We start from the raw sequence: 115,343 nt of genomic DNA, 5'->3' as shown, positions 1-115,343 counted from the left end.
ACCTGCAAGCTACGGGTAACAACAACATTGCAGGGTAGGCGCATCAGACACTGAGGGTGGTTATTCATGTGGAGCGTTTAAACCTTGACGATTTCGTCAGGCTTGTTGATTAAAAAAGCGCCGGAACGGAATGTTCCGGCGCTTTATCTCAAAAACTTTTACAATATTATTTAATCAATAATCCGAACGCAGTGCATACGCTGCACAGCCACAGGGGATTAAACTCTCCGTCCGATAGACCGGATGGATCGGCCTATGTAATCTCCTATTGCTTTTGAACGTCCTCGCAGATATTTGCTTCCGTTTCGTTATCGAAGAAACGTGCTTTTTCCATATTCGGAACAAAGTGAAGCGATTCTCCGATTCCCGCTTCGACGGCGTTGAATGTACGGGCGATGATCTGCTGGTTCTTTGACGCCAGATAGAGGTGCGTTTCCGCTCCGAGCGGTTCTTTAACGGTTATCTTGAGTGTCATGCTGTTTTTAGCGGCGTCGCTTTCGGCAACAAGCTGTAAATCTTCCGGTCGAATACCGAAGAATACGTTTTTACCAACGTACTTCTTTAAGTGTTTTTGCTGATCTTCAGTAGGCTGTAAGACGAAGGTACCTTCATCGATAGCGATACCGCCGTCTTTTTCTATTACTTTAACATTTAAGAAGTTCATAGGCGGCGAGCCGATAAAACCCGCTACGAATTTATTGACGGGATGGTTGTAGAGATAGAGCGGCGAGCCGATTTGTTGTACCTTTCCATCTTTCATAACAACGATTTTGTCGCCCATAGTCATCGCTTCAACCTGATCATGCGTAACGTAAATCATTGTCGCTTTTAAGCGGTTGTGCAAGTCGGAAATTTCAGCACGCATCTGGACACGGAGCTTTGCATCGAGGTTTGAAAGCGGTTCGTCAAATAAGAATACCTTAGGGTTGCGGACAATGGCGCGTCCTACTGCAACACGCTGACGTTGACCTCCCGAAAGAGCCTTTGGTTTACGGTCAAGCAACTTTTCAATGTCGAGGATGCGGGCGGCTTCGTGTACGCGGCGTTCAATTTCCTGTTTATCGACTTTGCGTATCTTTAATCCGAATGCCATGTTGTCATAGACAGTCATGTGGGGATACAACGCATAGTTTTGGAAAACCATTGCGATGTTACGATCTTTCGGTGGGACGTCGTTCATGCGTTCGCCGTCTATGTACAAATCGCCTTCGCTGATTTCTTCAAGTCCGGCTACCATACGGAGCGTCGTCGATTTACCGCAACCGGACGGTCCGACGAATACAACAAATTCCTGATCTTCAATAACGATATTGGCATTTTCTACCGCACGGACGTTTCCATCGTAAACCTTGCCGATACCTTTCAATTCAACTTTTGCCATTAAGGCCTCCTAAAAATTATCCTATAAGAAAAAGTATATCGTCAAATTCCGCATCTGTCAAACAAAAAACAGCACTACTGATGATGCAACAAGTAGACGGTATACGCATATTTTCAAAAAGAGCGGAATATGCTATACTAACCTAAGAGTATGCTTGAATTAAAACCGATTATCATAAAAGAAGAAGACGACAAGAACGATGTCTATTATACTCTGACGTGGACAGCTTTAACACGTGCGGATAAATATAAGATAACGACTTCCGTTCCTGCAATCGCCGGTATGTACGAGCTGTATTATATGGATACTCATAAGCGGCTCAATTTATTGGCGATTACGCATGCATGGTACGGAGGCTTACGGAGTAATTTGCGGCAAGCAGTCGATCCGTACCATACGCATGATCTTGAGATGCGTGCGTTGCTTGAAGAGTCGCCGCTGTACTACCGGTATTCCTGCTCCGATTCCTTTGGAGATCTTTTGGATACCGTATGGTTTTTGCATAATGTATATTTTCCCGATGACGTACGGGTGGAACATTCTCAACGATATCGAAAAATTTTTTTACGAGAACAAGCTCCCGATAAAGTGTATTGGCTGGATTAACCTATGAGTAAGCTTACAAAAAAAGAGATCGGCGCATATATTGCGCTCTTTGTTGCGGCACTGTTTTGGGGAACGACCTTTGTGGCTATCAGCAGTACAAATGACTATTTTCCTCCCGCCTTTTTGGTCTTTATGCGGTGTGCCATCGGAGGCGTTGTATTGCTACTGGTTTTTATCAAACGGTTAAAAAACTGGTCACGCTCGTACGTTATCGTTTGCGCTTTCCTCGGCCTTCTTATGACTGTCGGGTATTTGATGCAAAATCTTTCGATTGCCGCTGGGTGTCCTCCGGGACGGTGCGGTTTCTTGGTTGCGACCTATTGCGTTATCACTCCGTTTATTGCATGGTTCGTATGGAAAAGAAAACCGAACATCTATCACATTATCGCGGCCGTTATCTGTCTTATCGGTATCGGTTTTATTTCGATGCCGGATCTTCTGAAAACTTCCGATGTCGGTTTAAATCTCGGTGATTTTCTCGCGCTGATAGGCAGTGTGATTTTTGCCGCCTACCTCGTGTACTTGGGGCGGTATGTTGACACCATGGATCCGATTTTGCTGACGATCGGAAACCTGTTCTTTGGTGTCATCTATGCAGGTTTATATACTTATTTTTTTGAAGACAGTACTAAAATTGTTTGGAATGGGTATTCCATTTTCGCCGTTCTTTATTTAGGTGTTATTTGTATGTCTCTTACGAATATATTGCAGGCGATCGGTCAACGTGAGGTTGTGGCATCGACGGCTGCGCTCATATTCTCCCTTGAATCGGTATTCGGTATTATTTTTGCTATTGCATTCTGGCATGAGAAGGTAACCGCTTCACTGCTGATAGGCTGTTCCTTCATTTTTGTTGCTATTGTTATTTCCGAAACCAAGCTGGGATTCCTCAAGAAAAAATTGAGCAGTAATGTGTTCAGAAAAATTTTCTCTCAGATAAAAACTAAGTGATCCGATGACCGATAAAGAATGGCGAGCTTTTTCCGCCTTTAGAACCGATTTTAAAGCATCATGCCGGCAATGGCTTACCCGCTGCGGCTATGAATATTCAGCACCTGGTGAAGCGGCGTCATCGGTGCAAAGGTCGGCGGGGCAGGGGACGCTCCATCTGTTACAGCAGGCTGCAGCCGCAGATAACAAGACGCCTGCTTACCCGCAAGAAACGCCCATCGTATATAATCATAGTTTGGACGAAGTTCAAGCTTCAGATACAATAAAACTGATTATCATCAGCGATAATCCGGGAAAAAACGAGCAGCTGCATAAAAATCAACGCTATCTGGTAGGGCAGGCAGGGAAGGTAGCGGAAGGTTTTTTCCGCCGTCATCCCGAACTCGCTATTGATTTTAGACGTGAGGTTATTATTCTCAATAAAACGCCCGTTCACACGGCAAAGACAAAGGAACTTAATTATCTGCTCAAGCATGGCGGTGAACAATTTTGCAGCCTCTTTGAAGAAACGCAAAAATGGCTTGCCTCTCATACTGCTGCTCTGCAGCGAGTGCTTGGGTGTCCGCTGTGGCTGGTCGGGTATGGTGAATTAAGGAAGAAGTCTCTTTTTACTGCGTATGCGGAAGAGTTGCGGCTGCAGTACGGGGGAATGTCCGATGCTCCCGTCTATGTCTTTCAGCATTTTTCGATGAACTGCTTTACGATCGATTTTAAAAAATTGAGCGATGCGCATAAATCTACGGAAGAAAATCTTCGGGCGATAGGTTTGCTGCACCGTAAAGAAGTCTTGGGCTGGTGATGAGGAGCTCAGGGCAAACACAGCGGATTCTTTTAATAATATCCACCCCGCAGAATAGATAGGCTGTTCAACCAGAGTTTCGCCGCGTTGCGTCTCAAATGGTCTCACAGCCTATCTATTCTACGGTATTTGATTCGCGTATCTGCTGTGATTGCCCGTTTCTTGAAGAAAATGTGCAAAATTTTAAAAAAATTTTGCACACAAGTTGGTAGGCAACCGCTTAAAGTATTTCTGATGCGGTTGCCTTGGGGTAGTGATAATGGTAGCGAAAGGGTATAGTGTAAGAAAAGCGGAACCGAGAGATTTAGCTGTGGTTATGCAGGTGGAACGGCAGAGTTTTGAAGAAAACATCGTTGAGGACGAAAGTGTGTTTGCCGACCGCATCGCATATACTTCCGATTGCAATTATGTTCTTGTTAAAGCCGATACGCAATCCGTGTGCGGTTATTTTACAGCTGAACTGTGGGATTCTTCGGAGATTGGAGCCGACGCGTTTGCCTTAGGGCATTCGGTACGCGAGCGCCATCAGCCGGCAGGGACAGCCTTGTATATCTCTTCCTTTGCGTTATTACCGGAGGTGCGCGGGCAAAGCATTGCCGAAAAATTTTTTGCAGCTTCTATAGAACGTATTGCTGCCGTTTTTCCGCGGTTGGAACGGATTATTTTGCTTGTGCATGAAGATTGGCATAAAGCGATCAGGATTTATGAAAAACAAGGCTTTATCCGCACACAGGTTTTAGACCGGTTTGCATGGTTCGGGGATAAGCAGGCGTTTATCTACGAAAAAATGATATAAGCGGATATGTCCTTTTGCTGTTACTTTTTCCGATTCATATAAGCACACCGGTAATAATTACCTCGGAGATACAGCCTCTCGATAATCGCAATGTTTGCACTGCGGCAGTGTTTTGTCGTTTTTGTATTTATCGGATATTCCCGCCCATTTGCAAATCGAACGCAGGATCGGTAGAGTATTCATACTTTATAATAAATCATTATACATCAATAACTTATTTCATAATATCGTAAGCCGAGATTCGAGAGAAATTTTGCAAATATTGACTTTATCGCTCATTTCTGCTTTACTAATCGGATGAAAAAAACAATCGTTTTTGTTGCCGTTATATTCGGCTTTTATATAACAGCATTTTGTCAATCCATTACGACTGCAAGCGTATTTTTTGCCGGAATGTCCGAACAATACGGCGCGCTTTCCGATTACACTGCCAGCCTAACCGTTTCAACCGGTTCCGGTTCAAAGGTTCAGACAATGGAAGCTACCGTCTACTTCAAACGACCGAATCGGCTGCGCATTGATTTTACCAAACCGAATGAGCAGGTTATTCTATTCACCGGCGACACATTAACCATCTATGTTCCCTCCTATCGGATGGTTTTAAATCAGACGATAGAAAAAGATTCCTCTGCGGGTACAGCAAACCTTGCCACGCCTCAAGGTCTATCGCTATTGAAACGCTCATATACCATTGCGTATGAAACAGGAGCTGAGCCTCAGCCGTTGGAAGAAGGCTCCTCTGAACGAGTTGTAATACTTGCACTTAATAGACGTTCAGCTTCGGAAACTTTTAGGAATATCCGGCTGCTTGTTTCGCCTGAAACGAAGCTCATCAGACGAATTGAAGCATGGCCTATTTCGGGCAGCAAGATTACATTTGATTTTTCATACTACCGATTAAATACGGGAATTCCGGATTCCCGCTTTTTATACGATATACCGCCGAATGCGGATATGATGAACAATTTTTTATTTGAAGAATAATAGAGTAATTACCCCGCCGGAATACAGGAAGGAATAGATGCAGGATATAGGCAATGTATTAGAAACAGCACGCAATGAAAAACAGATAGGGCTTGAACAGGCTTCGCGAGAAACGAATATTGCTCGCCGCTATTTAGAGGCGCTTGAAACGGGTATGTATGAAGTATTTCCCGGAGAGCCTTATGTTGTCGGGTTTTTACGGAATTATGCAGAATACTTAGGCTTAAATCCTAATGAGTGTGTTACACTGTATAAACAGGCGCGAATACAAGAAACGGCAGTTCCGCCTGAAACGCTTATTCCTCAAAAGTCATTTACCGTTCCACGCAACGTATTTATCGGGATAGGAGTATTCCTTCTTTTAATAGCAGTATTTTTCGTCGGTAGAATATTGATTACAAAAATCGATACCGCGATAAAAGACAAACCGATACAGCCGGCTAAACAGACGGAAATTATAGAAAAAAAAGAGAAGGCTTCATACACTCTTTCTCAAGAGGTCTTTGAAAAACGGCTCTTTCAGGGTGATACTATTACACTCCCTATCAATGGAAAAGATTATCAAATACAAGTTGAGAAAACAGCCCCTGAACTGTATCTTGCAACGGATATCGGAACACAAATTATTGCATTAGGTCAAAGCCTTGTACTGGATCTAAACGGTGATGTTACTGCCGATGTGAAAATTTCCGTTGAAGATATCGATACAGCAGATGAATCGAAGGGTGCATTAGTGGAAATACTCACCACAGGGTTTTCAGAACCGGTTTCTGCAGAAGCACCTACGATAAAAATTCCCGATCAGGCAGCTCAGTCCGAATCAGCAAAATACAAAGTACTGTTCGATGCCGGTTCTGCATATCCGGTAACCTTAAATGCAACTTTCCGAAGCTATTGCCTCTTCCGTTATGAACAAGATAAAACCAATCGAGACGAACGGTACTATCAAAAATCGGAACAGCTGACAGTTCAAGCAAATAACGGTATCCGTATTTGGGCATCAAATGGAAATGCTGTTAAGATGCAAATTATTGCAGGTGGAAAAACCATCGATATAGAAGTCAGTCGCCCGGGTGAAGTCATCGTTAAAGATTTAAAATGGATCAAGGATGATGAATCGGGACGTTATAAATTTGTGGTAATGGAAGTTGACTAAGCGTTTCTTTCTTGATCAGCACGGATGTGCTAAAAATCAAGTAGACGGTGAGCTGCTTATCGGCATCTTAACCGATAAGGGTTGGCAGAAAACTGTCGAACCCGAAAACGCCGATCTCATCATTGTAAATTCATGCGGCTTTATCGAACCTGCAAAACGTGAGTCGATTGAAGCCGTTATCACCGCACGAACAGCCTATCCTCAGGCAAAAATTTTGCTGGCAGGTTGTTTGGCGGAACGGTATGGCGACATCTTTAAAACCGATTTTGAAGAAGCTGATGCCTTTTTCGGTAACGGAGACTTATCTCAGCTCCCTATACTTATCGACCGGCTGTTTCCGGATGCGCCGGTTGCTCAGCAGCAACAATCGCCGAACGAACATGATCAATCGGTTCATTCTACCGAACACAGCCGTCCATTCCTTAAACCTGCGCAAGAAGGCGTATGCTGCGGTTCGCGCCCCGAACTGCTAAACTTTCCTCGTTCCGCCTTTATCAAAATTACCGAAGGCTGTGATAATTGCTGTTCATTTTGCGCGATACCGCTGATACGCGGCTCAGTGAGAAGTCGCCCGCTTGACAGTATCATCAATGAAATACAGGGGTTTGTGCAGCAAGGATATAAAGAATTCAACCTCATCGGGCAAGACCTTGCAGTATATGAAACCACCACGCCTCTAGATAAGCTCAGCAGCCGGCTTAACAATAACTTGCCCACATTGCCGGCTCAAAAGAGACAGGGGCTTTCGGGATTGGCGCAGCTTTTACACGCAATTTCCGGTATTGAAGGAACATTCAGCGTCCGGTTGCTCTATATTCATCCCGACCACTTTCCGCCGGATATCTTGCCGATTATGACTGCCGACACCCGCTTCCTCCCCTACTTTGATATCCCCTTTCAATCCGGATCCGATCCGATTATCCGTGCAATGAACCGCTGCGGTTCTGCCGAAACCTATCTCAAGTTGATAGAAAATATCCGCGCAGCTTTCCGCACAGCGGAAAGTCCCTACGGGGAGGCGGTTATCCGTACTACTTTTTTAACAGGCTTTCCGGGAGAAACCCAAGCTGATTTTGAACGGACGGCAGCCTTTTTGCAGGCAGCACAAAGCCTCTGGTCAGGGGCATTCGCCTATTCGCAGGAAGAGGGAACCAAGGCTGCCGATATGAAAAAACAGGTGCCGGCAAAAATTGCCGAACAGCGCAAGACTGCCCTTAACGAACTGCAATTAAAGATTACCGAACAAAAACTTGCCGCTTTTTGCGGACTGGAAATGGACGTTCTCATCGAAGAGATTATCCCGCAAGAACACAACAATGAAGAAGAAAACACACAATGCTGCATTGCGCTCGGTCGGGCATGGTTCCAAGCGCCGGAGGTAGACGGTGCCGTAGTCGTAAATTTTTCCCAAGCGCAAAAAGACAGCGAAGGGCTGCCGATAACGGCGGGCAGTCTGGTTCGGGTACGGATTACCGCCCTGCGCGGGATTGACCTCGAAGCGGACGCACTCTAAGTTTTGACCGGCTTTTTAAAGACATGATAATCAACACGCCTTTGCCGTAGCTGCCATTGAGTGCATTCTTTTATAAAAAGTTCCCTATAATTCTACAGGTTATAAAAGGTTTTTATAAAAGTTATTAACTTTTATAAAAAAATTTATATGCCAATATGCAAGCGCGTTTTTAAAGCACATTGTAACTCTTGCGAAAAATTTAATCCTGCATTTTCGGCAGCTTCAGCAAGCCAGGCAGGAATTGTTAAATTTTTACGAACACTTTTTTCCTGTGCCAGATATTTACGGTCGGTTTTTACCAGTGTAATAAATTCCGCATCTTTCGGTTTTTCTATATCTTCTATAGCTGTCGGATTGGGCAGTGTCTCTCCATCCTTTAAAAGTAAAGAGATACGTCCTGTCAATGCTTCCTCTGCCATTATCAACGCTTCTTCCAATGTGTCTCCCATCGTTGCAAGTTCTATATCATAAAATACAACCGAATAACCGTTTTCATCTTTATAAAAAATTGCCGGATAAATATACATAGTCTTACTCCTTTAATCCTGCTTGTTTAAGAATACTATTTACTACAAACTTTGAAAGCTCCTTATTACCGTGAAATGGAATAGTAACCTTCCCTTTTTTAACCGGATGCTCATAGTGATGATGTGACCCAACTATATCACGTTTTACCCATCCGTCTTGTTTTATCATCTTCTCCATTTCTTTAAAGTTCATGAAATGATAATACGTATAAATACGCATTCAGTCAAGTTTATCAGAAGTGGATAATTGAAAACAGGAAATACAATTGCACCGTTCCCTATTTCCAGTATATGTAAGGACTAACTTACGTTAAAAAGCTTTTTTATGAAAAAAGCCTTGTATTTACCAAGAAATCAACAACCCTGACGCAGAGCATTCGTCAAAACTATACATCCGTGTATAGTTTTGCCTGCGATGTTGTGACTATGCCAAAACATCGCTGCTGCGTAGAACCACCGCCATCCATGGCGGTATATGCAATGCTCAACGTTTCGCACTGTGTGTGCGATCTGGCACGGATGCCGGTGGTTCCAAACAGAAACGGGTTTTTTGCTTTGTAAAAAACTCGCAGTCAAAAATGTACAAGGATGTATATTTTTGACGAGGTGGTTGCAGTCGGCTTTAATACCCGCCATCGAATAAACAACTAAGAATACGAAAAAACTGTATAAAATCGTGATTTGTCTAAGAAAAGAAGCCTACAATTCGGGTTTTTAGAGGTACCCTTGTATTATCAAGTAACTGATGGAGCATTAAAATGAAAAGATACGATGAGTAAAGGCGGTTGGAATTGAACCAACTGCCCTCGCCGCAGCTTCCCTCGCTCCTATACAGGGGGGCTTCCTTTGCTCATCTTGCAAAAAGCATAACGTAATCATCGCTGAAATAAACTATCGGGATGGAGGGATTTGAACCCCCGATCTTCTGGTCCCAAACCAGACGCCTTAGCCCCTAGGCTACATCCCGTTATACACATTACCGGTAACTGAAATACGGCATACACCAAGGAACCTCTAAAAATCTAACCAAGTTTTTAGAGATGCCACCAGTTACTTAGTAAGAGTTGTAACTTTACTGAAAATAAAGTATCCTGTCAAGCGGAAGTCAGGGCAAATACATCAGACATTTTTGCATATCCCCGCAGAAATACTGGGGCTGTTCAACCAGAACTGCCAAGGATGGCAGTGGTTCCATACAGCAGCGATGTTTTGTGCACGCACAAAACTCGCCTTCAACTGTTGTACACGGATGTACAACAGTTGAAGATGGTTCAAATGGTCTCACAACCCCTTGTTTCTACGGAATTTGATTTACCCGTCTGGTACGATTGCCCTTCTCCTAAATAAACTGTACGAAATTTTAGATAAAATTTCGTACAAAAGGAAGGCAACCGCTTAAAATACATCTGGTGCGGTTGCCGCCATGGCGGAGGCTTTTATGAAAGGGTTTGAGATTACATTTCCGGACGGTTCAAAAAAACAGTTTGTCGAACCGATTTCTGCACGTGCCGCATTGGCATATTGTAGAGAGCCGGAGACGGTTGCATTCGGTATGAAAGTAAATAACGAATTGGTTCCGTTAAACAAGATGATTGATGTGCGCGCTACCATAAAGCCTGTATTAAAAGGAACCTACGAAGGCTCAAATATTTACCGGCGCACGCTGTGTTTTCTGTTAGCCGCTGCCGCACGAAAAGTGTATCCCGATTTACGGCTCTTGGTTGGACACAGCTTCGGCTACTCGTACTATTACACTTTTGAAGGTGCCCATGCCTCCGATATCGATCTCAAGCTAATCGAAGATAAAATGCATGAAATGGTCGATGCGGATTTACCGATACAAACGCAATCAGTCGCGTATGCCGAAGCCTTGGAGCTCTTCGCAAACACTAATCAGCCCGATGCATACCGGCTGCTTTCCTACAATAGCAGACCGAAAATCACGATCAATATACTCGACGATTATTACGACTTATACTTCCAGCCGCTGATGGATCGTGTCGGCTATTTAAAAGTATTCGGATTAATGAAGTACGAGGACGGTTTTTTGCTTCGCTTTCCTGCGACCGCCGATACCGACACGTTGCCAAAATTTAAAGACATCCCGCATCTTTTTACTGTGTACAAAGAATATAAAACGTGGGGTAAGGTGATCGGCGTTTCTTCCGTCGGTCAATTAAATGAAATTATCGAAAACCGTAAAACTAAAGACTTTGTTGAAATTACGGAAACATTGCAGAATAATAAACTGGCGCACATTGCTGAGCAAATTAGAAACAGAGGAAATGTCAAAGTGATTCTAATTGCGGGGCCGTCCAGTTCAGGAAAAACAACCTCTGCAAAAAAGCTTTCGATGCAGTTGCGCGTCGTAGGATATGAACCGTATGTTATCAGCCTTGACGATTATTATGTCGGCAGAGATAAGACCCCGCGCGATAAGGACGGAAAACTCGACTTTGAATGTCTTGAATCTTTGGATGTTCCGCTTTTGAATGAGCTGTTGCTTAAACTGTTTGCAGGTGAAGAAGTTGAGTTGCCGTCTTATAATTTCAAAACAGGCGAACGGTTTTATACAGGAAAAAAACTCCGCCTTAACAGCCGCTCTATTCTTATTTTGGAAGGAATACACGGATTAAATGACAATTTAACCCCGCAGATAGACGCTTCGCTTAAATTTAAAATATATCTTTCGGCATTAACACAGCTGACCTTGGATGATCACAACCGGATACCGACTTCCGATAACCGGCTCTTGCGGCGTATCGTGCGTGATGCTCAATTTAGAGGAAGTTCCGCTTCGATTACCATCGGTATGTGGTCGGATGTGCGGGCTGGAGAGGCAAAACATATTTTCCCGTACCAAAATACCGCCGACGTTATCTTTAATACGGCGCTTGATTATGAACTTTCGGTACTGAAAATTTTATGCGGAACCGCTGCTCCGTGCGGTAAAGCCCACCGATCCGGCATACAGCGAAGCATCTCGGCTGCTCATCTTCCTGAATAACTTCCTTTCGGTCTCTCCCTCTTTCGTACACGGCCAGTCCATTTTACGGGAGTTTATCGGCGATAGCGATTTTTCGTACCACTAAGTAACACAGGCAACCTTACGGCAGTTTTACCGGCTGCCGTAAAAAGGATCATTCATTTCTTCTTCAAACATACGTACCATCTGCGCCACACAGCGCGCATGGTCAAACTCTTTACCGTATTCGGCGTAGCGGATTTCCTGTGCCTTGCGCTCTTCCGGATGGTCAAACCAATAATCGATTTTATCCGCAAGTGCACGGGCATTACCCGCCTCAAATAAACTCCTGTCATCAAGAGCAAACTGAGGCGTAGCCGATTGATCGCTGTTTGCAATGACGGGTACTAAGCCGCATGAAAAAGCTTCGATACAGGCAATCGCTTCAATTTCGGCATCGGCAGTATGCACATACAGATCGGCATACGATATAATCGTGATAAGTTCTTCCTGTGTGCAAAACGTAAAGATAGGCTGGTGCGGCAACGCTGTTCCTTGTTTTTGATATTGTTTTTTAAGTGGACCTTTTCCGGCAAAGATAAGCTGAATACGGTTTGCATAACGAGAAAGCTTTGCTGCTTCCATGAGGAGGTCTTGGCGTTTTTCTTTTGAAAGCCTGCCGATCATCAGAATAACTAAACGGTCTTGCAATTCCGTAGGCTTTTCAGCTTTGATATATCGAAAGTGAGGATCAACACCATTGGAAATGACATAGCGTTGCGCTGTATATCCATGTTCTTCAAGCTGATGAGCAATAAAACGGCTTGGGCAGTGAATACGTCTGAAGTACTTAAAAAAATGATCACGCATCAAGTTGTATAGAAAGGTATTGGGAAGTTTAGCGGTTCCCATACCGATTGAATAGGTAATATTTTGTGGCTGGACATGAAAAGCCGCCGTATGCGGTACGCCTAATTCCTGCGCAATCTTAACTCCTGCATTAGAAAGAAAAAAAGGCATGACAAAATGAACTAAATTCGCCCATGCGATTGCTTTTCTGAGAGTTTCTTTATCCGATCCTGCGATTATCATGCCCTGAGCACTGATAATATTACGCATAAAAGACGGCATTGTAAGCGGCGGAACTACGAATTTATCAGGCGCTTCTTTTCCCGTACTTACAATCTTTACTTCGTATCCAACGTTTCGAAGCCCTTCTGCCAATCGGCGGGCAGTCATCGTAGTACCGTTATTTTCTCCATCATATTGATCTAAAACGAGCAAAATCCGTCTGAATCGAGTTGAGTTGAGTTGAGTTGAGTTGAGTTGAGTTGAGTTGCATTATATCCCCTTTGCATTACGTGTCAAGTACCCCGTCAAAAAAAATATGAATTCCCTAAAAATATCATTTCTAATTTTAAGCTTATGGCATCTTCTTTGTTGAGCGCTCGGCTACAACAAAGACCGCGTCATAAAAGTTCGGATAGCTTTCAGGATGATCCTGCAGATCGGCGAGCTTATCAAGCTCAGCTGTATCCTGTAGTTTAGTATATACACCGGCTTCATATTCCAATGTATAGATAATTGTTTGTTGTACCGGCAGTTTTCTTATCTCCTCCTCGGAGAAATACACATTAAGTCCGAACCAATCACTTTTTGCTTCTACATCTTCTTCTTTTAATAAGCTGCCGCCGTCCCATGTAAGAGTAAGCTTGTAAGGTATTTTTATAACAGCACTCCACTTATTATTACGGAAAGTTGCCGGAAACATTGCAACAAAACACAATCCCTTATGCTTAACATTTTTAGGCAATGTAAAAGTTCCTTGCACCTTGTCGGCATTTTTAAAGTTAAAATCTTTTTCAGCATACACCCATGAAAACTCATTTTTAAAACGGGCATTTTTTACCGTGTATGGAAAGCGGCAAGTACTAAAAGTCAGCACACACAGTGCCGTAAGCACTACACAGCTTTTGCGGTGCAACAATTTTACTATTTTTTCCATCCGGGTAATCTCCACATGCTCTTTAAAGGCTCTATATAGAGAGCCTGAATGTCTAATCTAAGGAGTTCTTTAATATTGATCTACTATACCATTATCCATTTTATAACGCAATAGGATATGTTACCCTTCAGCGGAACTCAGTTTTCAAAAGGCTACTCAAAAAATAAGCAATAATAAAAGTGTCGAAGGCAAATCAAACGACATACTTCACTATGCAAGAATAGAATGGAGCCTTGAAACCATTCATTGGCTGCTTGGTGTGCGCTGCATGGAAGATTATTTCAGGGCGCAAAATGAAAATATTCAAAAAAATATGAATATATCACGAAAACTTGCATTGAATTTTGCCAGAATCTATAAAAATAAAAATTTCAAGAAAATCCCTCTGTCCCATATTATGTTCGATTGCCTTATGGATCTTCATCATTTATTGACAGTGTTAGGCAAAAACTGAGTTCCGTGTTATGCGCGCTTCCGATTCATTTCGTCTGGATGTTCGCCGTAGGGCGCATTTGCCAGCAGGAGCTTGAGACGATTGAGCTGATTTACCTCGCTTGCACCCGGGTCAAAATCGATTGCGGATATCTGTGCATCGGGATACCGCCGGCGCAACTCTTTAATCATTCCCTTGCCGGTAACGTGATTGGGGAGACAGGCAAACGGCTGTAAACAGGCGATGCTGACAACTCCAGACTTGATAAGCTCGACCATTTCGGCGGTAAGGAACCAGCCTTCACCGGCGACATTGCCTAAATCAAGAACTCCGTAAACGCCCTTTGCCAAGTTGTAGATCGATTCGGGAGCGGTGAAACGATGGCTTTTATTCAGCTGTTTTTTCATCCCCTTGCGGTATCGTTCGATATACCAAATTGCAACGTGATATTTGAACTGATTAAATGCGCTCGATTCCAGCGAAGTTTCGTAGTAAAGCCCGTCGAATAACGAGTAGAAGAAGAAGTCCATCAAGTCGGGCATAACGCATTCGGCGCCTTCCCGCTCAATAGTACCGACAATATCGTTATTGGCTGTCGGATGGAATTTTACTAAAATTTCACCGACTACACCGATTCGAGGTTTTTCCTCTTGAATAAGCGGCAGCGTATCAAAGTCGTGTACAATATCTCGTACAACCCTGCGATAATCTCGCCCGGTCATGTGTTTCAATTCGGTCTTTATCCTGTCTGCGTAGCGCCGGTAGAGTGCATTTGCCGCACCCTGTTCCTGCTCGTATGGGCGGGTACGGTAGAGTACGCGCATCAGCAAATCACCGAGGCAGAGCGCTTTTAACGCGCGGTCTGCTAAACCGAATGTCGGTTTAAAGCCGGAATTTTTTTCAATCTGCTGTGCACTTAACCCGATTACAGGGATATATCCTAAGCCCGCATCTTCCAACGCCCGCCGGATAAACCCGATGTAGTTTGTTGCACGGCACCCGCCCCCCGTTTGCGTGATGATGAGCGCCGTCGCATTCAGATCGTATTTACCCGATTGTAGCGCCGAAATCATCTGCCCCGCGACGATAATGGCAGGATAGCAGGCATCGTTGTTCACATATCGTAACCCACAGTCGATTGCCTGAGGATCGGTTTCCGGCAATATGACAAGATTGAATCCCGAATGTTGAAAAGCTGCCTCCAGTAAGTCAAAGTGGATAGGCGCCATCTGCGGCGCAAGAACGGTATACCGTTTGCTCATATCTTCGGTAAATTCAACTCGTTTAAAGCCGCGGTATCCCGGCGCCTTGACGGGCGTGCCTTTGCTACGTTCGCGGATAGCGGCCATGAGGCTGCGTATGCGGATGCGCACCGCGCCGAGGTTGGATCCTTCATCGATTTTGAGCAGGGTATACATTTTCCCATTCGCTTCGGTAATTTCCTGCACTTGGTCGGCGGTAACCGCATCCAGACCGCAGCCGAAGCTGGTCAGTTGAATAAACGCGAGGTTATCCTGCCGTGCGGCAAATTCGGCGGCGCGGTACAGCCGGTTGTGGTATACCCATTGGTCTACAACCCGAAGCGGACGGGGAAGTTTGCCTAAATGGGCAACGGAATCCTCGGTTAATACGGCAAGTCCTAAGCCCGTCAAGAGTTCTGGAATGCCATGATTGATTTCCGGATCAAGATGATACGGCCGTCCGGCAAGCACAATACCGATAAGCCTCTGTTCTTTTATTGTTCGGAGCGCAGCCTCGCCTTGGAACTGGGTCTCCTTTTTTACCGCTTCCGCTTCCTCTTTCGCTTTCCGAACGGCGGCGCGAATTTCGGCAAGCGGAATATCCCAATATTTATTGAGTTCTTCATGGAGCCGCTCTCCAAGCCGTTTTTCGTTATAGAGCGGTAAAAACGGGTTAAGGAAACGGATATGTTCGTCCTGCCGCAGCGCATCGATGTTGTTTTTGAGAACTTCGGGATAGCTCGTTACAACGGGGCAGTTAAAATGGTTATTTGCTTTAGGGTCTTCTTTCAATTCGTAGGGTATACAAGGATAGAAGATCGTTGTAACGCCCGCTTTTAAGAGCGCTTCAATATGCCCGTGAGAAATTTTACCGGGGTAACATACCGATTCCGACGGGATGGATTCCAATCCCAGTTCATAGAGTTTACGAGAGGAACGCGGCGATAATTTTACTGAGAATTTCAGCTCGGTTAAAAGCGTGAACCAGAATGGATAGTTTTCATATAGGTTGAGCACGCGCGGAATCCCGATAACGCCCCGTGCGGCTTCGGCCTCCGGTAGCGGCTTATACGAGAATATACGTTTATACTTCCAATCGAAGAGATTGGGAATGCCGTTATTCAGTTTCTTTTTACCGGCTTTTAACGGCGATTCTTTTGACTGAGCATTTTCCGTTTCCGCTATTTCGGCGCCGCGTTCGCAGCGGTTTCCCGTAATGAAGATGCGGGTACCCGCTGAGGGTGTATTAAATCGGTTGACGGTTAAAAGGCAGTTGTTGGCGCATTTGCCACAACGGGAAAGATCAAGCTTGACGGTTAGCGCATCAAGCCCTTCTGCCGGTAAGATATTCGAGCGGACGTGTACGTCTGCCCCTTGCTCCTTCCATTGGTCGCGGGCGAGAAGCGCTGCGCCGAATGCACCCATCAAGCCGCTGATATCCGGACGCACTGCTTCTCTGCCGGTAATCAGCTCGAAAGCGCGCAATACCGCATCATTGTGGAATGTCCCGCCTTGAACGATGACCTTTTCACCGATAGCGGCGGTATTTCTCAGTTTGATAACCTTAAAGAGGGCGTTTTTGATAACCGAATACGAAAGCCCCGCCGAAATATCGCCGACGGAGGCTCCTTCTTTTTGCGCCTGCTTAACACGGCTGTTCATAAAGACCGTACAGCGGCTTCCGAGGTCGATAGGCTTTGGTGCGAGGAGCGCTTGAGTTGAAAAGTCTGTAACCTGCATACCGAGCGAGCGGGCAAAGTTATCCAAAAAGCTGCCGCAGCCCGAAGAGCAAGCTTCGTTTAATTGGATGGAGCTGATACAGTTATTCTTCATACGGATACATTTCATATCCTGTCCGCCGATGTCGAGCAAAAATTCGACACCGGGAAGAAAGAAATCGGCTGCGCGATGATGTGCGATGGTTTCAACTTCTCCCGTATCAACACCGAAAGCCGCTTGAAAGAGCCCTTCACCGTAGCCGGTAGATAAAGAGCGGGCAATACGCGCGCCGCTCGGAATTTGTTTATAGAGGGATTGCAGCATGGTTACCGCAAGATTGACCGGATTGCCTGCATTTGATTCGTAGAACTGCCAGAGGATTCTTCCCTCTTGGTCGATAAGCACAGCCTTTGTTGTGGTTGAACCGGCATCCATGCCGAGGAACACGGGACCGGCCGCTGCTTCAAGCGGAGCGGTTTCTGCCCGCTCCCGCCCATGCCGTTCACGGAAAGCTGCAAGCGCCGCATCGTTTTCAAAAAGAGGCGGCAGCCGCTGGACTTCCTGCATTTCTGCATCGGCGAGGGAGCCGAGTTTATTCCGCAGTATTTCTATGGTCAGCGCGGCGGGGTTCGTAAATACCGTTGTATTGGTGATTTCAGGCGTTGCATCCGGCTGAGCGCGGAAGCCCGTTCGCAGTAGCTGTGTCTGCGTCGGCGCCGTGCATGAAATTTCCGCCGATTCGCTGCCGTTGTGGACGGTTCGGTGGGGCGATGCCCTCAACGATTGATTGGATCCGGCACTGAGCGCTGCGCCCAGCGCAACAAATAGCTCGGAGTTTTCCGGCACGATGATTTCGTCATCCGCAAGGTGCAGTGTTTCGATAAACCGCTGCCGCAGCTGGTCGAGAAAGTGTAAGGGGCCGCCCAAAAAGGCGCAACGCCCGCGGATAGGTTTTCCGCACGCAAGGCCTGAAATCGTTTGGCTGACAACCGCCTGAAAAATACTTGCGGCAATATCTTCCCGCCGTGCTCCTTCATTGATGAGGGGCTGTACGTCGGTCTTTGCAAAGACACCGCAGCGGGCGGCAATGGGATAAATCGTTGTTGCATTTTTGGCAAGTTCATTTAACCCCGTCGCATCGGTTTCGAGGAGCGCCGCCATTTGGTCGATAAAGGCGCCCGTACCGCCTGCACAGGTACCGTTCATACGCTGTTCAACTGAATGGCCGAAGTAGGTGATTTTAGCATCTTCACCGCCCAACTCGATTGCGACATCGGTTTGCGGAATCTTTGCTTGCACAGCGACAGCCGCGGCGACAACCTCCTGCACAAAAGGTACGGAGAGCCACTTTGAAACAGCCAAGCCGCCGGATCCGGTTACCCGGACTTGTAATTGAGTATGGTCGCCGTAGATTTTTGCGGCTGCATCCAATGCTTCCGTTACCACCACGATAATTGTTTTACGGATGTCTGCGCGGTGCCGTTCATAGCGGCTATATATTATGGAATTATCAGCGGATAAAATCACCGTTTTTACGGTCGTCGATCCGACATCTATTCCCATTTGAAGTTTATTATTGGAAACCATGTGTATCATACTGCCACATTGCATAAAAAATTACAAGATAAATAGAGAGGGCTAGACAATCGTGTCAGACTGTTTCTTAACAATCCCGCAAAATTCGGCAAAGCTCATATTTGTTGCGAAAATGCCGATACTGAAAACGTAGAAAGGGAGGCGTTCTATGCTTAAAAATACTGCATTTCATGATAACCTGTATCAACTTGCAAAAATAATCAATATTACCACCGAAGGTTTAACGCTAGAACTGTCTGAAAATATGTTTTTAGAAAAAACCATTGCTGATATATCTTTTATATCTGATACGCTGCAATCGCTATTTGTCGAAGTGCAGAATCTTTCTCATCTGCCTGAATATCTTCCGATTATGCAGAGCCTCTATTCGTGCGAAACGGATTATTTATTGCTCTTAAAAGCATTCGCTGCTAAAACAATCGAAAAACAGATTACTTTGCCTGTTTCGGGTACCGATCTGAGTGCTTATTATAAGCTGCATACCGATACAAAAGACCGAATAGAAAAACGGATTCAAGAAAGTGATAAGAATCTTGATGCGTATCAGATTGTTTCTCAAAATGAATTAAGTCAGCTTCTTTGTATTTAAATATATCGATATGCGAATAACAGGCGGAACACTGAAAAACCGGCAAGTTCAATGCCCTAAGGGTATTATCCGGCCGGCAATGGATAGAATGAGAGAATCGCTCTTTGGGATTTTAGGTAATTTGGAAGGAAAATCTTTTTTAGATCTCTTTACCGGATCCGGTATGTGCGGACTTGAAGCCTATTCGCGAGGGGCATATCCTGTCGTATTGGTGGAAAAAGATAAAGATAAATTCCCTATTTTGTTAAAAAATGTCGCGCTTGCGGATAAAAAACTTGAGTGTAAATGTATGCCGGTGGAGCTTTATCTTCAGCGCTCTAAACATATCTTTGATATTATCTATCTTGACCCCCCTTTCCCATATCAGTTCCATTATGATCTGTTACATACAATCGCCGAAAAACCGATTCTTGCTGCCGGAGGGCTTACGCTGATACATCGCCCCAAAGAAAAAGAGCTGCCCGACCAAATCCTATCATTAACCCGCATCGATCAACGCGCTTACGGCCGATCGATAGTGGATTTCTATCGGAAGTCAACCGCCTTTTGAAAATATACGGTATATCTACTGCGTCGTACGCTGAAAATAAATGCTCAACGTATCATAGATACGCCTGCGCTTTATTTTCAGCTAGCTCCTTGTATCTATACCGTCTATTTCCAAAAGGCTTACGGAAGGGCTGTTCAGAACCGCCACGGATGGCGGTGGTTCTATGAAGTAGCGATGTTTTTGCAAAGCAAAAACTCGCCGCCAGCGAATGTACACGGAGGTACATTCGCTGGCAGGTTTACCTTCTTTCCCGTGCGAAATGGATGCCGGAGACGTCTAGCTGCGGCACACCTTCCGGTAAGGGAATATCCGTCGCATTCATAGAATCGGCAATGGCTTGAGCCATAGAATCAAGCTCATAGCCCTTATCGGGGCTCATCGTCGAAGCGATTGTAATGCGTTCATTCAGAATTTCCATATCATCCATATTTTTTTCGATAAATTCCTGAATAAGATCTCCCGACCGTACTGCCCATGAACCGTTTTCCACAATAGCGATTTTTCTATTCTGTAAGTTTAAAAGCCGCATGTGATCCAAGAACTCATGGATCGGCGGGAAAATGTTCAGGTTGTATGTCGGAGAACAAATAACGATATGGCTGAACTTGAATGCCTCGGAAATAAGATACGACACATGGGTACTCGATGCATCGTACACCGATACATTCGTGATATCTTTTTCAACAATCTTTGAAGCAAGCGCAAATGCAGCCGATTCGGTATTGCCGTAAATAGAACCGTACACCAGCAAAACGCCTTTTTCTTCCGGCGTATACGTCGCCCAATGCAGGTATTTATCGAGGATGTAGGGGAAGTTTTCGGCCTCCCATACCAAACCGTGCAGCGCACAGATGTATTTAATCTTGGGCAAGAGATCGAGCTTCAGGACTTTTCCTACTAAGTGCATAACCTCAGGGCCATACTTACCGACGATATTCGTCAGATAGCGGCGTGCTTCATCCATCCAGTCGCGCGGGTAGTTTACTTCTTTTGCAAAGAGTTTACCGTCAAGCGCGATAAACGAACCGAACGCATCTGCAGAGAAGAGTACTCCGTTGGTTACGTCCAAAGTGATCATAACCTCCGGCCAGTGCACCATCGGCGCTTCAACAAAGGCGATAGTGTGATCTTCAAAGGTGCGGGTGTCGCCTTCTTTGACGGTATCCGTTTTGTAGTTGTCAGGATCATAGGCGAACTGACGCATCAGCATAAAGCCTTTTTCCGTAGAGATAATCGTCGGCGCCCATTTGTCCAACACGGTGGTAACAGAGGAAGAGTGGTCGCATTCCATGTGATTTACAACAAGGTAATCGACCTTATCACGTCCGTATTTTTCCAGCAGATACGAGATGTTTTCCATCAGCTGCGGGCAGGCTGACCATTCCGCCGTATCAAAAAGAATGGTACTCTTCTTATCAAACAGAAGATAGGCGTTATAGCTCACTCCGAGGGGGATCGGATGCATATTTTCAAATAGTGTTAAGCGGTGATCGTGGCCGCCGACCCACCATACATCTTTTGTAATTTCACGTACATTGTACATAGTAAACTCCTATAAAAACTTTTGTAGGATGTTTGAACATCCGAAAAAGTTTTTAGCCGTGCGCGTTACGCGCACTCGTAAATAATCAAGTTTGCAACGTAAACTTGAGATAAAAAGCGGCGGCGACATTTTAGACGGCGCTTTTTATCAAACTCCTATAAAAACTTTTGTAGGATGTTTGAACATCCGAAATAGTACTTGGCTATTAGTTGTTGCGGAACGTCAGCTTGATAAAGCGGTCTTTCGCTTCGCCGCAGTCGGGACAGGTAAATTCGGGATCAAGATGCTCAAACAAAGTCTCCGGCGGGATATCCGCATCCTTATTTCCTTCTTCCGGTACATACTTATAGCCGCAGCCCAAACAGACATAACGGGGGCCGATAGGCGAGGGGCGGGGCACGGGCGCTTTCTTAATCTTCGGATAGGGGAAGGTCAGTTCTTCTTTTGACAGCGCATTGAGTTCTTCAATTAAGATCGGAATAACTTCTTCCAAATCGCCGACGATACCGTAATCGCAGTGTGAAAAAATCGGAGCTTTCTTGTTCTTGTTGATGGCAATAATGCGGGAAGCATCCTTAATGCCTTTTAGGTGCTGAATAGCTCCGGAAATACCGATTGCAAAATACAAGTTCCCTTTAAACTTTTGACCGGACATGCCGACATAGCGCTGTACCGGAACGTACTTCAAGGTTTCCGCTGCAGGGCGGGAAGAACCGATGGAAGCGCCTGCTGCCTTTGCCAAATCTTCTATTAAATGCCACGTTTCCTTATCTTTTACGCCGCGGCCGCCTGAAACACCGATCGGCGCCATTGCCATTACTGAATTGATATCCACATCTTTGTAGAACTTAAAGCGTTCAACTTCAACCAACTGTTGAATTACCTTGTGGACTTTTTCTTTCATCGTATCGCCATCGGGGAAGATACGTTTGCGCATGCCGGTAATACCGATTCTCGGATCACCTTTTAATCGAGCTACTGCCATTTCATACTCCTATAAAAACTTTATCAAAAACCTCTAAAAACTTGAGTTTTTAGAGGTTTCCCTTAGATTTATCTGTTTGCTTTACCGAGTTTTCCCAATATCTTCGACGCAATAACGAGCCGCTGGATTTCGTTGGTGCCTTCGTAGATGGTGGTAATCTTGGCATCGCGGTACATCTTTTCTACCGGAATTCCTTTAATAAATCCTGAACCGCCGTGGATTTGGAGTGCATTATTTACCACTTCAAGCGCGATATCCGATGCATACATCTTTGCCATTGCGGAATCGAGGCCGTAGTCCTCGTGGTTTTCTTTCTTCTCCGCGGCTTTGTAGATGAGAAGGCGGGCAGCTTCGATCTTTGTCAGCATATCGGCCAACTTAAATGCGAGGTTTTGCTGTGCACCGATCGGCTTACCGAACTGTTCGCGGGTGCGTGCATATTTTACCGCTTCTTCATACGCGCCTTGTGCGATACCGAGCGCCTGCGCCGCAATACCGATACGCCCGCCGTCGAGGGTCTTCATAGCGATTTTGAAGCCTTCACCTTCCTTACCGAGTAGGCGATCTTTGGGAAGCGTTACTTCGTTGAAGATGAGTTCTGCGGTTGCGGATGTACGGATACCGAGCTTGTCATAGTGTTCGCCGAACTCAAAGCCTTCATCACCTTTTTCTACGATGAATGCACTGATTCCCTTTGTTCCGGGAACATCAGGATTCGCCGCAAATACAACGTATGTGTCAGCCTTAGGCGCATTGGTGATAAATATCTTTGAACCGTTCAGAATATAATTGGTTCCGTCATCGATATATTCGGTTTCGGTACCGCCGGCATCACTGCCTGCATTGGGTTCTGTCAAACCGAATGCACCGATTTTTTCGCCTTTCGCAAGGGGAATCAAATATTTCTGCTTTTGCGCTTCCGTACCGAACTCTGCGATCGGATATGCGCCTAAAGATGTATGAGCCGAACAGATAACGCCGATACCGCCGTCCACGCGGGAAAGCTCTTCAACAACGATTGCATAGCTGATAACATCAAGCCCCGCTCCGCCGTAGTCCTTGGAATAGGGAACTCCAAGCCATCCGTGAGCAGCCATCTGCTTTACCTGATCTTCCATCCACGCCTCTTCAACAGGGCCACGATCTTTTTCGAGTACGATCGGTTTTACTTCTTTTTCAGCCCATTCGCGAACTTGCTTTCGCAAGGTTTCGTGTGCTTCTGTCGTTTTGAATAACATAATACCTCCTGATTAGGGGCAAACGCATCAGATACTTTCTGAATAACCAAGCAGAATAATAGGTCGGTCAACCAGAGTTGAACCTCTTCGCGGTTCAAATGGTCTCCCAACCTATTATTCTGCGATTTGCTTCTACACTATCTGGTGTGTTTGCCCCTTTTTTACAATAAACTGCATGAAATTTGTGAAAACTTTATGCAATGCGTTATGAAGCTGCACTTCATTCCTAATTTCTATTGTAAAGCAGGTATAAAAGATTTGTCAATCATAAAGTTAAGAATTATTCCTATTTTTTTTGAAAGAAATGAGGCTTACTGAAAAATATCGGATATGGTGGTTTTTTGATGTGTTTTGATATGGACTGAGTGTATAGGGGGCTATAATTTTTGACTTTTTCTATATTCGCGGGCATTTACGATGTCGTCGAGAATTGCATCCTGTTGTTTCAGCCCCTCAGCTTTCCATTCGACTTCTTTCCGTTCCCGTAACTTTGATACGATGAGCCGCTCCTGATGTGCCTTGATATAGATTTTTCGCATTTTTTCGATGACGAGTTCCGCCTCTACCAGCGCTTTTTCCTGTTTTTCGCGGTCATTATGGAGCCGTTCCAAGTAGTTTTCGTGCAAGGCGAACTCAGTGGGAGTTTTAAGGCTTACCCCAAGTGATCGGCGTGTTTTTATTTCTTCCTGTGCGATTTCGGTAAGGCGCAACACAATCGCTTCGCGGGCAGCAACGGCACGCCCAAGGTTGGTTTCCGCTTCTTTTTCGCGGAAAGTGCGGATATCCAAGAGCTTTTGAAGCGAAAACTGAAATTTCTTCATAGGGGATTATTCTTCCGCGTAATCCGCAGGTGGCTTTTCAATTTCAGCTTTGTACAAGTCGGCAGCTTCCGACGGCATCAGGTATTTTTTTGCCGCACCTGCTCCTGCTTGGAAGCTTTCTTCGTTCGGTATGTCGATGTGGGTAATAGCGCTGAGTTGTTCCAGCGTTTTTTCGATGGGTGCAGGATCGTTTACCTCTTGCTGTAAAAAAGTTTCGATTTTATCATGGTGTGCGATCGCCTCGTCGATGGCGGGATTGCTGCCTTTTTGATACGCGCCGACTTGAATCATATCTTCGGCATCGGCATAGACTGCCATCAATTTACGCATATACTGTGCTGCTTTTTTACTGCATTCCCCTGCGACGCGGTTTGCCAAACGGGAAATACTGCCGAGTACGTCAATGGCAGGGTAGTGCCCGCGCTGTGCAAGTTTCCGGTTAAGCACAATGTGCCCGTCCAAAATACCGCGTACCGCATCGGAAATCGGCTCGTCCATGTCGTCGCCGTCAACGAGTACGGTATAAAACCCGGTAATCGAACCTTTTGCAGAAGTTCCGCTCCGCTCAAGCAGTTTAGGCAGTACCTCAAAAACGCTCGGAGTGTAGCCGCGGGTTGCCGGCGGTTCTCCGATCGCGAGGCTGATTTCGCGCTGAGCCTTGGCAAAGCGGGTAACTGAATCGAAAAGGAGCATCACATCCTTTCCTTGGTCGCGGAAATACTCGGCGATTGCCGTTGCCGTGTATGCGCCGCGGATACGGGCAAGCGGGCTGGTATCCGATGTAGCGGTTACCACAACCGAATGCTTGAGCCCTTCAGGGCCGAGGTCGTGTTCCAAGAAATCGTTTACCTCGCGGCCGCGTTCGCCGATAAGCGCAATAACGTTGACGTCGGCGCTCGTGTTCCGCGCAATCATGCCCATCAAGGTTGATTTACCGATACCGGAACCGGCAAAGATACCGATACGCTGCCCCCTGCCGACAGCAAGGAGTGCGTCGATAGCACGGATACCGGTTACGATTCGTTCTTTAATGGGGCGCCGTTCCATCGGATCGGGCGGCGGCGTAAGAATAGGGTAGTGAAGGGGAGAGTAGGGTTCCTGTTTACCGTCCGCCGCCCTTCCAAGCGAATCGACAACACGGCCGAGCAGTACCGACCCGACTGGTACGGAAAGCATTGTGCCGCTCGCGATAACCTCACAGCCGATTTCCACTCCCTGTATATCTTCGTAGGTCATCAGCTGTACGGTTGAACCGTTTAAACCGATAACCTCGGCGATAATACTCTCTGTGTTATCTTTTAGATTGATTCTGCATAATTCCCCGACGGAGGCTTGCGGGCCGCGGCTTTCGATAAGAAGCCCCTGCACCCGGCTGACAACACCGGTGCGCTTAATGGGTTCCGTTTCGGAAACTGCGTCAAGGTATTTATCAAAAGGCGACGTCATAAGCTACTTTCGATTTGAAGACCCGTCGGAGGAAGCCGCCCGCGTCCGTATCGGAGATATTTCGAGGATGCGTTGTTCAAGCTCATGCAGCTGAGAGGCGATACGTGCATCTACCGAACCGAAGTCGGTTTCGATAATACAGCCGCCCGCATCGACCGATAGGTCTTCCACAACAGTGATGTTTTTGATATTCTCTGCTGCTGCCAAGAAGTCTTTGGTATGCTCGCTCGTTAAACCGACATCGGCAAGGTTTACCCGTATAATGACATCGGCGCGCCCTTTTACCTTGCGCAGCGCATGGATAATATTCGATGTTACAACATTTCGCTGATTTTCGGAGATTACTTTTACAATCTTGCGGGTCATCAACAGCACGAGGTCGACAATCTGCTGTTCCGTTTGCGCTAAAATCTCCTCGCGTTTATCCATCGTGCGTTCGATCATTGTATGGAGCCGCTCTATCAAGCGGGTTACTTCGACTTTTCCTTCTTTAAATCCCGCTTCCCGTCCCGCATCGAAACCTTCGGTAAAAGCTTTCTTTTGTGTAGCCGCTTCGGTTTGTTCAGCCTTATCGACAATGTCGGCGGCTTTTTTCTCCGCCTCGCTGACTATTTCTTGAGCCTGTTCGCGGGCTTTTTGCGCATCGATTTGGGACACATCCATCTGCCGCTTTGCTTCTTCAAAAGCGGTTTTTTTTGCGTTTTCGATAATTTCATCAGCTTCACGGTGAGCGTCGGCAATGAGTTGTTCTTTTTCAACTTCCCATTGACGCTTAAATTCTTCCGCTTCGTTTTTGAGATCCTCCAGTGTTGGCCCTTCGGGAACCGGAACAGCTTCTACCACCTCGGTAGTAGTTTCCGGTTCAAAGGTTTTCGCTAATGCCAGCACCATATCGCCGTTGAGCTTTTTAACTTCAAAATCACGAAAAATATTTTTAGCCACTTTCAGAATCTCCTTTTGCCGATCTCACTATGCTGTTTGGGTTAGACAATCATCTCGTCTTCGTCGGAACGTGCAATAACAATATCGCCGTTGTCCTCCAAGTGCCGGATAATCGAAACAATCTTCTGCTGTGCTTCTTCGACGTCCTTCAAACGGGTCGGTCCCATATATTCCATTTCTTCTTTTAACATGCTTGCCGCACGTTTGGACATATTTCTGAATATCTTATCCTGTACTTCGGTATCGACAATCTTAAGCGCTTTTGCAAGCTCTTCACTGTTAACTTCACGCAGCACCTTCTGAATAGAACGGTCGTCGAGCATAACGATATCTTCGAATACGAACATGCGTTTCTTGATCTCTTCCGCAAGGTCGGGGTCTTGATCTTCAAGCGATTCGATAATCGACTTTTCGGATGACCGGTCGACAAGGTTGAGGATTTCAACGATGCTTTCGACACCGCCTGCTGCCGTATAATCTTCGCTGGAGAGGGTAGAAAGCTTCTTTTCGAGTACCCGTTCAACCTCGCGCAAAACATCGGGCGAAGTTCTATCCATCGTTGCAATACGGCGAGCTACGTCGCTCTGAATTTCATCAGGCAGGTTCTGCAAAATAACCGATGCTTTTTGCGGTTCCAGATATGCAAGGATGAGTGCAATGGTTTGCGGGTGTTCCTGCTGAATAAAGTTTAAAAGATGCGCCGGATCGGTACGCCGGATAAAGTCGAAGGGACGTACTTGCAACGAGCTGGTGAGCCGGTTGATAACCTCAATCGCCTTTTGGCTGCCCAAAGATTTCTCCAATAATCCGCGCGCATAATCGATACCGCCGGTCGTAATGAAGTTTTGAGCCGCCATCAGTTCCTGGAACTCTTGTAATACCGCTTCTTTCAGCTCTGATTCAACCGTTTCGGTACGGGCGATTTCGAACACGAGTTTTTCGATTTCGTCCTCGCGCATTTGTTCCATGATTTTGGCGGAGATTTCTTCTCCCACCGCAACCAAGAAAATTGCCGCTTTTTGCCGCCCGTTCAGCGATTTTATATCTTTCTGCTTTTTACTGTTTGCTGCATTCGCTTTTTCTTTTGCGGGTGATACTGCCATACTATTCCTCCATCAACCATGTGCGCAGCAGCAATGCAACATCTTCAGGATGCTCACGCGCATTGTTTATCACATTTTCTAACAGTTCGCGCCGTTTCATCTCTTCTACGGACATTGAAACTTCCATACCAGCCTGTTCCGCTTCCCACAGTGCTTTTTCGCGTTCAAGCTGATGCTGCCGCAAAAGCTCTTCTTCGCGGAGCCGCTTTCTACGTTCGATTTCGCGGCTGACAATACGGTAGACGATAAAGATGAGCAACAGGAATGCTAAGCTGATCAGTAATATCCATCGCCGCTGAACGGCTCTAAAATAAGCTTCATCTTCTTTTTCAAATTCCGCTAAGCGGTCGAATTGGATGTTAAGAACGCTTACCGAATCGTTCCGGAGTGCGTTGTATCCGATTGCGTTTTGTACCGCTTGTGTCGCTTTCTGCAATTCTTCATCTGAAATTGGGATATACTCACGCTCAATCTGTCCGTCTTTAATGATGAGATTGCCGTTTGCATCTTTCTTTTTGCGCCATTGCCCATCGATATTGACCGATACGGTACGGCGTCCCATTTCAGGACTGACAATCTCGGATGTTCTCCGGCTGCCAATTTCTTCATTTGTTTTTACAATCGACTGCGTAGACAAGCCTGTTAAATTACTGGTGTCTTTGTATGAAGGAGCAGTTTGACCTTCCACACCTGCCGGACCTTCGGGATTAAAGCCGGTACCCTGATAGGTTGTCGTAGCAGTTTCCGAAGAGCGGGTAACCGAAGCGCGTACCTCGGATTCATCATACGGGGTTTCAGGATTGTCCGGTCTCAGCTGGAAGGGCAAGAATTCTACCGTTTCTGCGGTCTTTTCCGACATATCCATGTCGATCTTAATACTGAGATCTCTGACACGATCGATTCCATACGTCTGCTTTAAGAGATTCAGTATTTTTGCTTCATACTGCATTTCCAACTTTGAGATAAGCTTTTGCTGCTTTTCTATAACAGATAAGCGGTCAAAGTCCTTCATACCGTCAAAATCGTTGAGAATATTTCCATTATTATCTGCTATGGATATGTTTTCATCCTTTAAATCCGAAACGGCATATTTAAGCAGCTTTTGAATGCCTTCAATCTTTTTACGGTTTGTGCTGATGTCGCTGCCCGGCTTAGGATACAGTATAACGCTGGCAGTTGCCGGCACTTCTTCACCTTTCAGAACGGTTTCTTTTTGAGCAGGATTGATAACAACATTTACATCATCGATATCATCCAACGCTTTAATGTGTTTACGGATTTCCTCGGTAATGGCGCGCCGTAGGTCGATATTGCGTTCAAAGTCCGTCCGTGTCCAGCGCTCTACATCGAACAGTGCCCACGGGTCGGTATTCTGCGGAATAAGGTCTTCACGCAAGAGGATAGCGCGCATCCGGCGAGCAGTTTGCTCGTCATTCACTGAGATAACACCCGATTGGGAAACGGTCGCTTTCACATTTTCTTCGTTGAGCCTGAGAATGATACGTTCTCTGACCGTTGCATCCGTTACCGGAGTATCGATGAGCGGCACAAGTGAGGGTTTAGCCGACCATGAAGTAAGCAAGACGATAATGACAACCGCCGCAACAATGACAGCTGCCAATATGCCTTTTTGAATAGGCGTCCACTTACTCCACAGTGTTTTGATTTGTGTTAATGTTTTTTTAAACCATTCGTTCATGTGTCCTCCCCCTTACAGAACGAACCTGCTACAATAATTATAACAGCTCCATTATCTGGTTATGGTAATATCATTCCAACTTTTTACGACGCGGTCTATCAGCGTCTGTGCAATTTTCAGCGACATACCGGCTTCCGCCATTGCGATGGTAATATCGTGTACGTCTACGGATTCCGGATCGACAATCATCTGTTGTCCGAGTTCCGCAGTCCGCTGCTGTTTTGCATTTACTTCGTCAAAGGCTTTGAGCAGGGTCTGTTCAAAGCTCATTGCTTTTTTATTTACTGCCGTATCGACTAAATCCGTATCCGAAACCATGCGGCTGCGGAAGTTATCGACAGCGATCGGCGCTATTGCCGGATTTTTCATAATAGCCGGAACCTTATACAAGGTTGCCGTATTGGTTATTGTCATAGGTGCCCCTTATCTCGTTAGCGTCCGATTTCGAGCGCACGCTGAAACATTTCTTTTGACCCCTGTACAACTGCCGCATTCGCTTCATAAGAACGAGACGCGGAGATCAGGTCAACCATTTCCGTTACGATATTCACATTCGGATATTCAACGTAACCCGCTTTCGGCCCCGACAGAATTGCATGGGGATGATCGGGCTCATACGACAACCGCGGTTCTGAGTTATCTTTTTCGATGCCGGTTACGCGGACACCCGTGCCGACTCCTCTATCCATATCGGAAGAAACAAAGGGGAGCCGCCAATCGATGCCGTCATTTTTCTGTGCAAGAACGACGCGGCTGCGGCGGAAATAGCCTCCTTCCTGTGAACTGGTAGTGGAAGCATTGGCGATGTTATCGGAAATAACATCAGTCCGTAGCCGTTCGGCGCTCATACCGGTCGCCGCTATGTTGATACTGCTGAAGATACCCATTTACTGCTCCTTATTTCAATACCGACTGTACTTGGCTGTACTGAAAACCGGTCATCTGACTCAACAGCTGATACTGCATCTGAATCTTGAGGATATTCATCGCTTCTTCCTCAGCATCTACGTTGTTGCCGTTTGCCTTCGCCGTCGTGGTATAGTCCAACACACGCCGCGGAGAAACCGAACGATAGTCGATAACACCGTCCGACTTAATATGACGGGGATCGGTTACTGCTAACTGAAACTGCCCCGCAGCCCGTTTTTCGGAATCGAGCGCATGTTTTAACTCCGTTTCAAAATTGACCGATGTCCGCTTGAAATCCGGTATTTCCGAGTTTGCAAGGTTATTTGCCGACACGGTATAGCGGAGTGCGTTTACATCAAGCGCACGGTGTAAAAGATCAACTGTCTTTTGAAAGCTGTTTATGTGCATCTCAACTCCTCTAAATTATTCGTATACTCATATATCGGCATTATAAAAATTCCCTTGAGGAACGTTACAGGATATAACGTGATAAATCTTGATCCTGTACGATGTCTTTTAACCGTTCATCGACATACGCGCGGTCTATTTCGACGGTTTTTTCGGTCATATCGCTTGCGTTAAACGAAATATCCTCCAACAGCATTTCCATAATCGTGTGGAGGCGGCGGGCGCCGATGTTTTCCATCGTCGAGTTGACCTCCGCTGCGAGGTTGCTCATACGCTCGATTGCTTCATCCTTAAAGATGATGGTAAGTCCTTCGGTTTCGAGCAACGCTTTATACTGTTTGGTTAATGCGTTTTTAGGCTCAAGCAGAATCCGCTTAAAGTCTTCCGCATGGAGCGATTCCAACTCTACGCGCAGCGGGAAGCGTCCTTGAAATTCGGGAATAAGGTCGCTTGGTTTTGAAATGCTGAAAGCCCCCGCCGCGATGAATAGGATGTGGCGGGTATCGACCACGCCGAACTTTGTGTTGACTTTGGAGCCTTCTACGATAGGAAGAATATCGCGCTGTACTCCTTCGCGGGATACGTCGATGCCGCTGCTTCGCTCGCTTTTGGAAGCAACTTTATCGATTTCGTCGATGAAAATGATGCCCATTTGCTCAACCCGTTCTTTTGCTTCTTCTACAATCTTATCGTGATCGACGAGCTTATCGAGCTGATCGTTCATAATGATCATGCGGGCTTCTTTTACGCTGGTCGTTTTACGCTTGCTTTTACCGGCACCCATCAGCATACTGCTGATATTCGACATCGCGCTTTCGAGGTCTTCCATACTGGAACCGCCGGCAAAGATTTCAAAACTCGGCATACCGGACTGCTGTACGGAAACTTCTACCATTTTATCTTCAAATTTGCCGTCCCGCAGCATCTTGCGGAACTTTTCCCTCGTTTCGTGCATATCGTCTTCAGCTTGATTGCCGTCTTCTGCCGAATTGACTTCCACTCGAATTTCCCTGCTGTTTTCATCCTCTGCATCATGTTCCGATCCGGCGATTAAAAGCGGCTTAGAGCTTTCTTTCCGGTTTCGCTTCTTTTTGTTGGAGCCCGGCAGTAAAAGGTCGAGGAGGATTTCCTCCGTGTTTTTTTCCGCCTGCGCTTTCAGCGTTTCTTGCACTTCGCTTTTTACCATAGAATAGCCGACAGCCATCAGGTCGCGGATCATCGATTCAACGTCGCGGCCGACATAGCCGACTTCGGTGTACTTTGTCGCCTCTACTTTAAGGAACGGCGCTCCCGAAAGTTTTGCAAGCCGGCGGGCAATCTCGGTTTTACCTACGCCGGTCGGCCCGATCATCAGAATATTCTTCGGCGCTATTTCTTCGCGGATTTCTTCGCTCAATTTGAGCCGACGTGTCCTATTTCGCAGAGCAACGGCAACAGCCTTTTTCGCCTTTGTCTGCCCGATAATATATTTGTCAAGCTCCGCCACAATATGCGGAGGGGTGAGTTCATCCAAGTTGATTGTCATAATCGTATTTTCCTCTCGTTATCAAATTTCCTCTATATGTACGTTTTCGTTGGTGTATACGCAAATCTGTCCGGCGATGTTTAAGCTTTTTTCTGCAATTTCGCGGGCAGACAAGTCCGTGTTGCGGAGCATAGCGAGTGCTGCGGCATACGCATAATTGCCGCCCGATCCGATTGCGAGCACATCTTCTTGCGGTTCAATGACATCCCCGTTTCCGGAAATCAGCAAAATGGTCTTTGCATCTGCAACCAACAGCAGTGCTTCAAGATTTTTCAGCATTTTGTTGGTGCGCCACTCTTTGGCAAGCTCAACCGCAGCGCGGGTAATGTCTCCGCCGTATTCCTTGAGCCGCCCCTCGAACTTTTCGAGCAGTGTAAAGGCATCTGCCGTTGCGCCGGCAAAACCGGTCATCACTTTACCTTCGTAAATCTTGCGGACTTTGCGGGCATTGCCTTTCATTACCGTTTGCCCCATCGTAACCTGTCCGTCACCTGCCATCGCAACCTTTCCGTTTCGTCTGACGGCAATAACGGTCGTACTCCGCACCTTCGTTTTTCCCATGTATAACCTCATTAACGGTATTAAGATATATTGATATCAGCTCTTATTATACCATACTATACTTCTTTTGAAAATATACGGCATATCTACTGCACGGAACTTGCTTCGCAAGCCGCGTTAGCGGATGCGATAGTCATTTCCTTACAGAATAAGTCGATAGGTTTGCAGTTTTTTAGAGGTTCCTAATTATATATCAGCTTTCGTTCACAAAGACACGAGGAACACGTTTGTGGATGCCACAGGTGATTTCGTAGGGAATAGTGCCTGCAATGTCTGCCAGCGTTTGTGCGCTGTTGTCCTGCGGATTTGGGCCGAAGATACACACTTCGTCCCACCGTTGTACCCACGGGTGCGCGCCGAGGTCAATCATGCATTGATCCATACATATTTTACCGATAATCGGGAAGAATTCGTTACCGATGCGTACTTTTAGTCCGGGCGAAAGCGCTCGACGTAAACCGTCCGCGTATCCGATCGGAAGGGTTGCGATATAGGTATCCTGCGGGGCTGTCCAATTGCGCCCGTAGGAAACGCAGGTTCCTGCACGTATCTGCTTTATCAGCACTACCTGCGTTACCAGCTCCATAACGGGTTTTACGTCGATAGCCGTTACCGTATCCTGTATGGGCAGGTAGCCGTAGGCGAGGAGACCGGGGCGCACCATGTCGAACTGCGCTTCGGGCATCATCTGCACCGCGCCTGAATTGGCGGCATGAACGAGCGGGATGTGTATGCCTGTCTGTCTGATTGCTTCGACGGCATCGCTAAAACGTTCCAGCTGACCTTTTGTAAAGGCGCGGTCGGATTGGGAATCGGAATCCGCAACGGCAAAATGCGTTGCGACACCCTGCAGCCGCAAATTTTTTGCCCGCACAATTTGGGTCGCCAGTTTTACCGCTTCAGACGGTTTGCAGCCTATTCTGCTCATACCGGTATCTATTTTGAGATGCACCGCAACGGTTTTCTTTTGCGCATCGGCCGCGCGGTTGAGTTCATTGATAAATTCCTCATCGATAACAAGCGGTTCCAGTTTATAGTCTATAATAGAATCTATTTCTTCTAAAATCGGCAGACTGAGCGAAATAATCGGGGCGACAATGCCTGCCTCTCGAAGCTCTATACCTTCCTGCACGGAAGCAACAGCGAGGTAGGAAACTCCTGCACGAATAGCTGCAATCGCTGTTCGTATGGCTCCGTGTCCGTAAGCATCTGCTTTAACCGGTAAACATATCTTTGTTTCCGGTGCGAGGGTTTGTTTGATTTGAGTAATGTTATGTTTCAGATTATCCAGATGGATAATCGCTTTTGTTGCACGCATGGGCGGCATTGTACAGCAAACGGCAAATAATTGCAATTTATATTTTTTGTCAACCGCGTTTAACCCTTGACATTATTTTTATCAGTGATATACTAACGGCATATTTGTAAGTTTTAGCTAATTAGTTGAGGGCTTTATGTATATTACACAGAATAAAAAACATGCCTTTGCCGCAATTTTGTTCGCTTTATCGTTCATATTTATTCCGGTTAGCGGACTGTATGCCGCAAACGACGAAGAGGTGCTGGATTCGTGGACAGGAATTGTAAAAAAGATGGAAGTGCACCTCAATAATGCCTACGATCTTTATACTCAAGGGAAATCCAAAGAAGCGTATGACGAAGTGAACGTTGCCTACTTTAGGTTTTATGAATCTAAAGGGATGGAAAAGATAACGATGGGATATCTTTCCGGTGCCCGTAAAACAACGGTGGAAAATGCGTTTTATGAATATCGTCGAAATGTATACAGCGATAAAGACAACGAGATGGTAAAAGCGCATAAAGATAAGCTTATTGCAATGCTTTACCATGATGCAGCCGAGCTTGACGGCACGTTGGACGAAAGCGGCAGCGAGACTGCAAATACCGCTCAATCGGCAGTTGTTGCAACGTTTATTTCCTGTTTTGTATTGGTACTCCGCGAAGGCTTGGAAGCAATCCTTGTTATCGCCGCTATTATCGCCTATCTTGTAAAAACGGGAAAAAAGAAATATATCATGTCGGTATATGTCGGTGCGTTGGGCGGTATCTTGGTTAGTATTCTGCTGGCCTTTTTGTTCGGCGCTGTTGCCGGTGCTCAGAGCGGCATCGCTCAGGAAGTTTTTGAAGGCATAGGTATGTTTGTCGCAGTTATCGTGTTGTTCTATGTCAGTAACTGGATGCTTTCAAAGTCCGAAACCGAAGCATGGGAACGGTACATTCATAAGAAGGTTGAAGCATCGGTTTCTACCGGAAATAAATGGGTCTTAATTTTCGCGGCCTTTATTGCAGTTGCGCGTGAAGGCGCCGAGCTTATTCTCTTTTTCCAGGGTGTTCCCATTCATGGAACGAGCGGCCGGAATGCAATGATCTTGGCGATTGTGCTATCAGCGGTTGTTTTGATTGCGGTGTTCCTAGTATTTAGGTTCTTAACCGTGCGTCTTCCGCTTAAACCTTTCTTCTTGGTTACCAGTATATTGATGTATGCGATGTGCTTTTCGTTTACCGGAAAAGGTGTGTCGGAACTGCAAGCTGCCGGTGTTGTCAATAAGACCGTTATTCCGTGGATGGGCTTTGAAATGGACTTCCTCGGTATTTATGCAACGTATGAAAGTCTCATTCCGCAGATTATCGTACTTGCGGTGATTATCACAATGTCTGTTGTATATGCAAAAAAGAATAAACAACAGCGTGCTCAAATTGAAGCTGAAAAGGCGAAGATTGAGCAAAAGTAAAAAGATATAGGGCGATCTCAAAAGCAAAGTTTTTGAGATCGGCGATGACAACTGCTTTTGGGCTGCCGGATTGCGGAAAATAACCGGTGTCCTGCAAGGCTGTAATGAATGTGAAACAAAAAGAAAATAAAGATATTTATAGGAGGATAGTTTCAAAATGAAGAAAACCGTATCTTTTCTTTTTGCACTGATTGCAATCGCTTTTGTGCTTGCATCATGTGAAAAACCTGCGCAAAAGCAGGAAATGGCAAAACCCGCTGCAGAACAAAAAGCTGCGGCTCCTGCACCGACTGAAGAAGAAGCTGCAGGTTTTGATGAGTTCCCAATCGGAGACGAACAGGATGTAGGCCCGCTCCACATCGGTGGCGTTTACTTCCAGCCGGTTGACATGGAACCTGCCGGAAACAGCCTTTCCAAGAACGAAGCTGACTGCCACATCGAAGCGGATATCCACGCAAATGATGAGGGTAAGGTGCTTGGTTACGGCGTGGGCGACTTTGTTCCGTATCTTCATGTTAAGGCTTATGTTCAAAAGCAAGGCTCGAGCAAAGTGCAGGAAGTTGCATTTATGCCGATGAATGCCGATGACGGCCCCCACTACGGTGCAAACATGAAGTTCGAAGAAGGTCTCGGCAAATACAATGTCAAATTCGAAATCAAAGCTCCGGGGAATGATTACCTGTTGCACGTTGACAAAGAAACCGGTGTTACCGGCCGTTTCTGGACGGAACCGCTCGTTGTCGAATGGAAAGATTTTGAATGGAAAGGACCTCAGTGGTAAACAGTATGCAGTTTTAAGGCGGTGCCGGTTCATTTAAACAGTTAATCGGTATGCCTTACAATCAACCTGTTTGGAAACTTCCGTTTTGGGACAGGTTGCTTTGGAAACTGCTTTGCCACACTAAGCGGTAACCGTTATTCTTTCTTTGCAAGATACTTCTATTAAAAGGTATATTTTGGGAAAGAGTGGCGGTTACCGCCGGTTTTTTCTTGGAGGTGTATCATCTTAAAATTTTATATAAGAGTTTTTGAAGCAGGTATCGCCTTTGCATTGGTGTTAGCCGTTGTATTTGCTTCATTTAAAACTCAAGAGTCCGAGAGAACGGAAGAATCCGAAAAAAAAAACGGCTTGTCGTTTTAGCAAGTATGCTGCTGGGCTTTGTCGGCAGTATTGTCTCAGCAATTCTTAGATCAATTCCCAACTATATAAATAGAACACGTTTCGCTTTTTGGTGCATGGTTCCTGTTACCATCGCACTTCTCTTTTTACTCATCCTGCTTTTTATTTCACCCAATCTTAAACGAAAGATAGCGCATATATATGAAAATCTTTTTAGTGCGGCAATTTTCTTGTATGCAGCCTCGATGCTGTTTTACTATCTTCCCGTTATCATCATGCTGGCAACCACATTGGTTAATTACGGCGAGAGCGCAGTAAGTACGATTGTCTTATTCAGACTGATAGGCTATGTACTCGGTATTGTGTGTATGCTGTGCGCCGGTTTAGCGATCTATAAAACGTTGATTAAATTATCGGCCATAGAACTCAAGGTATCGGTTGCCGGAGCTCTTTGCATTTTCGGTGTTACGCAAGTAGTTGTTATTTTACAGCGCCTCTATTCGTTGGGGATTATTCCTCGCAACGACTTTATCTTTGCATTCATTGCCGCGGTCGTAAACCATGGAAATTTCTTTACCTTTGCAATTATCCTATTCATTATGATTCCGCCGATTATCCTCTGGCGGAAGAACCGGACAATTACGGAAACATATCACAACAATGCAGAACTGCGGAAACTGAAAGCGCAAAAGCGCAACGCACGCCGGTGGGCGAAATTTTCGCTGGTCTTGCTGATCGGTTCGGTTTTATCTCTGTCTGTGTTGCGGCACTATGTCGACCGAGAAGTTCCGCTTTCGCCGCCGGAAAATTATACGATTGCCGACGGTATGGCGATGATTCCTATTTCGGAATTGGAAGATGATAAGCTGCACCGGTATGCGTATACTTCGGAGCAGGGGATTGAAGTCCGGTTTATTGCCATTAAAAAGAGCGAAGGCTCTTATGGCGTAGGACTTGATGCGTGCGATATCTGCGGTCCTACCGGATATTTTGAACGGAACGGGGAGGTTATCTGTAAACTCTGCGATGTCGTGATGAACAAGGGAACTATCGGCTTCCCGGGCGGATGTAACCCTGTGCCGGTTGCGTATATCATCCACGATGAAAAGATCAAGATAAAGATAGCCGATCTTGAAGCGGAAGCGCACCGCTTTAAATAGGAATATCCAGATGGAGGTTCGATAGCAATTATGTTTTGGAGAATGATAGCCGGTTCCCTCTTCCGTCAGAAAGGGAAGATGGCGATGATTGCGTTTACCATTGCGCTAGGTGCGAGTCTTTCAAGCGCAATGCTCAATACGATGCTCGGAGTAGGGGATAAGGTAAATCAGGAGCTGAAAACCTACGGAGCGAATATCAATGTCGTGCATAAAGAGGCCTCGCTTCTCGATGATATTTACGGAGTAGAGTCGGGGAGTACCAAAAAGTATTTACGCGAGGATGAGCTGTATAAAATTAAGACTATATTTTGGGCGTACAATGTTGTTGACTATGCTCCGTTTTTAAACGTGTCCGTTGAATATAAGGGCCAAAATAAGCCCGTCCGTCTGACCGGTACATGGTTCGATTATAAAATAGACTTGCACACCGGACAGGAAGTTATTACCGGTATCCGGCGGATGCGAACGTGGTGGGAAGTAACCGGTACATGGGCTTCCGATACCGATGATTCCGCCTGTATGATCGGCAGCCTCTTTGCGGGGAGAAACGCTATTCATGTCGGCGATGTGATCGAAGTAACAGGCCCTGCCGGAAGTGCATCGTTGACTGTTTCCGGCATATTCAATTCGGGCAGCAACGAGGATGAGTACATCTTTACACCCCTTCATACGGCGCAGCGCCTGTTAGGAAAAACCGATGTGTGCGAAAGCATTGAGGTAAGTGCGCTTACGACGCCCGATAACGACCTCGCACGAAAGGCCGCGCGGAACCCTTTGAGTTTAACCATCAAAGAGATGGAGGTATGGTACTGCACCGCGTATGTCAGCAGTATCTGCTATCAGATTCAGGAAGTGATTACCGATGCCGTTGCAAAACCGGTGCGGCAGGTCGCCGAATCCGAAGGGGCGATTTTAAATAAGACAACGCTGCTGATGCTCTTAATCACAATTTTGAGCTTGCTCGCTTCCGCATTGGGAATTTCCAACCTTGTAACGGCAAGCGTGATGGATAGACGCGCGGAAATCGGTTTAAAGAAAGCGATCGGCGCGAGCAACACGGCGGTTACCGTATCGGTACTGACGGAGATTATGATTATCGGCTTAATCGGCGGAACAATCGGCTACTTTGCCGGATTGGGTTTAACGCAGATTATCGGACGGAGCGTATTCGGTTCGGCTATTCCTCCTGCGCCGATGGTGATTCCGATTGTCGTGCTTATCATCTTTCTTATCACCCTGCTCGGCAGTCTGCCTTCGGTACGGTATTTACTCAAGCTCAATCCTACGGAGGTGCTGCATGGAAAATAAAATGCACGTCGAAAGCGGAAAGAGCGGATACGGGAGTGAAACGCTATGACAAGAAATAGAATGTATTTAAAGATGATTACAAGCTCGCTGATACGCCGCCGTTCACGGATGCTTGTCGCGTTGTTGGCAATCGCAATCGGCTCTACGGTGCTGTCGGGTTTGTTAACTATTTACTATGATATTCCGCGCCAGATGGGGACGGTGTTCCGGTCGTACGGCGCAAATTTGATATTCCTTCCGGCGGAAAGCGAATCCAAGATTACGCAGGAGCAAATCGGCGCTATTAAGCAGGTGATTGACCCTGAGAAGCTGGTCGGTTTTGCGCCGTACATCTACCAGTCGGCAAAGGTAAACGAACAGCCGTACATGATCGCCGCGACGGATTTGGCAAGCGCAAAAAGCAATAGCCCCTATTGGCTTATTCGCGGGGATTGGCCGCACAATAAAAAGGAAGTGCTGATCGGGCACGAAATAAGCCGCAATATCGAGTTGTCGGTCGGCGATACCTTTATCGTCAATACACCGAAGCCGAACGGCGATGTTACCGTCAACGAATGTACGGTGTCGGGCATTGTTACCACCGGCGGCGTAGAAGAAGAATTTATCTTTATGAGCCTTGAGGATATCAAAGGTATTATCGGGTACGATGATCAGTTTGATGTTATTGAATGCAGCATCGACGGCAATCAGGAATACCTTAAATCGATAGCCGACACCGTGTCGAAGCAGGTGAACGGTATTACGCCGCGGCTCGTAAAGCGTGTAACGGAATCTCAGGATGTGGTTTTGAGCAAACTGCAGGCACTCGTGTGGATTGTTACCATCATCGTGTTGTTCTTAACGATGATTTGCGTAACGACGACGATGATGGCGGTTGTCGCAGAACGCAGAAAAGAAATCGGTTTGAAAAAAGCGCTCGGCGCTTCGAATAGCAGCGTCGTGAAAGACTTTATGGGCGAAGCGGTGATGCTCGGATTGATTGGCGGTATCTTGGGCGTGGTATTAGGCTATGTGTTTGCGGACAACGTGAGTATCAGCGTATTCGCCCGCGAGGTTTCGTTTCCGGTGCAGCTCGCGCCGTTTACGGTCATTGCCTCGATTATCATCACGATTGTTTCCTGTTTATTCCCGGTACGCGCCACGGTAGACATCGACCCCGCTTTGGTTTTACGCGGGGAGTAGCAAAGGAGGATTATATGGATATTTTAACATTGAACGGAATTTCAAAGATTTACGGCGACTTAAAAGCCTTAGACAACATAAACTTAAACGTAGAAGAAGGCGAGTGGCTGTCGATTATGGGGCCGTCCGGTTCCGGTAAGACGACGCTGATGAACATCATCGGCTGTATGGATAAGCCGTCGCTCGGTAAGATTGATTTGGCGGGGCAGGATATTTCAAAATTATCCTCAAAGGAATTAACCGTTGTCAGGCGGGATACCATCGGATTGGTCTTTCAGCAATTCCACCTCGTCAACTATCTTACCGCGCTTGAGAATGTGATGATGGCGCAGTATTATCACAGTATGCCGGATGAAGAAGAGGCGATGGAAGCGCTTGCGAGTGTCGGCTTAAAGGAGCGGGCAAAGCACCTGCCCAATCAGCTGTCGGGCGGAGAGCAGCAGCGCGTGTGTATTGCCCGCGCGCTCATCAATCACCCTAAGCTCCTGCTTGCGGACGAACCGACCGGCAACCTCGATGAAAAAAACGAGCGGTTGGTTATGGAGATTTTTGAAAAGCTGCACAATACCGGCAGTACCATTATCGTCGTTACCCACGATCCGGAGGTTGCCGATCAGGCGGAACGGATGGTTGTACTTGAGCACGGAAAAATCGCGCGCGTTGAAAAGATGAGCAGAACGCGACCGATGCTGCAAAAATAAAATATGCAGGGAAAACGTACCGGAAGTGTTCTAAATGCGTACTGACAGTTTTCTATTTCGCAAAATTGAAAAAATATTGATTTTGCGAAATAGAAAAGCTATACTATAACTATGAAAATTATTCCGAGACTTTCGTATTTAACACAGCTCATTCAAACCGTACAAACACCGGATATAAAAGTGATCACCGGTGTTCGTCGTGCAGGTAAATCAAAGCTCCTTGAATCGTTTATCGAATATGTAACAGCGCATATTCAAAATGCCAACATTATCAGAATTAATTTTAATGCCTTAGAGACGGAACCTCTTGCGGAGTATCATGCTCTATATCATTTTATCGAAGAGCATTTTATGGTGGAAAAAGAAAATTTTCTTTTTATTGACGAAGTGCAAATGTGCCGCGGCTTTGAAAAAGCGATAAACGCTCTGCATACAAGCGAAAAATATCATATTTATATTACCGGTTCAAATGCTTTTTTGCTCTCAAGTGATTTAGCAACCCTCTTTACGGGTAGAACATTTGAAATTCATGTTCTGCCATTTTCGTTTAATGAATTTCTTGCCTATTTTGACGATGAACAAAATGATATCTATGCAGCGTTCGATGCATTTGTACGGCAAGGCGGTATGTCAGGCAGCTATCTGTATCAACAAGAAAAAGAAAAATATACGTATATTACGAGTGTCTTTGAAACGCTAATTGTTCGGGATATACGACAAAAGTATAAAATCAGAAATCCGGGATTATTGGAAAAGCTTGCGAATTTTCTGATGGATAACATTTCATCCGAAGTTTCTACGAGGAGTTTAGCAGACACTCTTACCTCGTATAAAGAAAAGACGAATGATAAATCTATCGGATCATACTTACAGTATCTTACGAATGCCTACGCATTCTATAAAGTCCGCCGGTATGATATTCGCGGTAAAAAATATCTTGCAAGTCAAGACAAATACTATCTTTGCGACCATGCGTTCAGATATGCAAAGCTCGGAACAAAGAACCTCGACTTTGGGCGCATGTACGAAAACATTGTTGCGATAGAATTGCTGCGGCGCGGCTATGAAGTCTATACTGGAGTACTCTATAAAAAAGAAATTGACTTTGTTGCAATCCGGCATGATGAAAAAGTGTATATTCAAGTCAGCGATGATATTACACATAAGCAAACATTTGAACGGGAAACGGCTCCGCTTTTTCAAATAAAAGACGCCTACCCTAAGATGATCATTGCGCGGACACGGCATGAACAATATCAATATGAAGGTGTCCGTATTGTTGATATAGCGGATTGGCTGAGGGCGGATACATAGAACATCGGAAAGTTGAAATCTTCAAGAAAACGTACTATAGTGCAATATATTAATTGGTAATGTGTAATTGTACTCATTACTGGAGTAGTTGCTACATTTATGATTAAATATCTATAGAGATAATGTAGTGCGGAATTTATAATAAAACTGATCCATACGTAAATCACCAAGGAGCGGAAAATGGAAAAAATATCTTTGCGTATATTCACAATTACATTGGCACTTGCGGCGTTTTGTTTTGCAGGGTGTAGTAAAAATGAAGGGACGGCGCAGCAGACCGGACAATCGGCACAGGAAACGCAGACTGAGGTACGGTATAAAGACGGCATTTACAAAGCGGTTTCCGGTATTAAAGACGATTGGGGCGGAAATGCCGAGGTAACGATAACGATTAAAGACGGTAAAATTACTGACTGTGAATTTCTATCCTACGAGAAGGACGGAACGCTGAAAGGCGAGGACTACGGCAAAACCGACGGAGTGATTAAGAATGCCGGTTTATACAAAATTGCGCAGAACGCAATTAAGAATGCCGAAAAGTACGGACCGAAACTGGTTGAAACGCAACAGCTTGATAAAGTGGATGCGATTGCCGGCGCGACCGTATCTTATGAACTGTTTGAGAACGTAGTCGGTATTGCGCTTAAACAGGCGAAGGCGGAGTAGTAACGATGGCAGATTCCGAACCGGTCAAAAAATTAACGGTTATCGAACTTGCGAAACAGAACCTTAAACGCAAGCCGTTTAGGACGGTGAGTTTGATTGTGCTGACCGCGGTGCTGGCGTTCAGTCTTTTTGCAGGCAGCTTTTTGGTCAAGAGTTTGAACGGCGGAATGCAGTCGCTGTCGAACCGGCTGGGTGCAGACATCATTGTCGTACCGCAGGGGTATGATTCAAAAATCGAAAGCGCACTGCTGCGGGGTGAACCGAACAGCTTTTACTTTAAGTCCGAGGTCGTAGACCGCCTTAAAAAGATTGAAGGTGTTGATCTCGCTTCTCCGCAGCTTTTTATCGCAACCCTTTCCGCCGGATGCTGTTCGTTTCCGTTGCAGGTAATCGGCATCGACTTTGATTCCGATTTTAATATCAAGCCGTGGCTCGAAAAACAGATTCGGTTACCGCTTACCGATAACCAGATTGTCGTGGGCAGTAACATCGTCGGGGATACGCATTCCGAGGTTAAGTTCTTTAATCAGCCTTTTGTGATTACGGGGCGGCTCGCAAAAACCGGTATGGGCTTCGACAATTCCGTGTTTATGACAATTGAAAATGCAAAGCGGCTTGCAAAAGAATATGAGCGGATTATGGAACATCCGGTTGCACAGGATGAAGATCTCATCTCCAGCGTTATGGTGCGGATAAAACCGAATGCCGATGTCAAAACGGTTGCTAAGCGTATCCTCGCTGAGTTTGAAGGCGAACAGATATATCCTCTTATTTCCAAACGGATGATGACCAATATTTCTGCAAGTATTGCAAACCTCAATGTGTATATTTATGTGCTGCTTGCGCTGCTCTGGCTGTTGTCATTCATTGTACTTGCGGTGTCGTTTTCTTCGATATTCCATGAGCGGAAAGAAGAATTCGGAATGCTGCGGATTATCGGCGGTACAAATAAAAAACTTGCGCAGCTTGCTTCTGCCGAAGCGTTTATCATCAGTGCATCAGGTGCGGGAATTGGAACGGTACTGTCCTGCTTAATTGTGCTCTTGTTTAATCAGGCAATTATCGCCGGTCTTAAAATGCCCTTTCTTACGCCGCCGGTTTTGTGGATACTGTTGTGCGCCCTTTTAACCTTATCGGTTATTTCGGTTATCGGCCCGCTTGCCGCACTCAAAACCATTCACGGATTTACCAAGCAAGAGCCTGCGTTACAGCTGCAAGGATAGGGATTATCTATCCGTTCCAACATTCCGCAACTGCCGGTTTTGATAATCTGCCACAATTCCGTGCAGTTGCAATTTTGCAGGAAAACACTGTCATGGCTGATGATAATGAGTGCGCATGATATTTTTGCAAGGGCAGTTTCGAGAAGTCTGGCGGAAAGAATATCCAAGTGATTGGTCGGTTCGTCCAAAATAAGAACTTTGAGTGGGTTTGACATTGCAAGTGCAATCATGAGCTTGCGGAGTTCGCCGGGACTGATCCGCTTGCTGTCAGTAAAGGTAAGCAGCGCTTTGGGATTCGATCCCATGCGGTACACCGTAGAAAGAATTTCACTTCGCAGTTCTTTATCAAGCGAGAAGAAGTGTGCTAATACTGCTTGTTCTTCTGCTTTCGGAATTTCCTGCGGCAGATAAAATGAAAGACTTTCTCCATCGCTTTTCTTTTGCAGATCAGCTTCCCGTATCCGGTTTAATATTGTATGTGCAAGCAATGTCTTTCCTGTTCCGTTGGCTCCCGTCAGTGCAATGCGGGACTGCTTTTGCACCGTCAATTCGGGAATCTGCAAGGTATAACTGCCATCTTCTCCTGCAGTGATGATTTGCGGCGGCAGGTGTATGAGTACCTTCGGAGTGAACACTGACGTGTCTGCTTGCGCCGGAGAAAACCCTTCCTTACGGTTCAGCGGTTTTGCTTGAGCATCGCGGCGTTTTTCAGCTTGTTCACGGCGGCTGTCAAAACATTTTTTTACGATGCCCGGCGTACGGTCTTTACCGGTAACAATGGCAAGGCGAATTTTTTGTGCTGCATCGTGGTCTTTGCCGCCGTACACATTCCTCAGGCGGTTCTTAGAATGTTCTGCCTCGCGCTGCCACATATCTGAAAGTGCTTTTGCTTTTGAAACCCCTGCATCCGCTTTATGCCATTCCGAAAGGCAGGAAGCTCGCTCTGTGTCCCAAAGTTCAAGCGCTGTACTTACATTCGCAGCATAGAGCTTACCTCTGATTGAATCGGCTCCGTCTGCGAATGCTGCCGATTCCCGATATAAGTAGAAGGTAGCGGTACACAATGAATCGGCAAAGGCGCGGTCATGACTGACAATGAGCCCTGTGCCGGTAAACAGTTTTAAGGCATTTATAATGAGCTCTTTTGAAACGGCATCCAAGTGATTGGTCGGTTCGTCAAGCAGCAGAACCGAAGGACGCTCCGCTAAAGCACAGGCAATTTGCAGCCGCTTCTTTTCTCCGCCCGAAAGTGTTTCCCAGCGTTCAAGCTGTTTTGCCGTAATATTAAGCAGCGAGAAAAAGCGACGCACTTCGTTATCCGCATCCCAGAACAATGTATACGCAGTATCGGGCAGTTCCGTACTGTTTTGCGCACAGTATACTGCCGATTCGCATTTAATTATCCCTGAAAGCGGCGGTAGCATCCCTGCGATTAATTTGAGTAATGTCGTTTTTCCGCAGCCGTTTGCACCGGTAATACATGTCCAATGGGATGCTCCTCCAAGCGCTGCGGAGAATCCGTCGAATAATATCTCCGCAGAATCCGGATATGAAAAAGAAATATCTTGTAGTGTTATCATTCCGAGAACTGCTCCAAAATAAAATCTAAATATGTTTTACTCGATGCCATAATTACCGATGCCTTACGATTTTTTTATTGATGATAATGTGTACCGCACTGAACAATATATAATTTATCAGACCAAACCTTTACCATCAATCAGTTTCCTTCAGTTCATGAATTTGATATTTTCCGGTTTCAATCTGATGTATACTTTTACGCAAATATTTCATATTTTCTTCCGAATAAATATACGGATCCTCGGATGCTTTCAGTGCAAAGGGCAGGCCATTTTCCCGAATCGTGGCCTTTACAAAAGAATTGATAGCCGAAGAAATATTGATTCCCATAGAATCACAGATTCGTTCAAAACTTATTTTATCGCTCTGTGTAATTTTTGCTGATATTGTAGTCATTTATAATACCTCTTACTACAGCGTAATACATGAGCTTCTAAAAATCAAGTATCTTGTCTGTTAAAAATTTGATTTATTCGTGCGGAGAGGGTGTTGATTATTTTTAACATCACTTTCAGTCTAAAACTTAATGTGGAGCAGCTCCATAGTATAAATACCGCACACTTTTTATCTTTTCTTCTTCATTTTCGGCGCCGGTAATTCATCATACATTGCATTAAACAAGCCCGTTATAAATGCTTTGTCATCAACTTCGTCTACTAAAAGCATTTCTTTTGCGCCTTGATACGGCAATTCGTAGGAAGCATTCGGCATATACGCAATTGCCGCCGGAACCGCTTTTACCAGTAAGCGGTCATCGTAGATACCGCCCACAATTTTATCTCGATAGTAAATGATAAATTCTCCCATCATTGCGCGATAGCGTATGCCTTGCAATTCCGATAACTGCTCCAAAATGAAGTCTAAATATGTTTTACTCGATGCCATAATTATCCATTAAACCTGTTCGGAAACTTCCGTTTCTGAACAGGTTACCTTGAACTGCGATGTTCTAAATCGTGCTATTTGTGCGATTTAGAACTCGTCGACCTATTCGAAAACGCAGTTATCGAATAGGTCTATTCTATTCGCTCTAAAATTTCAATAGGCCATCTTCGTCAAATTGAAAATTGGGTCCCCAAGATACTTCCCAATAGTATCCATCTAAATCGGAAAAATATGCATGATATCCGCCCCAAAATACTTTTTGCGGCTCTTTAACAATAGTTCCTCCGGCTTTTCTTACCAACTCAATAACGCTATCTACATCTTCTTTGTTTTTCACATTGTATGTCAATGTAATTCCTGAAAAGCCGGTTCCTGTCGGCGGATTATTTTCATTAATATCTTTTGCCAATGAATCCAAAGGGAAAAGTTCAAATTTTGTTCCCGGTGTATTAAAAAAGCATACCGATGGATTATCTTCTTTACAGTCTGTCTTATATCCCAACCCGTCTCTGTAAAATTTTAATGCTTTTTCCATATTTCGCACGCCTAAACAAATACATGTTATTTTATTCATTTTTCACTCCATACATTTCAAATTGCTGATTTCCTCAGTCTACTGTTTTTAACCATTATTTGTCTATACTGTTCATTTTGCGCTGTTTGCAAAAACGTTTTTTTACTTGACATTACTTAATAATAACGCTATATTAAAAACCGACATTATTGTCGGTTTTTATCTTAATATAAAAATGGGGAGGAAACTTTGTTGAAAGAAGAAAAACAAAAAGTAGGACAGATAAGAAAAAGAGAAATTCGGGAAGCCGCAAAAAGATGCTTTTTAGATAAAGGTTTTCAGAATACAACAATGGAAGATATCATTACGGAAATAGGTATGAGTAGAGGCGGCGTGTATCATCATTATGCAAGTACAACTGAAATGCTGAAAGACTTAATGCTTGATGGAAATGAATACAGAAATAGCTTGATAACTGAATATTTAGCGCATAATCGGAGCAAAGATAAATATCAGCAAATGGGTGATATTTTAACAAGTAAGGCATTAGCGAAAACCGATTTAATGAAACTGTACGCACTTCTTTTGCAAGCAAAAAACTATAATCAGGATTTGGAAGATTTATATCAAGAACTAAAATTGCATACAACTAAAGAACTTGATCTCATTGCAAAGAAACTGGGAATTACGGCACATATTTTTAAGGATGGCTTTTTAGTTCATTACATTAATAGTTTAATAGTGAGTTCGGAAGTGCTTAATGCACGGAATTCTTTTGACGCTCATAAGAAGTATATAAAAGAAACAATGATACAATACATTATTGATCTTGAAGAAAATAACTAAACCAATAGGGATATTTGAAAATAATATTTTAAGAGGTAAATTGCAATGAAACAAGATATGAAAACACAGCTATTAACTAAAAGTCCTAAAGAATTACTGTTTAAGTTAGCCGTTCCGGGAATTATTGGAATGGTTGTTATCGGTCTGTATCCGTTTATGGATGGGATATTTGCAGGGCGGCTGATTGGGGACTATGCGATGTCAGCAATTAGTGTATCTATGTCCTTGACAATTATAAATGGCGGAATATCGGCTTTGATAGGCGTAGGCAGTGCATCGATAGTATCACGAGCTATCGGTAAGGGTGATAAAGAAACAATAGATAAAATATTCGGCAATTTTTGTTATTGGGTTATTTTATTCTCTGCAATTATCACAATAGCAGGTTTGATATTCGCACCTCATTTTTTAGACATGGTTGGCGCTAAAGGAAATATTAAAGAGCTGGGGGTGAGATATTTGCGGGTTGTGTTCTTTGGATCTCTCTTTGTTAATTTCGCTCAAGCGGGTAATATGACAATGCGCGGCGAAGGAGCATTAAAACAATCAATGATGATTATGGGAACGGGAGCCATACTCAACATTATTTTAGACCCTATTCTTATGAAGCTCATGGGAGAATATGCTATTGAAGGAGCTGCTATCGCAACCGTATTATCTCAGATCGTACAAGCTTTATTAACATTTCACTATTTTTCAAAGAAGAGTTCATTTGTGAAAATCCATAAAGTCAAAAAGTACAAAGCAATTTACCGTGAAATGTTTAGTATCGGCAGTTCGGCAATGATGATGCAAATTTTATTTGCGGTGCAGCAAACATTTTTATTTAAGCAAGCCTTTGTATATGGCGGAGATAACTGGGGAATTTTGATGTCTGCAACAATGAGATTATATATGTTTTCATTTATTCCGTTGTGGGGAATGAGTCAAGGATTGCAGCCTGTTATAGGAGCAAATTTCGGTGCAAAACAATACGGGCGAGTACAAGATACGATGAAGATTTTTATGTATGGAGCAACTATTCTTGCGGCTGCTTCGTGGATACCGTCAATGTTTTGTTCCGATACACTACTGTCGTTATTCAGTGTAAGACATGAGATTATTGAAGCCGGTGTTAAAAACTTTAAGATGTTTTATTCCACATTTATTTTATATGGAATTATGATTATGACACTGACCTTTTTCCAATCCATTGGAGATGGTAAAAAAGCAGGGATCATTGTACTGTTGCGACAATTGGTATTATTTGTTCCGGCGATACTTCTGTTTCCGCAATTATTCGGAGCGGCAGCTGTTTGGTGGGCGGAACCTATTGTAGATTTTACAATGATTATAGCCGGATTGTTTTTAATGCGTAACGTAATGAGAAAAATGGAAAAGAAAGCCGCTTAAGGGATTCCTTAACCGTAAAATAATGAACTTTTTATGGGAGATGATACTCAATGAGGGCTGCAAAGAATGAGCCATTAGATATGTATTTTTCTCCCAAGCCCTTTCTCCAATCTCCACAGAGGTGGAGTTCCATCATCGCCCCAATATTCATCCATCGCAATGATTTTATCGTCTTTTAATTTTATAAATGATACCACGTGAAAAGAACTTGTTCTATCGACACTGTATACGTTGACAGCGGTGATGATTAGATTACCGATTTGTTCTATTCTTTCGATTGTTCCGTCCCATGTTCCCGGATACTCGCAATTTGCTTGTATGTATTCTTCAACCGTGAAATGCTCATTGGTACAATGCCAGTTGATATATGCGGAATCGGAAAAGTAAGTGCGTAAGCGCTCGGCATCCTGTTTTAATACTGCGTTCAAAAAATCTTGTATGTTCATAACCGACCTCAAAGTTAGATATTCAATTCCATTTCAATACATTCCCATGCGCCATCCGGCATCATATAGGTTATAACTTTTTCTGTTGGTTGAAAACCGGTGGCTTCATAACAATGCCGTGCACGCTCATTATTTGTAAACACCGCCAATGTTATTTTTGAAGCATACAAAACGGTCTTTGCATATTCTATTGCAAGCTCTACCATTTTCTTTCCGTTTCCCTTTCCTCTGCTTTCAGGCGAAAGTATAATAAACCCGAATCGCACGAGCGTTTTATCGTCTTTATTTGGGTATCGGATAAACAAATGACCGATTACGCTGCATCCGTCAATGGCACAAAGAGGAATGATAGGCTGTGTACCGTTCATCGAACCATAGTATTCATTTAACTCATTGCCATTCAGTGGAAACCGCCCTATTCTGTCGGCAGACCATTGATAAAGCTGCTTTGTATCTTTAATCCAGCTGCAAATGATTTTTGAATCTTGCGCTTCATATTTTCTTAATACCATGATCACCTCAATAATATTTTTTTATAAACGACACAACGGATTCTTCAAGCTGTGTAATACCCGGCTGTTCAATCGGAAAATGCCCCGCGTTTTTAAGTGTGCACAGTTCTTTTGGACTCCGTACGCGATCAAAAAAAAGGCGGCTTATCCATTCGGGTGTCCAGCGATCTTTTTCAGGATGACAAAGCAAAAGCGGAATTTCAAATGCTTCAGGCTCTACGGCAGGAATGCTTTCCATCATCGAACATAACAAACCAAGATGCACGGAAGATCCTGAGCCTCGTTTATCATGCAGCAACAAAGAAAGTACCCGGTCGTTGTTGACGATTGCTTTCATATTCGTTACCGCCTTTACCGGAATTTTTAAGTGCCTTATCTGCTTCGGTATAAAACGTAAAAGCGGCAAAGCGATACGCGCCTGCAATTTGTTTTTTGCCGAATAGTTACGCACCGGCTTTAAGCGATTATCTAACAGGGTGGTAACGATGACGCCGGAAACACCATGAGCTAAGCAAGCGATGTTGTATGCGAGCATGCCGCCTGCACTCAACCCCAGCACAAAAAGCTTTTTCGAGTGTAGCAATTCCTGTCGTACAATGTGCACACCGGTATCGATCCATGTTTTATAAGACGGTATGCCCTCGTATTCGGTATAGCCGTACCCCGGCAAATCCGGACAGACAACCTTATAGCCGCGCTTTGCCAGAGGAGCTGCAATAAACGACAGGAGCCGGCCGTTCCCGCCGACACCGTGGAACAGCACGAGCGTAACACCGTTGTTGCTATGTTCGTTGTATACGTCGAGATGGATGTTCGTCCTGTCGAATGTGCTGAACATTTCGGAAGGAGCGCATGAAATGCTTATCCTGTTGCGTTCAGGCAAAAACATTTGAAGTTTTTGCCATGTTTCATCGTTTGTATACATACCATTCTCCTTGATTCAACAGCTCCGTATTTCAAGCCTTTTTATTTTCAAAAAAGTCCAATCAATGCCCGTCGAGGTTTTCGAAGGCGAGCAACTTGCCGTAAGATTCTTCTCTAATGTTTCCAATTAACTTAACGCCGAAAAAAATTACTGTTTTTTTTCAGTAGTTTTTCAAAAGCCTTTCATTTAATTACAAATTACTTCACTGTCCGCGTTGCAATGAATGACGGGATATGCAATTCGTGCAAGCGTCCTTCTCCGTTCGTGTCTTCGTATATATCGGTGAGCGTGAAACCTGCGCGTAGCTGTCCGCCGATTTGTTCGCTTACTGTATGAGAAAATTGCCAACCGCTGTCCGCTTCTTCAAGCTGTTTGCGGTGCGATTCGTAAACGAGCGGATTAAACGGAAGTGCGTTGATAATTTTCTCTTCTTTTTGATCGACAATATAATTGATCCCTGTATCAAGTCCGCACAGTAACACGCCGCCTTTTTTGAGTATACGAAAACATTCCAAAAACACCGGTTCAACTTTTTCGATATAGCAGTTGCTTACCGGATGGAAAATAATATCGAAGGATGCATCGGCAAAGGGCAGCGGTTTTGACATATCTGCACGTATAATGTTAATTCGATAACCTTCTCGTTCGGCAACAACTCGCTCAGATTCAAGCTGTTTTTCAGAGTAGTCAAGCACCGTGCATTCCGCTCCGGCTGCGGTAAAAATCGGCATTTGCTGACCGCCTCCCGACGCAAGTCCTAACAGCTTTTTCCCTTTTAAATCACCGAACCATTTATGCGGTACCGCTTTTGTCGGCGTCAATACTACAGACCATTGTCCGTTTTGTGCATTGATATACGTTTCGTGATCAACTGGCTTACCCCATTCCCAGCCTTCAGTAATCCAACGGTCGATCACCGCCGCATTTGCATCCTGATAATTTTGATGTGTGTTCATAAATTTTCCTTGTTTATTTATTTGGGAACTTCTAAAAACTTCAGTTTTTAAAAGTTTTCTTTAGATGTAACTTGCGATGTTTTAATTTAAGTCATTATATTATAAGGACTTAAATTAAAACTCGACGGGCACCTCTATTCCGAAGGATGCGAAGCAAATCTAACCGAGTTTTTAGAGGTGCCCATTTATAATGTTTTATTTCGTTTTCAATTATACAGTATGTCTGTTATTTTCCGAACGAATCTAAGGCTTTTTCAATTTCCGCAGTAAGTTCTCCATTTTTTATAAATTCCGCTTTTGCATCTTTTGCCATTTTAGATGCTTTTTCTTTATCGTTGAGCTCGTACAACGTATATGCGTAATGATACAATAGATTTTGCCGCGCTTTGCTCTGTTTAGAATATGTTTTTAAACAATCGTCAAAAAAATCCGGCAGCCATTTTTCCGTACCTGCATTAAAATATTCTTTTATAATCATTTGTGAGACGGCGGGATTTTCAGGTGCAAAAGCAAACAGGTTTTTGGCAGCTTTTAAAGCTTCTGGTTTATTCTTTTGCATTGCATACAAAGCGATTGTTTTTTGTATGATTCTGTAATCTTTCGGGAAATGTTTTTGAGCTGTTTTAAGAAAGCTCCCTGCCTTTTTATAATCGTGTAGTCCAAGACAGCTGTCAATGCAAACAATGTATGCGTCCGACTGATATTCAGGATCGTTTTTATATCCTTCAATACTTTTTTCCGCATAGTGCAGTGCCAAAGCGAAATTCTTTTTTTGTAAATATATCGTACCAAGGTTAAAAAAATCATTTACAGAAGGTTCAAAACCCGATTCGATTTTCTTGTTATATATTTTTTCGGCATTTGTTAAATCACCGTTCTTATAATACGCAAGTGCAAGTACGCTTAACGAGTACGCATCACAGCAATCCTGATTTATGGCCTTTTGCAGGCGATCGATTGTCTTTTGCGTAAGTTCTTTTTCGCTCAAAAGCCATTGATATCCATAGCGTAAAAGAACATCGTCGTAATACAAGCCGAGTGCGTAATTCAAAATGGGCTTTTCACCGTTTTTCTTTTCATATTCTTCGACAGCTTTAACCGGGTCGAACATCACCATCGAATACGATCCCGTTCCCGTTCGTACATCGTAGAGCGTTTCCCCTTTTTTAAGATTTTTAAATGCGAACATTTGGTGCATTATACTTTGAGCAAAATAATTGATTGCAATTTCTATTTTTTTTGCAAGTATGAATTCGTTGCTGTCGTCACTGAGGGTGCCGAACGCCGATTCATATTGCTCCTGTTGAATAAGCTCATCCGCTTTTTTGAGTAAGATTTGAGTATCCGACGAGGCTCCGTCATACGGACTTTTGTGCGCAAAAACGCCTACAGCGCACAACAACACAAAAATCGCCACAATAAATCTTTTCATAATAACTCTCCTTTGTAATCATTCATTTAGTTACGGCGCAGAGCGCTTACTATTAAATCTCCGCATGAATCAGCTATCCGTAACTAGAGATTTGTAATTTTAAAAGATTTAAATGGAAAGTGCCATCTTAATGCTTATTAATTATGTTGATTAATAAGTCTATTAAAACCACCTCTCCGTAAGCCGTTTGAAAATAGACTGTTAAGCAGTTGTACATCCGTGTACAACTGCTTAACGACGAGATTTGTGCACAACACAAATCTCGCTACTGCTTATAACCACGGACATCCCTGTCCGTTCTGAAATTACAAGGCGCAATCACAAATTAACCGCAGGCACGGTACAAAATGTACATCCTTGTACATTTTGTACCTACGTGTTTGCCTTGCAAACACGCTACTGACTAGAACCCCCGCCGTCCTTGGCGGAAATGATACGTTGAGCATTTTCAGTAGCGGCACGGACGCCGCTGGTTCCATCAGGAGCGATGTTTCGCGTGAGCGCGAAACTCGCCATTAAAAGTGTACACGGATGTACACTTTTAATGATGCAACGAAGTAGATGCATCGTATATTTTCAAAAGGTTAATAAGTGTTTCCTCAATAAGCTTTTTCCCCGCAAAATACGTTCCCTGAATAGCGGAGTTGTTTCCGCCGCCGCGGCCGTTGAGCTGTTGGTTTAATGTTTTTATGTGCGGTTTTAAATCGATGGCATTGCTGACGATGACGTAATTGTATGCCGCCGGTTGTAGTCCTTCCGATTCAACTGCAACCGCTGATAATGCTGCACAGGTGTGCATTTTTCCTGTTGCTAAAAGCAGATTGCAGAACGAGCGTAGATATTCGATACTGAGGTTATCTTCAAAATAAAGAGGAGCGCCCTCAGTATCTGCCGCCGACTCCGCTTTCTGTTTTAGATATTTTTCAGTCATCTCATGGAGTTGCTGCTGTAGTTTTCCTTTTTCGGCATTTAATTTTTCCACCGCCTCCTGCACTTCGGATGGCTTTGCCGATAAGCAGCGGGAGATAGCCCGTACTTGTGCCGTTTCTTGTTCGTATGCAAGAACCGCCTTTCTGCCGCAGAGCACTTCCAAACGGACTCCCTTTTTGCGGTTCGTAAAGTTGAGAATTTTAATCAAACCGATCTCGCCGGTTGCTGTAACATGTGTGCCGCAGCAGGCGCAGGCATCAAGTCCCGGAATGGTGATAATGCGTACGGTACCCGAAAGTTCTTTCTTGCTGCGGTATTGCATTGTCTTGAGTTCTTCCGCATTCGGAAAGCTTTCCTGAATCGGAAGATTTGCACGGACAATTTCATTGGCACGCTGTTCCGCATCGAGTACTTGCTCGTCAGTCAACGGACCGCTAAAGTCGATGGTGATAAAACTTTCTCCCATGTGGAAACCGACGTTTTCGTACCCGTAGGTTTGCGCGAGGATGCCGGTAAGGATATGCTCGCCCGAATGTCCTTGCATATTGTCGCAACGGTTTACCCAGTCCAATACTCCGTGAACTTTTGTTCCGGCAGCAAGTTCTCCATCGGCAATATGAATGATGCGTTCACCTGCAAATTGCGTATCCGATATTCGGATAGTACGCTCAGGTTGTCCTTCTGCAACAAGGCTGCCCCTGTCGCCGGGCTGTCCGCCCCCTTCGGGATAAAATGCCGTATCCGACAGTTCTATCTCATACCCTCTCTCGGTTTTTAAACAAGTAGTTACCGTTGCATCGAATTCTCTGATATACGGTTTTTGATAATACAGTGCATTAAAGTTTTCCATAAATATTCCTTGTGTCGAGTAAGTTGATTATACTCCGATACGGCAATAAATCCAATCATCCTTATCTGTTGAATATAAGGTAAACGTATCAGAAGTACAAATCAAATCCCGCAGAATAATAGAGACTGCTGCGCAGAATCAATACTTTTCAAAAGACCGATTTGACTAAACGTGAAGGATAGCGTAAAATTATTCGTTATGTCTGCTTCGTTAAAACCGCTTATCATTCAAGGCGATCGCTCCATATTACTCGACGTTCACGCGCCGGAAGCAACGGATGCGCGTTTTGCACTTATCCCCTTTGCCGAACTTGAAAAATCTCCAGAACACTTGCATACCTACCGCTTGACGGGCTTATCTTTATGGAATGCCGCAAGCGCAGGCTTTACTGCCGAAAAAATAACGGAAACGCTCAAGCGGTTTTCCCGTTTTGATATTCCGCCTGCCGTACTCGGTTGGGTGGAAGAAACGTTCAGCAGGTACGGAAAGATTAAACTAACCGAGTGTGAAGATGATGCGTTTTTGTATTTGACGGCGGAAAACGATCGGATATATCAGGAATTAAAAGCTTCGCCGAAGCTTGCAAAGTATCTGGTTGCGGCGGAAAAACCTCGTTCGTTTTTAATTGCGCTTTTGAACCGCGGTACGGTAAAACAGGCGCTGCTGAAAATGGGCTGGCCGGTGCGCGATGAGGTACCGTTGAAAGACGGTGCGCCGCTTGCGGTAGATTTGCGTACACAGACAAAAAAAGGAAAAGATTTTATCATCCGCGACTATCAGCGGGAAGCAGCGCAAGCATTTACCGGTGATAAGGGGCCGGGAACGGGTTTCGGTACGATTGTGTTGCCCTGTGGTGCAGGTAAGACGATTGTCGGTATGTTGGTTATGTCGATGCTGAACACTGATACGCTGATTCTAACTACCAACACCGCCGCGGTGCATCAGTGGAAGCGCGAGTTAATCGATAAAACCGGACTAGAACCTGATACCATTGGTATTTATTCAAGTGACACCAAAGAGATTAAGCCGGTTACCGTAGCAACCTATCAAATTTTAACATGGCGGCCGGATACCGAATCGGAGTTCCCTCATTTTAAGCTGTTTCGCGAACGGAACTGGGGCTTGATTATCTATGACGAAGTACATCTACTTCCCGCTCCGGTGTTTCGCATTACCGCAGAGCTGCAAGTAATCAGACGGCTCGGATTAACGGCAACGCTTATCAGAGAGGACGGCTGCGAAGGGGATGTGTTTAGTCTCGTCGGCCCGAAGCGCTATGATGTGCCGTGGAAGGAACTGGAAGAAAAGGGATGGATTGCTCACGCCTATTGTACGGAGATACGCATCCCCTTGCCGGTCTCAAAAGAGATTGAGTATGCCGCCGCCCCCTTGCGCGAAAAACACCGGATTGCGAGTGAGAACGAAGCAAAAAACGAAATTGTCCGGCAGCTGCTTGCACGGCATACCGACGACCAGATTTTGATTATCGGGCAATACATTACGCAGCTGAAAAAAATAGCCGAAGCGGTGCATGCCCCGCTCATCACCGGAAAAACGCCGAATGCCGAACGGGAAGTGTTGTACGACTCATTCAGAGCGGGCGATATTTCCGTACTGGTGGTTTCCAAGGTAGCGAATTTCGCAATCGATTTGCCGGATGCTTCCGTTGCAATCCAGATTTCCGGCACCTTCGGCAGCCGGCAGGAGGAAGCCCAGCGGCTCGGGCGTATTCTTCGGCCTAAAGAGCGGGATTCGTTTTTTTACACGCTGGTAACCCGCCATTCAGTGGAAGAAGAATGCGCCGATCACCGTCAAAAATTTCTTGCGGAACAGGGCTATGCCTACTCGCTCATCACCGATGCGGATTTCTCCACAGATACAGGCATACGATAGTGCAATGAAATCAATAAACTTCCAATTATAATTGCTTCAATAAAAACCTCTTCATATTTTTCCCCTTGTGCCGATATTGAGTAGAGAGGTTCTTATGATTAGAGGTTGGTACACTGCGGCAAGCGGCATGAACGCTCAGCAAAAACAGCTGGACGTTATCGCTCAGAATTTAGCAAATGCCGATACGACAAGCTATAAACGGGACGTTGCGACCCATAAAAATTTCCCCGAATTACTGATACGGCGCTTAAATGATGACGGCGTTGTTAAAAATCCCTTCGGTTCCTCAGACATTGCGCCCATTATCGGAAAACTCGGTCTTGGGGTGGAGCTGAATGAAATCTTTACCGAGTTTGAGCAGGGTTCCTTAAAGCAGACCAATGCCGCCTCCGATCTCGCGCTTGAAGGCAAGGGCTTTTTCTGTGTAGAAACCCCTTACGGCGAACGGTATACCCGCAACGGGAACTTTACCGTCGGTGTTGAAGGCTATTTGATGACCAAAGAAGGCTATCCCGTCCTTGGAGAAAATGGTCGCATTTTTTTACAGGACAAGGAATATAAGGTAAATCAAAACGGAGAGGTCTATGCGCGGCCGATAACCGAACCTGATTCGGATGCGACGCTTACCGACCGGCTCAAAATCGTTACCTTTGAAAATGACCGGTATCTGAAAAAGCATGGTTCCAGTTTTTATCTTGATACACCCGTGTCGGGGTCTGCTATCGCTGCGGAGGGCGGCGACCGTCCCGTTGTGGTGCAGGGCTTTGTCGAAGCTTCCAATATTAAGGTAGTCAACGAGATGGTACGCATGATTGAGGTCAACCGTGCGTATGAGGCAAATCAAAAGACAATTCAATCCGAAGATACAATGATGAGTAAACTTTGGAACGAGGTTGCGAAAGTAAAATAGCGTAGGAGAATAAGATGGTAAGAAGTTTATGGACAGCTGCAACCGGCATGAACAGTCAGCAAGCAAATATCGACACCGTTGCAAACAACCTTGCAAACGTGAATACCAGCGGTTTTAAAAAGCAGCGGGCAGAGTTTGAAGACCTGCTGTACCAGACCATTCGGGCGGCGGGAACACCTGCAACCGAAGATACGATTACACCCGTCGGCGTGGAGATGGGGCACGGTGCAAAGCTCGCCGCGACGCAGCGGAATTTTGAACAAGGGTCGCTGCAGAACACAGGTGTTTCTACCGATGTGGCTATTGCAGGAGAGGGGTTTTTCCGTGTGCTGCAATATGACGGCACCTATGCCTATACGCGGGATGGTTCCTTTAAAATCGATGCCGACCGGCAGTTGGTAACCTCAAACGGACTCCGCTGTTTGCCGGAAATTATTTTCCCGGAAAACTATCTCCCGCACACGATTGCAATCAGCCAAGACGGTCGGGTGTCGGTACGGGTAGGGGAGCAGGATGATCCGGTAGAAGTAGGCCAGATTGAGCTGTACCGCTTCCAGAATCCGGTCGGGCTTTCCGCTCAAGGAAGCAATTTGTTCCGGCAAACTCCGGCATCGGGTCAGGCTATCGCAGGGCGCCCCGGGTTTAACGGATTCGGCAAAACCGAGCATAAATTTTTGGAAATGTCGAATGTCTCTACCGTCAGCGAAATGGTCAACATGATTGTCGCACAGCGCGCCTATGAATTTAACTCAAAAGCCATCCAAACCAGCGATAATATGCTCGGCACCGCAGTCGGCTTAAAGCGGTAACAGCAGGTCTTTAAACCATCAAGATATATAGAGAAACCTCTAAAAACGAACCAATCTTTTTAGAGGCTTCATAGAAAGAAGGAGCACAACAATGATTAGCGCAGTGCAGCACAACAGCCATACCGCACCGCAGCATCCGGTGAACAAACATGCTGCAAAAAACACACAGAGCTTTTCTCAGTTGCTCGATTCCTTAAAGACCGAATCCGCCCGCTTTTCTACGGCGAAGGAATCCGCTCATTCAAATCTTTCGACACGGCTTCCGGGTGAGTATCTAAGCTCATTTGAAATCGTCAATCCTACCGATGCAGATCGGGCGGCTCAACCTAAGGGTATGGGCGCCGTTTCTGCGGCACAGCACTCCGGTGCAAAGGCCACTATCGATAAAACCTCCGAACTGTATCAGCAAGCCCTTGAGCTTGAATCCTACTTTGTCAAAATCATGCTCGATTCCATGCGGAGTACACTCGGCAAAAACAGCCTGACCGGAAAAGACAGCTTTGCCGGTAAAATGTACGACGATATGATGTACGAAGAGCTTTCCCGCACAATGACCAAAAATGCAGGGCTCGGTCTTGCCGATCAAATATACTTACAGCTTAATCAACAGGGATAAGAAAATTTCTTTAAAGCCTAAAGATCCGGTTAGTAGGGGTATCGTATGAAACAAAAGAAACGACCGCGACCTCAACATATCAGTATCAAAGGGGCACGAGTACACAACTTAAAAAATATCGATGTGGATATTCCGCTTGAAAAGCTTGTTGCAATTGCGGGTGTTTCCGGATCCGGAAAATCGTCGTTGGCGCTGGGAACACTCTATGCAGAAGGTTCTCGTCGGTATTTAGAAGCGCTATCGACCTATACGCGACGGAGAATTTCGCAAAACGGACGAGCGGATATCGACGAAATACGCCATGTACCCGCCGCACTTGCGCTGCATCAAAGACCCGGTATTCCGGGAGTACGCAGCACTTTCGGTACGGCTTCCGAATTATTGAATAGCCTACGTCTTATGTTTTCACGGCTCGGTAGTCATGTATGTCCGAACGGTCATCACGTTCCTGCGAGTATGGCGGTTGCACTGATGCAGCCGATTGTCTGTCCCGTATGCGGCGAGGCGTTTTACGGTCCCGGTGCGGAGGCGATGGCATTCAATTCGGACGGAGCGTGTCCAACCTGCGGCGGCACGGGAATAGTGCGCGAGGTCGATGACAGTACGTTAGTTCCCGACGAAAGCATATCTATCGAAGATGGAGCTGTTTTACCGTGGAAGCTATTCGGACTTATCGCTATGCCGAAAACCGTTGCCGAACTCGGTGTGCGGATAGATGTGCCGTTTTCCGAACTCACTAAAGAGGAGCGGCGCATCGTCTTTGAAGGTGAAGAAACCAAAAAGATGATCGTCTGGCATTCTAAAAACGGCAAAATATTCGAATTGAATTGCACGTATTTTAATGCGCATCGGGCTGCCGAAAACGCGCTGCATAATGCCGAATCGGAAAAAGGCTTGGATAAAATTCGTAAATTTCTGCATGAAACAGTTTGTCCCGATTGCAAGGGAACACGGCTTTCCGAAGCAGTCAGGGCGACGATGCTTGCAGGGAAAAATCTTGCCGAAGCAACGGCGTTGACACTCGATGAATTGCTTCAATGGGTTGAAGGTGTGCCTACAACGCTGCCTGAAGAAATGCGCCCGATGGCTTTGAGCATTATTGCCTCGTTGACAGATAACGCACGGCGGCTTAAAGAACTCGGACTCGGCTATCTTTCTCTTGACCGTTCAAGTAGCACCCTTTCGACAGGGGAGCGGCAGCGGGTACAGCTTGCGCGGGCTGTTCGCAATGAAACGACGGGTGTTTTATACGTGCTTGATGAACCGAGTATCGGACTGCATCCATCCAATATCGACGGTTTAATGGAAGTTGTAAACAGTTTGATTGCTGATGGCAATTCCGTCGTTCTAGTTGATCACGATGTACGTGTACTCAAGCGCGCAGATTATATAATCGAAATGGGGCCGCTCGCCGGAAACGAGGGCGGAAGAATTATCGCGCAGGGCAACGTTGAATCGATTGCAAAAAATCCGGATTCAAAGATTGCAGGTTTTATCACGGAAAATGAAAATGTGCTTACGCGAAAACGTGCGACAAAAACAGAGCTGTTTGCAAAGGGCGCTATTCATCTGGAAACTGCTCCAATTCATACGGTACATGCGTTGACGGTAGATATCCCTAAGAGCAGGCTGACGGCGGTTACGGGTGTCTCCGGTTCGGGGAAAACGACGCTGGTGCTGGAGAGTCTTATCCCTGCGCTTCAGGCAGCGGCTGCCGGAAAAAAAGCGCCCTTTCCCGTAAAAAAGATTTTGGCTTGCGGAATTACGCGGGTAAACCTCATCGATGCCGCTCCTATCGGTGTTAATGTCCGTTCAACTGTCGCAACGTATAGCGGTGTAGCGGATGAGTTACGAAAACTATTTGCCGGAACAAAGGCGGCAAAAGAAAAAAAGCTTAACGCAAGCGCTTTTTCGTATAATACCGGAACGCTCCGCTGTTCTTCCTGTGATGGAACGGGACAAATATCGCTTGACGTGCAATTTTTGCCGGATGTAGTTATCACTTGTCCCGACTGCGGCGGATCCCGTTACGGCAAAGAAGCCGAGTCGATAACATGGAAACCAAAAAAATCGGAACAAAGCTATTCACTGTCGGAGCTCATGCGTATGACCGTACATCAGGCGCGAACAGTGTTTTCAGATTTAAAAAAGATAGGAGACTCTCTCTCCATTTTGGATGAATTAGGCCTTGGCTATCTGACACTCGGTGAAGATACGCCTGCACTTTCCGGCGGCGAAGCACAACGATTAAAGCTCGCTGCTGAAATGGGAAAAACGCAGGAAGATGCGGTGTTCATATTTGATGAGCCGACTATTGGACTGCATCCGCTCGATGTGCAAGTGTTGCTTGGCGTATTTTCTCAGTTGGTTGAAGCAGGTGCAACCGTTATTGTCATTGAACACGACCTCGATCTTATTGCAAACAGCGACTACGTGATTGACATGGGACCGGGCGGTGGTGCCGCTGGCGGAGAAATCGTTGCATACGGAACGCCTGAAGAAATTGCGCATAATCCGGCAAGTATTACCGGCACCTATCTCGCGGAGGTTTTGAAATAAATAAGACCTGATACAAAATGTTATGGGACAATGTGAGAAAGTATAAGTCTCCGCATTTTAGAAGGTTTAGGTATTTACTTCATTACAAAAATAACATCTGCATAAGTTGTGTAAATTGTTGATTTACCTTGATAAGTAAAATTAATTTTCATATCATTCAAGGATTTGCTACCAAAAGTATCCAAGTAGCCATTAATTGTAGGTTTTAACAAGTTTAAGTTTCTCTTTAACTTCCAAGAAGCAGAAAAATCCTCTGTATCAATTAAAACTAAAAATAGTCGATTTTCAGAACCGAATCTCATTTCTCCTTGATTCTCGTATAACCACTTAGCAAGTGACTTAGGATTCTTTATACATTCTTTTACAATACCAATATTTTCTTTTTTAAGTGAATTTAAGACTTCTAAACTTCCTTTTGAATTTCTATCTTTGAGTTTTTCAGAAATTTCATAATGAATTTCACTTGGCTTAGCATCTTTATCAAAAGTAATACCGAGTTCTTTTGCTTTTGACTTCAAATAAGTTAATTCTACAGGATAACCTTTTAACTTTCTTTGTTTTTTTAAAAATTCGGCAGGGAAATAGGTGACTTTTAAGTCAAAAGGAATTTGATTTACAAAGAAATCTACACTTTTTATTTGACCAACAGTTGGTAAAACAATGTTATGAGACTTAAAAATATGCTCAATTAAGATACTTGACCAATGATTATACCAACTGTTTAAAACATAGCCTTGAACTGTATGTTTTATTTCATGATCGAATTTTGAAGTCAATTCATCATAAGATTTAATTGTTTTTACATAATGACTTATCAAATATTTGTCCAATGAGTTTTGATAATCTCCTCCCCATTCAAAATTTTGTAATTTGTAAAGTTCAGAAACGAGTTTTTCTTGATGCAATTCTTTCAATATTTTAGCATTCTTAGAAAGAATATAAGTATCAAGTTTTTTATGAGATTCATTAATATCTAAACTCAGTTTGTTGAAAAGTTCTTCAAATTGTTTTGTCAGAGATGTTTCTTTTAAAACAATCTTATTTTCAGAACAAAATTCGGTAATTATTTTCTTACGAACTACGGATTTTATTTTTAACCACAATAGAGCTTCTTTATCTTTTGAAAAAGAAATGAAATCTTCTGAATCATAAATAGATTTCCATCTATTAAAATTACTAGACATGTTTCGCTTCCTTAAAAGGTTTATCTCTTGTCCATCCATTTATTTTATTGAATATGTCAAGCATTTTTTTTACTCGAGAATGATTAAAAACTAACACATAATCAGATTTCATTGCACCTTTTCTATTATCCTGAACAACAGAATTTGCAGAATATATCATGGGAAAAGAACCGAGATAAACTAAATGAGTTTGTTTTTCGATACTATCAAAAAAGCTCCAACTATTTCTATCTTTAGCATTGAAATAAAGCAATAAATAGCCATCTTTTGTTAAAATACGTGACGACTCATTTATAATTTCACGCATATCATTCAAATATTTATCTTTACTTTTATTACGAGTTTTAGCATTTGACACAACAATTTCTTCTGAAAAATCTGATTGTTTATTCAATAAGCAGTTCCACATTTCACTTAATTCCAAATAAGGAATTCTGTCACTATGCGGAGGGTCTGTAATAATTAGTTTTATAGATTCAGATGGAATTTTCTTTAATTCATTTTTTGAGTTTCCTTGAATAATTCCCATTTTAGCTTGTTTTGTATAGAAATCAGAAACAGTGTCTTTATATGATATTGGGGTATAGTCCTGTTCTAACAATGCTTTATATAATTTATTAGCTCTGTTTTCAAAACAATTCCAGACATTTATTTCAAAATGTAAATCAGGTCTCCATAAACCAATAACCCAACTACCAACTTCAATTTTTTCTGATTGTTGGTTTTTAGTTTTTCCACGTCCTGTAATAGCAAATACCATATTTGACATTTGTCCGGATGATGATGTCAATGTTAACTGCAGAGCTCTTTTTAAATCTCCAGAAAACTTGTTAATCTCATCAAGAATTAAATCAATATTATGCAATGCACGTTTTGTGAATAAATCATATATAGTCATGTTCTCTAAAGAGTTTATTCGCGTATTTTCAAAAAAAGTTCCCGTCTGAATATTTCTGACAGAATAGTTTTCAAATTTTTTGATTTTATCTAAATCAATATCTGTAGGCTTTAACTGTATTTTTTTTCGTGAATTATTAACCTTTGTCCATACTTCTTGCAGTGTATCGTTGTTCCATAAAAAATGCGTTGCTATATCAGCATTTTTTAAAGAATAACTTTCTGAAATTTTAGACAAAATATTTTTCTTTATTGAATTTATTGCTTCTTTATAATCTTCTGCTTTTGGCAATGATAGCAAAAATAATGTATGTTCAATCGAGAAGGGATTTATATCAATTCCTAAAAACCGCCTTCCCAAATTATGAGTTTCCTTAGAAATCAAACCAGACCCTAAAAACGGATCTAAAACAATATCATTTTTGTTTGTACAGTGTTCTATACAATAATCCAAACTTTCAACAGGCTTCTTTCCCCAATACTTATGAAAAGCATATATACCTTTATACGTCCTTGGATTGGATATACTTTCTATTGTGTGATTTTCGTCTATGTTAAAAAGTGTTGATTGATTCATACTATACATAATACAATATTTTTCTAAAAAATGCTATGATATAGCAAAGAACTCTCCTGCGCGGGCATTAGACCACCGTTTAAAATGTCTGCACTATCTATACTACTGCTGGCTTATATAAGAATAGTAGCCGAATGCAATGAAAACGAAGACCTCTAAATATCGGTTTGTTCTGTAAAGAAGTACTTATGAGGGCAAGGTGTGGGACAAATTTCAAACCGGCGGCTATGGTTGTAACATTTTTTCCAGCTGCTTAAGTTTAAGCTTAAAAGAGAAAAAGAAGTTAAAGAACACCGGTTACACCGACCGGTGTTAGAGGATAGCACTTTTTGAGGCAGCGGAGAACAGGTAAGGAGTGATACAAACTCGTGTGCCCCCTCTCTCGCCTATTCCGCTGTATTTGCGCCTACCGTTTCGGTGTAAACCTCTTTGTTCAGCACTTCCAGCGACAGCTTTGTTCCTTCCGGCACGGTGTATGGTACTGAACATGCGCCGCCCGGATGCCGGAATGAGGTAAGGAGATCTTTATCCCCGTTGGGATACGCTGCATAGAGCGAAACGGTAAAGGGGTAGGGGAACTCTGCCAGTGTTGTTTTGAGGATGCCGGACACCATACCGTCTGCCGATTCCGGTAGGGAAACGGTCAGTGTTACCGGAGAAAATACCGGAACTTCACTCTGTGCTGCGGCGCTTTGCTGTTGTACGGTAATATCCGTTCCTGTGGCGCTGCTTGCGGTAAAAGCAAAGGTTACCACAGCTCTTTGCATTACCTGATATATTTTTTTAAGATCGGCGCCGGTCATATCGGGAACTTGGGTTGTTTCCGTTTGCGTTCCCTTGCTTACCACAAAGGTCAGCTCCATATTATTTGAAATCGGTGTTCCCGCTGCGGGTTCCTGCTCAAGGATGGTGCCTGCAGGTTCGGCGCTGTATTTCGTCAAATACGGCTGTTTAATCTGGATGTATTGACGGCTGCCGGAAGTAAACAACTCCCGTATCCGGTTTTGTACATCTTCGATATTTTCTCCGATATAATCCTGTACCGTATCGATAACAGTCCCTTGGCTTACCACCAGCTCGATCCGCTTGCCGCCTTTGACGATAGCTCCCGGGCTGGGATCCTGTTCAAGGATAAGCCCTTTCTCATCTGCTTTTTGAGAATAGCGGAGTTGAATGCGCGGATAGAGTTCACGCGCCTGTAAATCGAGCAGCGCTTCGGGCAAATCTTTACCGACAACATTCGGCACCATCACTTGCTCGGCACTTTTTAACGAAATAAAAAAGACCAACGTCGAAACCGCAACAAAAACGATGAGCATCACCAACGATGTAATAACAATTGTTTTTCCGTTTCCGCTGATATCATCAGCAATATCACCTACACTCATACTTAATCCTTATGAGTATCTCTAAAAATTACAGTTTTTAGAGGTTCTCGATTATGTTTCCGGAAGAGAGCGGAGCGTTGTTCCGATAAAGCCCGCTGCCCCATTTAAAAAATCCTTCCATTGCATTGCTTTTTTTGTTTCCTTCTGGAGTATCTGAACTGCCAAAATACCCTTTCCTGTTTGTACCAATACGCCTTCCCGTTTGTCAATGCCGAGTACCAGCCCCGGCGTTTCGGGAGATTTCGCCGCTGCGTTCCCCGTATACGGATGCGCCTGTACAATAGAAAGTTTTGACCCCATCCAATAGGTAAAAGCTCCCGGCCATGGGGTATAGGCGCGTATTTTCCGGTCTATTGCGGTAGCATCGTCTTGCCAGCACAGTAATCCGCTGTCTTTTTCCAACAGCGTACAATAGGTTGCCATTGCATGATTTTGCGGTGTTGCGGTGACGGAACCCGTTTCTACTGCTTTAAGTGCTTGCACAATAAGCGAAGCGCCGAGTTCTGCACAGCGGGCTAATAGCGTTTCGGTTGTATCGGACGATTCAACCGGCAGTTCTTTTTGAATGATGATGTCTCCCGCATCCATTTCCTGCGCCATATACTGAACGGTTACGCCGGTTATGCTGTCGCCTGCAAGGATCGCTGTCGGCACCGGACTCGGTCCCCTCCATCGAGGCAGCAGGGACGGATGAATATTGAGCGCACCATGCGGAAACAATGCCAGCGTCTTTGGGCCGAAAATCTTTCCATACGCAAAACATACCATTATATCAGGCCGGAGCGCCGCTACGGCTTCGCGAAAATCCGCATTTAATTTCTCCGGTGTAAAGACCGGTACCTCTTGAGCGATGATGCCGTGTTCTTTTAGTTCGGCAACTGCCTGCGCTATCGCAGCGTCCGCATATTTTTTACCGCGTCCGACACGGGCGGGCGGAGCGGTTAGCACACCGGCAAGAGGATATACCTTCGCGATTGCCTGTAATGCGGGGATTGCGCACTCAGGGGTTCCGGCAAAAAAAACGTTCATTATGCACGCGCCCGCTTTTTGGCTTCACGCTGTTTTTTGCGCTCTTGCTGTTGAGTGAACTTCGCTACGAGTTCGTCACGCTCTTTTTGAGCCAGTCGGTCAATAAACAGGACGCCTTCAAGATGATCATACTCATGCTGGATAACCCGCGCGAGTAAACCGGTCGCTTCTATCGTCCTGCGCCGTCCATTCATATCCTGATATTGCACGGTAACGGCTTCGGGGCGGACAACGTCCGCATATATTTTAGGGATGCTTAAACAGCCTTCTTCATAGCTGCATTGCTTTTCCGAAGTACCGACAATGAGCGGATTGATGAATACCCATTCAATGCCGTCATCGATTTTTACGATAAAAAGTCTTACATTTTTTCCTATTTGAGGCGCCGCCAAACCGATACCTTTATCCTCATCCATCGTTATAAACATTTCCCGTATCAGTTCATGCAAGGCTTCATCAATATGCTCTACCGGCTTTGAGGGCTGCCGGAGCGTTTCTTCACCTAAATACAGTACCTTCATCGCGCATCATAGTACAAAATTTATGCGGTGCGGTCAATGTGTTTATAAAGCAAACGCATCGGAAATCCTTGTCGATACTCACTTGGCTACTTGACTTTTTTGAGGTTATTTGGCATTATCGCCTGTATTCACGGTGGGTGTAGTTCAGTGGTAGAGCGCCAGATTGTGGATCTGGTTGTCGTGGGTTCGAACCCCATCACCCACCCTTTTACGTTTATGCTCGTCGAGCATCTCTAAAAGCTAATTAAGTTTTTAGAGATGCCCATAAATCAGTTTATTTTGGGCATAACGGAAAATGCGCCTGTAGCTCAGTTGGATAGAGCAACGGACTTCGAATCCGTAGGTCGCACGTTCGAGCCGTGTCGGGCGCACGTTTTTTACCCACTCTTGTTTTTTAAACGATTTCTGTTACTCATCACCGGACAAGTCTTTTATATACAGCAGCCCTTTCTGCTCAAAACCTTCCCGTTCAAGTAGCGCAATCAAATGAGCCGGTGTGCAAAAGTCGGCAAATATCAGTACATCAGCCAAAGATTTAGCATACGTACAGGCGCGCTGTAGAAGCTCCTTACCGAGTCCAAGTCCCCGATACTCAGGTAATACCCGCAAGAACGGAATACAAAAACTTTCATTAAATGGAAACGCAATGACGGAGCAAACTCCGCATAATCCGTTTTCATTGTATGCAGTGATATACACAGCATTATGCTGAGTTGTACCGTGCTTCTGTCCGGCTGCGGCGCAAACATTCGCATCAAAAAATGATGTGTATCCAAGTAGTCTGCCCGCTTCAAATGCTGCCTTTTCGTCAAAGTCGTCAAAGGATATTATCTTATCACTGTCGTCGGAGGTTGTTTCTGTTTTACTGATAAAATTTCGCAAAAGTTCGGCATTCAACGCATCGTATTTTTCAATCTGAAACGTAAAATCTTCCTGTAAAAGCTGACTGTCCGTTTCATCTTCAAAACTGATTTTTTCCAACCCCCAGATCATTCTCAGCTCATTGTACCATTCATAAACGGCAGCTTTCATCTGCTGATCCTTGAAGCGATACCATTCTTGTTCAACGGCGGGAACGGTTTTCAGCACTTCTTTATACCGGCGGAACACGCCTTTCCGCTGTCCGAGTGCATTGAGCAATGCTTCCCTCAGTAGCGGATTATGCACCAGTGCAGTAAACTGCTCCATAATATGGAAACCATGAGCGGAAGTCCAGTCGGGGAGATCATAATAGCGTTGGTCGTCGGTAACGGTCTCATAATCATCATCAATGGCATCCATGTCGACACAGATACCTTCGAGCGCATCGAACAAAAGAATTTCCGTCTGATTTTCCATAGAAAAGATAATATCGTCGAGCATTTCGGGGGATAAAATAAATGTCATACCATTTGATTATATCATAAAATAAGTGTAATATGTAATGAATTATCTCTAGGACATCTCTAAAAATTCGGTTAGCTTTTTAGAGATGTCCGACGAGTTTTAATTTAAGTCTTTATATTTATAATGACTTAAATTAAAACATCGCAAATTAAATCTAAGGAAAACCTCTAAAAACTGAGGTTTTTAGAGGTTCCCTCTAAAAGATGGGAGGTCGTATATGAGCGATATTGTGTATATTGAAGGACGTGAGATTCTCGATTCTCGCGGAAATCCTACTGTTGAAGTTGATGTTGCATTGAGCGACGGCAGTTTCGGACGTGCCTGCGTTCCGTCCGGAGCGTCTACCGGCGAGTTTGAAGCGTTGGAGATGCGCGACGGTGATGCAAAACGCTACGGCGGCAAGGGTGTGTTAAAGGCTGTCGATAATGTGAATACCATTATTGCGGAAGAGCTTGAGGGAATGGATGCCTTAGAACAGGCTGAAATCGATCAGACAATGCTCAATCTGGATGGAACACCGAATAAGTCAAAACTCGGCGCCAATGCGATGCTCGGCGTTTCGATGGCGGTTGCACGCGCTGCCGCCGACTATGTCGGTTTACCGCTGTACCGTTACTTGGGCGGCGCACATACCTTGCAAATGCCCGTGCCGATGGCAAATATCATCAACGGCGGCAAGCATTCCGACAACAAAATCGACTTTCAGGAATATATGGTGATGCCGATCGGCGCCGAGTCCATTCACGAAGCGGTGCGCATGACGGCGGAAGTGTTTCATGCGTTGAAGAGCCTTTTGAAAGCTGACGGCAAAGCTACCTCAGTCGGCGATGAAGGCGGTTTTGCTCCGGATATCGATAACGAAGCGGCGCTGGAGTATATTATGAAGGCAATCGATAAGGCAGGTTATAAGCCGCGCACCGATATTGCCATTGCGCTTGACTGCGCTTCTTCCGAATTATTCGATGAGGGCGGACGCAAGGGCTATAAATTCTGGAAATCCAATCCCGATAAGCTGTTCACTGCGGATGAGATGATCGAAATCTATAAAAAGTGGATTAACACTTATCCGATTGTTTCTATCGAAGATCCGCTCGATCAAAACGACTGGGAAGGCTATGCCCGCCTGACCAAAGAACTCGGCAGCAAAATTCAGATTGTCGGTGACGACTTTTTTGTTACCAACACCGAACGGTTGCAGCGCGGTATTAAAGAAAAGGCCTGTAACTCCATTCTGATTAAGCTCAATCAAATCGGCACGGTTACGGAAACCATCGATGCGGTACGTATGGCGCAAAATGCAGGCTATACCGCCGTTATCTCTCACCGCTCCGGTGAAACCGAGGATGCGTTTATCGCCGACCTTGCCGTCGCAGTAGAAGCGGGGCAGATCAAAACCGGTTCGATGAGCCGCAGCGACCGTATTGCAAAGTACAACCAGCTGATCCGCATCGAAGAAGAACTCGGCTGCCAAGCTCGCTATGCAGGTGCCGAAACTTTCGCACGCTACGGGTTTTAAGCAGTTATAGGCGGATATTTCTAAGCAGTTCCAAGCGGATATTCGGAAGTTCTTTTTCTAAATGAAAAACGAGCCCGATGTCCGCATGCTTATTTAATATTTTTAATTATATATTCATAATTAAAAATGATAGTAATTACCCATTACAAATTACCAATTACTAATTGATTTATAGGAGGAGTTATGAAACGGATTATTGCAACAGACAAGGCGCCGGCCGCAATTGGGCCGTATTCGCAGGGAACAGCCGCAAACGGCTTTATCTTTACTTCCGGCCAGTTGCCGATCGATCCCGCTACGGGCGCTTTTGTTCCGGGCGGTATTGCCGAACAAACCCGCCAATCGCTGATGAACCTGAAAGCGGTACTCGAAGCAGGTGGAAGCAGTTTGGACAAGGTTCTTAAAACAACTGTGTTTTTAAGCGATATGAATAATTTTGCGGAAATGAACAAAGTGTATAGCGAGGTATTCGGTACCGGAAATTATCCGGGGCGCTCCGCTGTAGAAGTTGCCCGTCTGCCGAAAGACGGACTGGTCGAAATTGAGGCAATCGCTTTTGCGTAACTCGATTTTAGCGCTGCCGCTTGTGGCAGCGCTTGTTTTTTCCGCTTGTACAAAACAAAAGACAGAAACCGAAATGCCGCCAGCACAAAAAAACGCATCGGTGGTGCCGGTTGAAGTGCCGTCTGCCAATCATTGGAAATATTTCTCCGTTGGCGATAACGGTTCCGTGGAATTAAAAAATGCCGATACTATTTCCGAAATACCTGCAACAGTGTTTAAACCGTGGACGGAGGCGGTTCAAGTTTCCGATTTCGGCTTAAATAACGGGGATGCCGTTTTTTTAATCAATAAATGCGGACTGTATCCGATTCGCTCTTTACAATCAAACGCACAGCTTCCGGTTGGGCATGAGCTTTTTTCGTATGTTACTGCCGGAGATCTATATACGGTGGACGGGCAGTATTTTATCCGTATCTATCAAAATTCGATCTTTTTATCGCGTGGCATATCCGAAAACACACACTTCTTGTTGCGTACCGATTCCGAAGGTACAACCTATACGCCTGTTGCCGATGTAACAAATCTGCACTTACCTAAGGAAGCACAGTGTAAATCGCTTAAGCAGGTAGGTGGTCAATGGTATGCAAGCTTTAAGGCTGATAATGGAACAGATATTTCTTTCTCCTATGTAAAATGCAGTAATTTTGCCTCCTTTATGCAAGAAGATGCATACAAACATATCGAGCAGCTGTCTGTAGAGGCTTTTAGAGCAGCCTGCGAACCTCCGCTTTACAAGCAGATGCCGGATATGCTCAAAGAGCTAGTGGACACAATCGAAAGTAATAGAGATTTGTACTTGAAAGTATTCACCCAAGATTCGGCGGATGGTGCCGTTTTCTTTAAACCTGCACGGAATCAAACAAATGATACTATGGAAGAGAGGGTACCGGTAACCGTTTATGCGGTTCAGTATTCCCAAAGAGGCGGTAACCGGAGCGCGGCTATCCTGCTACCTGACGGAACGTTGATGCTTAATATGAGCGGGCGCGGTATCCGAAAAGTGCAGTTGCCGTCTTTACCGGAAAATTTTCACTATACCGCGTTTTTTATCTCGGATACGGCGATTACCGCCGCTTGGGAAGAATCGATATTCTACGAAGTTGGACGCACAGGAATCTTTACCGCCGAGCTGAGCGAATTAGGGTTGTAAAACCGTATACGTCTTTCGGCTGTTTTATTCGTCTGAGGTTTTAACACCCCGACGCAGAGCGTCGGGGTTGTTGATAATAAAGGGAAGCCCAAGCAGCAGCTCGTCGATGCTTGTAATAAGATGCCGGGGACGTACTCTGTCTTTAAACTCAAGCAACTGCTTAAATATGTAGAGAGACTCATCAAGTATGATCCCAGGCAATCCCGGAAATCGAATCCGTACCTGCAGCGTCCACCGCGAAAGAAAAATCATCGCTTGTAGAATAAGGGCTTTTTCCGAACCGTTCAGCAATGCTCCGCTTGTAAGAGAAAAGTTTCCGATTGATAAGAGCTCCTTTCCTACCGGAATAAAAAGATGACAGGTGACAATACCCACCGTTGAAATACAAAGCGGTATCCAATATATTTTTTGTTTTTCCGCAAGGCAAAGCAAAAAGCCTGCGGCAAAAATGATCGCCTTTGCCGGTAAGCCCGGTATAAACAGGAGTGCAATCAGCAAGGTAAAGCCGGTTATTAGCCGAATCCACGGATGAGTGGCAGGATCCGTAGTGTCGGGTAATTGCACGTATAATGGAGAGTCGGCATCTCGTATATGGGCATACCATTCGGATTCCGCTTCAAAGTTTTCGCAAAAAACACCGAGGATCAAGGACGTTATAGCACCGATAAAGAGAAAAGGCGGCACCATGTAGCGAATACCTTCTCCAAAAATACAGAAACGTCCGATAAAAAGCTGGATACAATTTGAAACAAAAGCACCCATCATACTGATTCCGGCGAGCGATAGCACCTTACGGGGAAGCTTATGCAATGCATACATCGCAAGTGCCGCACCGATTGTTCCCGCTGCCGAGAACAGGATGAGATAAGAGAAGAGCGTTCCACTGATAAACGCCTGTCCGAGAATTTTTATCAGTGCTAGCAATAAAAAAGTCGGAAACGACAACACATCCAGTGCGAGTATCAGCGGAACATTTGCAAGCCCTATCCGTAAAAATGGCAGCGGCTTGGGAATAACAAATTCAATAGCCGAAAGGAAAAAACACAAGGCTCCGAAAACCGGCACCAGTGCATCCTGTTTTTTGTTCATAGCCTAATCTGCTTAGTGGCAGCCTGAACATCCGCCGCAGCCGCCTTCACCTGTACCGCAGCTGCTTCCGCATCCGCCTGCGAAGGATTGCTGAACTTCCTCAAGCTCTTCCGGGGTAGCATCGCGCACGCCGGCAATCTTTATGTCGAAGTGTAATGTCTTTCCGGCAAGTGGATGGTTTGCATCCAGTGTGATAATATCACCGTCAATGCCGGTTATGACCACATGATGGCCGCTTGTTTCAAATTCCATACCGACTTCCAGCTGCGTATCGGGCGGAAACTGTGCGCGGCTTACCTCAAAGACGGCGCGCGGATCAATTTCGCCGTAAGCCTGCTGTGGCGCTATCGTAAGCGAAAAACTTTCGCCCTCCTCGCGCCCTTGAAGCGCTTTTTCCAAGCCGGGGATAAGCTGGCGATAACCGTGAACATAGTCCAGCGGTCCCATCTGTTCCGATGAATCCAAAATCTCTTGGTTATCATCTTTTAAGGTATACTCAAGCGTAACCAAACAATCGTCTGCAATTTTCATGCTGAATATGATACCGATTTTTTTACGTTCAGGCAAGGCAAAAACTGAGTTCCGTGCTACTCTTCGGCGATATCGCAAAAAGCGGCGGCGCAGATTTCTTGCAAATCTGCAGGGGCAATGCACAGCATGTGCCCCCGTTCCCCGGCACTTACATAGATACGGTCATACAGCTGTGCGGTTTCATCGATAAAAGTAGGAAAATGCTTTTTCATGCCGAGCGGGGAACAGCCGCCGCGGATGTAGCCCGTTGTTTTTTGCAGCGCCTCGAGTTTAAGCGGTGTTATCTTTTTACCGGTTATATTCCGTACCTTTTTCAAACTGACTTCCGAAGGCGCCGGTACGCAAAAAACAAATACTTCATTGTCTTCGCTTATCATTACAATTGTTTTAAAGAGCATATCGGGTTCAATATTTAGCTTTCGTGCAGCAGACACCGCATCCAAATGTTCCTCATCCCACGCATATTCGACGCTGCTATAAGAAACACCTGCCGCCTCCAAAATGCGCATTGCATTCGTCTTTTTCATTACTTAAGCCTGTCCGTATTAATATTCAAGGCAATCACATTGGCAACTCTGGTTGAACAGCCTCTTTATTTTGCGGGGATATTCAATAAAGTATCTGGTGCGGTTGCCCAATCTTAATGCTTATTGAAAACCTTATTTCCGACAGCTTCTTGATATACCGCGAGATACTGCTTTGCAGAGGTATCCCACGTAAAATCTTTCGCCATACCGCGCTTTCGCATTTTAACGATGTGCTCGGGGTTTTTAAACCACGCATTTACCGCCCAATTAACGGTATTATAAATACTGTCGGGCGTAAGCAGATTCAGCACAAAACCGGTTCCGTCTCCTGTTTGTTCATCATAGTTGTCGACCGTGTCTGCAAGCCCGCCGGTATTGCGTACAACCGGCAATGTTCCGTATAGTAGCGAATACATCTGATTAAGCCCGCACGGTTCATATCGCGATGGCATCAAAAAGAAATCACTTCCGGCTTCTATTAGATGGCTCAATTTGTCATCATAGCCGACATACACACGGAGATTTGGCAGCCGTTTTGAAAGCGCCAATAATTCATCTTCGCACCATCGATCACCGGCGCCCAGCACAATCAGTTGTAAATTGATATCGGTACATATTTTGAATGCCGCACCGTAAGACGGCCCAAATAATTCCGCAATTCCCTTTTGATCGGTCAGTCGTGTTATCATACCGAATACCGGAACTTTTTCATCTTGAGGAAGTCCCATATACTTTTGCAAAGCTTCTTTATTCTTCGCTTTTTTTACAAGAGAACGGGCTGTATAATTGAAGGGGATCTGTTTATCCGTTTTAGGATTCCAGACAGAAGTGTCGACGCCGTTTAAGATACCGGTTAAAGCATCCTTGCGGAAACGAAGAATACCGTCCATTCGGAAACCGTATTCAGCGCTTTGTATTTCCTGTGCGTAAGTCGGAGAAACGGTTGTCAGCCGGTCGGCAGATAACAAACCGGCTTTTAAGAAATTCATTCTATCCCAGTCCTCAAAACCGGCAGAATAAAAATATCCCCAATCGAGTCCCGTATCCACATAACTCGCTTTATTGTAAATTCCCTGATAGCCGATATTATGCACGGTAAAAACACTTGCAGTCCCTTGAAAATCGAGATACTGCGTGTTAAATTTTAACAGCACGGGCACCAGCGCTGTCTGCCAATCGTGCGCGTGCATCAGATCCGGAATCCAATGCTGCTTTCTGCAAATCTGGAAAGCTGCATGGCTCAATATCGAAAACCGTTTGGGATTGTCGTTAAAATCAGGTTCAAAGAGGGAACCGTACAATCCGTCACGACCGAAACTTTCTTCATGATCGATAAAATATACCGGTATATCGGAATTGGGAAGCGTCGATTCAAACACTTCTGTCCAATATTCTCTATTGCCAATAGAAACTCCCATTGCGCCGGGAATAGGCGTTAAACTTTTTTTATCAATTCTATAATAACGCGGCATAACAATTCTGACATCATGCCCAAGTTTTTTTAATGCGTAGGATAAGGCTGATACGACATCGGCTAAACCGCCTGTTTTTGCAAAAGGAACCGCTTCACTGGTTATCATTAATATTCGCATGGTAATACCCTCCTTGGTGAATTATAACACGGGTAATTAAATTATAAAAGGGCGAAGTTATACCTGTTTGGACAGAGAAGAGAGATGGTATCCTGCTCGATGCAATTTGTAAGCCGTTAGCGCTTGCTCCGTGTACCTCCGACGTACATACCGTATGGGAGGGAGCAATCGGCGATCGGCATAATATGATTTTAGGACACGAAGGCTGTGGCGAAGTTGTCGAAGTCGGTTCTTTAGTAAAAGATTTTAAACCGGGCGACAAGGTCTTGGTTCCTGCGATTACTCCCGATTGGAATTCGCTGGAAGCGCAGGCAGGGTATTCGATGCACTCAGGCGGTATGCTTGCCGGTTGGAAGTTTTCAAACTTTAAAGACGGTGTATTCGGCGAATACTTCCATGTCAACGATGCAGACGGAAACCTCGCGCATATTCCGGACGGAGTAAAGATTGAACATGCCCCAATGCTGTCCGATATGGTTCCCACTGGTTTCCACGGCGCCGAGCTTGCCGATGTTCAGTACGGAGATTCGGTACTGGTAATCGGTATCGGCCCGGTCGGGTTAATGTCCGTTGCAGGTGCGGAACTACGCGGCGCTTCAAAGATTTATGCGGTAGGAACCCGTCCTGCCTGTATTGCAGCGGCAAAGTTCTACGGTGCAACCGATATTATCAGCTACAAGAACGGCCCCATCGATAAGCAAGTGCTCGACCTTACCCACGGTAAAGGCGTAGACAAAGTTATTATCGCAGGCGGTACCGTCGATACCTTTGACGAAGCTGTTAAAGCGTTAAAGGCCGGCGGTAAAATCGGAAACGTCAACTATCTCGGCTCAGGTGTTTCCATCAAAATTCCGCGCGTGGAATGGGGTGTCGGAATGGGACACAAGCAAATTAACGGCGGATTAATGCCCGGCGGACGGCTTCGCATGGAAAAACTGAGCAGCCTCGTTGCAGTCGGTAAGCTTGACCTGTCAAAGCTCATCACCCATACCTTCAAAGGCTTTGAGAATGTCGAAAAAGCGCTCTATTTAATGAAGGATAAACCGGCCGATCTGATTAAACCGGTGGTTATCATCTAAACCGATTGCAACCGCCTCGTCAAAAATATACATCCTTGTACATTTTTGACTGCGAGTTTTTTACAAAGCAAAAAACTCGCTTCTGTTTGGAACCACCGGCATCCGTGCCGGATCGAACATACAGTGCGATACCTTAAGCACTGTGCCCCGACGCTTGCGTCGGGGTTGTTGATGCTGTGAATATTTTTCTGTTATGAAGATTTTTGTGATTTCAGGCTTTTTAGGAGCCGGTAAAACAACCTTTATTCAAGCGCTTTCCAAAAAAACAGGTATAAATTTTGCCGTTATGGAAAACGAATACGGCGAAGCAGGTATCGACGGCGCCCTTTTGAAGCACGACCGATTAAAGGTGTGGGAGTTGACCGAAGGCTGCATCTGCTGTTCGCTCAAATCCGATTTTGCTTCCTCCATATTGACGATAGCAAATACGCTGGCTCCCGAATATCTCATTGTTGAGCCGACCGGTGTAGGTTTACTCAGCGCGGTGCTGAACAATATCGGTAAAATCGAATATGACCGCATACAGCTCCTTGAACCGGTTACCGTTGCAGATGTACACTGCGTAGAACATTATCTAAAAGAGTTCGGTGACATTTACGCCGACCAGCTGAAAAATACGCCGCGCATCCTTCTTTCTAAAATAGAAAACACTTCTGCCGAAGAATTAGACCGCATTACTGCAATACTCCGCACGGTGAATCCTCATGCGGAAATCCTCAATACCCCATATCAAAATCAGCCTGAGGAATGGTGGTGCCGGCTGCTGCAAACTCCGCTGAATAAACAGCGCACCATAGTACACCCTGAAAAAGACCATGCGCCCGATTTGGAAAATATCAGTATTGCCGGTATCGCCGTCGATACCGTTAACGAGCTTTTGGAGCTGTTGATTGCCCTATTGCGCGGATACTTCGGCATTGTCTACCGTGCAAAAGGATTTGTGTCTATCGGCGGACAATGGACAAAATTCGACATTGTCGATAAACAGTATACCGTTGTCGTTTGCGACCCGATGCCTGAATCAAAAGTCGTGATAATCGGACAAAAGCTCGATCGTGAACGGCTGCGCAAAGCATTTACTGCAGCTGCGCCTCTATCGTACCGGCCGTACACAATAGCTCAAGGAGCGGAATACGGATTGAAGCGCGGGATGTCTTTTCCGTCTTTGTCTGTACGGTAACCGTTCCGACGGGACTGATACGTGCCGTTTGTATCTTATATGGAACATCGACGGTTAAAACAAATTCGGCGCTGCGAAGTTCAGCTGCGATCTTTTTCCCGTAAGCGGCGCCGATCAGCTCTTCGTATTCCGCAGAAGGGATATTATCGCCGGTAAATAGCGGCGCCATCAGCATATCGATAAAATCTCGGCTTTCTTGCGGTAACATCTCTAAAAACGATGCGATATTTTCGGGAGAAATACGCAATACCGCTTTTCGTCCTTTTTTATCATAAGCAATAACATCCTTGAGCAGTTCATGATTATGCGGCACGGTACATACAAGGCGTAATCCCAGTGCGCCTTGCAGCGCAATATTTTGAACGCTGATTCCTTCTTTTATAAACGCTTCTTTCAATTCTTGAGTGTTAAAGATCGATTGCCCATCAACCTGTTCATTTTTCTGCTTCAGTAAATGGGTAATATTCTTTTCCAATAAACTGCCCGGAACGAACTCGGCAGTCAAATCGTAATCCGTATTATCCCGTATAACGATATGGGCAGTAGAAGAACAGGCTGCCGTAATGCAAACCGCAACACAGCATACTAATATGCGATATAGTATTTTCATAATCTTCCTCTTCAATTTTAGGGCAACCGCACTAGAAATATTTTAAGCGGTTGTTTTTCTTGCTGTGCGAAATTTTATTCAAAATTTCGCACATTTTTTCCAGCAGACGTGCAAACACATCAGGCAGAGTATATACAATCACAGCATCAATTATTCTGCGGACGTGTCTTATAAAAGATCTGATGCGTTTGCACGGATATCAGGATGAACAGGGCAATTTTCGGTTGTTCGCGAAAAAAACGGAATGGTTGATTCGGCAAAGAAAATTTCCTCCGGCTTCATAATACTACCCGCAAAACGATACGTTTTTTTCCAGTATGACTCTTGAATGCTTGAAATAATAACACCGGTATGCGGCCCGTCCGATGCCGAGTGAATAAATTTTCCCGCACCGATATAAATACCGACATGGGAAATACCGCCGGCAGTGTTAAAAAACAACAAATCGCCGGGCTGAATCTCTTCGTCCGTTATTCTTTTTGCATATTCAGCAAGAGCGTCCGAACGGCGCGGCATTTGCAGCTTTAAAACATCAGCCCCATTGCGGAAAACAAACCCCGAACAGTCCATTCCCTTAGGAGAATGACCTGCATAACGGTAAGGTGTACCGAGATAGCTCAAAGCATTATTGACAAACGCAATCCGTTGAGAACCTTTTGGAGAAGGCGCCCCAAAAAGGAACGGTATTGTCGTCAGTATGAGAAATAAATAGAAAAAAAGGGCTCGTATATCTTTCAAAATCATGTAAAATAGTTATACTAAAAATAAGAAAAAATTGCAATTTTGAAAGTAAAGCAAAAAATTGTATTTATAAAGGAGTGTATTGATATGAATGAAATGGTAAAACGACCATGGGACTTTCTTGATGCATGGCGCGGAAAAAAATTTACCGGAGAATGGCCGACATTACCGGAAATGTTTGAAATTACTGCGGAACGTTTTCCAAATAGAAACTGTTTAACTGTCTTTGAGCCGGATCGGATCACTCTTACCTATCGTGAAACGCTTGCCGCAATTAAGAAATTAGCGGGTTGGCTTGTTGCTCATGGCGTAAAAAGGGGAACTCATATTGCCGTTTCAGGCAAAAATTCTTCGGAATGGGCACTTGTCTATTTAAGTGCACTCTATGCCGGCGGTATTATTATCCCCATCGACTACGGTCTACACAATTATGAGATCGAATCGCTTTTAAAAACAGCAAAGCCGCTCTTTTTCTTTGTTGATGAAGAAAAATATGACCATTTTCTTGAGGCATCAAAATCTCAATCCTTTATTGGTGAAATTTATTCTTTAAACAGTAATCACAGCGACCGCTACATCTATAATTTGGAAGCGGAACCGCTTACCACCTATTTTCCTTTGCAGGAAACTGACACAGCAGCCATTCTATTCACCTCTGGTACAATGGGTACTCCTAAGGGCGTTATGCTTTCTCACCGGAATATCGTCTCTGACTGTTACATTGCTCAATCGAATTTAACCATATTTGAAACCGATATTTTCTATGCATTGCTGCCAATTCATCACTCCTATACCATGGTTGCTGTTTTTATTGAAGCAATTTCCGTTGGTGCAGAAATCGTATTTGGAAAATCTTTGGTAGTCTCCCGTATGCTGCGCGAGTTAAAAGAAGGAAAAATCACGATGCTTCTCGGCGTACCGCTCCTCTTTAACAAGCTGCTTGCAGGCATCTTAAAAGGAGTGCGCAACAAGGGTGTTGTTGTGTATGGTATCATTCGATTCCTCATGGGGATTTCGTATCTCGTAAAAAAGACAACAGGAAAAAATATCGGTAAAACACTCTTTAAAAGCGTATTAGAAAAGGCAAATCTCACAACGCTTCGTATTGCAATTTCGGGCGGTGGACCGCTTTCAAAGGAAGTCTTTAGGGCATACAATGAATTCGGTATTGATTTTGTCCAAGGATACGGCCTGACCGAAACATCACCCATTATTGCGCTAAATCCGAAAGAACACTTTAAGATTGAAAGCGTCGGGCGTTACTTCCATCCCTATATGGAAATGAAAATTCTTAACCCCGATGACAGCGGTCGTGGAGAAATCTGCGTGAAAGGGCCGATGATTATGCAGGGGTATTACAACATGCCGGAAGAAACCGCAGAAGTACTATCGGAAGACGGATGGTTCCGCACCGGCGATATCGGATGGATTGACGATGAAAAATATCTGTATCTCTGTGGACGTGCAAAGAATCTTATCGTTACCTCCGGCGGCAAAAATGTATACCCCGAAGAAATAGAAAATGCTTTCCAGATGTATTACAACGATATCGAACAGATAACCGTAAAGGGCTACCATCCTGCACACGATTTAACAAGCGAAGAAATTGAAGTACTCGTATACCCCACCGATGAGCTTTATAAAACGCTCAATCTTAACCGCGGCACTCCTGCCGGAGACAGCGCCGTTTATAAAAGAATAGAAACGATTGTCGAAATCGTGAATAAAGAACTGCTGCCCTATCAGCGGATCACAAAAACCACGCTTTTGGATAAACCGCTTGAAATGACCACAACCAAGAAAGTTAAACGGTATAATAAAGCCGAATAATATGACCTGAGGTTGAAAAGAATACGGCATCCATTCTTACCGAACGGATGCCGCCGTACTATGGAACTTCAATTATCGATAGCGCTTAGTTTACTTTAAATTTTCCGACTTCCAGAGCTAAATTTTTAATACTTTGGGTATTCTTTTGGGTAATCTCGTTGACTTCCTGTACGGCGTTGTTAATCTGTGTTGCCCCTGAAGCCATTTCATTCATGCCATTGGTTATAACGTGCGTTAGATTATCCAATGTACGCATTTCCGCCGCGACGCCTTCTCCGCCTTTCAACATTTCTTCCGCCCCGAACTGAACTTCCGTTGTTACTGTATTGATGTTTTTGATGGCATCCAGTACTTCATTGCTGCCATTCGCTTGTTCGCGCATCGCTTCCGTAAGTTGATCGCTCATCTCTTTTACTTGCGCTGCAAGAGTAAAAATAGTGTTAAATTTTCCTTCTACGGTTTTAGAAGATGCCGAAAGCGTTTCTATTTCACTGCTGAGTATTTTAAGTGTCGTCGTAATGTTTTTTCCTTGCACGGCAGAATCCTCCGCCAATTTGCGGATTTCATCGGCGACAACAGCAAATCCTTTTCCTGCTTCTCCGGCATGGGCAGCTTCAATGGCGGCATTCATTGCAAGTAGGTTCGTTTGTGATGCGATATGCTGAATAACGCTCGACGCTTCCATAAGTGAGCCGGATTCTTCCGCTATTTTCTGCGTTACCGTATTAGACGTAACCAGCGTTGCTTTTCCGTCTCCCGTTGCAGTCACAAGATCTTTTACGATTATATCGGACTTATTGAGCGTCTGGCTAATTGAGGTAATATTTGCGACCATTTGTTCGACCGATGACGAAGACTGTGCAACACTTGCAGCCTGTGTTTCGATACTGCTGCTCAACTGCTTAATAGTGCGGATAATTTCCTCTACTGTAGCGGCAGTTTCGGTAACACTCGCAGCTTGGGTTAAAACTTGTTGCTGAATACCGTCTATGTTTGCACTGATCTCATTGATTGAGCTTGCTGTTTCGGACATATTCGAAGAAAGCTCACTACCGATTTCTTCCATAATAGAACTATTGACGCCGATAGACTTTATTGTAACACCGATTTTTTCTATCGTTTCATTAAAATATTCCGATAAGTCCGTTACCTCGTCATTGCCGCTTACGACCATACGAACCGTTAAATCGCCTTCACCTTGCGCAATGTCCTTAAGCGCTTCGACAAGCTTTTGTATCGGCTTTACGATACTACGTGCAACAAAGTAAACGATAACCAATGCCGAAATGAAAATAATTACCCAGATAAGGTCTATAGTAAGGCTCATCTCTTTTACTGAACCCATAAGCTCGCTGTATGGAGCGGTCATAATAACCGTCCATCCTGATAGCTTGCTCTTAGCATAAGAAGATATCACAGAAATGCCATCGCTATCATAATAGCCGATACCCGGTTCTTGCGCTTGTAACGCTTGTTGTTCAAATGATGCAAGTGGTGCTATACTCGGATCGTTTTTTGCGTCCTCGAAAGCATTATATTGATCTTCGACAAAACCTATATCTTTATCCGCAATCGTATTTCCCGTTAAACCGAGTATATAGCAATAACCTCTCTTTCCCAAAACAATATCTTGAATTATTTCGGATAAAAGATTGGCTCCGAACGTTACGCTCAATACGCCGACAATTTCGTTGTTATCGCCAATAATGGGAACGGCATAGACAATCTGCATTGCATTTGAAACACGAGATATAAGAGGTTCCGTTACAAAACTTTTTCCCGATGAAGCAGCTTGGAACCAATCTCTGTCGCCGACATAAATAGGTTTCTCGTCATTTGCTCCATAACGGTTTCCCTGTAAATCAGTCACGCCGAAATAATCGACCCTTGCATTATGCTCCGCTTCATGCGCGAGACTCTGTGCTTTTTGATAGTATGAAAGGGAAGTATCACGCAGCGAAGGCATACGGGCAACCCCTTCAACAAATTGAAGAGTCGCTTGTATTCTTCCATCGATAATCTCTGCGACATCAGCAGCTTTATCTATTAAATGAGCTTCAATTTTTTCCGTTACAGCTTTGCGCGCAATCATAATTGCAAGCACCCCCTCGATGACAGAGGCACCTAGAATCAATAGCCCAAAAACCAACATCAATTTGTTTCTTAACGAAAAACGCTTTTTCTTTAGTTTACTTCCCATCTATTCGTCTCCTAATCGTTTTGATACCGACTACTCAATTAAGCGATAATTATAACAGTTGCCATATAGAACAGCATTGCCGACCTTTTACTGTTTTAAACGGTATAAACCTCACAGCATAATTCGACAATTTTAAAATTGCAAAACAGGAATATTATTTTCCTGAGCAAAGAGACTTATTTCTATGACTAATTTTATTATATAGAGAATATAATGAATTATATTTGTTTAAGTTCAGTTAGTCTATCCCTCCATAGGTTGACTTTGAGGAACCGTCGTACAGCACGGTACAATGCGATTACTGAAAAGAGTTCTTAGAGTTGTTCACCGGCGCGTAGTTTTACCCGCATTGCTTGGATTTTTGCATCCATCGCTTCAAGCTCATGTAACAGTTCTTTCTCGTGATTGGAAGTTTCGATAACCGCATGGATACCGCCGTTCTTAATGACGATACGTTTATCGGCATAGAGCGCAAGCGCCGGATCATGCGTAGCCATCAGCACGATTTTATCGTTCGATACCAAAAGCTGCAAAGCCTTTTTCCGGTCGATTCCGGCATTTTCAATCTCGTCTATCAGAACGATCGGAGATGAGCTTAAAATGGCGGTATCGGCAATCATTAACGCCCGGGACTGCCCGCCGCTTAGCGCGGTAATCGGTGTGTCCAGCCGAAATTGTTCGCCTGCCAGTTTATTTGCCGCCTCGATAATACCGTTGACAGCTGCTTCTTTGTCTTTGACCATCCGGCTTTCCGCATGCAGTTCGATAAACTCACGGACAGATAAATCCATAACAAAATTCATATTTTGCGAAAGCTGCGCAACCAATTTGTTGTTAATCGAAAACCGGATTGCTTTATCGGGTACTTCGCCGTTAATCAGTATTGCCCGGCCGGTAGGCGTGTCTTTTTGCGCCGTCCACTCGATGTCGGCAAGCAGCCGCGACTTACCGGAACCGGTCGGCCCGACAATCGAAATAATTTGGGACGGATACAATACAAGGTTTTCAAAGTTTTCAGGCTCGCCGGATTTATTTGTACCGGGCAGTATCGTAAGGCTCTGCACACCTTGAACGTCATCCCCATTTAAAAACCGCTGCATTTGAATGATATATTCAAAGAATGAGTGGGATAAAGCTTCTTTATCAAGCGTACTCTCTTCGCACTGTTCTTCGGAAAGGCTTTGTAGAAAAGAGGCAAAAGTACGATGTGTATTATCCAGAATGTGCAGCTCCGCCAATCTGTTTTCAGCAAAAAAATCCTCAATAAAAGGATATTCCGTGAGTAGCGTTGCTATCGTTTTTTTTGAAAGTTCTCTTTTCTTTTCAACGGCGCCATTCGGTTCAAAATCGGTATCTGCAGCCATACTGTCTCCCATAAAGATTTTTGCAAGATGTTTTAACTATTTGTCTGCGACTCGGCAATCTTCATCTTACGGATGTTGCCCATCTGGAAATTTTCGCCGACCCGCGTTTCACCCAAACAATAGGAACACAGCGCCGCAGGCATCGGGAAGCGGAGTTCCATTCCTTGTACGGTCGAAATATCCTTATCGGGACTGAACAGCAGCGTGCTTAGTTCAAAGGCGCCTTGCCCTGTCAGACCGTTTACCTGCATAATAACCGCCCGCGGATTAACGGTATTGACACGGGTGCAAAACACTTCGCGTTCGGCTTGCGACACAATATCGCCCTTTGTGATAACGACGATATCCGCAGCTTTTAACAGCGGGCCGATTTTTTTCGGTGTATTGATACCGGAAAGATTATCGATAACACAGATTCCGAGAATATTCTTGATATACGGAGAACAACGGTTGCACAAGCCTGCGGATTCAGTTATCAGAAGGTCGAATTTTTCCTTGACACCCCATTGTACTACCTCTTCGATATTGGAAACAAAGAAGTGATCGGGACAGAGCGAGCCGGAAATACCTTTTTGAACGGGAATACCGGCCTTTTCGTACAACATATCGTCGTCGGTGTAGAGGCAATCAAATTTCACTACTCCGGCACGAAGCCCTTGCGTTCGCAGCGCCTCAATTGTCTTTAAAATAACGCTTGTTTTGCCCGAAGACGGTGGGCCTGAAACGATCAAAAGATTCATAGTATTGCGATTATATCATATACAACGCGGTTGTTCCGTAACATGCGTTACAGAACGACCTTTTAAAAATATGCAAGCATCTGCGTTGTCGCATCGCCAAAACTATACATCCTTGTATAGTTTTGACTGTGAGTTTCGCATACAGACGAAACTCACTACTGGTTAATACAAGCGGCGTCCATGCCGCTACTGCAAACAGTCCTCGACGTATCAGAACCGCCACGGACGGCGGTGGTTCTATGCAGTAGCACGTTTGCATTGCAAACGTGTAGGTAAACAATGTACAAGGACGTATATTGTTTACCGTGCCTGCGGGTGTTTTTTGTACGCTCCTAGCATCTGCTCTACCTATTTTCAAAAGGCTAACGGAATGGCTATTGCCAAAAATCAACATCCCGACGCAGTGGACGGAAACATAGCCAATAGTTGAGCGACAATTCGGCCGGCTTTTCCGCGATGGGACAGTTCGTTTTTTTCTTGCGCCGTCAATTCTGCAACCGTTTTGCCGATCTTTGGAAGATACACGATCGGATCATAGCCGAAGCCATGTTTTCCGCGCTCCGATGCGGCAATCACACCCTCGCACGTTTCTTGCACCGTAAAAAAACGATGGGCATCCAGCATTACCGCAATGCAGCAGACAAACCGGCAGCTGCGGTTTTCTATCCCTTTCATCTGTTGCAGCACGAGTTGATTTCGCTCCTCCGCTTTCAGCTGCACACCGTCTTTCATACCATAACGAGCTGAATAGATACCGGGCTTACCGTCGAGTGCATCGATACACAGCCCCGAATCGTCGGCAATCACAGGGCATTTAACACTTTCGTATAAGACGCGAGCTTTTAGGAGTGCATTTTCTAAAAAAGTTGTTCCGGTTTCTTCAGGATCAAAGAGGATACCCGCATCAGCAGGGAGGCTGATGTGATGGCCTTCCAAAATAGCGGCAAATTCTTCTTGCTTATGTCGGTTGCCGCTTGCTAAGTATATGTGCATGGCTTACCATAACACGCTTTTTTAAGCTCGACAAGATCGCTGTTAATCGTTGCTCGAGAAACGCCCAGTTGCCGTGCTAATACTCGATTGCTCGGTCCTCGTTTGTATTCTTGAATCCGCTTCAGATATCCCTGCCAACGCGCATAACTGTATGCCTGACGATTTTTTAAGCGCTTGATGACGGAACCATGTGCTTCATCAACCTTACGAAGCTGGAGCGTCGCACTCTTATACCTCACATAATAAAAATCCCGCTTTGCTACCCATTCGTTGTAAACAGCATCCCGTTTATCGGTCAGCTCCTTTGCTTCCTCAATCAGCAGTCTCACCTTCCGTACCGATATTCCTAAATGCACGGCAACCGTTTGCAGCAAATGTTCGTTGATACAAAAACAAGACTTACACAGTAGTTCGAGAAAATAACGTGTATAGATGTCTTTTCTTTTTCTTTCCCATCTGATTGTTTCCTGAATAGACTGAACTTTTTCGGGTAACACCGTATATGAGGGCGACGGACTTGCTGCATACAATTCATAGTTTTGTGACCCGTTCTGTTCGTCCTGTCTCGTTTTAACGATCCGCTGCTGATCATCTTGAGCAACGGAAGCATACGTTGCCTGTTCACGATTCCGTCTTAGAAAAAGCTTCCAACTATAGGTAAGAGACATTCGCAAGTAAGTAGGAAATATTGACCTATCGGGATTATAACCGTCTATGATAGTATCCAGCTTTGGATAGAGCCAAAGCAAAAAGTCACTGCGCATATCCTCGCTTCCACAGTAGACCCCGAATTCACCGAGATTAAAATACAAATACTGAAACAGCGTATCTACGGCTTTTTTTTGTTTATTCTGCCGTGAAAAGTCCGCCAATATCGTTTCAACGATATCCTCTTTCATACGTTCCTCCGTGAGCGTAATTTTATTTAACCCTGTTCGGAAACTTCCGTTTCTGAATAGGTTACCTTGAAATGCGATGTTCTAAATCGTGCTATTTGTGCGATTTAGAATTCGTCGACCTATTCGAAAACACAGTTATCGAATAGGTCTTTTGTGCGAAAAGTTTAATATCCCGATACTTCTTGAGCCGCAACAAAAGATATTAAAACCGTTGGCTAGCACATACGGTGCGAAATATTGAGTACTGTCCCCCGATGCTCTACCTCGGGGTAGGGTGATGTGTAGTTTTGTCATAGCAAGATATATGCCAAAAAAGGATATGTGGAATTTTTCAAAAGCCGAATGGTCTGTAAGAGATAATGATCGGTAAAGACGGATAATAAATTTATTTAAATAAGTCTTTTTATGATAACGATTTACAAGTTATTCTATCAAGTTATATGTATAAGAGAAAATCTTTGTTCCGTTTTTCTCCTATTATCTTTATGCAATAACATCGAAATATGGATACAACTATGAGTAGGTCACTTGTCAGAATATGACATGCGGAATATCAGAATTTGAGCATTTGAAAATAATTAGGCTTGCATTTTTTAGAGAGTCTCCTAACTTTGACCTGCATTGTTGTATATATTTTTTTCGATAAATGCCCGAAGTGTGGGGATATGGCTAATCTCAGGTTCTTTGACTGCATACAGTATCGTAACATTGCCGGTTTGCAGCTTTGTTTTAATTTTTTTGATAAAAGTCGGTGCTGCAGGATTTTCCGCTAATTCATTTGCATAGAGGGCAGAAAAATGTCCATAATCCATTTCTTCTCTATGATAAGCTTGCCGTATTGCCGATGATGGTGCGATATCTTTAGCCCACTCTCCGAGCGCTGCTTTTTCTTTTGTAATGCCGCGCGGCCACAGTCGATCGGCTAATATCCTAAATCCGTCTTGCGGTTCGACTTGATCGTATATCCGTTTCCAATATAAGGTTCCCATCATAATGTCTCCATACGAATACAGTATAACAAGGCTGTCGGACTAAAACAATTCTTAATTATGAATAATCTGGTATGTTTACTTTGAATAAGTTTAGTTAACTACGACGAAAAAAATGCTTGAAATAGCAAGGTTTTTCATATATAATAATAGAATAATTATAACGGAGTAGTTTTTGCAGCAAGGATTATTTTGGAAATACGGCTTATGCTTTTCGTGCGACCGATGTTCGGCATGTTGTCGCTATGATCCGGGGTTTGTGTATTTATCTTCTCGTGATCTTCAGAATTTGCAAACATGGGCGTCGCTGGAACGATCTGCTTTTATTCAAAAATATTGCCGATGGGTACTCCAAGGGGACGGATACGAGTATCTTTGCTTAAAAGAGCTGCCGAATTACGATTGTATTTTATGGAATAACGGCTGTATTGCATATAACTATCGGCCTTTTCAATGTTCGTCATATCCATTTTGGGATTATTTACTTGAAAATGAGCAGCGTTGGAATGCAAATGCCCGCAGCTGTTCGGGAATAAATCGCGGTAAATGGTATTCGGCCGAAGAGATTCAAGAGTTTCTCGATACTGCAAAACAATTTCCTGTCATTCGACGAAAAAGAACCGGTGAAAGCACGGATTTCACCGAAAAATAGAGGAGTGTATGCGGGTACATTTTTGGGGCGTTCGCGGTTCGATTGCAACTCCGTTGAGTGCAGCGCAAATTCAAGCGAAAATTTCTGCCGTCGTTCAACGGATAACCGAAAAAGACATTACCGATCAAGATGCACGGGAACGTTTTCTTGCTTCATTACCGCCATGGCTCTTTGGAACTATCGGTGGGAATACTACCTGCGTAGAGGTGGAAACCGAAGAGGGTAATCATATCATTTTTGATGCGGGTACCGGTATCCGTGAGTTAGGCGTCAATTTGCAAAATCGTTTTGATTATTTTGATCAGCCGCAAACCTATCATCTCTTTTTCTCCCATTTCCATTGGGATCATATCCAAGGGCTTCCCTTTTTTGGCCCCGCGTATGATTCACGTAATACCATTATCATATATAGCACTCGCCCTAAAATGCGGGAATTTTTAGAAGAGCAGATGAAGTGGCCGTATTTCCCGATAACTATGTTCGGGAAGGGCGGCTTTACTGCAAAGTTTGAGTTCCGCTGTATTGCCCCTGACGAACCGTACATCCACATCGGTAATACCCGGATAGGTTGGCATCGTGTGCGTCATCCGGGCGGGTGTGTGGCATATTCAATTTTCGATAATCAAAAAAAGATCATCTTTTCAACGGATACAGAACTTCGTCCTCAAGACTTTGAAAAAAACGATGCCAATATCGCATTTTACAGTGATGTAGAACTGTTGATTATCGACGCTCAGTATACGATGACCGATTCCATCGAAAAAATAGGGTGGGGGCATTCTACCTTTTCCCTCGCTATTGATTTTGCAACTTCGTGGGGAATTAAAAAATTAGCGCTTTTCCATCACGAACCGACCTATAACGATAAAAAGATTCTAGCGATAGAATCAAGTGCACAGCATTACTGCAACTATATAGGCGCCGGTACGCTTGAAATATTCAGCGCTGTTGAAGGAACGGATCTGTACTTATGAGTGATGAGCTGCCGATTTATCAATTTTCAGATTCAGAACTTAAAGCGCTTATTTCTTTTTTTAGGAAAAATCTCCCGCTGCCCGATGAGCTGTATTCATTGAATGCTTTTGCTGAAAAGTATATTTATCGAAATCTTACCATCGGTGAAGCGGAACAGCTCTACGGCGGGCGGTAATGCAAGCAATACCTATGAAACAAAAACGCTTTCGCTTAATAATGTTTGTGCTGGCGTGTATCCTTCTTATCGCAGTGGGTACGGTTGCCGGTTTTTATACTCCCGCTTCTTTTGATACAAATCCCGCCGAACAGCTTTTTACCATTAAACGCGGCGCTTCCGTGCGGGCAATTGCTGCCGATTTAAAAGCGGCGGGGCTCATCAGGTTTGAGTATCCGGCATACCTGTATTTCCGGCTTGTTAATAAACCGATTAAAGCCGGAACATATAAACTTTCTCCCGCTTGGTCGGTACATACACTCTGCGCCTATTTACAAGCGGGAAAACAAGAATTGATTAAGGTTACGGTACCGGAGGGGCTGACACTCTCAAAAACGGCAGCAATTCTTGAAGATCGGCAGGTGATTGCCGCTGATGATTTCCTTGCAGCGGCAAAAAATACGGCTTTATTGCAATCTTACGGAATTCCCGGTAGTTCCGCCGAAGGATTCTTATTTCCTGACACCTACTTTTTTTCGTACGACGAAACGGCAGCGCGGGTTATAACGGTAATGCTGGATAATTTCTTCAGCAAAACGGCCGGCATTCCTCATTTTCCCGATGATCCCGCTCAGCGATATGAGGCGGTTATTTTAGCGAGTATTATAGAGCGTGAATACCGCGTACCGGAAGAAGCCGTAAAAATTGCCGGTGTTTTTTCAAACCGGTTGCAAATCGGTATGGGATTGCAATCATGCGCTACCGTTGAATATATACTGACAGAAATTCAGCATAAACCTCACCCCGATCGCTTGCTGAAAAAGGATTTGGAAATAGATCATCCATATAATACCTATAAATGGCGGGGACTTCCTCCGGGGCCGATTTCCAATCCGGGTATGACTGCCTTATATGCCGCCTGTAATCCCGAAAAAAGCAGTTACCTCTACTTCCGCTTGGAAGATGCGGAGGCCGGTACGCATATTTTTACCAAAAATTTAACGGAACATGCAAAAGCAGGCTCGATTATTTTAAAACGGGCTGCGGGGCGCTGACCGCGATGGCAAAAATTACCACCGAAACAATCGATGCAGTTAATAATCATACCGATTTGGTGTCACTCGTTGAAAACTATACTCATTTGGAAAAGCGCGGGCACGATTGGTGGGGGTGTTGCCCTTTCCATAGCGAAAAAACACCGTCTTTCCACGTCATCCCCGATAAAAAAATGTATTACTGTTTCGGCTGCGGAGCGGGCGGGTCTACCATCAAGTTTGTTATGGAGATGGAAAAGCTGTCCTTTATTGAAGCGGTAGAAGCGCTTGCAAAACGCGCCGGTATTCCGGTTGTGTATGCGGAGGGCAGTTACAGTCCCGCACCGGAAGATTCGTTTAAAGAAACAGTACTTGAATTATATAAAAGAGTGAGCGGAACCTTTCATTATTTTCTGCTGCACACGCCCGAAGGAGCCGCCGCGCTCCGGTATCTGGAGGGGAGGGCGGTAAGTCCCGAAATGATCGAGCGGTTCAACCTCGGGTATGCACCGGCTGACCGTCGGTGGCTTTTTAAATTTTTGCAGACAAAGGGGTATTCCGCGGAGTTTTTGGCGAAGTCGGGTTTGTTTTCTAAAAACTATCCCGAAGTTTCGTTTTTTTCTAACAGAATTATGTTTCCTATTTGTAATCGGCACGGTCAGCCGGTAGCTTTCGGCGGGCGGATTCTGGAAGGCGATGGACCGAAGTACCTTAACACCGGAGATTTACCGCAGTATAAAAAAGGCGAGACTCTTTTTGCGTTTTCGCAGGCACTCGCACAAATTAGAAAAGAAAAAACGGTTATTTTTTGCGAAGGCTATATGGATGTTATCGCCTTTCATCAAGCAGGTATTACCAATGCCGTCGCTCCGTTGGGTACTGCTTTGACGGAAGATCAGGTAAAGCTTATTCAATCCTTTGCCGACACTATCATTCTTTCTTTCGATTCCGATTTTGCAGGACAGCAGGCAACATACAAGGCTATAAAGCTTTGCCGTGCCGGACATTTGCAGGTGCGGGTGCTGATGATAAAGGAAGGAAAGGATCCCGCCGAGATACTGGCGCATAAGGGTGCCGAAAGCTTGACGGAACTGGTGAAAAATGCTATTTTAGACAGTGATTATCTTATTCAAATTGCCGTTGGGCGGTTTGATGTAGTGAGTCCTGAAGGAAAGGCTCAAGCTGCTGCCTTTCTATTCCCCTATATTGAGGTGTTGGAATCCGATATTCAAAAAGAGTCAACAATACATAAGTTTTCGGCGGACTTGGGTATAAGCTCAAAAGCGTTATTTACTGATTATATACAGTATGACCAAAAACAAGAACGGGTACCGCCTACACGAAAAAGTGAAACACAAAAGCGCACTACGCTTAAAATGACCGCGGAGCTGAGGATCGTGCTTGCAGCAGCTGCAAATCCTCATCTATTTAAAAAAATGCGGACAGAGTTGACTTCCGATGATTTTGAGGATCCTGCTGCGAAGGATTTGTTTATTGTATTAGAAGAATGTTATCGCGCCGATGCAAATACGTATGACAGCTTATTAGCGCATTGTCCTTCCGAAACGTTAAGGAATGCCGTAAGCAGTGCAATTATTAAAGGTGAATTTGCAGAAAATCCTGATAAACTGGTGTATGACGGTATCTACTATATTAAACAAAATGCTTTACAGCGGCAAAAGGAGCTCATAATCCGTAAATTGCAAGCAGTGCATGAGAGCGGTAATGTTGATGACATTCGGCATACCAATGACCTGCTGAGTGAGAAACTGCATATCGACAGAGTGCTTGCAGAATTAAAGGAAACGACGTAAATGATAGATATCTCTGAAGATCCTATTGTTATAAAGTTGATTGCCCATGCAAAAGAGCGTAAAACCTTAACATGGGACGAATTAACCGATTTGTTGCCTGAAAAAATGACTTCGTCCGAAACCGTGATGGATGAAATTCTTGATTTGCTTGAGCAAGAGCAGATACAAGTGGTTGATGACGTCTCTGAAGAAACCGACGATATGTTCGCAGATGAGCTTGATGAAGTAGAGCTTGAAAGCGAGGAACAGCTGTTTGAAGAGGCGGAACTTGAACCTGAAAATGACTCTGAATTTTCAAAACCCGAAGAAACGCATAAAAAGCTTTTGAATAACGATAGAGAAGCGATTGTCGACGATCCTATTAAACTCTATTTGCGTGATATCGGCAAGGAAAATTTGCTGACAGCCGAACAGGAAGTTATTCTGTCAAAAGCGATGGAGGACGGGGAGAATATCATCAAAAATGCGATAAAAAACTCCGGTGTGCTGATTTCCGAAGTCCAGATGATTGCTCAAAAAGCGTTTGCCAAAATCAGTTCTTCCGAGAACAATAAGCCGCGGAAAGAATTGAGCTATGAAGATGCCGAAAAGAAACGGCTCCGCCAATCGTACGGCGAACAATTAAAACCCATCTATTCCGATATAAAGGCTTATATCCTATTAAAAAAGAAACTATATGATAAAGAGACGCTTGCCAGTTTTTTGGATGATGCAGATCTGCAAAAAACACGAAAAAAGATCCTGAATTATTTACAAAAAATTGAGTTTCAAACAGAAGAAATTGAAAAAATTTCGGATCATTTTTTGGAGGCGGCACGGAAGATACGAGAGTACCGGCGGCGGCGTGAAAAAAAACAACGCCAGCTCGGCATACGAGCGTACTCCGATTTACGAAAGCTTGGAAAACGCCTCGCTATTCCCCGTGAACGGCAGAAGCTGGAAGAAGAGCTTGGTATGACGGCAAGCGATATCCGTGATATTTATACGCATATTCAAACGCTCATTCGTAAAGTGCGGAAGATCGAATATGATTTTGAAGCGCCGACGGAAGATATTATCGCGCTGGCGAAAGAAATCCGCCACGGTCATGCAATGCTGAAAAAAGCGAAGGATAAGCTCATTAATGCAAACCTGCGCTTGGTTGTATCGATTGCAAAGAAGTATACCAATAGAGGATTACACTTTTTCGATTTGGTTCAGGAAGGCAATATCGGCTTAATCAAAGCGGTGGAAAAATTTGAATACCGCAAAGGGTATAAATTTTCGACGTATGCGACATGGTGGATACGGCAGGCAATTACACGTTCCATTTCCGATCAGGCGCGGACAATCCGTGTGCCGGTACACATGATTGAACAGATCAATAAGGTTACCCGTGAATCGCGGCAGCTGATGCAGAAGTTCGGTAGGGAGCCGACTGACGAGGAGATTGCTGCGCAGCTTGGCTGGAATGTCGAGCGGGTTAAGCAGGTCAAAAATGTAGCACGCGAGCCTATTTCACTTGAAACGCCGATAGGAGAGGAAGAAGATTCTTCGCTCGGCGATTTTATTGAAGATAAGGATGTCGAAAATCCGTCCAACCTAACGGAGTATATTCTCTTACAGGAACAGCTGCGCGGGGTGCTGTCGTGTTTGCCGCTGCGGGAACAGGAAGTACTCAAGATGCGGTTTGGTCTTGATGAAGGCTATGCGCTGACTTTGGAAGAAGTCGGTTTGTATTTTAACGTAACACGTGAGCGTATCCGTCAAATTGAAGCAAAGGCATTACGCAGATTGCGGCATCCTAAACAGAGCTGCAAATTAAAAGATTATTTGGATACATAGGGGAGTAAGAGACAATGGTTACAGCGGAGATTTTTGATAAACTGCGTGAATTACAGGATATTCTTGCACGAAAGAATCAGCTTAATAGTGAAATTTTAGAGGCGCCTCAACTGTTGGTAAAACAGGAAGAATTGTTGGCACAGTATAAAACGAATTATATTAGGAAAAATACCGATGACGAAACAATACGGCAAACTATCGGCGCATTGAAAGCGGAATTGTTTGAAACCGAGCAGAAGCGTGAACACGCCGAGAAGGGAATGGATACTATTACCACGCAGCGGGAATACGATGCCCTTGATCGTGAAATTCAAGATTCTACCAAAAAAGAAGCCGAGCTTCGCAAGGAAATTCTGAAAAACGAGGCAACTCATAAGCGTCTTGATGAAGAGATTAAAAACGAAGAGGCGCTGATTAAACAGCAGGAGCAAGAACTTGATGAACGGAAGGCGATGATTGAAAAAGAAATTGCCGAAAAGAAAAACGAGCTGGCGGAGCTTGCTGAAGGTGAACAGCGGATTGCACCTGATTTGGATAGTGATACGCTGTTTAAATTCGATCGTATCATCAAAAACAAGCAAGGTATCGGTATCGTCCCCGTTCAAGGTAATGTCTGTATGGGCTGTCACATGATTTTGTCAGCCCAATTCGCCATCGAAGTGCGGGAAGGAAAAAATATCATGTACTGCCCCTATTGCAGTAGAATTCTGTATTATCAGGAAAGCGATCAGGATGCTGCTGAGGATATGATTTTTGACGATATGGATATGGGAAGCTTAGCCGATTTGGATGATTCGTCTGACTATGACGAGGCTGAATCTGACAGCAGCGAAGATTAATAGTGTAATTAAAATAGAGAGCCGGTAACCGCCGTAATATACGGAGGAAAGTCCGGACTCCTTCGGAAATGATGCCGGTTAACGGCCGGGCGCTTGTATTGTAAAATGCAGGCGACAGACAGCGCAACAGAAAATAAACCGCCGGTAAAACGGTAAGGGTGAAAAGGCGGGGTAAGAGCCCACCGCGCTTCCGGTAACGGGGTGGCAGTGCAAGCCTCATCAGGAGCAAAATTGAATAGTAAAGGATATCCGATCCTTTATTTACGGGTTGATTGCGGAAATTGCTGCAGTAATGCAGCAATAAGATAGATGGTTACCCTGTTCGCAGACAGAATCCGGCTTATGGCTCTCTATTTTTATTTATACGGAGAGATTCCGCTATGAAGGACATTAATTAGAAACGTATGAAAAGGTACCACGGTAAGACACAGCATTCCTCAAAACCGCATATTGGAAAATATGCCGTTCTTTTTTTGTGTATTGCACTTATCGTTGCCGGAGCTCTCTTCTTTTTTACTGTTTATCGGGCGCGTTATTTCCGTGTGCCGTCGATACGTACGGTATATACTCAGTGGGAAAATAAAGATTATGCAGGAGTGTATGCAAAAACCGCTCAAATTTTAGAGAAACGCCCGATGGATGGAACTGCGCTTGCACTGCACGGTTTTGCAGCGTATTACCTTTTTGCCGAGCAGACCGATTTATCCATCGGTGCGGATTATCTTACGGCAGCGGTAGTGCATTTGCGCCGCGCCCTGTATCTAACTAAAGATAAAGACGTCCCCAAGATCGCTTATGTACTCGGGAAGGCATATTATCAACAAGGTTATTACTATGCCGATCTTGCGGTGAAGTATTTGGATGAAGCATATACCGGCGGTATCGAGGCAAGCGATTTGTCGGAGTTCCGCGGCATGGCGGCTTCTTTATTAGGAGATACCGATAAGGCGATAGAGGCCTTTACACAGGCGCTTGCGGCAAACCCTTCCGATTTCATACTGTATGCCGTAGCGGAAAATTATAAAAAGAAGGGTGATATACAAAATGCAAAGCTCTATCTTTTTGAAACCATTAAAAAAACCGGTAATGCTGTGTTGGAAGTACGGTGCAGAAATCAGCTCGGGTTGCTCTTTTTAGAGGAAAATAAACCGGAAGAGGCTTTAGAGCAGTTCAAGCTTGTACTTGAAAAAGATGTCAACTCCGCTGATGCGCATTATGGTATCGGACTGATACATGAGATGCAGGGTGATATGATTAAGGCGCGGTATGAGTGGCGATCTGCGATACGGCTTAATCCTATACATGCGGAAACACGTGCAAAATTGAATATAAAATAGCATGGGCATCTCTAAAAACTTGGTTAGATTTTAGAGATGCCCGACGAGTTTAAAATTAAGTCTTATACAATAATGACTTAATTTTAAACATCGCGGCTAAATCTAAGGGAAACCTCTAAAAACTGAAGTTTTTAGAGGTTCACAATAGGAGGAACGTACGGAATATGGGGTTTTTTAAAAGATTTTCTGCCGATATCGGCATCGATTTGGGAACCTGTAATACTATTATCTATATAAAAGGAAAGGGTATTGTTGTTAATGAACCGTCAGTTGTTGCCGTAGAACGTGGAACAAAATCGGTCGTGGCGGTCGGCGCCGAAGCTAAACGAATGTTGTGGAGGACGCCGGGCAATATTATCGCCATACGGCCGCTGAAAGACGGTGTTATTGCAGATAAAGATACAACGGAAAAGATGATCCGGTACTTTATTTCCAAGATTTTGCCGCGCCACAGGCTTATTAAGCCGCGTATGGTTATCGGAATTCCGAGCTGCATCACCGATGTGGAAAGCAGCGCCGTGCACGAAAGCGCTTTAAAAGCAGGTGCGGGCAGTGTCGAGGTGCTTGAAGAATCGCTTGCAGCAGCTATCGGCGCTCAAATTCCGATTACCGAACCTGCCGGTAATATGGTATGCGATATCGGCGGCGGTACGACTGAGGTATCGGTTATTTCCCTGCTCGGTATGGTTGTTACCAATGCTATCCGAGTTGGCGGCGATGAATTCGATCAGGCTATCATTAAGCATATCCGCTCCGTGCATAACCTCATCATTGGAGAGCAGACCGCCGAGCGTCTTAAAATTGAAATCGGTAATGCATTCCCCGAAAAAAACATGGAACGGGTAGAAATCAAGGGAACCGATGCGATTACCGGACTTCCCCGCCGTCTCGAAATCGATTCCGTAGAAGTGCGCGAGGCGCTGAGGGAGCCGATTACCCAGATTGTCGAAGAGATAAAAACAACGCTTGCTCAGACGCCGCCGGAATTGGCAGCCGATATCGTGGAGCGCGGCATCGTTATGACCGGCGGAGGCGCTCTGTTGAAAGGCTTGCCGAAACTCATTTCCAAAGAAACGCATGTTCCGGTTATCCTTGCCGAGAACCCTATGAATTGCGTGGCAATCGGCGCAGGTTTATACTATGACGTGTATAAGGATATGTCGGGTAATCGCAGTTTATATGAGAGTTTGAACCGCTAATACAATGAAAAGAAAATTTTCATTTAAAATAAAGCTTGATGTTTTTTTATTAATCTTGCTGCTTATCATATCTTCGGTGTTGCTGACGTTCTCAGGCGGTCGATTTATCGTCGATTTTAAATCGGTCGGTTTTTCGGTGGCTGCCGGGACGGAAAATGCCGTGCATTCAGTATCGTCATTTGTGACAGATGCAGTGTCGGCTGTGCGGGAGCTTGCGGAGCTTCGTTCAAAGTATGTAGCGTTAAGCGAAAAACTCAAAGATTATGAGCTTTTACAGCGGTCAAATGCCGATATACGCCGTGAAAACAGAGAGTTAAAGGAACTACTCGGTTTTGCGGATATGATTGTCTATAAAAATATTCCGGCGCAGGTTGTCGGATTTGATCCTGATAACCTTTATTCCGGTATTATCATTAACCGCGGAACAAAGCACGGTGTGCGTAAGAATATGCCGGTATTGGCATTCCAAGGCAGCAATGTCGGCTTGGTAGGAAAAATCGTACAAACCGGCCGCGACAGCAGTATGATTATCCCAATATATGATTATCAGTGTTATGTTGCTGCCTCCGTTCAAACAACAAAGCACCGGGGCTTAATCAACGGACAGGGTAGTGCCGATCTACCGCTTATTATGAAGTATGTACAAAAACGGGCAAAAGACGAAATTGCTATCGGCGATAGAATTCTTTCTTCAGGAGAAAACAATCTGTTCCCTAAAGACAGTCCCATTGGTATTGTAACCGGTATTAAGGTGCATGATTATGAAACCTATCTTGAGTTAGCCGTACAGCCGATTATCGATTTCTCCCGGCTCGACTATGTATTCGTGTTAAACTTATCGGGTTTTGATGGGGAGGCAGCTCAGTGAGAAAAGTTATTCTGTGGACGATTGCAGCAGCCTTTTTACTCGGTGTGTTTGAAACCGCTATTCTGTCCCATATTCAATTCTTGCCGGCGCTACCGGATTTAATTTTAATTCTTGTAGTGTATATTGCGCTGTATAACGGTACTGTTGCCGGTATTACGGCGGGTTTTTTTTCCGGACTCATTTTTGATTTTCTTTCTCTGGCGCCGATGGGGCTTCATTCATTTGTGTTTACCGTGCTCGGATTTCTTTATGGTATATTGTACGGGAAATATAATGTGCGGCGCTTCTTTTTTCCGCTCATACTCGGTCTTTCGGCGACATTTTTAAAGGCCGGAATTCTATTAGTGTTACATGTGTTGTTCGGACAAGGTATTCAGGTTTATAACCTGCTTGCAGCCTCCTTTTGGATTGAAGTTGCAGAAAATGCTCTCTGTGCGCCGCCGTTATTTATGTTGTTCGGTTTATTTCCGAATGTGTTTGAAATAAGGGAGCTTTGAGTTCCATGTATGAGCAGGATTTTCAACAAGTTGATAGACGGCTGAAATTTTTTAGTATCTTTGTTTTCTGTATTTTAGTAATATATCTTTTTCGATTATTTTCGATGCAGATCGTTCAAGGCGATCAGTTTAGAAAACAGTCTCAAACAATATCCCAGCGTTCTGAACGCATCCCTGCACAGCGTGGAGAAATCTTTGACCGTAATGCGAATATCCCGATGGTGCTTAATACCAATACCTTCGCCGTGTTGGTAACGCCGGGTGAAATTCCGAAAAAGGCATTTTCGACAGTTATCGCTCGCCTTGCAAATATTCTTCAAATTCCTGTTGCAGAGATCGAAAAGAAATTACCGGCAAAGCGTAGTTCCTTTCAAAGTATCGAGATACGGTCTAACCTTCCTTATGAAGTTATTACCTCCCTTGCAGAAAATATCGACGAACTCCCGGGCGTTTCGTGGCATTCAAAACCGGTGCGTAACTATGTTGAAACGGGATCATTTTCTCATATCCTCGGTTATGTCGGTGATATAACAAAAGAAGAACTCAAGACTTTCTATAATAAGGGTTATACCGCGAATACTTTAATCGGTAAGGCCGGTATTGAAAAATACTATGATGAGTGGTTACGTGGAGAGGATGGTAGCGAATACCGTACGGTTGATGCAAGAGGGCGTTTAATTGAAAACAATACTGCATTTACTCCCCCTAAAATGGGGAATAATCTTATTTTAACCATCGATCGGAAAATTCAAAAGCTTGCAGAAGATGCACTTGGTCAACGTATTGGGGCTGCTGTTGTGCTAAAGCCTGCAACAGGAGAAATTCTTGCACTTGTTTCGTATCCCTCTTTTGATTCTAATCTTTTTTTGAATGATAATGGCAATGAGATGTATGTACAGGTGTTGCATGATCCTCGCAATCCGCTTTTGAACAGAGCCGTTAATGCAAGCTATCCTCCCGCTTCAACCTTTAAAATTGCTATGTCTACTGCGATTCTGGCAGAGAAGGCATTCCCTCCTGAAAAAAAAGTACAATGCTCCGGTAAAGTAGAATACGGTAATCACTTATTCCGTTGCCATCAGCGTTATGGGCATGGTTATTTAGATTTACGGAATGCACTTGCACAATCTTGCGATATTTACTATTGGACGGTATGCCGCGATAACCTCGGTATCGATAAGATGGTCGATTATGTCCGCGATTTTGGATACGGTAAGTCAGCTGAAATCGATTTACCAAGCCAAGCGATTGGGCAAGTGCCTAACCCTGTATGGAAAGAGCGACAATTCCATGAAAAATGGCTTGGTGGAGATACGATGAATATGGCCATCGGACAGGGATTTATGCTTGCTTCTCCATTACAAGTTGCAAATATGGTTGCAATGGTTGTCAACGGCGGTGTAATCTATAAACCGCATTTGTTAAAAGAAGTTCGAGCGCCCGGTACGAACGAACTTATTTACGAAAAAAAGCCGGAGATATTACGGCAAAGTGATATTCCGCCGGATGTATTCGCACAGGTACGGGCTGATATGCGGTACACTATTACGGACGGAACGGCGCAGTATCCTATGCATAATAAAATTGTGCAGCTTGCAGGAAAAACCGGTACTGCAGAAGTCGGTCTTGCGGATCACTGGCATTCATGGATGGCTGCTTACGGGCCTTACAATGCTCCGGCAGAAAATGCTGTGATAGTGGTAGTATTGGTTGAAGCGCAAAACAAATGGGAGTGGTGGGCGCCTTATGCCACGAATATTATCTTTCAGGGTATCTTTGCAGATCAAACGTATGAAGAAGCTGTTGAGGCTCTCGGTGGTAGACGCTTTTTACCGGCGGTAAGGGTAAGGCAAGAATGAATTTGAGACATATTACTAATTTTGATTATGTACTTTTTTTAGCCGTAATTAGCTTATCGGTTATTGGCATCCTCTTTATCTATTCTTCAGGGATTAATTCCGATGGCATATCGGTTTCGCATGAATATATTAAGCAGCTTATTTGGGTAGTGTCGGGATTGATTTTACTGTTTGCGGTAGCGGTATACGATTATACTAAAATTGCTGATCGTGCTTTATTGGTTTATATGATTACCATGCTCTTATTGGTGTACACAAGATTGTTCGGAAAAACTGTCAAAGGTGCACGGAGCTGGATCGGAATTGGCGATTTCGGCATACAAGTTTCCGAGTTTACAAAAATTATTTATATTGTATTTCTTGCATGGTATCTATCAAGATCTCAGAATGAACCTGAATTTCGCCGATTTATAAAGGCTGCGGTTATTATGTTCATACCGATGGGCTTGATTTTATTACAGCCCGATCTTGGAACAGCCTCCGTATATCTCCCCATTTTTTTGATCATGTGCTTTATAGCCGGTTTTCCGCTTCGGTATGTGTTTGGCTTATTGGGAACGACGGTCTGTACGCTTGTTTTTACACTTCTGCCACTTTGGGAGCGGACTATTTTACGTAGATCTTCTCTTGCAGTTAAAGTATTGGGCAATAAAAATATTACACTGTTGATTATTTTTTCCGTTGTTGGGGCGGGGGTTATCGCTGCAATCGGATACCTTCTGTTAAAGAAGCGGTATTATTACTGGATTGGCTATGTGTTCAGTATTGTTGCCATCGCTTTATCCGGCGCATTGGTTGGGAGTAGAGTATTAAAGGATTACCAGATGAAACGGTTAATTATCTTTCTGGATCCTAATAGCGATCCGCTGGGGGCAGGTTGGCATATTCTCCAATCGATGACGGCAATCGGTTCGGGGGGACGAGCCGGCTTAGGTTTTCTAAAAGGAACGCAAAGTCATTACCGTTTCTTGCCTGAGCAGAGTACCGATTTTATTTTCAGTATTTTATCGGAAGAATGGGGATTCCTCGGCGGACTTTTGGTTTTTGTACTTTATGCAATCATTTTTTTACGGATGTTTCTTATCATTAAAAAGACAAATGATTTATTCGGAAAGCTCATTGTCTCCGGTGTTGTCGGTATGTTCTTTTTTCATTTTGTTGTTAATATTGGGATGGTTATGGGGTTTATGCCGATTACCGGTATTCCGCTTTTATTTTTGTCGTATGGCGGATCTTCCTTGTGGACTGCGATGATTGCTATAGGACTTGTGATAGGAATTAGCCTGAGACAGCTCTAAAAAATATTATCAAGAATCTTGCAAAATCTATGATGTTGCGTTACACTACTTAAATAGGAGCTTTCGTAATGACAATACATAACCTTATGGAAGATTTCGTATATAACGAAGTGAATAAAGTTTTTGATGCTGCAAAAGAAAAGAATGAACCATGGTTCACGTGTAATTGTATGCAGTGCCGTTTGGATACGGTTTGTTATGTTTTAAATCGAATTAAACCGCGGTATGCGACTTCCGGTAGAGGTATGGCGCATTTTTTGCAGATTGATCAGTCGGAAAAAAATCAGCTTCTTGCTGATATTTCGATACTGGCATTTGAAGGTATGAAAACTGTTTTGAGCACAAAGCGTTCCCATACGTCCTGTGAACAAGTTTTTCCTTCCGGTTATGTATTTAACTTTCCTACCATCACGGGGCGTGTCTTGGATGGTCAAACATTTTCTCCCGTGTCTGATCTGCCCGTGACATTATATCTGGAAGACAGCTTGGTTGCCCAAATGAATCATCTTTGGGATAACCCGTATACTATTTCTCAGAAAACGCCGGGGACGTATACCTTTTGGCCGTTTCCCGTCCTTGCATCGGAATTAGGGGAAAAACGAATTTTTAATTTTTATATTCACGCTGATAGGGAAGGGTATGATTCTATTCACTACCATTTTAAACTTGGTTTGGTGAGTGATGCAAGCGTAAAACGGGAACTGGATGCGGAAAGCTGCCATAATTTACCCGATTTATATCTTTTCAGCAGAGTATAGGAAACCTCTAAAGATTTCAGTTTTTAGAGATGCGCCCTATAACAACTTCGTCTAGAGGTTATATATGAAATTGGTTTTTTTAGGTCCTCCGGGGGCGGGAAAGGGAACGTTGGCATCGGAGGCTGCAAAATATTATGGTATCCCTCATATTTCGACGGGATCTATGTTCCGTGTCGCTATCAAGAATCATACTCCATTAGGAGAAAAAATTCAGAAGATTATCGATTCCGGCGCTCTTGTTGATGATGAAACGACCGCCGCTTTGGTAAAAGAACGGCTTACTAACGATGATGCCCGAAACGGTTTTATTTTAGACGGTTTCCCGCGTACGATTGCACAAGCGGAAATATTGGAAGATTTTTGCAGTCTTGATGCTGTCATAAATTTTGATATTTCGGATGAAGCCGTAATAAAACGGCTGTCGGGCAGACGTCTGTGTCCTTCGTGCGGTAAGAATTTTCACATTGAGTTTATGAAACCCCTTATTGAGGGGGTCTGCGACAACTGCCGCGGTACATTGGTTATCCGCGAGGATGATAAAATAGAGGCGATTGTAAAACGGCTTGAAACGTACCGTGAACAAACGTTCCCTTTAATTGAGTTTTATCAAAATAAAAAACTGCTCATAACTTTGGATGCACAGCCCGCTCCGGCAGTTATTTTGGAGAACTTTATTAAACTCTTTCCCCACAAGCGCTAAGGATACAGCTATTTGAATTATACACTTGATGACGAAATTGCCGCTATTGCAACAGCGTTGGCGCCTGCAGCACTCGGTATTGTACGAACATCGGGAGCACGAAGCCTTGAGCTTATTTCCCGTTTTTTTTCTCGTCCTAATGCCTTGCTACAAGCACAAGGGCATACGCTGGTGTACGGCTGGATACACGATGAGGGGGTTAAAGTCGATGAAGTAGTGCTCTGCGTGTACCGTGCTCCAAAAAGCAATACCGGTGAAAATGCCGTTGAAATTCTTTGCCACGGAGGACCGGGTGTTGTCAAGGCAATTTATCGCCTCTGCATCAAAAACGGGTTCCGCCCAGCGGAACGCGGGGAGTTTACCTTCCGCTCGTTTATACACGGTAAAACGGATTTGACCCGTGCAGAGGCGGTGCGGGAAATTATCGATTCAAAAACAAATACGGCGCAGCAAAAAGCAGCCGGTCGGCTTTCCGGTAATGTATTCCGCGAAATAGAAACAATCAAAACGGATTTAATGACCGCACTTGCCGCGCTTGAAGTGGGAATCGAATATCCCGAAGATGAGGAAACAATTGCGGATAGTTTTGACGAGGCGCTTCTGAAAAAGCCGCTTTCGGCACTGCAGCAGCTTGCCGCTTCATGGCAAACGGAAAAAATATATCAGGCAGGTGTGCGCCTCGTGCTTGCCGGTAAAACAAATGCAGGAAAATCTTCTCTTTTTAATGCGCTGTTAAAAGAAGATCGCGCTATCGTGTCAGATATCCACGGAACGACCCGTGATTGGCTTGAAGCGGAACTCGATTTTAAAGGCATCCCTGCACATATTTTCGACACTGCCGGTCTCCGCGCTACTGAGGATACAGTCGAAGCGATAGGAGTGCAGCGCAGTGTTGAACTGGCATCGGCAGCCGACATTGTGCTGTATTTGATTGACGGCACAAAGCCGCCGGTAGAAGAAGATAGTGCGTTTATCGAACAGAATACCGCACCGCTGATTATTGTGCAAACCAAGGCGGATAAGGGGCAGACGGAACCCTTGCCGGCGGCTTTGCAGCGGTATCCCGCCGTGAGCTTGAGTTCAAAAACGGGCATAGGTATCGATATTCTGATAGACACGGTTGTCGGGTTGGTTACGGCGGATACCGCACTGCCGATGCAGGACGCAGGCGTCTCGCTCGGGACGGAGCGGCAAAAGGAAGCGGTAATCGCCGCGCTTGAAGCAGCACGCCATGCGCTTGAAGCAGGACGCAGCGGATATCCGCTCGATGCCGTCATTCAGGATGTGGAAGAAGCCGTGCATGCACTCGGAAGCGTTACCGGCGAAGTTCGCTCCGACGATATCTTAGATAAAATATTCTCAGGCTTTTGCGTGGGCAAATAAGAGGTTTTTACAATATGAGTGTTATTTTAGAGGCAGACGAGCTAAAAAAATCCTATTTTACCAAACCCGTCTTGAACGGTATTTCTTTAACAATAGAAGAAGGTTCGATCCTCGGATTGCTTGGTCCAAACGGTTCGGGTAAAACAACTTTTTTGAAGATTATTGCAGGATTGCTCCATGCAACCTCCGGCGAAGTTCGGGTGTGCGGTCAACCGATCGGCCTTGAAACAAAGCGTATGGTTTCGTTTTTACCCGACCGAAACTGCTTATATCCGCGAATGACTGCGCTTGATGTTATTCAATTTTATCAGGACTTTTTCGATGACTTTGATCGGAATAAAGCTTTGGAATTGCTTGAATTTATGGAGCTTGAACAAAAGCAGACGATTAAAACGATGTCGAAAGGGATGATCGAAAAGATGAATTTAACGCTCACTTTTTCGCGAGCAGCAAAGCTGTTTGTGCTTGATGAGCCGTTAGGAGGCACCGATCCTGTTGCCCGTGAAAGAATTATCAAAACGATCATTAAAACATGGACGGAAAACAGTGCGATTATCATCAGTACCCATCTTGTTACGGATGTTGAACATGTGTTTACCGATGTCGCTTTTTTACGTAAAGGAATCATTGCCGTGCAGGGTAATGCAGAGCAGTTGAGGGAAACGCATCAAAAATCAATTTATCAACTGTACCTCGAAATTTTCGGTTAAAAAGTTTTTATGGATGGGAACCTCTAAAAACCTCAGTTTTTAGAGATGCCCAGATGTTTATACGAGAGGAAATAAATGAAACGGATTTTTAAATATACCTTTTTGCAGCGGTTACCGAGTATTATTTTAAGCTGTGCTGTTATGGCATGTATGAGCGGCGTTGAACTGCTCTTTGTAGCCTTTACTAAAAACATATTTAACGGATTTTATATGTTGTGGTTTGTGCTCACTGTAATAGTCTTAACGGTAATTCCGCTCTTTCTCTTTATTCGGTGCAGCAGCGGTTACGCACGGACATTGCTGTTTACAAATGAAAGCTATCTTATGCTGACGTTGCCGGTACGTACCGAGTTCATATTGCTCGGTAGAATACTATGTGGTCTTGCCGAACTGGTGATTTGTATGGTTATCTCCGGTTTCTTTTTAATAGCGGTTGGAATAGGCTGGACATATCATTATATCGGTTTTACGAGTCAGCAGTTTTTTCGCGTAACGGAAGATATTCTTACGCTTATTTTTCTTAAAAATTTTCCTCTTATTGTGTTGATGCTGTTTGGTTCATTAGTGTCTTTCATATTAATCGGAAATGTCGCGCTTGCCGTTCAAACAGTAATGCGTTCCTTTAATATTAAACGGATGAGGGGAGTGTGGACTGTAGGCTTTATTCTTATTTTTACCGGTACGCTCTTTTTGACCGGAAGGATTGAGGCAATGGCCGGACGGGCGCTAGGCTCCTATTGTCCCATTACTGTATACGGTATACAGTATGCAGCACAGGTTGCATCATATCCGGGTATTGTTATTAACGTTCCTATCGTTTCGACGTTAATTTCACTGGGGATAGGTATCGCATGTTTTTTTGCTTCGGCATGGCTTTTAAAAAGAAAGGTTGAGGTATAAGGCGTCTCTTCATACTTGACACTATATATTGAGAATCATTATTGTATTTTATTAGAGGAATTAACGATGATAACATATAAAAAAAGATTCTTGTACGTATGTTTGGTTTTGCTGATATTAGGCTGTATTGCATGTAAACGTGAGGCACGGCAAGATGCGGCTCAGACCTGTACAGTGAATGAAAAGGTTAAGACTGCTGCAGGGGTTGAAAGACCGGTTGCCCATGTGGTGATTGACGATAAAGCACTGGCAGCCTTTACCAAACAAAAAGTAACAGCTGCATATTGTGTAGCGATGGGAGCGTCGTGAGGCGGTACTATTGTAGATCCGACCGTGATTGTCGGAATGCCGAAAGACCTTAATAATTATGATAAGTTTGAGATGAACGGAATTGATGTGTATATAAAAAAAGGAACCAATACGCTAAACGGTACCATAACAATAACTGCAGAAAATGCATTTTGGCAAGAAATATTTATTGCCAAAGGAATTGCGCAATAGAAAGATAGGCTTTTGATATCAAACGGATTGCGGCTTAAACGCTGAAGAGTTATGTGTAGGAAAGTAAGGCTGTTAGGCTAGTGGATGTTCCCGTTCTTCTTGTATTTCTATTTCTCTACTAATATCTTCCAATTCCATTGCAATCATGTTGATATTTTCCGCACAGAGCCGTAATTTTTCCGTAATCTGAGCAGTGTTGTGGTCGATCTCTTTTTTGTAATATATCTTATGTTCGACGCTTGCCCAAAAATCCATAGCGATTGTACGGAATTGTACTTCCACTTGCATATATTTTTTCCCTTCAGCAAAGAAAACGGGAATTTCGACAATCAGATGCAGACTGCGGTAACCGTTTGGTTTAGGATGTTTAATATAATCTTTGCGGGCGATGATTTTTATATCATCTTGTGCGGACAGTTTATCGGCAAGGATGTAAATATCCTTTTGAAATGTGCAAATAACACGAATGCCGGCAACGTCATGTAAATGGTGTTCGATATTTTCGAGCGATATATCAAGCTCCATCTTTTTTAATTTACCGAGAATACTGATCGGTTTTTTTATTCTACAGGTAATGGATTCAAAAGGATTACGATCACGATCCATCGACAGCTCAGTATTAAGAACTTCCAGTTTTGTTTGAACTTCGCGTAATGCACAACGGTATTGCATCATCAGATGTGTGAACGGATACGCCGCTTCTAATAATTCTTCGGGTTTTTCACTGTTCAATAATTCTTTAAATGTAAAACTTGCCAAAGTATGCCTCAATTTCTAAAATTTTATTCGTACAGGTGATTTAATGCCTCGACGTTCTGCGTCAGGGATGTTGATCTGATGTTATCGGCTTTATAATAATGATAAAAGACCTTTCTTTCTACACCCTCCACGCAGCTGCGGTTTCCCGCATACCGACAAAGCGTGCATAAATACCGTTTTGCTGCACGAGTTCGGAATGGGTGCCGTGCTGGACAATACTGCCCTTATCCATGACGAATATTTGATCGGCATTTTTGATAGTTGAAAGCCGGTGTGCGATGATGATTGCGGTTTTGTTTTTCAGCAATTCATCAAGGGCGCTTATCAGCTTTTCTTCGTTTTCGGGATCGACACTGGAAGTCGCTTCGTCGAGAATGACAATGGAACTCGGCTTGAGCATTGCTCGTGCAATGGAAATACGCTGGCGCTCCCCGCCTGAAAGATTGCTGCCGCCTTCCTGCAGTACCGTATCGTAACCGTTCGGCAGTTCCATAATAAAGTCGTGACATTGCGCTGCTTTTGCCGCTGCGATAACTTCTTCGTCGGTTGCATCCGGTTTTCCGAATTTGATGTTGTTCTTTATTGTGTCTTCAAACAAGTACACATCTTGGAATACAAATGTAAAGTTTGATAAAAACGCATCGTAGGCAAAGTCTTTTATATTGGTATCGCCGAGTTTTATTTCTCCCGAATTGACATCCCAAAAGCGGGCAATCAGCTGACATAAACTGGTCTTCCCCGAACCGGAATACCCGACCAAGGCTGTTACACTATTTTTCGGAATACTCATATCCACATTGCGGAAAAGTTTTTCTTCTTCTGTCTGCTCCTTTCCACCGTAGCCGAAGGTAATATTTTTAACGGTGATATCATCGTTTCCCTGCGGCAGGAGCGAACCTTCCGGTAAAGCTTGAATATTTTTAACCGTAAAAAGCGTATCCAAATTCTGTACCGCAGCGCCGCGCATCCGCTGCATGGTACCGGCTATTTCAAACCCGCCGAATACCACAAAACTTGCTACGGTCAGCATCAATGTTTTTTCTACATCGATCGCTCCAACGGAATAGCGGTATAAGGCGCTCACAATAATTGCAGTTGTTCCCAACTTAAGCAGCAGCGAGAAAACCAGCAATGAGGGCATCACTGTTTTTTCTACCGCAAAGAAACCTGTTTTGCTTTTTTTAATACTCTCCGTTACATTTTTTATCGCTTCGCTTGTTCTGCCGAACGCCTTGACCACGCCGATCCCCTGCACATACTCCAAAATATCGGTATGCAGTTGCAGCTTCAGCTCCGTCAGTTTTGTCGTTACCGCATCGGTCTTTTTTTGAAACACAGAGTTGAACAGGATTGCAGTAACAAGGGTGATAAAAATGATACAGCCGGTTGTCATATCATACGGGAAAACAAACAGCGCCATAATCACCGTTTGAATGCTGCCTGCAAACATCATTTCGAGAATCATCATATCGATTGTTTCAACATCGGTGATCACCGTTGTCAACGCTCCCGAAATATCGCCGAGTTTACTTTCGGAAAAATATCCCATGTGTACGTTTTTCAGTTTATCTCCGATGACAAGCCTGTTCTCCGCCCCCATCGTATACGAGGCGATATTTTTATTCCGGTCGGAAATATAGCCGAAGATGATTTTCCCCGTGATGCTGGTGACCATAATGCAGAACACCGTGATAATATTGCTCCGTGTAACCGGCTGTGATTGAAACACCGCACGGCTCAATGTTAGCAAAAAATACCCAAGCCCGCCGAGGGTAAAGCCTTCGAATATGCTTTTGAGCATATCGCAAATAAACATCGTTGTTATACGCTTTGATTGATTCCCCGCAACCGCGTAAATCTTCTTCAATAAATCAAACATAATTTTACCATTCCTTTATAAAGCGTTTTTGCAGTTTTGTGCATGAGTAGCCGCAATGTTCGTAAAACGCATGAGCTTCCGTGCGGTGCTCGCCGGAGTTGAGGCGGATAAAGCGGTAGTGCCGTGCAACGGCTTCTGCTTCTACAGCACGCAGCAGCTGTTTGCCGATACCCTTGTGCTGATACTCGGCTAACAGCGCAAGTCCCAAAATATTGAATCCCGGTTCTTTGTATAAAAGTTGATATGCTTCGGCATGAATAAAGCCTACTACAGTGTGCGTTTCATCATCTTCGTACACCCGTATAACATGCTGATTGTCTTTTAAAAGTTTTGCAATCTGCCGTTCGGTTACCGCTTCTGTTGTTTTATACCCAAGCGAAAACTCGCTTATATCCCGAATAGCCTTTGCGTCTGTTAGATGTATAGTTCGTATCATGTATTCCTCCAATATAATTCTTAATTATCCCTGCTGCTGATATGGGACTGCCACATTTTTTGATAGAGCGGAGAGCGCTGTAACAGCTCAGTGTGTGTGCCCTCAGCGGCGATTTTCCCTTTATCCAGTACGATGATTTTATCGGCATTGACAATCGTGGAAAGCCGGTGCGCAATCATAATAACGGTCTTATTTTTTACAAGGTTATCGATAGACTGCTGGATAATGGCTTCGTTTTCCGGGTCGGAGTAGGCGGTTGCCTCGTCGAGTACCACAATGGGACTGTCTTTCAGTAAGGCACGGGCAATGGTGAGCCGCTGCCGCTCGCCGCCTGAAAACTTGCTGCCTGCGTTTCCCGCATTGGTATCATACCCGTCGGGCAGGCTTTTGATAAAGTCGTGAATGCTGGCTTTTGTACAGGCGGCTTCGATTTCCGCATCGGTTGCATCTTCTTTTGCCATCTTGAGATTTTCCCGAATGGTCTTATTGAACAAAAAGTTTTCCTGCGACACATAGGTAACCAGCTGCATATTCCGCTCTAAGCTCATGCTCCCGATATCAGCGCCGCCGATGGTGATGTGTCCGCTGTTGATATTCCAGAAGCCTGCCAGCAGTTTTGCGATGGTAGACTTACCGCTGCCGGAAGAACCGACAATCGCGGTCAGCTCGCCTTCTTTGGCGGTAAAGTTCAATCCGTCGAACACCTTTGTGCTGTCTTTGGCAGCTGCACCGTTTACTATACCGTTCACTGCAGCCGGTATACAATCCTTACCAGCAGCACCACTTGCTGCGCTGCCTGCCGCACTATCCTTGGCAGCGGTACCGGCTGTTTCGCACAGCGCTCCGCCGTAGCCGAACACCACATTTTCAAAACGCACATCATACCCGTGCGGTGCAGGGGCGGTATCTTGCCGAACCAGCTCCGGTAAATCGAGTACCGATTGAATCTCACCGAACACAACACGCACATTCGCCATCGTATCCATATACGCCATTGCTTTAAGGAGCGGTTTATATGACGCATAAGAAAGCAGCACACACATGATCAGCACCGGCAGTGTAATGCCGCCGGTCATAAACAGATACAAGCCGACCGGTAGTACGACAAGGAGCGTGGACGGCAGCACTTCCATTGCAGCGGTCATCGCAAAACACACGCTCAAATACCAGTCGAGCATTGAGTCCCGGTTATCCTCCACCGCTTTTTGGAATTTATCATACGACGATGCCGATTTGTTAAATGCCTTGATCACTTTTATCCCTTGAATATATTCGACCGCGGCGGCATTCATTTTTTTGGATGCTTCGATGTATCGTTTTGATTTTGCTTCATAGTCTTTCATCATCAGCATCGAAAAGAGCATACCGAGCGGCAGCGTTACGAGGTTTGCAAGAGCGATCTTCCAGTTCAGTATAAAAATGATAACGACAATAACGATCGGAATGATAACGTTGGCAAGTACTTCGGGGATAACGTGTGCGATCGGTTTTTCCATTTTATCCACTGTTTCTACCACAAACTGAGACCACTTACCGCTGCTTTTTTCTTCTATCGTACCCATCGAAAGCCGGCTTAATTTTTCTACCACCCGCTTCCGTGTATCTTCAATAATGCTGAATGCCAGATTATGCGATCCGATGGTAGATACCGAATGTCCGATAATCGCCCCGGCAAAGCCTGCAAAAATAAGTCCTGCATACGGTAAGAAAATGCGGTAATCCGTTGCGCCGTTTATCAGCTGTGTCACAATAGACGCAACAGCAAAGTACGGTACAATGCTGCATGCAACACCGATAATTGCGACAACCACCGAAAAGATGATTGCGCCGATATGCTTTTTTAAAATATCCATATATTCTCCTCTCCATAAAAAGTCAAGAAGAAAGTATCAACTTTCGATTGACTTTTTACGCACGTTCGCAACAAAGTGAGAACGTGCAGATGATATACAAGTTTGCGCTTGAGCAAACTTGAGTAAATAAAAGCTGTGCCATTTGTACGGCTTTTATTTTACACTCCATAAAAAATCTAACCAGAGTTGTTAAAAGATGCCTACTATCTCCTGATAGATCAGGATTGCTGCCGTAGTTTTATTTCCCCATTACGGAAGCCCTAACACCGCTTTCCATCCCGCCTCAAAAAAAAGCGCGAGCGTATGGGCATATTTTAATGCGGTTTCTTTTGGATAATTGTGCAACACAAGTTCGGCAAGGGACGCGTAATGCGCATGCACAAGGATATGCCATTCATCATCTTCTAAATTCCGAAAAGGAATACCCCGCCGCTTTAATTCGGCAAGGAACTTTTTGGTTTCCCGCATTTCGGCACGTACCACCATATCCTGAAAATCTGCGTATTTTGTACCGGCTGAACACATCAGCAAAAGCTGAAATATTTCAAAATGTGCATAGATATACTCGATCATACTGCACAAGGTTTCTTCTTCATGTTTCCACAGCTGTAAAAGATCATCGTTTTTTACTAATGCAAAGCACTTTGCCGCGGCATCGTTATACATTTGAGAAATAGTTTGAAAAACCGGATCTACTATGGCACCGAAGAGCGCTTCCTTATCCGTAAAATGATTATAGAATGCGCCGTTGGTTACATGAGCTTCCTTGCAAATATCCCGAATACTTGCCCGTTCAAAGCCGAACGCTAAAAACTGCTCTTTTGCACATTGCAGTAAATTTTCGTGCGTTTGCTGAAAATTCCTTGATATACAATCACCCTCCACTGGAACAATATTACAACGTAATATTACACTGTAATTCAGACTATAGCGCAATCAGAAGAAATATGCAAGCATAGTGAAGGTGTCAAGTGTAATTAAGATAAGCGGCTTACTACCGTATGAGGTACAACTGAACTCCATGTTCCTAATTCAGGGCATCAGCATAAAGCCCTGGGAATACGGAAGCTGGTGAGTGTAGAGAACTGAAATATAAAGCGCCGCCTGTTGTTGTCGATTTTTTCTATCATGAGCAAATCAAAAAATCGGCGCGGGGCAAGCCTGCTGTTTTATAATATACTTGTAAATATACTTGATTTTTGTAATACAATCTTTTACTTTTATAGTATATAAGAGGTACGAATATGCCGCAGTTATCATTATATGTTACACAAGAGTAGCTTCTCAAAATTGAAAACGAAGCTCATGCAGAAAATATGTCGCTTTCAAAGTGGGGTGTGAGCAAAACCATGGAAAAAATAGAGCCTCATTATCCGGAGGGCTGGGCTGATCTATTTGGCTCTGTTGCTGACCCGTCATTTACGAGACCTGATCAGCCGAAACTTGAAACGCGAGTGGCTTTTTAATGATAATGCGAATGAATTTTCAAGAGTAAACGGCTTGAAAATTGAAGATTGGGTAGTATAAGGTGCGGATATTATAGGAGCGAAGAAGATGCCGCTTTGTCATAAGCAACACCTATGCGACAAACGGGAGGATTGCCTCGAAAGGGCCTTGCGGGTTTTATAATGCGAAATCCCTGTAAATTGTCTTGAAAGCTCTTGCTTTATTTCGTTTAAACGAATATAGTTATATCAGTTTTCAAAATTTAAAATACAGGTTCGAGGGGCGTAAGTGAATGGGTATATAACAGTTCAGGAAGCTGCTGAAAAATGGGGTGTAACGCCGCGCCAAGTTCAAATTCTTTGTAAAGAAAACAGAATTGCCGGCACTATGCGTATGAGCCGGATTTGGATTATTCCTGAAAATGCTCAAAAACCAACCAATACCAAACGAACTTCAAATAAGATGAGAGGAAAAAAGTTTGCTGCAACGCACTCTATATAAAAATATCGACTTGTCCTTCGCGCCTTGGACAATGCATGAGTTCTTTGTCGGAAGCGGTTTAGTTGCCTACGGCTTAAAAGGCATGTTTGCGCCAATTTGGGCTAACGACATTAGCGA

Annotated in this window: 105 protein-coding genes, 3 tRNA genes, 1 other RNA gene and 1 pseudogene (1 of these 110 running past the window's edge); 56 read left to right on the top strand and 54 right to left on the bottom strand. The window is 44.5% G+C overall.

Features of this window, described 5'->3' with window-relative positions:
• Positions 1-265: 265 nt before the first annotated feature.
• A complete protein-coding gene (locus tag DWB79_RS11385; RefSeq protein ID WP_016524193.1) occupies positions 266-1,381 on the bottom strand; it encodes an ABC transporter ATP-binding protein in 1,116 nt (371 codons plus the stop codon).
• A gap of 150 nt (positions 1,382-1,531) precedes the next feature.
• Between DWB79_RS11385 and DWB79_RS11380 the strand changes: the two genes are divergently transcribed.
• The 7 genes from DWB79_RS11380 (at position 1,532) to DWB79_RS11350 (ending at position 8,186) form a co-directional block, all read left to right on the top strand.
• Positions 1,532-1,987 (top strand): hypothetical protein, encoded by a 456-nt coding sequence (locus tag DWB79_RS11380; protein ID WP_016524192.1) that lies wholly within the window; start codon positions 1,532-1,534, stop codon positions 1,985-1,987.
• A gap of 3 nt (positions 1,988-1,990) precedes the next feature.
• A complete protein-coding gene (locus tag DWB79_RS11375) occupies positions 1,991-2,938 on the top strand; it encodes a DMT family transporter (protein ID WP_016524191.1) in 948 nt (315 codons plus the stop codon).
• Between the two features lie 4 nt (positions 2,939-2,942).
• Entirely contained in the window at positions 2,943-3,737 is a 795-nt protein-coding gene (locus DWB79_RS11370; RefSeq protein WP_016524190.1) for a hypothetical protein, read from the top strand.
• A 259-nt stretch (positions 3,738-3,996) separates the two neighbouring features.
• Positions 3,997-4,533 carry a GNAT family N-acetyltransferase gene (locus DWB79_RS11365; RefSeq protein WP_016524189.1) on the top strand — a complete coding sequence of 179 codons (537 nt, stop codon included), beginning with the start codon at positions 3,997-3,999 and terminating at the stop codon, positions 4,531-4,533.
• A gap of 297 nt (positions 4,534-4,830) precedes the next feature.
• Positions 4,831-5,517 (top strand): LolA family protein, encoded by a 687-nt coding sequence (locus DWB79_RS11360; RefSeq protein WP_016524188.1) that lies wholly within the window; start codon positions 4,831-4,833, stop codon positions 5,515-5,517.
• A 37-nt stretch (positions 5,518-5,554) separates the two neighbouring features.
• Positions 5,555-6,673, top strand: coding sequence for a helix-turn-helix domain-containing protein (locus DWB79_RS11355; protein ID WP_016524187.1), 1,119 nt, complete (start codon positions 5,555-5,557; stop codon positions 6,671-6,673).
• Complete coding sequence (locus DWB79_RS11350; RefSeq protein WP_016524186.1) at positions 6,666-8,186, top strand: MiaB/RimO family radical SAM methylthiotransferase; 1,521 nt, start codon at positions 6,666-6,668, stop codon at positions 8,184-8,186. The genes DWB79_RS11355 and DWB79_RS11350 overlap by 8 nt, the downstream gene beginning before the upstream one ends.
• A 143-nt stretch (positions 8,187-8,329) precedes the next feature.
• Here the strand turns inward: DWB79_RS11350 and DWB79_RS11345 are convergent, their stop codons facing one another.
• From DWB79_RS11345 to DWB79_RS11335, 3 genes are all read right to left on the bottom strand, one after another.
• On the bottom strand, positions 8,330-8,713 hold the full coding sequence (locus DWB79_RS11345; protein WP_016524185.1) for a type II toxin-antitoxin system HicB family antitoxin: 384 nt from the start codon (positions 8,711-8,713) through the stop codon (positions 8,330-8,332).
• Between the two features lie 4 nt (positions 8,714-8,717).
• Positions 8,718-8,906: a type II toxin-antitoxin system HicA family toxin gene (locus tag DWB79_RS11340; protein ID WP_040859254.1), complete on the bottom strand. Its 189-nt coding sequence runs from the start codon at positions 8,904-8,906 to the stop codon at positions 8,718-8,720.
• Positions 8,907-9,607: 701 nt separating this feature from the next.
• A tRNA-Pro gene (locus DWB79_RS11335) sits at positions 9,608-9,680 on the bottom strand.
• A gap of 471 nt (positions 9,681-10,151) precedes the next feature.
• On the opposite strand from DWB79_RS11335, the pseudogene DWB79_RS11330 reads away from it, so the two are divergent.
• Positions 10,152-11,805 (top strand): annotated as a pseudogene (locus DWB79_RS11330) (nucleoside kinase).
• Between the two features lie 26 nt (positions 11,806-11,831).
• Here DWB79_RS11330 and DWB79_RS11325 read toward each other — a convergent pair.
• The 3 genes from DWB79_RS11325 to DWB79_RS11315 all read right to left on the bottom strand — a co-directional run bounded on the left by DWB79_RS11325 (position 11,832) and on the right by DWB79_RS11315 (position 18,663).
• Positions 11,832-12,962: a glycosyltransferase gene (locus DWB79_RS11325; RefSeq protein WP_206181007.1), complete on the bottom strand. Its 1,131-nt coding sequence runs from the start codon at positions 12,960-12,962 to the stop codon at positions 11,832-11,834.
• 139 nt (positions 12,963-13,101) lie between these two features.
• A complete protein-coding gene (locus DWB79_RS11320; RefSeq protein WP_016524181.1) occupies positions 13,102-13,683 on the bottom strand; it encodes a hypothetical protein in 582 nt (193 codons plus the stop codon).
• Positions 13,684-14,145: 462 nt separating this feature from the next.
• A complete protein-coding gene (locus DWB79_RS11315; RefSeq protein WP_040859249.1) occupies positions 14,146-18,663 on the bottom strand; it encodes a 2-hydroxyacyl-CoA dehydratase in 4,518 nt (1,505 codons plus the stop codon).
• A 157-nt stretch (positions 18,664-18,820) separates the two neighbouring features.
• Between DWB79_RS11315 and DWB79_RS11310 the strand changes: the two genes are divergently transcribed.
• A complete protein-coding gene (locus tag DWB79_RS11310; RefSeq protein ID WP_016524179.1) occupies positions 18,821-19,261 on the top strand; it encodes a hypothetical protein in 441 nt (146 codons plus the stop codon).
• A gap of 10 nt (positions 19,262-19,271) precedes the next feature.
• Positions 19,272-19,811: a 16S rRNA (guanine(966)-N(2))-methyltransferase RsmD gene (gene rsmD, locus DWB79_RS11305; RefSeq protein ID WP_016524178.1), complete on the top strand. Its 540-nt coding sequence runs from the start codon at positions 19,272-19,274 to the stop codon at positions 19,809-19,811.
• Positions 19,812-20,049: 238 nt separating this feature from the next.
• On the opposite strand, the gene DWB79_RS11300 is transcribed toward rsmD, so the two are convergent.
• The 14 genes from DWB79_RS11300 to alr all read right to left on the bottom strand — a co-directional run bounded on the left by DWB79_RS11300 (position 20,050) and on the right by alr (position 34,309).
• Positions 20,050-21,354: an FprA family A-type flavoprotein gene (locus DWB79_RS11300; protein ID WP_016524177.1), complete on the bottom strand. Its 1,305-nt coding sequence runs from the start codon at positions 21,352-21,354 to the stop codon at positions 20,050-20,052.
• A 205-nt stretch (positions 21,355-21,559) separates the two neighbouring features.
• Complete coding sequence (locus DWB79_RS11295; RefSeq protein ID WP_016524176.1) at positions 21,560-22,339, bottom strand: FAD-binding protein; 780 nt, start codon at positions 22,337-22,339, stop codon at positions 21,560-21,562.
• 68 nt (positions 22,340-22,407) lie between these two features.
• Complete coding sequence (locus DWB79_RS11290; RefSeq protein ID WP_016524175.1) at positions 22,408-23,577, bottom strand: acyl-CoA dehydrogenase family protein; 1,170 nt, start codon at positions 23,575-23,577, stop codon at positions 22,408-22,410.
• Positions 23,578-23,954: 377 nt separating this feature from the next.
• Entirely contained in the window at positions 23,955-24,398 is a 444-nt protein-coding gene (gene fliJ / locus DWB79_RS11285) for a flagellar export protein FliJ (RefSeq protein ID WP_016524174.1), read from the bottom strand.
• Positions 24,399-24,404: 6 nt separating this feature from the next.
• On the bottom strand, positions 24,405-25,844 hold the full coding sequence (gene fliI / locus DWB79_RS11280; RefSeq protein ID WP_016524173.1) for a flagellar protein export ATPase FliI: 1,440 nt from the start codon (positions 25,842-25,844) through the stop codon (positions 24,405-24,407).
• A 3-nt stretch (positions 25,845-25,847) separates the two neighbouring features.
• The gene (fliH, locus tag DWB79_RS11275) at positions 25,848-26,786 is read right to left on the bottom strand and encodes a flagellar assembly protein FliH (protein WP_016524172.1); all 939 of its coding nucleotides are present in this window, start codon (positions 26,784-26,786) and stop codon (positions 25,848-25,850) included.
• Between the two features lie 41 nt (positions 26,787-26,827).
• Positions 26,828-27,889 carry a flagellar motor switch protein FliG gene (fliG, locus tag DWB79_RS11270; protein WP_016524171.1) on the bottom strand — a complete coding sequence of 354 codons (1,062 nt, stop codon included), beginning with the start codon at positions 27,887-27,889 and terminating at the stop codon, positions 26,828-26,830.
• A gap of 1 nt (position 27,890) precedes the next feature.
• Positions 27,891-29,588: a flagellar basal-body MS-ring/collar protein FliF gene (gene fliF, locus DWB79_RS11265; RefSeq protein WP_016524170.1), complete on the bottom strand. Its 1,698-nt coding sequence runs from the start codon at positions 29,586-29,588 to the stop codon at positions 27,891-27,893.
• Between the two features lie 51 nt (positions 29,589-29,639).
• The gene (gene fliE, locus DWB79_RS11260) at positions 29,640-30,002 is read right to left on the bottom strand and encodes a flagellar hook-basal body complex protein FliE (RefSeq protein WP_016524169.1); all 363 of its coding nucleotides are present in this window, start codon (positions 30,000-30,002) and stop codon (positions 29,640-29,642) included.
• A gap of 17 nt (positions 30,003-30,019) precedes the next feature.
• Complete coding sequence (gene flgC, locus DWB79_RS11255; protein ID WP_016524168.1) at positions 30,020-30,475, bottom strand: flagellar basal body rod protein FlgC; 456 nt, start codon at positions 30,473-30,475, stop codon at positions 30,020-30,022.
• A gap of 10 nt (positions 30,476-30,485) precedes the next feature.
• Entirely contained in the window at positions 30,486-30,905 is a 420-nt protein-coding gene (gene flgB, locus DWB79_RS11250; protein WP_016524167.1) for a flagellar basal body rod protein FlgB, read from the bottom strand.
• Between the two features lie 64 nt (positions 30,906-30,969).
• Positions 30,970-32,430, bottom strand: a complete 1,461-nt coding sequence (gene hslU / locus DWB79_RS11245; RefSeq protein WP_016524166.1) for an ATP-dependent protease ATPase subunit HslU — start codon at positions 32,428-32,430, stop codon at positions 30,970-30,972.
• 21 nt (positions 32,431-32,451) lie between these two features.
• Entirely contained in the window at positions 32,452-32,991 is a 540-nt protein-coding gene (gene hslV / locus DWB79_RS11240; RefSeq protein WP_016524165.1) for an ATP-dependent protease subunit HslV, read from the bottom strand.
• A 193-nt stretch (positions 32,992-33,184) separates the two neighbouring features.
• Positions 33,185-34,309, bottom strand: coding sequence for an alanine racemase (gene alr / locus DWB79_RS11235; RefSeq protein WP_040859730.1), 1,125 nt, complete (start codon positions 34,307-34,309; stop codon positions 33,185-33,187).
• Between the two features lie 136 nt (positions 34,310-34,445).
• Here alr and DWB79_RS11230 point away from each other — a divergent pair, with 136 nt between their 5' ends.
• The 9 genes from DWB79_RS11230 to DWB79_RS11190 all read left to right on the top strand — a co-directional run bounded on the left by DWB79_RS11230 (position 34,446) and on the right by DWB79_RS11190 (position 44,418).
• Positions 34,446-35,744, top strand: coding sequence for an FTR1 family iron permease (locus DWB79_RS11230; RefSeq protein ID WP_016524163.1), 1,299 nt, complete (start codon positions 34,446-34,448; stop codon positions 35,742-35,744).
• A gap of 157 nt (positions 35,745-35,901) precedes the next feature.
• A complete protein-coding gene (locus DWB79_RS11225) occupies positions 35,902-36,525 on the top strand; it encodes an iron transporter (RefSeq protein WP_016524162.1) in 624 nt (207 codons plus the stop codon).
• A gap of 365 nt (positions 36,526-36,890) precedes the next feature.
• On the top strand, positions 36,891-38,024 hold the full coding sequence (locus DWB79_RS11220) for a Fe-S-containing protein (RefSeq protein WP_016524161.1): 1,134 nt from the start codon (positions 36,891-36,893) through the stop codon (positions 38,022-38,024).
• A gap of 30 nt (positions 38,025-38,054) precedes the next feature.
• A complete protein-coding gene (locus tag DWB79_RS11215; RefSeq protein ID WP_016524160.1) occupies positions 38,055-39,332 on the top strand; it encodes an ABC transporter permease in 1,278 nt (425 codons plus the stop codon).
• A 45-nt stretch (positions 39,333-39,377) separates the two neighbouring features.
• Positions 39,378-40,514: an ABC transporter permease gene (locus DWB79_RS11210; RefSeq protein WP_016524159.1), complete on the top strand. Its 1,137-nt coding sequence runs from the start codon at positions 39,378-39,380 to the stop codon at positions 40,512-40,514.
• A gap of 14 nt (positions 40,515-40,528) precedes the next feature.
• On the top strand, positions 40,529-41,215 hold the full coding sequence (locus DWB79_RS11205; protein ID WP_016524158.1) for an ABC transporter ATP-binding protein: 687 nt from the start codon (positions 40,529-40,531) through the stop codon (positions 41,213-41,215).
• 111 nt (positions 41,216-41,326) lie between these two features.
• Positions 41,327-42,529, top strand: coding sequence for an ATP-binding protein (locus DWB79_RS11200; protein ID WP_016524157.1), 1,203 nt, complete (start codon positions 41,327-41,329; stop codon positions 42,527-42,529).
• 180 nt (positions 42,530-42,709) lie between these two features.
• Positions 42,710-43,195, top strand: a complete 486-nt coding sequence (locus DWB79_RS11195; protein ID WP_016524156.1) for an FMN-binding protein — start codon at positions 42,710-42,712, stop codon at positions 43,193-43,195.
• Between the two features lie 5 nt (positions 43,196-43,200).
• Positions 43,201-44,418, top strand: coding sequence for an ABC transporter permease (locus tag DWB79_RS11190; RefSeq protein WP_016524155.1), 1,218 nt, complete (start codon positions 43,201-43,203; stop codon positions 44,416-44,418).
• On the opposite strand, the gene DWB79_RS11185 is transcribed toward DWB79_RS11190, so the two are convergent.
• From DWB79_RS11185 to DWB79_RS11170, 4 genes are all read right to left on the bottom strand, one after another.
• Positions 44,373-45,998 carry an ATP-binding cassette domain-containing protein gene (locus tag DWB79_RS11185; protein ID WP_016524154.1) on the bottom strand — a complete coding sequence of 542 codons (1,626 nt, stop codon included), beginning with the start codon at positions 45,996-45,998 and terminating at the stop codon, positions 44,373-44,375. The genes DWB79_RS11190 and DWB79_RS11185 overlap by 46 nt on opposite strands.
• Before the next feature lie 136 nt (positions 45,999-46,134).
• Positions 46,135-46,395 carry a type II toxin-antitoxin system RelB/DinJ family antitoxin gene (locus DWB79_RS11180; protein WP_016524153.1) on the bottom strand — a complete coding sequence of 87 codons (261 nt, stop codon included), beginning with the start codon at positions 46,393-46,395 and terminating at the stop codon, positions 46,135-46,137.
• Positions 46,396-46,563: 168 nt separating this feature from the next.
• Positions 46,564-46,884 carry a TfoX/Sxy family protein gene (locus tag DWB79_RS11175; protein ID WP_016524152.1) on the bottom strand — a complete coding sequence of 107 codons (321 nt, stop codon included), beginning with the start codon at positions 46,882-46,884 and terminating at the stop codon, positions 46,564-46,566.
• A gap of 145 nt (positions 46,885-47,029) precedes the next feature.
• On the bottom strand, positions 47,030-47,419 hold the full coding sequence (locus DWB79_RS11170) for a VOC family protein (RefSeq protein WP_245541327.1): 390 nt from the start codon (positions 47,417-47,419) through the stop codon (positions 47,030-47,032).
• A gap of 231 nt (positions 47,420-47,650) precedes the next feature.
• Here DWB79_RS11170 and DWB79_RS11165 point away from each other — a divergent pair, with 231 nt between their 5' ends.
• Both DWB79_RS11165 and DWB79_RS11160 read left to right on the top strand, forming a co-directional pair.
• Entirely contained in the window at positions 47,651-48,244 is a 594-nt protein-coding gene (locus DWB79_RS11165; protein ID WP_040859245.1) for a TetR/AcrR family transcriptional regulator, read from the top strand.
• A 45-nt stretch (positions 48,245-48,289) separates the two neighbouring features.
• Entirely contained in the window at positions 48,290-49,636 is a 1,347-nt protein-coding gene (locus DWB79_RS11160; protein ID WP_016524149.1) for an MATE family efflux transporter, read from the top strand.
• A gap of 74 nt (positions 49,637-49,710) precedes the next feature.
• Here DWB79_RS11160 and DWB79_RS11155 read toward each other — a convergent pair whose 3' ends face one another.
• The 6 genes from DWB79_RS11155 to DWB79_RS11130 form a co-directional block, all read right to left on the bottom strand.
• Positions 49,711-50,082 (bottom strand): nuclear transport factor 2-like protein, encoded by a 372-nt coding sequence (locus DWB79_RS11155; protein WP_016524148.1) that lies wholly within the window; start codon positions 50,080-50,082, stop codon positions 49,711-49,713.
• A 14-nt stretch (positions 50,083-50,096) separates the two neighbouring features.
• Positions 50,097-50,594 (bottom strand): GNAT family N-acetyltransferase, encoded by a 498-nt coding sequence (locus DWB79_RS11150; protein WP_016524147.1) that lies wholly within the window; start codon positions 50,592-50,594, stop codon positions 50,097-50,099.
• A gap of 7 nt (positions 50,595-50,601) precedes the next feature.
• Positions 50,602-51,519 carry an alpha/beta hydrolase gene (locus DWB79_RS11145; protein ID WP_016524146.1) on the bottom strand — a complete coding sequence of 306 codons (918 nt, stop codon included), beginning with the start codon at positions 51,517-51,519 and terminating at the stop codon, positions 50,602-50,604.
• A 197-nt stretch (positions 51,520-51,716) separates the two neighbouring features.
• Positions 51,717-52,475: a class I SAM-dependent methyltransferase gene (locus DWB79_RS11140; protein ID WP_016524145.1), complete on the bottom strand. Its 759-nt coding sequence runs from the start codon at positions 52,473-52,475 to the stop codon at positions 51,717-51,719.
• A 226-nt stretch (positions 52,476-52,701) separates the two neighbouring features.
• Positions 52,702-53,907, bottom strand: coding sequence for a tetratricopeptide repeat protein (locus DWB79_RS11135; RefSeq protein ID WP_016524144.1), 1,206 nt, complete (start codon positions 53,905-53,907; stop codon positions 52,702-52,704).
• Between the two features lie 541 nt (positions 53,908-54,448).
• The gene (locus DWB79_RS11130; RefSeq protein WP_016524143.1) at positions 54,449-55,687 is read right to left on the bottom strand and encodes an alanyl-tRNA editing protein; all 1,239 of its coding nucleotides are present in this window, start codon (positions 55,685-55,687) and stop codon (positions 54,449-54,451) included.
• 198 nt (positions 55,688-55,885) lie between these two features.
• On the opposite strand from DWB79_RS11130, the gene DWB79_RS11125 reads away from it, so the two are divergent.
• From DWB79_RS11125 to DWB79_RS11105, 5 genes are all read left to right on the top strand, one after another.
• Positions 55,886-57,580, top strand: a complete 1,695-nt coding sequence (locus DWB79_RS11125) for a DNA repair helicase XPB (protein ID WP_016524142.1) — start codon at positions 55,886-55,888, stop codon at positions 57,578-57,580.
• 94 nt (positions 57,581-57,674) lie between these two features.
• Positions 57,675-58,490: a flagellar basal-body rod protein FlgF gene (gene flgF, locus DWB79_RS11120; RefSeq protein WP_016524141.1), complete on the top strand. Its 816-nt coding sequence runs from the start codon at positions 57,675-57,677 to the stop codon at positions 58,488-58,490.
• Positions 58,491-58,504: 14 nt separating this feature from the next.
• A complete protein-coding gene (gene flgG, locus DWB79_RS11115; protein WP_016524140.1) occupies positions 58,505-59,299 on the top strand; it encodes a flagellar basal-body rod protein FlgG in 795 nt (264 codons plus the stop codon).
• A gap of 91 nt (positions 59,300-59,390) precedes the next feature.
• A complete protein-coding gene (locus DWB79_RS11110; protein ID WP_016524139.1) occupies positions 59,391-59,915 on the top strand; it encodes a rod-binding protein in 525 nt (174 codons plus the stop codon).
• A 45-nt stretch (positions 59,916-59,960) separates the two neighbouring features.
• Positions 59,961-62,474 carry an excinuclease ABC subunit UvrA gene (locus DWB79_RS11105; RefSeq protein WP_016524138.1) on the top strand — a complete coding sequence of 838 codons (2,514 nt, stop codon included), beginning with the start codon at positions 59,961-59,963 and terminating at the stop codon, positions 62,472-62,474.
• A gap of 74 nt (positions 62,475-62,548) precedes the next feature.
• Here the strand turns inward: DWB79_RS11105 and DWB79_RS11100 are convergent, their stop codons facing one another.
• The 5 genes from DWB79_RS11100 to def all read right to left on the bottom strand — a co-directional run bounded on the left by DWB79_RS11100 (position 62,549) and on the right by def (position 68,070).
• The gene (locus DWB79_RS11100) at positions 62,549-63,658 is read right to left on the bottom strand and encodes a hypothetical protein (protein ID WP_016524137.1); all 1,110 of its coding nucleotides are present in this window, start codon (positions 63,656-63,658) and stop codon (positions 62,549-62,551) included.
• Entirely contained in the window at positions 63,651-65,132 is a 1,482-nt protein-coding gene (locus DWB79_RS11095; RefSeq protein ID WP_169558579.1) for a DNA methyltransferase, read from the bottom strand. Before DWB79_RS11095 ends, DWB79_RS11100 begins: the two co-directional genes overlap by 8 nt.
• A 386-nt stretch (positions 65,133-65,518) precedes the next feature.
• Positions 65,519-66,520, bottom strand: a complete 1,002-nt coding sequence (locus tag DWB79_RS11090; protein WP_016524135.1) for a PASTA domain-containing protein — start codon at positions 66,518-66,520, stop codon at positions 65,519-65,521.
• Positions 66,521-66,571: 51 nt separating this feature from the next.
• Positions 66,572-67,549, bottom strand: a complete 978-nt coding sequence (gene fmt / locus DWB79_RS11085; protein ID WP_016524134.1) for a methionyl-tRNA formyltransferase — start codon at positions 67,547-67,549, stop codon at positions 66,572-66,574.
• Positions 67,549-68,070: a peptide deformylase gene (gene def / locus DWB79_RS11080; protein WP_016524133.1), complete on the bottom strand. Its 522-nt coding sequence runs from the start codon at positions 68,068-68,070 to the stop codon at positions 67,549-67,551. The genes fmt and def overlap by 1 nt, the downstream gene beginning before the upstream one ends.
• A gap of 133 nt (positions 68,071-68,203) precedes the next feature.
• Here def and DWB79_RS11075 point away from each other — a divergent pair.
• Both DWB79_RS11075 and DWB79_RS11070 read left to right on the top strand, forming a co-directional pair.
• A tRNA-His gene (locus DWB79_RS11075) sits at positions 68,204-68,275 on the top strand.
• A gap of 92 nt (positions 68,276-68,367) precedes the next feature.
• A tRNA-Arg gene (locus tag DWB79_RS11070) sits at positions 68,368-68,441 on the top strand.
• A 37-nt stretch (positions 68,442-68,478) separates the two neighbouring features.
• On the opposite strand, the gene DWB79_RS11065 is transcribed toward DWB79_RS11070, so the two are convergent.
• On the bottom strand, positions 68,479-69,456 hold the full coding sequence (locus DWB79_RS11065; protein WP_016524132.1) for a GNAT family N-acetyltransferase: 978 nt from the start codon (positions 69,454-69,456) through the stop codon (positions 68,479-68,481).
• A 217-nt stretch (positions 69,457-69,673) separates the two neighbouring features.
• On the opposite strand from DWB79_RS11065, the gene eno reads away from it, so the two are divergent.
• The 3 genes from eno to DWB79_RS11050 all read left to right on the top strand — a co-directional run bounded on the left by eno (position 69,674) and on the right by DWB79_RS11050 (position 72,686).
• Positions 69,674-70,972, top strand: a complete 1,299-nt coding sequence (gene eno / locus DWB79_RS11060) for a phosphopyruvate hydratase (RefSeq protein WP_016524131.1) — start codon at positions 69,674-69,676, stop codon at positions 70,970-70,972.
• 183 nt (positions 70,973-71,155) lie between these two features.
• A complete protein-coding gene (locus DWB79_RS11055) occupies positions 71,156-71,536 on the top strand; it encodes a RidA family protein (RefSeq protein WP_016524130.1) in 381 nt (126 codons plus the stop codon).
• Entirely contained in the window at positions 71,529-72,686 is a 1,158-nt protein-coding gene (locus DWB79_RS11050; RefSeq protein ID WP_016524129.1) for a DUF8086 family protein, read from the top strand. Before DWB79_RS11055 ends, DWB79_RS11050 begins: the two co-directional genes overlap by 8 nt.
• A 24-nt stretch (positions 72,687-72,710) precedes the next feature.
• Here DWB79_RS11050 and DWB79_RS11045 read toward each other — a convergent pair whose 3' ends face one another.
• From DWB79_RS11045 to glgA, 4 genes are all read right to left on the bottom strand, one after another.
• Entirely contained in the window at positions 72,711-73,775 is a 1,065-nt protein-coding gene (locus DWB79_RS11045) for a Gx transporter family protein (protein ID WP_016524128.1), read from the bottom strand.
• A gap of 12 nt (positions 73,776-73,787) precedes the next feature.
• Positions 73,788-74,306: an FKBP-type peptidyl-prolyl cis-trans isomerase gene (locus tag DWB79_RS11040; RefSeq protein WP_016524127.1), complete on the bottom strand. Its 519-nt coding sequence runs from the start codon at positions 74,304-74,306 to the stop codon at positions 73,788-73,790.
• Positions 74,307-74,362: 56 nt separating this feature from the next.
• Complete coding sequence (ybaK, locus tag DWB79_RS11035; protein ID WP_016524126.1) at positions 74,363-74,833, bottom strand: Cys-tRNA(Pro) deacylase; 471 nt, start codon at positions 74,831-74,833, stop codon at positions 74,363-74,365.
• A gap of 113 nt (positions 74,834-74,946) precedes the next feature.
• On the bottom strand, positions 74,947-76,425 hold the full coding sequence (gene glgA / locus DWB79_RS11030; protein WP_016524125.1) for a glycogen synthase GlgA: 1,479 nt from the start codon (positions 76,423-76,425) through the stop codon (positions 74,947-74,949).
• A 59-nt stretch (positions 76,426-76,484) separates the two neighbouring features.
• Here glgA and DWB79_RS11025 point away from each other — a divergent pair, with 59 nt between their 5' ends.
• Entirely contained in the window at positions 76,485-77,504 is a 1,020-nt protein-coding gene (locus DWB79_RS11025) for a zinc-binding dehydrogenase (protein ID WP_040859242.1), read from the top strand.
• Between the two features lie 193 nt (positions 77,505-77,697).
• On the top strand, positions 77,698-78,684 hold the full coding sequence (locus tag DWB79_RS11020; RefSeq protein ID WP_016524123.1) for a CobW family GTP-binding protein: 987 nt from the start codon (positions 77,698-77,700) through the stop codon (positions 78,682-78,684).
• Here the strand turns inward: DWB79_RS11020 and DWB79_RS11015 are convergent.
• Together DWB79_RS11015 and DWB79_RS11010 are read right to left on the bottom strand one after the other, a co-directional pair.
• Positions 78,581-79,294: a hypothetical protein gene (locus DWB79_RS11015; RefSeq protein WP_016524122.1), complete on the bottom strand. Its 714-nt coding sequence runs from the start codon at positions 79,292-79,294 to the stop codon at positions 78,581-78,583. The genes DWB79_RS11020 and DWB79_RS11015 overlap by 104 nt on opposite strands.
• 168 nt (positions 79,295-79,462) lie before the next feature.
• A complete protein-coding gene (locus DWB79_RS11010) occupies positions 79,463-80,038 on the bottom strand; it encodes a C40 family peptidase (RefSeq protein ID WP_016524121.1) in 576 nt (191 codons plus the stop codon).
• Positions 80,039-80,122: 84 nt separating this feature from the next.
• Here DWB79_RS11010 and DWB79_RS11005 point away from each other — a divergent pair, with 84 nt between their 5' ends.
• Positions 80,123-81,865 carry an AMP-dependent synthetase/ligase gene (locus tag DWB79_RS11005; protein WP_016524120.1) on the top strand — a complete coding sequence of 581 codons (1,743 nt, stop codon included), beginning with the start codon at positions 80,123-80,125 and terminating at the stop codon, positions 81,863-81,865.
• An 85-nt stretch (positions 81,866-81,950) separates the two neighbouring features.
• Here DWB79_RS11005 and DWB79_RS11000 read toward each other — a convergent pair whose 3' ends face one another.
• From DWB79_RS11000 to DWB79_RS10975, 6 genes are all read right to left on the bottom strand, one after another.
• Entirely contained in the window at positions 81,951-84,065 is a 2,115-nt protein-coding gene (locus tag DWB79_RS11000) for a methyl-accepting chemotaxis protein (protein ID WP_016524119.1), read from the bottom strand.
• 314 nt (positions 84,066-84,379) lie between these two features.
• Positions 84,380-85,429 carry an ATP-binding cassette domain-containing protein gene (locus DWB79_RS10995; RefSeq protein WP_016524118.1) on the bottom strand — a complete coding sequence of 350 codons (1,050 nt, stop codon included), beginning with the start codon at positions 85,427-85,429 and terminating at the stop codon, positions 84,380-84,382.
• A gap of 32 nt (positions 85,430-85,461) precedes the next feature.
• Positions 85,462-86,169, bottom strand: coding sequence for a GTP-binding protein (locus tag DWB79_RS10990; protein WP_016524117.1), 708 nt, complete (start codon positions 86,167-86,169; stop codon positions 85,462-85,464).
• Between the two features lie 387 nt (positions 86,170-86,556).
• Positions 86,557-87,162 (bottom strand): RdgB/HAM1 family non-canonical purine NTP pyrophosphatase, encoded by a 606-nt coding sequence (rdgB, locus tag DWB79_RS10985; protein WP_016524116.1) that lies wholly within the window; start codon positions 87,160-87,162, stop codon positions 86,557-86,559.
• Positions 87,147-88,061, bottom strand: coding sequence for a hypothetical protein (locus DWB79_RS10980; protein WP_016524115.1), 915 nt, complete (start codon positions 88,059-88,061; stop codon positions 87,147-87,149). The genes rdgB and DWB79_RS10980 overlap by 16 nt, the downstream gene beginning before the upstream one ends.
• A 605-nt stretch (positions 88,062-88,666) precedes the next feature.
• Positions 88,667-89,050, bottom strand: a complete 384-nt coding sequence (locus DWB79_RS10975) for a DUF488 domain-containing protein (RefSeq protein WP_040859240.1) — start codon at positions 89,048-89,050, stop codon at positions 88,667-88,669.
• 175 nt (positions 89,051-89,225) lie between these two features.
• Between DWB79_RS10975 and DWB79_RS10970 the strand changes: the two genes are divergently transcribed.
• From DWB79_RS10970 to DWB79_RS12215, 20 genes are all read left to right on the top strand, one after another.
• Positions 89,226-89,702: a YkgJ family cysteine cluster protein gene (locus DWB79_RS10970; RefSeq protein ID WP_016524113.1), complete on the top strand. Its 477-nt coding sequence runs from the start codon at positions 89,226-89,228 to the stop codon at positions 89,700-89,702.
• A gap of 8 nt (positions 89,703-89,710) precedes the next feature.
• Positions 89,711-90,676, top strand: a complete 966-nt coding sequence (locus DWB79_RS10965) for an MBL fold metallo-hydrolase (protein WP_016524112.1) — start codon at positions 89,711-89,713, stop codon at positions 90,674-90,676.
• The gene (locus tag DWB79_RS10960) at positions 90,673-90,852 is read left to right on the top strand and encodes a hypothetical protein (protein ID WP_016524111.1); all 180 of its coding nucleotides are present in this window, start codon (positions 90,673-90,675) and stop codon (positions 90,850-90,852) included. Before DWB79_RS10965 ends, DWB79_RS10960 begins: the two co-directional genes overlap by 4 nt.
• Positions 90,852-91,886, top strand: coding sequence for an endolytic transglycosylase MltG (gene mltG, locus DWB79_RS10955; protein WP_016524110.1), 1,035 nt, complete (start codon positions 90,852-90,854; stop codon positions 91,884-91,886). The genes DWB79_RS10960 and mltG overlap by 1 nt, the downstream gene beginning before the upstream one ends.
• A gap of 5 nt (positions 91,887-91,891) precedes the next feature.
• Positions 91,892-93,679 carry a DNA primase gene (dnaG, locus tag DWB79_RS10950; RefSeq protein WP_016524109.1) on the top strand — a complete coding sequence of 596 codons (1,788 nt, stop codon included), beginning with the start codon at positions 91,892-91,894 and terminating at the stop codon, positions 93,677-93,679.
• Positions 93,680-95,503: an RNA polymerase sigma factor RpoD gene (rpoD, locus tag DWB79_RS10945; protein WP_016524108.1), complete on the top strand. Its 1,824-nt coding sequence runs from the start codon at positions 93,680-93,682 to the stop codon at positions 95,501-95,503.
• Positions 95,504-95,517: 14 nt separating this feature from the next.
• A complete protein-coding gene (locus DWB79_RS10940) occupies positions 95,518-96,342 on the top strand; it encodes a zinc ribbon domain-containing protein (RefSeq protein WP_016524107.1) in 825 nt (274 codons plus the stop codon).
• 13 nt (positions 96,343-96,355) lie between these two features.
• Positions 96,356-96,700, top strand: an RNA gene (gene rnpB / locus DWB79_RS10935) — RNase P RNA component class A.
• A gap of 46 nt (positions 96,701-96,746) precedes the next feature.
• The gene (locus tag DWB79_RS10930; RefSeq protein WP_016524106.1) at positions 96,747-97,679 is read left to right on the top strand and encodes a tetratricopeptide repeat protein; all 933 of its coding nucleotides are present in this window, start codon (positions 96,747-96,749) and stop codon (positions 97,677-97,679) included.
• A gap of 164 nt (positions 97,680-97,843) precedes the next feature.
• Entirely contained in the window at positions 97,844-98,878 is a 1,035-nt protein-coding gene (locus DWB79_RS10925) for a rod shape-determining protein (RefSeq protein WP_016524105.1), read from the top strand.
• Positions 98,879-98,882: 4 nt separating this feature from the next.
• A complete protein-coding gene (gene mreC / locus DWB79_RS10920) occupies positions 98,883-99,746 on the top strand; it encodes a rod shape-determining protein MreC (RefSeq protein ID WP_016524104.1) in 864 nt (287 codons plus the stop codon).
• Complete coding sequence (mreD, locus tag DWB79_RS10915) at positions 99,743-100,243, top strand: rod shape-determining protein MreD (RefSeq protein ID WP_016524103.1); 501 nt, start codon at positions 99,743-99,745, stop codon at positions 100,241-100,243. The genes mreC and mreD overlap by 4 nt, the downstream gene beginning before the upstream one ends.
• A 5-nt stretch (positions 100,244-100,248) precedes the next feature.
• Positions 100,249-102,102 (top strand): penicillin-binding protein 2, encoded by a 1,854-nt coding sequence (mrdA, locus tag DWB79_RS10910; protein WP_016524102.1) that lies wholly within the window; start codon positions 100,249-100,251, stop codon positions 102,100-102,102.
• The gene (gene rodA, locus DWB79_RS10905; protein WP_016524101.1) at positions 102,099-103,400 is read left to right on the top strand and encodes a rod shape-determining protein RodA; all 1,302 of its coding nucleotides are present in this window, start codon (positions 102,099-102,101) and stop codon (positions 103,398-103,400) included. Before mrdA ends, rodA begins: the two co-directional genes overlap by 4 nt.
• Before the next feature lie 68 nt (positions 103,401-103,468).
• Positions 103,469-104,158 carry a late competence development ComFB family protein gene (locus DWB79_RS10900; RefSeq protein WP_016524100.1) on the top strand — a complete coding sequence of 230 codons (690 nt, stop codon included), beginning with the start codon at positions 103,469-103,471 and terminating at the stop codon, positions 104,156-104,158.
• Positions 104,159-104,222: 64 nt separating this feature from the next.
• Positions 104,223-104,858 carry an adenylate kinase gene (locus DWB79_RS10895; RefSeq protein ID WP_016524099.1) on the top strand — a complete coding sequence of 212 codons (636 nt, stop codon included), beginning with the start codon at positions 104,223-104,225 and terminating at the stop codon, positions 104,856-104,858.
• A 12-nt stretch (positions 104,859-104,870) separates the two neighbouring features.
• Positions 104,871-106,241 carry a tRNA uridine-5-carboxymethylaminomethyl(34) synthesis GTPase MnmE gene (mnmE, locus tag DWB79_RS10890; protein WP_016524098.1) on the top strand — a complete coding sequence of 457 codons (1,371 nt, stop codon included), beginning with the start codon at positions 104,871-104,873 and terminating at the stop codon, positions 106,239-106,241.
• A gap of 14 nt (positions 106,242-106,255) precedes the next feature.
• Positions 106,256-106,951, top strand: a complete 696-nt coding sequence (locus tag DWB79_RS10885; RefSeq protein WP_016524097.1) for an ABC transporter ATP-binding protein — start codon at positions 106,256-106,258, stop codon at positions 106,949-106,951.
• Between the two features lie 75 nt (positions 106,952-107,026).
• The gene (locus DWB79_RS10880; protein ID WP_016524096.1) at positions 107,027-107,851 is read left to right on the top strand and encodes a hypothetical protein; all 825 of its coding nucleotides are present in this window, start codon (positions 107,027-107,029) and stop codon (positions 107,849-107,851) included.
• 66 nt (positions 107,852-107,917) lie between these two features.
• Entirely contained in the window at positions 107,918-108,352 is a 435-nt protein-coding gene (locus tag DWB79_RS12215; RefSeq protein ID WP_276324590.1) for a CC/Se motif family (seleno)protein, read from the top strand.
• A 72-nt stretch (positions 108,353-108,424) separates the two neighbouring features.
• Here the strand turns inward: DWB79_RS12215 and DWB79_RS10870 are convergent, their stop codons facing one another.
• From DWB79_RS10870 to DWB79_RS10850, 5 genes are all read right to left on the bottom strand, one after another.
• On the bottom strand, positions 108,425-109,111 hold the full coding sequence (locus DWB79_RS10870) for a GTP pyrophosphokinase (RefSeq protein WP_016524094.1): 687 nt from the start codon (positions 109,109-109,111) through the stop codon (positions 108,425-108,427).
• A 118-nt stretch (positions 109,112-109,229) separates the two neighbouring features.
• Entirely contained in the window at positions 109,230-110,990 is a 1,761-nt protein-coding gene (locus tag DWB79_RS10865) for an ABC transporter ATP-binding protein (protein WP_016524093.1), read from the bottom strand.
• Between the two features lie 4 nt (positions 110,991-110,994).
• Entirely contained in the window at positions 110,995-111,426 is a 432-nt protein-coding gene (locus tag DWB79_RS10860; protein ID WP_016524092.1) for a GNAT family N-acetyltransferase, read from the bottom strand.
• Between the two features lie 20 nt (positions 111,427-111,446).
• A complete protein-coding gene (locus tag DWB79_RS10855; RefSeq protein ID WP_016524091.1) occupies positions 111,447-113,279 on the bottom strand; it encodes an ABC transporter ATP-binding protein in 1,833 nt (610 codons plus the stop codon).
• Between the two features lie 249 nt (positions 113,280-113,528).
• Positions 113,529-114,164, bottom strand: a complete 636-nt coding sequence (locus tag DWB79_RS10850) for a TetR/AcrR family transcriptional regulator (protein WP_016524090.1) — start codon at positions 114,162-114,164, stop codon at positions 113,529-113,531.
• Positions 114,165-115,013: 849 nt separating this feature from the next.
• On the opposite strand from DWB79_RS10850, the gene DWB79_RS10845 reads away from it, so the two are divergent.
• On the top strand, positions 115,014-115,226 hold the full coding sequence (locus tag DWB79_RS10845) for a MerR family transcriptional regulator (protein ID WP_016524089.1): 213 nt from the start codon (positions 115,014-115,016) through the stop codon (positions 115,224-115,226).
• Positions 115,204-115,343, top strand: the 5' portion of a protein-coding gene (locus DWB79_RS10840) for a DNA cytosine methyltransferase (RefSeq protein ID WP_016524088.1). Its footprint extends 964 nt past the window's final position; only the first 140 of its 1,104 coding nucleotides appear in the window; the start codon lies at positions 115,204-115,206; its stop codon lies off the right edge, out of view. The genes DWB79_RS10845 and DWB79_RS10840 overlap by 23 nt, the downstream gene beginning before the upstream one ends.

Origin of the sequence: Treponema medium, from assembly GCF_017161265.1 — a bacterium.
Lineage (GTDB): Bacteria > Spirochaetota > Spirochaetia > Treponematales > Treponemataceae > Treponema > Treponema medium.
This window is presented reverse-complemented; position numbering and strand designations above follow the sequence as displayed.

Coding starts and splice junctions, on each gene's coding strand:
- DWB79_RS10885 (WP_016524097.1), top strand. CDS start 106,256: ATGAGTGTTATTTTAGAGGCAGACGAGCTAAAAAAATCCTATTTTACC.
- DWB79_RS11215 (WP_016524160.1), top strand. CDS start 38,055: ATGTTTTGGAGAATGATAGCCGGTTCCCTCTTCCGTCAGAAAGGGAAG.
- DWB79_RS11225 (WP_016524162.1), top strand. CDS start 35,902: ATGAAGAAAACCGTATCTTTTCTTTTTGCACTGATTGCAATCGCTTTT.
- DWB79_RS11020 (WP_016524123.1), top strand. CDS start 77,698: ATGAAGATTTTTGTGATTTCAGGCTTTTTAGGAGCCGGTAAAACAACC.
- flgG (WP_016524140.1), top strand. CDS start 58,505: ATGGTAAGAAGTTTATGGACAGCTGCAACCGGCATGAACAGTCAGCAA.
- DWB79_RS11375 (WP_016524191.1), top strand. CDS start 1,991: ATGAGTAAGCTTACAAAAAAAGAGATCGGCGCATATATTGCGCTCTTT.
- DWB79_RS11045 (WP_016524128.1), bottom strand. CDS start 73,775: ATGAACAAAAAACAGGATGCACTGGTGCCGGTTTTCGGAGCCTTGTGT.
- DWB79_RS11315 (WP_040859249.1), bottom strand. CDS start 18,663: ATGGTTTCCAATAATAAACTTCAAATGGGAATAGATGTCGGATCGACG.
- DWB79_RS10940 (WP_016524107.1), top strand. CDS start 95,518: ATGGTTACAGCGGAGATTTTTGATAAACTGCGTGAATTACAGGATATT.
- DWB79_RS11360 (WP_016524188.1), top strand. CDS start 4,831: ATGAAAAAAACAATCGTTTTTGTTGCCGTTATATTCGGCTTTTATATA.
- DWB79_RS11295 (WP_016524176.1), bottom strand. CDS start 22,339: ATGGCAGTAGCTCGATTAAAAGGTGATCCGAGAATCGGTATTACCGGC.
- fliJ (WP_016524174.1), bottom strand. CDS start 24,398: ATGAAGAAATTTCAGTTTTCGCTTCAAAAGCTCTTGGATATCCGCACT.
- DWB79_RS10855 (WP_016524091.1), bottom strand. CDS start 113,279: ATGGATATTTTAAAAAAGCATATCGGCGCAATCATCTTTTCGGTGGTT.
- DWB79_RS11210 (WP_016524159.1), top strand. CDS start 39,378: ATGACAAGAAATAGAATGTATTTAAAGATGATTACAAGCTCGCTGATA.
- DWB79_RS11135 (WP_016524144.1), bottom strand. CDS start 53,907: ATGAAAAGATTTATTGTGGCGATTTTTGTGTTGTTGTGCGCTGTAGGC.
- ybaK (WP_016524126.1), bottom strand. CDS start 74,833: ATGAAAAAGACGAATGCAATGCGCATTTTGGAGGCGGCAGGTGTTTCT.
- DWB79_RS11150 (WP_016524147.1), bottom strand. CDS start 50,594: ATGGTATTAAGAAAATATGAAGCGCAAGATTCAAAAATCATTTGCAGC.
- hslV (WP_016524165.1), bottom strand. CDS start 32,991: ATGGGAAAAACGAAGGTGCGGAGTACGACCGTTATTGCCGTCAGACGA.
- DWB79_RS11010 (WP_016524121.1), bottom strand. CDS start 80,038: ATGATTTTGAAAGATATACGAGCCCTTTTTTTCTATTTATTTCTCATA.
- DWB79_RS11195 (WP_016524156.1), top strand. CDS start 42,710: ATGGAAAAAATATCTTTGCGTATATTCACAATTACATTGGCACTTGCG.
- DWB79_RS11100 (WP_016524137.1), bottom strand. CDS start 63,658: ATGTCTAGTAATTTTAATAGATGGAAATCTATTTATGATTCAGAAGAT.
- fliF (WP_016524170.1), bottom strand. CDS start 29,588: ATGAACGAATGGTTTAAAAAAACATTAACACAAATCAAAACACTGTGG.
- DWB79_RS11095 (WP_169558579.1), bottom strand. CDS start 65,132: ATGAATCAATCAACACTTTTTAACATAGACGAAAATCACACAATAGAA.
- DWB79_RS11310 (WP_016524179.1), top strand. CDS start 18,821: ATGCTTAAAAATACTGCATTTCATGATAACCTGTATCAACTTGCAAAA.
- DWB79_RS11105 (WP_016524138.1), top strand. CDS start 59,961: ATGAAACAAAAGAAACGACCGCGACCTCAACATATCAGTATCAAAGGG.
- flgB (WP_016524167.1), bottom strand. CDS start 30,905: ATGCACATAAACAGCTTTCAAAAGACAGTTGATCTTTTACACCGTGCG.
- DWB79_RS11340 (WP_040859254.1), bottom strand. CDS start 8,906: ATGAACTTTAAAGAAATGGAGAAGATGATAAAACAAGACGGATGGGTA.
- DWB79_RS11380 (WP_016524192.1), top strand. CDS start 1,532: ATGCTTGAATTAAAACCGATTATCATAAAAGAAGAAGACGACAAGAAC.
- DWB79_RS11175 (WP_016524152.1), bottom strand. CDS start 46,884: ATGGCATCGAGTAAAACATATTTAGACTTCATTTTGGAGCAGTTATCG.
- DWB79_RS11365 (WP_016524189.1), top strand. CDS start 3,997: ATGGTAGCGAAAGGGTATAGTGTAAGAAAAGCGGAACCGAGAGATTTA.
- DWB79_RS11090 (WP_016524135.1), bottom strand. CDS start 66,520: ATGAGTGTAGGTGATATTGCTGATGATATCAGCGGAAACGGAAAAACA.
- flgF (WP_016524141.1), top strand. CDS start 57,675: ATGATTAGAGGTTGGTACACTGCGGCAAGCGGCATGAACGCTCAGCAA.
- DWB79_RS10925 (WP_016524105.1), top strand. CDS start 97,844: ATGGGGTTTTTTAAAAGATTTTCTGCCGATATCGGCATCGATTTGGGA.
- DWB79_RS11005 (WP_016524120.1), top strand. CDS start 80,123: ATGAATGAAATGGTAAAACGACCATGGGACTTTCTTGATGCATGGCGC.
- DWB79_RS11065 (WP_016524132.1), bottom strand. CDS start 69,456: ATGACATTTATTTTATCCCCCGAAATGCTCGACGATATTATCTTTTCT.
- DWB79_RS11180 (WP_016524153.1), bottom strand. CDS start 46,395: ATGACTACAATATCAGCAAAAATTACACAGAGCGATAAAATAAGTTTT.
- DWB79_RS10895 (WP_016524099.1), top strand. CDS start 104,223: ATGAAATTGGTTTTTTTAGGTCCTCCGGGGGCGGGAAAGGGAACGTTG.
- DWB79_RS11040 (WP_016524127.1), bottom strand. CDS start 74,306: ATGAAAATTGCAGACGATTGTTTGGTTACGCTTGAGTATACCTTAAAA.
- DWB79_RS11125 (WP_016524142.1), top strand. CDS start 55,886: ATGTCTGCTTCGTTAAAACCGCTTATCATTCAAGGCGATCGCTCCATA.
- mreC (WP_016524104.1), top strand. CDS start 98,883: ATGAAAAGAAAATTTTCATTTAAAATAAAGCTTGATGTTTTTTTATTA.
- DWB79_RS11230 (WP_016524163.1), top strand. CDS start 34,446: ATGTATATTACACAGAATAAAAAACATGCCTTTGCCGCAATTTTGTTC.
- mrdA (WP_016524102.1), top strand. CDS start 100,249: ATGTATGAGCAGGATTTTCAACAAGTTGATAGACGGCTGAAATTTTTT.
- eno (WP_016524131.1), top strand. CDS start 69,674: ATGAGCGATATTGTGTATATTGAAGGACGTGAGATTCTCGATTCTCGC.
- DWB79_RS10965 (WP_016524112.1), top strand. CDS start 89,711: ATGCGGGTACATTTTTGGGGCGTTCGCGGTTCGATTGCAACTCCGTTG.
- DWB79_RS11205 (WP_016524158.1), top strand. CDS start 40,529: ATGGATATTTTAACATTGAACGGAATTTCAAAGATTTACGGCGACTTA.
- dnaG (WP_016524109.1), top strand. CDS start 91,892: ATGGCAAAAATTACCACCGAAACAATCGATGCAGTTAATAATCATACC.
- hslU (WP_016524166.1), bottom strand. CDS start 32,430: ATGACAATCAACTTGGATGAACTCACCCCTCCGCATATTGTGGCGGAG.
- fliG (WP_016524171.1), bottom strand. CDS start 27,889: ATGGCAGTATCACCCGCAAAAGAAAAAGCGAATGCAGCAAACAGTAAA.
- glgA (WP_016524125.1), bottom strand. CDS start 76,425: ATGCGAATATTAATGATAACCAGTGAAGCGGTTCCTTTTGCAAAAACA.
- rsmD (WP_016524178.1), top strand. CDS start 19,272: ATGCGAATAACAGGCGGAACACTGAAAAACCGGCAAGTTCAATGCCCT.
- DWB79_RS11320 (WP_016524181.1), bottom strand. CDS start 13,683: ATGGAAAAAATAGTAAAATTGTTGCACCGCAAAAGCTGTGTAGTGCTT.
- DWB79_RS11055 (WP_016524130.1), top strand. CDS start 71,156: ATGAAACGGATTATTGCAACAGACAAGGCGCCGGCCGCAATTGGGCCG.
- DWB79_RS11385 (WP_016524193.1), bottom strand. CDS start 1,381: ATGGCAAAAGTTGAATTGAAAGGTATCGGCAAGGTTTACGATGGAAAC.
- DWB79_RS11110 (WP_016524139.1), top strand. CDS start 59,391: ATGATTAGCGCAGTGCAGCACAACAGCCATACCGCACCGCAGCATCCG.
- DWB79_RS11145 (WP_016524146.1), bottom strand. CDS start 51,519: ATGTATACAAACGATGAAACATGGCAAAAACTTCAAATGTTTTTGCCT.
- DWB79_RS11000 (WP_016524119.1), bottom strand. CDS start 84,065: ATGGGAAGTAAACTAAAGAAAAAGCGTTTTTCGTTAAGAAACAAATTG.
- alr (WP_040859730.1), bottom strand. CDS start 34,309: ATGCGTGCAACAAAAGCGATTATCCATCTGGATAATCTGAAACATAAC.
- DWB79_RS10980 (WP_016524115.1), bottom strand. CDS start 88,061: ATGAAAGAGGATATCGTTGAAACGATATTGGCGGACTTTTCACGGCAG.
- DWB79_RS11140 (WP_016524145.1), bottom strand. CDS start 52,475: ATGAACACACATCAAAATTATCAGGATGCAAATGCGGCGGTGATCGAC.
- DWB79_RS10930 (WP_016524106.1), top strand. CDS start 96,747: ATGAAAAGGTACCACGGTAAGACACAGCATTCCTCAAAACCGCATATT.
- DWB79_RS10995 (WP_016524118.1), bottom strand. CDS start 85,429: ATGGCTGCAGATACCGATTTTGAACCGAATGGCGCCGTTGAAAAGAAA.
- DWB79_RS11155 (WP_016524148.1), bottom strand. CDS start 50,082: ATGAACATACAAGATTTTTTGAACGCAGTATTAAAACAGGATGCCGAG.
- fliE (WP_016524169.1), bottom strand. CDS start 30,002: ATGACAATAACCAATACGGCAACCTTGTATAAGGTTCCGGCTATTATG.
- fmt (WP_016524134.1), bottom strand. CDS start 67,549: ATGAACGTTTTTTTTGCCGGAACCCCTGAGTGCGCAATCCCCGCATTA.
- rpoD (WP_016524108.1), top strand. CDS start 93,680: ATGATAGATATCTCTGAAGATCCTATTGTTATAAAGTTGATTGCCCAT.
- fliI (WP_016524173.1), bottom strand. CDS start 25,844: ATGACGTCGCCTTTTGATAAATACCTTGACGCAGTTTCCGAAACGGAA.
- DWB79_RS11130 (WP_016524143.1), bottom strand. CDS start 55,687: ATGGAAAACTTTAATGCACTGTATTATCAAAAACCGTATATCAGAGAA.
- DWB79_RS11355 (WP_016524187.1), top strand. CDS start 5,555: ATGCAGGATATAGGCAATGTATTAGAAACAGCACGCAATGAAAAACAG.
- def (WP_016524133.1), bottom strand. CDS start 68,070: ATGAAGGTACTGTATTTAGGTGAAGAAACGCTCCGGCAGCCCTCAAAG.
- DWB79_RS10860 (WP_016524092.1), bottom strand. CDS start 111,426: ATGATACGAACTATACATCTAACAGACGCAAAGGCTATTCGGGATATA.
- DWB79_RS11190 (WP_016524155.1), top strand. CDS start 43,201: ATGGCAGATTCCGAACCGGTCAAAAAATTAACGGTTATCGAACTTGCG.
- DWB79_RS11300 (WP_016524177.1), bottom strand. CDS start 21,354: ATGTACAATGTACGTGAAATTACAAAAGATGTATGGTGGGTCGGCGGC.
- DWB79_RS10975 (WP_040859240.1), bottom strand. CDS start 89,050: ATGGGAACCTTATATTGGAAACGGATATACGATCAAGTCGAACCGCAA.
- rdgB (WP_016524116.1), bottom strand. CDS start 87,162: ATGCACATATACTTAGCAAGCGGCAACCGACATAAGCAAGAAGAATTT.
- DWB79_RS10865 (WP_016524093.1), bottom strand. CDS start 110,990: ATGTTTGATTTATTGAAGAAGATTTACGCGGTTGCGGGGAATCAATCA.
- DWB79_RS10900 (WP_016524100.1), top strand. CDS start 103,469: ATGACAATACATAACCTTATGGAAGATTTCGTATATAACGAAGTGAAT.
- flgC (WP_016524168.1), bottom strand. CDS start 30,475: ATGGGTATCTTCAGCAGTATCAACATAGCGGCGACCGGTATGAGCGCC.
- DWB79_RS11200 (WP_016524157.1), top strand. CDS start 41,327: ATGAAAATTATTCCGAGACTTTCGTATTTAACACAGCTCATTCAAACC.
- DWB79_RS11170 (WP_245541327.1), bottom strand. CDS start 47,419: ATGGAAAAAGCATTAAAATTTTACAGAGACGGGTTGGGATATAAGACA.
- DWB79_RS11015 (WP_016524122.1), bottom strand. CDS start 79,294: ATGAAAATACTATATCGCATATTAGTATGCTGTGTTGCGGTTTGCATT.
- DWB79_RS11290 (WP_016524175.1), bottom strand. CDS start 23,577: ATGTTATTCAAAACGACAGAAGCACACGAAACCTTGCGAAAGCAAGTT.
- DWB79_RS11345 (WP_016524185.1), bottom strand. CDS start 8,713: ATGTATATTTATCCGGCAATTTTTTATAAAGATGAAAACGGTTATTCG.
- DWB79_RS11160 (WP_016524149.1), top strand. CDS start 48,290: ATGAAACAAGATATGAAAACACAGCTATTAACTAAAAGTCCTAAAGAA.
- mltG (WP_016524110.1), top strand. CDS start 90,852: ATGCAAGCAATACCTATGAAACAAAAACGCTTTCGCTTAATAATGTTT.
- DWB79_RS11185 (WP_016524154.1), bottom strand. CDS start 45,998: ATGATAACACTACAAGATATTTCTTTTTCATATCCGGATTCTGCGGAG.
- rodA (WP_016524101.1), top strand. CDS start 102,099: ATGAATTTGAGACATATTACTAATTTTGATTATGTACTTTTTTTAGCC.
- DWB79_RS10990 (WP_016524117.1), bottom strand. CDS start 86,169: ATGAATCTTTTGATCGTTTCAGGCCCACCGTCTTCGGGCAAAACAAGC.
- DWB79_RS11220 (WP_016524161.1), top strand. CDS start 36,891: ATGCTGCTGGGCTTTGTCGGCAGTATTGTCTCAGCAATTCTTAGATCA.
- DWB79_RS10960 (WP_016524111.1), top strand. CDS start 90,673: ATGAGTGATGAGCTGCCGATTTATCAATTTTCAGATTCAGAACTTAAA.
- DWB79_RS10880 (WP_016524096.1), top strand. CDS start 107,027: ATGAAACGGATTTTTAAATATACCTTTTTGCAGCGGTTACCGAGTATT.
- DWB79_RS11370 (WP_016524190.1), top strand. CDS start 2,943: ATGACCGATAAAGAATGGCGAGCTTTTTCCGCCTTTAGAACCGATTTT.